The organism is Alteribacillus iranensis, from assembly GCF_900113025.1.
GTDB lineage: Bacteria > Bacillota > Bacilli > Bacillales > Marinococcaceae > Alteribacillus_A > Alteribacillus_A iranensis.
In genome coordinates this window covers 104,520-219,862 of record NZ_FONT01000004.1, presented here as the reverse complement: position 1 = coordinate 219,862, position 115,343 = coordinate 104,520, and the positions used below count along the sequence as shown (strand labels likewise).

The 115,343-nt window shown below is 40.8% G+C and carries 106 protein-coding genes, 1 tRNA gene and 2 pseudogenes (2 of these 109 cut by a window edge); 74 read left to right on the top strand and 35 right to left on the bottom strand.

What is annotated here, in order from left to right:
• The 3 genes in view from hpaE to hpaD are tightly spaced (at most 21 nt apart) and all read left to right on the top strand, a layout consistent with a single transcriptional unit that may run on beyond the window.
• Positions 1-710, top strand: the end of a protein-coding gene (hpaE, locus tag BM095_RS10855) for a 5-carboxymethyl-2-hydroxymuconate semialdehyde dehydrogenase (RefSeq protein WP_091661519.1). It extends 814 nt beyond the left edge of the window; 710 of the gene's 1,524 nt are visible here — the last part of the coding sequence; its start codon lies off the left edge, out of view; it ends in the stop codon at positions 708-710.
• Positions 711-731: 21 nt separating this feature from the next.
• Complete coding sequence (hpaB, locus tag BM095_RS10850; RefSeq protein WP_091661517.1) at positions 732-2,198, top strand: 4-hydroxyphenylacetate 3-monooxygenase, oxygenase component; 1,467 nt, start codon at positions 732-734, stop codon at positions 2,196-2,198.
• Positions 2,199-2,215: 17 nt separating this feature from the next.
• Complete coding sequence (hpaD, locus tag BM095_RS10845; protein ID WP_091661514.1) at positions 2,216-3,196, top strand: 3,4-dihydroxyphenylacetate 2,3-dioxygenase; 981 nt, start codon at positions 2,216-2,218, stop codon at positions 3,194-3,196.
• Between the two features lie 235 nt (positions 3,197-3,431).
• On the opposite strand, the gene BM095_RS10840 is transcribed toward hpaD, so the two are convergent.
• Positions 3,432-4,478, bottom strand: coding sequence for a TRAP transporter substrate-binding protein (locus BM095_RS10840; protein WP_091661512.1), 1,047 nt, complete (start codon positions 4,476-4,478; stop codon positions 3,432-3,434).
• A 355-nt stretch (positions 4,479-4,833) separates the two neighbouring features.
• On the opposite strand from BM095_RS10840, the gene hpaI reads away from it, so the two are divergent.
• Positions 4,834-5,757, top strand: a complete 924-nt coding sequence (gene hpaI, locus BM095_RS10835; RefSeq protein WP_091661510.1) for a 2,4-dihydroxyhept-2-ene-1,7-dioic acid aldolase — start codon at positions 4,834-4,836, stop codon at positions 5,755-5,757.
• A 132-nt stretch (positions 5,758-5,889) separates the two neighbouring features.
• Here hpaI and BM095_RS10830 read toward each other — a convergent pair whose 3' ends face one another.
• From BM095_RS10830 to trhO, 6 genes are all read right to left on the bottom strand, one after another.
• A complete protein-coding gene (locus tag BM095_RS10830; RefSeq protein WP_091661508.1) occupies positions 5,890-6,819 on the bottom strand; it encodes an alpha/beta hydrolase family esterase in 930 nt (309 codons plus the stop codon).
• Between the two features lie 51 nt (positions 6,820-6,870).
• Entirely contained in the window at positions 6,871-8,271 is a 1,401-nt protein-coding gene (locus BM095_RS10825; RefSeq protein ID WP_091661507.1) for a dihydrolipoyl dehydrogenase family protein, read from the bottom strand.
• Entirely contained in the window at positions 8,272-9,426 is a 1,155-nt protein-coding gene (locus BM095_RS10820; protein ID WP_091661505.1) for a dihydrolipoamide acetyltransferase family protein, read from the bottom strand. It abuts the gene before it with no gap.
• Positions 9,427-9,488: 62 nt separating this feature from the next.
• Positions 9,489-10,490: an alpha-ketoacid dehydrogenase subunit beta gene (locus BM095_RS10815; protein WP_091661502.1), complete on the bottom strand. Its 1,002-nt coding sequence runs from the start codon at positions 10,488-10,490 to the stop codon at positions 9,489-9,491.
• A complete protein-coding gene (gene pdhA / locus BM095_RS10810; RefSeq protein WP_091661500.1) occupies positions 10,487-11,557 on the bottom strand; it encodes a pyruvate dehydrogenase (acetyl-transferring) E1 component subunit alpha in 1,071 nt (356 codons plus the stop codon). Before pdhA ends, BM095_RS10815 begins: the two co-directional genes overlap by 4 nt.
• 433 nt (positions 11,558-11,990) lie before the next feature.
• Positions 11,991-12,959 (bottom strand): oxygen-dependent tRNA uridine(34) hydroxylase TrhO, encoded by a 969-nt coding sequence (trhO, locus tag BM095_RS10805; protein WP_091661495.1) that lies wholly within the window; start codon positions 12,957-12,959, stop codon positions 11,991-11,993.
• A 185-nt stretch (positions 12,960-13,144) separates the two neighbouring features.
• Here trhO and BM095_RS10800 point away from each other — a divergent pair, with 185 nt between their 5' ends.
• The 6 genes from BM095_RS10800 (at position 13,145) to BM095_RS10775 (ending at position 18,674) form a co-directional block, all read left to right on the top strand.
• Positions 13,145-13,909 carry an IclR family transcriptional regulator gene (locus tag BM095_RS10800; protein ID WP_091661492.1) on the top strand — a complete coding sequence of 255 codons (765 nt, stop codon included), beginning with the start codon at positions 13,145-13,147 and terminating at the stop codon, positions 13,907-13,909.
• A gap of 163 nt (positions 13,910-14,072) precedes the next feature.
• Positions 14,073-15,047: an ABC transporter substrate-binding protein gene (locus tag BM095_RS10795; protein ID WP_091661797.1), complete on the top strand. Its 975-nt coding sequence runs from the start codon at positions 14,073-14,075 to the stop codon at positions 15,045-15,047.
• A gap of 66 nt (positions 15,048-15,113) precedes the next feature.
• Complete coding sequence (locus BM095_RS10790) at positions 15,114-16,127, top strand: FecCD family ABC transporter permease (protein ID WP_091661490.1); 1,014 nt, start codon at positions 15,114-15,116, stop codon at positions 16,125-16,127.
• Positions 16,124-17,161 carry a FecCD family ABC transporter permease gene (locus BM095_RS10785; RefSeq protein WP_091661488.1) on the top strand — a complete coding sequence of 346 codons (1,038 nt, stop codon included), beginning with the start codon at positions 16,124-16,126 and terminating at the stop codon, positions 17,159-17,161. The genes BM095_RS10790 and BM095_RS10785 overlap by 4 nt, the downstream gene beginning before the upstream one ends.
• A gap of 15 nt (positions 17,162-17,176) precedes the next feature.
• The gene (locus BM095_RS10780; RefSeq protein ID WP_091661485.1) at positions 17,177-17,995 is read left to right on the top strand and encodes an ABC transporter ATP-binding protein; all 819 of its coding nucleotides are present in this window, start codon (positions 17,177-17,179) and stop codon (positions 17,993-17,995) included.
• A complete protein-coding gene (locus tag BM095_RS10775) occupies positions 17,964-18,674 on the top strand; it encodes an IucA/IucC family C-terminal-domain containing protein (RefSeq protein ID WP_177194787.1) in 711 nt (236 codons plus the stop codon). The genes BM095_RS10780 and BM095_RS10775 overlap by 32 nt, the downstream gene beginning before the upstream one ends.
• A gap of 163 nt (positions 18,675-18,837) precedes the next feature.
• Here the strand turns inward: BM095_RS10775 and BM095_RS10770 are convergent, their stop codons facing one another.
• Together BM095_RS10770 and BM095_RS10765 are read right to left on the bottom strand one after the other, a co-directional pair.
• Positions 18,838-20,262 carry an amidase gene (locus BM095_RS10770; protein WP_091661480.1) on the bottom strand — a complete coding sequence of 475 codons (1,425 nt, stop codon included), beginning with the start codon at positions 20,260-20,262 and terminating at the stop codon, positions 18,838-18,840.
• Positions 20,255-20,437, bottom strand: a complete 183-nt coding sequence (locus tag BM095_RS10765; protein WP_091661477.1) for a hypothetical protein — start codon at positions 20,435-20,437, stop codon at positions 20,255-20,257. The genes BM095_RS10770 and BM095_RS10765 overlap by 8 nt, the downstream gene beginning before the upstream one ends.
• A 262-nt stretch (positions 20,438-20,699) precedes the next feature.
• Here BM095_RS10765 and BM095_RS10760 point away from each other — a divergent pair, with 262 nt between their 5' ends.
• The 7 genes from BM095_RS10760 (at position 20,700) to BM095_RS10730 (ending at position 30,162) form a co-directional block, all read left to right on the top strand.
• On the top strand, positions 20,700-22,976 hold the full coding sequence (locus tag BM095_RS10760) for a transporter substrate-binding protein (RefSeq protein WP_091661475.1): 2,277 nt from the start codon (positions 20,700-20,702) through the stop codon (positions 22,974-22,976).
• An 82-nt stretch (positions 22,977-23,058) separates the two neighbouring features.
• Complete coding sequence (locus BM095_RS10755; protein ID WP_091661472.1) at positions 23,059-23,946, top strand: ComEC/Rec2 family competence protein; 888 nt, start codon at positions 23,059-23,061, stop codon at positions 23,944-23,946.
• A 220-nt stretch (positions 23,947-24,166) separates the two neighbouring features.
• Positions 24,167-26,347: a malate synthase G gene (locus tag BM095_RS10750; protein WP_091661469.1), complete on the top strand. Its 2,181-nt coding sequence runs from the start codon at positions 24,167-24,169 to the stop codon at positions 26,345-26,347.
• A 225-nt stretch (positions 26,348-26,572) separates the two neighbouring features.
• Positions 26,573-27,310, top strand: coding sequence for a (Fe-S)-binding protein (locus BM095_RS10745; RefSeq protein WP_091661467.1), 738 nt, complete (start codon positions 26,573-26,575; stop codon positions 27,308-27,310).
• Positions 27,310-28,734 carry a LutB/LldF family L-lactate oxidation iron-sulfur protein gene (locus BM095_RS10740; RefSeq protein WP_091661464.1) on the top strand — a complete coding sequence of 475 codons (1,425 nt, stop codon included), beginning with the start codon at positions 27,310-27,312 and terminating at the stop codon, positions 28,732-28,734. Before BM095_RS10745 ends, BM095_RS10740 begins: the two co-directional genes overlap by 1 nt.
• A complete protein-coding gene (locus tag BM095_RS10735; RefSeq protein ID WP_091661461.1) occupies positions 28,731-29,468 on the top strand; it encodes a LutC/YkgG family protein in 738 nt (245 codons plus the stop codon). The genes BM095_RS10740 and BM095_RS10735 overlap by 4 nt, the downstream gene beginning before the upstream one ends.
• The gene (locus BM095_RS10730) at positions 29,449-30,162 is read left to right on the top strand and encodes a FadR/GntR family transcriptional regulator (RefSeq protein ID WP_091661458.1); all 714 of its coding nucleotides are present in this window, start codon (positions 29,449-29,451) and stop codon (positions 30,160-30,162) included. The genes BM095_RS10735 and BM095_RS10730 overlap by 20 nt, the downstream gene beginning before the upstream one ends.
• A gap of 27 nt (positions 30,163-30,189) precedes the next feature.
• Here BM095_RS10730 and BM095_RS10725 read toward each other — a convergent pair whose 3' ends face one another.
• Complete coding sequence (locus BM095_RS10725) at positions 30,190-30,450, bottom strand: DUF6154 family protein (RefSeq protein WP_091661456.1); 261 nt, start codon at positions 30,448-30,450, stop codon at positions 30,190-30,192.
• Positions 30,451-30,558: 108 nt separating this feature from the next.
• On the opposite strand from BM095_RS10725, the gene BM095_RS10720 reads away from it, so the two are divergent.
• Positions 30,559-30,768, top strand: a complete 210-nt coding sequence (locus BM095_RS10720; RefSeq protein ID WP_091661453.1) for a hypothetical protein — start codon at positions 30,559-30,561, stop codon at positions 30,766-30,768.
• A 45-nt stretch (positions 30,769-30,813) separates the two neighbouring features.
• Here the strand turns inward: BM095_RS10720 and BM095_RS10715 are convergent, their stop codons facing one another.
• Together BM095_RS10715 and BM095_RS10710 are read right to left on the bottom strand one after the other, a co-directional pair.
• Complete coding sequence (locus tag BM095_RS10715) at positions 30,814-32,166, bottom strand: short-chain fatty acid transporter (protein WP_091661451.1); 1,353 nt, start codon at positions 32,164-32,166, stop codon at positions 30,814-30,816.
• 29 nt (positions 32,167-32,195) lie between these two features.
• Complete coding sequence (locus BM095_RS10710) at positions 32,196-33,620, bottom strand: amidase (RefSeq protein WP_245757879.1); 1,425 nt, start codon at positions 33,618-33,620, stop codon at positions 32,196-32,198.
• 815 nt (positions 33,621-34,435) lie between these two features.
• On the opposite strand from BM095_RS10710, the gene BM095_RS10705 reads away from it, so the two are divergent.
• The 11 genes from BM095_RS10705 (at position 34,436) to BM095_RS10655 (ending at position 45,638) form a co-directional block, all read left to right on the top strand.
• Positions 34,436-34,984 carry a TetR/AcrR family transcriptional regulator gene (locus BM095_RS10705; protein WP_091661448.1) on the top strand — a complete coding sequence of 183 codons (549 nt, stop codon included), beginning with the start codon at positions 34,436-34,438 and terminating at the stop codon, positions 34,982-34,984.
• Between the two features lie 187 nt (positions 34,985-35,171).
• Entirely contained in the window at positions 35,172-36,068 is an 897-nt protein-coding gene (locus BM095_RS10700; protein ID WP_091661446.1) for a BKACE family enzyme, read from the top strand.
• Positions 36,065-37,021: an L-carnitine dehydrogenase gene (locus tag BM095_RS10695; protein WP_091661443.1), complete on the top strand. Its 957-nt coding sequence runs from the start codon at positions 36,065-36,067 to the stop codon at positions 37,019-37,021. Before BM095_RS10700 ends, BM095_RS10695 begins: the two co-directional genes overlap by 4 nt.
• A 16-nt stretch (positions 37,022-37,037) precedes the next feature.
• A complete protein-coding gene (locus BM095_RS10690; RefSeq protein WP_245757878.1) occupies positions 37,038-37,508 on the top strand; it encodes a thioesterase family protein in 471 nt (156 codons plus the stop codon).
• Positions 37,509-37,709: 201 nt separating this feature from the next.
• The gene (locus tag BM095_RS10685) at positions 37,710-38,909 is read left to right on the top strand and encodes a quaternary amine ABC transporter ATP-binding protein (protein ID WP_091661440.1); all 1,200 of its coding nucleotides are present in this window, start codon (positions 37,710-37,712) and stop codon (positions 38,907-38,909) included.
• Positions 38,906-39,736 carry an ABC transporter permease gene (locus BM095_RS10680; RefSeq protein WP_091661438.1) on the top strand — a complete coding sequence of 277 codons (831 nt, stop codon included), beginning with the start codon at positions 38,906-38,908 and terminating at the stop codon, positions 39,734-39,736. The genes BM095_RS10685 and BM095_RS10680 overlap by 4 nt, the downstream gene beginning before the upstream one ends.
• Before the next feature lie 24 nt (positions 39,737-39,760).
• Positions 39,761-40,654: a glycine betaine ABC transporter substrate-binding protein gene (locus BM095_RS10675; protein WP_091661435.1), complete on the top strand. Its 894-nt coding sequence runs from the start codon at positions 39,761-39,763 to the stop codon at positions 40,652-40,654.
• Between the two features lie 75 nt (positions 40,655-40,729).
• On the top strand, positions 40,730-42,478 hold the full coding sequence (locus BM095_RS10670; protein WP_091661432.1) for a CocE/NonD family hydrolase: 1,749 nt from the start codon (positions 40,730-40,732) through the stop codon (positions 42,476-42,478).
• A gap of 460 nt (positions 42,479-42,938) precedes the next feature.
• Positions 42,939-43,607, top strand: coding sequence for a GntR family transcriptional regulator (locus tag BM095_RS10665; protein WP_245757877.1), 669 nt, complete (start codon positions 42,939-42,941; stop codon positions 43,605-43,607).
• A gap of 15 nt (positions 43,608-43,622) precedes the next feature.
• Positions 43,623-44,417, top strand: coding sequence for an enoyl-CoA hydratase/isomerase family protein (locus BM095_RS10660; protein WP_091661430.1), 795 nt, complete (start codon positions 43,623-43,625; stop codon positions 44,415-44,417).
• Between the two features lie 36 nt (positions 44,418-44,453).
• Positions 44,454-45,638 carry a CaiB/BaiF CoA transferase family protein gene (locus tag BM095_RS10655; RefSeq protein WP_091661427.1) on the top strand — a complete coding sequence of 395 codons (1,185 nt, stop codon included), beginning with the start codon at positions 44,454-44,456 and terminating at the stop codon, positions 45,636-45,638.
• A 239-nt stretch (positions 45,639-45,877) separates the two neighbouring features.
• Here the strand turns inward: BM095_RS10655 and BM095_RS10650 are convergent, their stop codons facing one another.
• Together BM095_RS10650 and BM095_RS10645 are read right to left on the bottom strand one after the other, a co-directional pair.
• Positions 45,878-46,273 carry a hypothetical protein gene (locus BM095_RS10650; protein ID WP_091661424.1) on the bottom strand — a complete coding sequence of 132 codons (396 nt, stop codon included), beginning with the start codon at positions 46,271-46,273 and terminating at the stop codon, positions 45,878-45,880.
• Positions 46,274-46,286: 13 nt separating this feature from the next.
• The gene (locus BM095_RS10645) at positions 46,287-46,811 is read right to left on the bottom strand and encodes a hypothetical protein (protein ID WP_091661422.1); all 525 of its coding nucleotides are present in this window, start codon (positions 46,809-46,811) and stop codon (positions 46,287-46,289) included.
• 364 nt (positions 46,812-47,175) lie between these two features.
• On the opposite strand from BM095_RS10645, the gene BM095_RS10640 reads away from it, so the two are divergent.
• From BM095_RS10640 to BM095_RS10595, 10 genes are all read left to right on the top strand, one after another.
• Positions 47,176-48,657: an aldehyde dehydrogenase family protein gene (locus BM095_RS10640; protein ID WP_245757876.1), complete on the top strand. Its 1,482-nt coding sequence runs from the start codon at positions 47,176-47,178 to the stop codon at positions 48,655-48,657.
• A 13-nt stretch (positions 48,658-48,670) separates the two neighbouring features.
• Positions 48,671-50,053, top strand: a complete 1,383-nt coding sequence (locus tag BM095_RS10635; protein WP_091661417.1) for an NAD(P)-dependent oxidoreductase — start codon at positions 48,671-48,673, stop codon at positions 50,051-50,053.
• Between the two features lie 30 nt (positions 50,054-50,083).
• Positions 50,084-51,367, top strand: a complete 1,284-nt coding sequence (gene preA / locus BM095_RS10630; protein WP_091661414.1) for an NAD-dependent dihydropyrimidine dehydrogenase subunit PreA — start codon at positions 50,084-50,086, stop codon at positions 51,365-51,367.
• A gap of 119 nt (positions 51,368-51,486) precedes the next feature.
• Positions 51,487-52,899, top strand: coding sequence for a dihydropyrimidinase (hydA, locus tag BM095_RS10625; protein ID WP_091661412.1), 1,413 nt, complete (start codon positions 51,487-51,489; stop codon positions 52,897-52,899).
• A gap of 107 nt (positions 52,900-53,006) precedes the next feature.
• Positions 53,007-54,485, top strand: a complete 1,479-nt coding sequence (locus BM095_RS10620; protein WP_091661409.1) for an NCS1 family transporter — start codon at positions 53,007-53,009, stop codon at positions 54,483-54,485.
• Between the two features lie 31 nt (positions 54,486-54,516).
• Entirely contained in the window at positions 54,517-54,741 is a 225-nt protein-coding gene (locus BM095_RS10615) for a hypothetical protein (RefSeq protein WP_091661406.1), read from the top strand.
• A 36-nt stretch (positions 54,742-54,777) separates the two neighbouring features.
• Positions 54,778-55,980, top strand: coding sequence for an NAD(P)-dependent malic enzyme (locus BM095_RS10610; protein ID WP_091661403.1), 1,203 nt, complete (start codon positions 54,778-54,780; stop codon positions 55,978-55,980).
• Positions 55,981-56,009: 29 nt separating this feature from the next.
• Positions 56,010-57,365, top strand: a complete 1,356-nt coding sequence (locus BM095_RS10605) for an aminotransferase (RefSeq protein WP_091661401.1) — start codon at positions 56,010-56,012, stop codon at positions 57,363-57,365.
• A 92-nt stretch (positions 57,366-57,457) separates the two neighbouring features.
• Complete coding sequence (locus tag BM095_RS10600) at positions 57,458-58,510, top strand: Mrp/NBP35 family ATP-binding protein (protein ID WP_091661398.1); 1,053 nt, start codon at positions 57,458-57,460, stop codon at positions 58,508-58,510.
• 194 nt (positions 58,511-58,704) lie between these two features.
• Positions 58,705-59,283 (top strand): hypothetical protein, encoded by a 579-nt coding sequence (locus BM095_RS10595; RefSeq protein ID WP_091661395.1) that lies wholly within the window; start codon positions 58,705-58,707, stop codon positions 59,281-59,283.
• 50 nt (positions 59,284-59,333) lie between these two features.
• On the opposite strand, the gene BM095_RS10590 is transcribed toward BM095_RS10595, so the two are convergent.
• From BM095_RS10590 to BM095_RS10580, 3 genes are all read right to left on the bottom strand, one after another.
• The gene (locus tag BM095_RS10590) at positions 59,334-60,140 is read right to left on the bottom strand and encodes an ABC transporter ATP-binding protein (RefSeq protein WP_245757875.1); all 807 of its coding nucleotides are present in this window, start codon (positions 60,138-60,140) and stop codon (positions 59,334-59,336) included.
• A gap of 123 nt (positions 60,141-60,263) precedes the next feature.
• The gene (gene ald, locus BM095_RS10585; protein WP_091661389.1) at positions 60,264-61,385 is read right to left on the bottom strand and encodes an alanine dehydrogenase; all 1,122 of its coding nucleotides are present in this window, start codon (positions 61,383-61,385) and stop codon (positions 60,264-60,266) included.
• A gap of 289 nt (positions 61,386-61,674) precedes the next feature.
• On the bottom strand, positions 61,675-62,484 hold the full coding sequence (locus BM095_RS10580; protein ID WP_091661387.1) for an Asp23/Gls24 family envelope stress response protein: 810 nt from the start codon (positions 62,482-62,484) through the stop codon (positions 61,675-61,677).
• Between the two features lie 301 nt (positions 62,485-62,785).
• Here BM095_RS10580 and BM095_RS10575 point away from each other — a divergent pair, with 301 nt between their 5' ends.
• Complete coding sequence (locus BM095_RS10575) at positions 62,786-62,950, top strand: FbpB family small basic protein (RefSeq protein WP_143083216.1); 165 nt, start codon at positions 62,786-62,788, stop codon at positions 62,948-62,950.
• 34 nt (positions 62,951-62,984) lie between these two features.
• Here the strand turns inward: BM095_RS10575 and BM095_RS10570 are convergent.
• From BM095_RS10570 to BM095_RS10560, 3 genes are all read right to left on the bottom strand, one after another.
• A tRNA-Arg gene (locus BM095_RS10570) sits at positions 62,985-63,059 on the bottom strand.
• Positions 63,060-63,269: 210 nt separating this feature from the next.
• Positions 63,270-64,094 carry an ABC transporter permease gene (locus tag BM095_RS10565; RefSeq protein WP_091661382.1) on the bottom strand — a complete coding sequence of 275 codons (825 nt, stop codon included), beginning with the start codon at positions 64,092-64,094 and terminating at the stop codon, positions 63,270-63,272.
• Between the two features lie 50 nt (positions 64,095-64,144).
• Positions 64,145-65,089 carry an ATP-binding cassette domain-containing protein gene (locus BM095_RS10560; protein ID WP_091661379.1) on the bottom strand — a complete coding sequence of 315 codons (945 nt, stop codon included), beginning with the start codon at positions 65,087-65,089 and terminating at the stop codon, positions 64,145-64,147.
• Between the two features lie 164 nt (positions 65,090-65,253).
• Here BM095_RS10560 and BM095_RS10555 point away from each other — a divergent pair, with 164 nt between their 5' ends.
• The 14 genes and pseudogenes from BM095_RS10555 (at position 65,254) to tlp (ending at position 75,089) form a co-directional block, all read left to right on the top strand.
• Positions 65,254-66,195 carry an AEC family transporter gene (locus BM095_RS10555; RefSeq protein WP_091661377.1) on the top strand — a complete coding sequence of 314 codons (942 nt, stop codon included), beginning with the start codon at positions 65,254-65,256 and terminating at the stop codon, positions 66,193-66,195.
• Between the two features lie 143 nt (positions 66,196-66,338).
• On the top strand, positions 66,339-66,551 hold the full coding sequence (locus BM095_RS10550) for a hypothetical protein (RefSeq protein WP_091661374.1): 213 nt from the start codon (positions 66,339-66,341) through the stop codon (positions 66,549-66,551).
• Between the two features lie 77 nt (positions 66,552-66,628).
• Positions 66,629-67,159, top strand: coding sequence for a spore coat protein (locus BM095_RS10545; RefSeq protein WP_245757874.1), 531 nt, complete (start codon positions 66,629-66,631; stop codon positions 67,157-67,159).
• 108 nt (positions 67,160-67,267) lie between these two features.
• Positions 67,268-68,005: a sulfite exporter TauE/SafE family protein gene (locus BM095_RS10540; protein WP_091661371.1), complete on the top strand. Its 738-nt coding sequence runs from the start codon at positions 67,268-67,270 to the stop codon at positions 68,003-68,005.
• Positions 68,006-68,127: 122 nt separating this feature from the next.
• Positions 68,128-68,262, top strand: a pseudogene (locus tag BM095_RS10535) (DUF2200 family protein); the annotation flags it as partial.
• A gap of 404 nt (positions 68,263-68,666) precedes the next feature.
• The gene (gene tnpB / locus BM095_RS10530; RefSeq protein WP_091661368.1) at positions 68,667-69,812 is read left to right on the top strand and encodes an IS200/IS605 family element RNA-guided endonuclease TnpB; all 1,146 of its coding nucleotides are present in this window, start codon (positions 68,667-68,669) and stop codon (positions 69,810-69,812) included.
• Positions 69,813-69,950: 138 nt separating this feature from the next.
• Positions 69,951-70,079 (top strand): annotated as a pseudogene (locus BM095_RS10525) (DUF2200 family protein); the annotation flags it as partial.
• A 144-nt stretch (positions 70,080-70,223) separates the two neighbouring features.
• The gene (locus BM095_RS10520; protein WP_091661364.1) at positions 70,224-70,670 is read left to right on the top strand and encodes a MarR family winged helix-turn-helix transcriptional regulator; all 447 of its coding nucleotides are present in this window, start codon (positions 70,224-70,226) and stop codon (positions 70,668-70,670) included.
• A 64-nt stretch (positions 70,671-70,734) separates the two neighbouring features.
• Complete coding sequence (locus BM095_RS10515) at positions 70,735-71,694, top strand: ring-cleaving dioxygenase (protein WP_091661362.1); 960 nt, start codon at positions 70,735-70,737, stop codon at positions 71,692-71,694.
• 38 nt (positions 71,695-71,732) lie between these two features.
• Positions 71,733-72,710 (top strand): ring-cleaving dioxygenase, encoded by a 978-nt coding sequence (locus tag BM095_RS10510; protein WP_091661359.1) that lies wholly within the window; start codon positions 71,733-71,735, stop codon positions 72,708-72,710.
• Between the two features lie 223 nt (positions 72,711-72,933).
• A complete protein-coding gene (locus BM095_RS10505; protein WP_091661356.1) occupies positions 72,934-73,716 on the top strand; it encodes a hypothetical protein in 783 nt (260 codons plus the stop codon).
• Between the two features lie 3 nt (positions 73,717-73,719).
• On the top strand, positions 73,720-74,100 hold the full coding sequence (locus BM095_RS10500) for a GntR family transcriptional regulator (protein WP_091661354.1): 381 nt from the start codon (positions 73,720-73,722) through the stop codon (positions 74,098-74,100).
• The gene (locus BM095_RS10495; protein WP_091661351.1) at positions 74,087-74,776 is read left to right on the top strand and encodes an ABC transporter ATP-binding protein; all 690 of its coding nucleotides are present in this window, start codon (positions 74,087-74,089) and stop codon (positions 74,774-74,776) included. Before BM095_RS10500 ends, BM095_RS10495 begins: the two co-directional genes overlap by 14 nt.
• Before the next feature lie 76 nt (positions 74,777-74,852).
• On the top strand, positions 74,853-75,089 hold the full coding sequence (tlp, locus tag BM095_RS10490) for a small acid-soluble spore protein Tlp (protein WP_091661348.1): 237 nt from the start codon (positions 74,853-74,855) through the stop codon (positions 75,087-75,089).
• Positions 75,090-75,328: 239 nt separating this feature from the next.
• On the opposite strand, the gene BM095_RS10485 is transcribed toward tlp, so the two are convergent.
• Both BM095_RS10485 and ligD read right to left on the bottom strand, forming a co-directional pair.
• The gene (locus tag BM095_RS10485) at positions 75,329-75,946 is read right to left on the bottom strand and encodes a uracil-DNA glycosylase (protein WP_091661345.1); all 618 of its coding nucleotides are present in this window, start codon (positions 75,944-75,946) and stop codon (positions 75,329-75,331) included.
• A 21-nt stretch (positions 75,947-75,967) separates the two neighbouring features.
• Positions 75,968-77,788 (bottom strand): DNA ligase D, encoded by a 1,821-nt coding sequence (gene ligD, locus BM095_RS10480; protein ID WP_091661342.1) that lies wholly within the window; start codon positions 77,786-77,788, stop codon positions 75,968-75,970.
• Between the two features lie 495 nt (positions 77,789-78,283).
• On the opposite strand from ligD, the gene ku reads away from it, so the two are divergent.
• From ku to BM095_RS10465, 3 genes are all read left to right on the top strand, one after another.
• Entirely contained in the window at positions 78,284-79,138 is an 855-nt protein-coding gene (gene ku, locus BM095_RS10475; RefSeq protein WP_091661340.1) for a non-homologous end joining protein Ku, read from the top strand.
• A gap of 170 nt (positions 79,139-79,308) precedes the next feature.
• On the top strand, positions 79,309-79,725 hold the full coding sequence (locus tag BM095_RS10470; RefSeq protein ID WP_091661337.1) for a KGG domain-containing protein: 417 nt from the start codon (positions 79,309-79,311) through the stop codon (positions 79,723-79,725).
• A gap of 41 nt (positions 79,726-79,766) precedes the next feature.
• Positions 79,767-80,192 carry a CBS domain-containing protein gene (locus tag BM095_RS10465; protein ID WP_091661334.1) on the top strand — a complete coding sequence of 142 codons (426 nt, stop codon included), beginning with the start codon at positions 79,767-79,769 and terminating at the stop codon, positions 80,190-80,192.
• An 806-nt stretch (positions 80,193-80,998) separates the two neighbouring features.
• On the opposite strand, the gene BM095_RS10460 is transcribed toward BM095_RS10465, so the two are convergent.
• From BM095_RS10460 to BM095_RS10455, 3 genes are all read right to left on the bottom strand, one after another.
• Complete coding sequence (locus tag BM095_RS10460; protein WP_091661331.1) at positions 80,999-81,310, bottom strand: cupin domain-containing protein; 312 nt, start codon at positions 81,308-81,310, stop codon at positions 80,999-81,001.
• Between the two features lie 158 nt (positions 81,311-81,468).
• Positions 81,469-81,648 (bottom strand): hypothetical protein, encoded by a 180-nt coding sequence (locus tag BM095_RS16400; protein WP_143083214.1) that lies wholly within the window; start codon positions 81,646-81,648, stop codon positions 81,469-81,471.
• Between the two features lie 84 nt (positions 81,649-81,732).
• Entirely contained in the window at positions 81,733-83,676 is a 1,944-nt protein-coding gene (locus BM095_RS10455) for an aconitate hydratase (RefSeq protein ID WP_091661329.1), read from the bottom strand.
• A 179-nt stretch (positions 83,677-83,855) separates the two neighbouring features.
• Here BM095_RS10455 and htpX point away from each other — a divergent pair, with 179 nt between their 5' ends.
• The 3 genes from htpX to rarD all read left to right on the top strand — a co-directional run bounded on the left by htpX (position 83,856) and on the right by rarD (position 86,684).
• Positions 83,856-84,740, top strand: coding sequence for a protease HtpX (gene htpX, locus BM095_RS10450; protein WP_091661326.1), 885 nt, complete (start codon positions 83,856-83,858; stop codon positions 84,738-84,740).
• A gap of 67 nt (positions 84,741-84,807) precedes the next feature.
• Positions 84,808-85,617, top strand: coding sequence for a DUF2935 domain-containing protein (locus tag BM095_RS10445; RefSeq protein WP_091661323.1), 810 nt, complete (start codon positions 84,808-84,810; stop codon positions 85,615-85,617).
• A 140-nt stretch (positions 85,618-85,757) separates the two neighbouring features.
• Positions 85,758-86,684 carry an EamA family transporter RarD gene (rarD, locus tag BM095_RS10440; protein WP_091661783.1) on the top strand — a complete coding sequence of 309 codons (927 nt, stop codon included), beginning with the start codon at positions 85,758-85,760 and terminating at the stop codon, positions 86,682-86,684.
• Positions 86,685-86,705: 21 nt separating this feature from the next.
• On the opposite strand, the gene BM095_RS10435 is transcribed toward rarD, so the two are convergent.
• The 7 genes from BM095_RS10435 to BM095_RS10405 form a co-directional block, all read right to left on the bottom strand.
• Complete coding sequence (locus BM095_RS10435) at positions 86,706-87,488, bottom strand: ABC transporter permease (protein ID WP_091661320.1); 783 nt, start codon at positions 87,486-87,488, stop codon at positions 86,706-86,708.
• The gene (locus tag BM095_RS10430; RefSeq protein ID WP_245757873.1) at positions 87,478-88,122 is read right to left on the bottom strand and encodes an ABC transporter ATP-binding protein; all 645 of its coding nucleotides are present in this window, start codon (positions 88,120-88,122) and stop codon (positions 87,478-87,480) included. The genes BM095_RS10435 and BM095_RS10430 overlap by 11 nt, the downstream gene beginning before the upstream one ends.
• Positions 88,123-88,276: 154 nt before the next feature.
• On the bottom strand, positions 88,277-88,717 hold the full coding sequence (locus BM095_RS10425; RefSeq protein WP_091661781.1) for a carbonic anhydrase: 441 nt from the start codon (positions 88,715-88,717) through the stop codon (positions 88,277-88,279).
• A gap of 87 nt (positions 88,718-88,804) precedes the next feature.
• On the bottom strand, positions 88,805-91,423 hold the full coding sequence (locus BM095_RS10420) for a DUF2309 domain-containing protein (RefSeq protein ID WP_091661778.1): 2,619 nt from the start codon (positions 91,421-91,423) through the stop codon (positions 88,805-88,807).
• Positions 91,423-92,955: an NADH dehydrogenase subunit 5 gene (locus BM095_RS10415; protein ID WP_091661314.1), complete on the bottom strand. Its 1,533-nt coding sequence runs from the start codon at positions 92,953-92,955 to the stop codon at positions 91,423-91,425. Before BM095_RS10415 ends, BM095_RS10420 begins: the two co-directional genes overlap by 1 nt.
• A gap of 500 nt (positions 92,956-93,455) precedes the next feature.
• Positions 93,456-93,821: a DUF2294 domain-containing protein gene (locus BM095_RS10410; protein WP_091661311.1), complete on the bottom strand. Its 366-nt coding sequence runs from the start codon at positions 93,819-93,821 to the stop codon at positions 93,456-93,458.
• Between the two features lie 236 nt (positions 93,822-94,057).
• Positions 94,058-96,073 (bottom strand): methyl-accepting chemotaxis protein, encoded by a 2,016-nt coding sequence (locus tag BM095_RS10405; protein ID WP_091661308.1) that lies wholly within the window; start codon positions 96,071-96,073, stop codon positions 94,058-94,060.
• A 205-nt stretch (positions 96,074-96,278) separates the two neighbouring features.
• Between BM095_RS10405 and BM095_RS10400 the strand changes: the two genes are divergently transcribed.
• The 3 genes from BM095_RS10400 to BM095_RS10390 all read left to right on the top strand — a co-directional run bounded on the left by BM095_RS10400 (position 96,279) and on the right by BM095_RS10390 (position 98,095).
• Positions 96,279-96,560 carry a GNAT family N-acetyltransferase gene (locus tag BM095_RS10400; RefSeq protein ID WP_091661306.1) on the top strand — a complete coding sequence of 94 codons (282 nt, stop codon included), beginning with the start codon at positions 96,279-96,281 and terminating at the stop codon, positions 96,558-96,560.
• Between the two features lie 225 nt (positions 96,561-96,785).
• Positions 96,786-97,106, top strand: coding sequence for a DUF3870 domain-containing protein (locus tag BM095_RS10395; protein WP_091661303.1), 321 nt, complete (start codon positions 96,786-96,788; stop codon positions 97,104-97,106).
• A 74-nt stretch (positions 97,107-97,180) separates the two neighbouring features.
• Positions 97,181-98,095, top strand: coding sequence for a DMT family transporter (locus BM095_RS10390; RefSeq protein ID WP_091661300.1), 915 nt, complete (start codon positions 97,181-97,183; stop codon positions 98,093-98,095).
• Between the two features lie 245 nt (positions 98,096-98,340).
• On the opposite strand, the gene BM095_RS10385 is transcribed toward BM095_RS10390, so the two are convergent.
• Entirely contained in the window at positions 98,341-100,668 is a 2,328-nt protein-coding gene (locus tag BM095_RS10385; protein ID WP_218151627.1) for a molybdopterin-dependent oxidoreductase, read from the bottom strand.
• A gap of 272 nt (positions 100,669-100,940) precedes the next feature.
• Between BM095_RS10385 and BM095_RS10380 the strand changes: the two genes are divergently transcribed.
• From BM095_RS10380 to BM095_RS10335, 10 genes are all read left to right on the top strand, one after another.
• Entirely contained in the window at positions 100,941-101,816 is an 876-nt protein-coding gene (locus BM095_RS10380; protein ID WP_091661296.1) for a patatin-like phospholipase family protein, read from the top strand.
• A gap of 453 nt (positions 101,817-102,269) precedes the next feature.
• The gene (locus BM095_RS10375; protein WP_091661293.1) at positions 102,270-103,844 is read left to right on the top strand and encodes a spore germination protein; all 1,575 of its coding nucleotides are present in this window, start codon (positions 102,270-102,272) and stop codon (positions 103,842-103,844) included.
• 33 nt (positions 103,845-103,877) lie between these two features.
• Positions 103,878-104,993: a GerAB/ArcD/ProY family transporter gene (locus BM095_RS10370; RefSeq protein WP_091661291.1), complete on the top strand. Its 1,116-nt coding sequence runs from the start codon at positions 103,878-103,880 to the stop codon at positions 104,991-104,993.
• Positions 104,986-106,215 (top strand): Ger(x)C family spore germination protein, encoded by a 1,230-nt coding sequence (locus BM095_RS10365; protein WP_177194786.1) that lies wholly within the window; start codon positions 104,986-104,988, stop codon positions 106,213-106,215. Before BM095_RS10370 ends, BM095_RS10365 begins: the two co-directional genes overlap by 8 nt.
• Positions 106,216-106,233: 18 nt before the next feature.
• Complete coding sequence (locus BM095_RS10360) at positions 106,234-106,437, top strand: CLC_0170 family protein (protein WP_091661286.1); 204 nt, start codon at positions 106,234-106,236, stop codon at positions 106,435-106,437.
• A 132-nt stretch (positions 106,438-106,569) separates the two neighbouring features.
• Positions 106,570-107,382, top strand: coding sequence for a glycerophosphodiester phosphodiesterase family protein (locus BM095_RS10355; RefSeq protein WP_091661283.1), 813 nt, complete (start codon positions 106,570-106,572; stop codon positions 107,380-107,382).
• A 349-nt stretch (positions 107,383-107,731) separates the two neighbouring features.
• Complete coding sequence (locus BM095_RS10350; protein ID WP_091661280.1) at positions 107,732-108,190, top strand: hypothetical protein; 459 nt, start codon at positions 107,732-107,734, stop codon at positions 108,188-108,190.
• Between the two features lie 448 nt (positions 108,191-108,638).
• Entirely contained in the window at positions 108,639-110,354 is a 1,716-nt protein-coding gene (locus tag BM095_RS10345; protein ID WP_091661277.1) for an ATP-dependent nuclease, read from the top strand.
• Positions 110,347-111,840 (top strand): ATP-dependent helicase, encoded by a 1,494-nt coding sequence (locus tag BM095_RS10340; protein ID WP_091661275.1) that lies wholly within the window; start codon positions 110,347-110,349, stop codon positions 111,838-111,840. Before BM095_RS10345 ends, BM095_RS10340 begins: the two co-directional genes overlap by 8 nt.
• 35 nt (positions 111,841-111,875) lie before the next feature.
• Complete coding sequence (locus tag BM095_RS10335; protein WP_091661272.1) at positions 111,876-112,127, top strand: hypothetical protein; 252 nt, start codon at positions 111,876-111,878, stop codon at positions 112,125-112,127.
• A gap of 42 nt (positions 112,128-112,169) precedes the next feature.
• On the opposite strand, the gene BM095_RS10330 is transcribed toward BM095_RS10335, so the two are convergent.
• Positions 112,170-112,727 (bottom strand): recombinase family protein, encoded by a 558-nt coding sequence (locus tag BM095_RS10330; protein WP_091661269.1) that lies wholly within the window; start codon positions 112,725-112,727, stop codon positions 112,170-112,172.
• A 208-nt stretch (positions 112,728-112,935) separates the two neighbouring features.
• Entirely contained in the window at positions 112,936-114,444 is a 1,509-nt protein-coding gene (locus BM095_RS10325) for a PucR family transcriptional regulator (protein WP_091661266.1), read from the bottom strand.
• A 190-nt stretch (positions 114,445-114,634) separates the two neighbouring features.
• Between BM095_RS10325 and BM095_RS10320 the strand changes: the two genes are divergently transcribed.
• Positions 114,635-115,343: the beginning of a hydantoinase/oxoprolinase family protein gene (locus BM095_RS10320; RefSeq protein ID WP_091661263.1), read on the top strand. Its footprint extends 1,376 nt past the window's final position; the window shows 709 of its 2,085 coding nt (coding positions 1-709); the start codon lies at positions 114,635-114,637; its stop codon lies off the right edge, out of view.

Sequence of the window (115,343 nt, the reverse complement as noted above, 5' to 3'; positions counted from 1 at the left end):
AATCGCCAATCATCGTGTTTGACGACGCTGACCTGGACCGCGCGTTGGATGCGGCGACGTGGGGAATCTTCTCCTTCAACGGGGAACGTTGTACAGCGAACTCGCGCTTATATCTTCACGAAAGTATCGCAGACTCTTTCATTGAACAGCTGAAGGAGCGGGTGGACAACATTATCGTCGGGGATCCAATGAAAGAAGAAACCCAAGTGGGACCGCTTATCCACCGTAAGCACTATGAAAACGTAAAGAATTATCTCGAGATTGCGAAGGAAGAGGGCTGCGAAATCATCAGCGGTCATATTCCAGAAGGAACGAAAGGAAATTATATAGCACCGACGATCCTCTTGGATGCGGATAACAGCATGAGAGTCGTTCAGGAGGAAATCTTTGGCCCGGTGATCGCGGTCATGACCTTTACAGATGAAGACGAAGTTATCGAAAAAGCAAACGATGTCCGTTACGGTCTTGCAGGTTACGTGTGGACGAATGACATCAAGCGCGGCCATCGTGTCGCTCAAGCAATCGAGTCCGGCATGTTGTGGGTGAACTCTCAAAACGTACGCGACCTCCGTACGCCGTTCGGCGGATCAAAACACAGTGGTATCGGACGAGAAGGCGGCCATTATGCGTTTGAATTCTATACCGAGCAGAAGATTATTCATGTAGCCATTGGTGATCATCATATCCCGCAGTTTGGGAAGAAAAAATAATTTCTTAAGGAGGAGTTTTTGATGCCTGCAAAAACAGGAGCGGAATACAAAGAAAGAATTCGCAATGCGAAAAACAATGTGTATATTCATGGGGAGCGCGTCGAAGATCCGACGACGCATCCCGGTTTTAAAAATGTCATAAATTCGATGGCAAAGCTGTATGACCTGCAATACGAAGAGCCTGCAAAAATGCTTTATACTTCCCCGACATCGGGTGATAAAGTCGGTATGACATTTATGCGGCCTGAAACAATCGAAGATCTTGGGAAAAGAAGAGAAGCTATTCAAGCATGGGCACGAACTTCCGGAGGGATGATGGGGCGTTCTCCCGACTATTTGAATGCGGAAGTGATGGCGATGGGTGTTGCAAATGATCTTTTCGCAGAAGATGACCCTATGTTTGCTGAAAATGCGAAAAATTACTACGAATACGCTCGTGAAAACGATATTAGCTTAACGCACACGCTTATACACCCGCAAGTAAACCGTCAAAAAGCACAGTACGAACAGAAAGATGCGAATGTAGCACTCCACTTAGTTGAAAAGAAATCTGACGGGATTATTGTAGATGGCGCGCGTCTTCTGGCAACACAAGGCGGCATAACAGATGAAATCCTTGTATTCCCATCCACAGTGAAAAAAGCTGGAGAACAAGATGACCCATATTCCCTTGCATTTGTAGTACCAAACAATACACCAGGATTGAAATATATCAGCCGTGAATCCTTCGATTACGGTAAAAATGAATGGGATCATCCGATGAGCAGCCGCTTCGAAGAAGGCGATGCAGTTGTTTACTTTGATAATGTGTTCGTTCCTTGGGAGAAAGTGTTTGTTTGCGGGAACTCTTCCATCTGTAACCGTACGTTCCGTGATACAAACGCTGTTGTTCATATGTCTCACCAAGTTGTTTCTAAGAACATCGTAAAAACTGAATTTATGCTTGGCATCATTTTAAGCGTCATGGATGCGATTGGCATTGATCAATTCCAACACGTACAAGACAAAGGCACAGAAGTCATGCTTATCCTTGAAAATATGAAATCTCATCTATTCCGTGCCGAGCACAATGCAAAACTAGATAAGTGGGGTACCATGACTCCAGATTTCGATGCGCTCAATGCAGCGAGAAACTGGTATCCGCGTATTTACCCTAGAATCGTTGAGATCTTGAGAATCTTAGGAGCATCTGGTTTGATGGGTATTCCAACGGAAGCAGACTTCCATAACGATGAAATTGGCCAGCTTGTAAATAGAGCTCTTCAAGGTAAGAACCTCGAAGGTTATGAAAGAGTTAAACTCTTCCGTCTCGCTTGGGACGTTACATTGAGTGCTTTTGGAAGCCGCCAAACGCACTATGAGTATTACTTCTTTGGCGATCCAATAAAAATGGGAATGGCATATTTCGATCAATTTGAAAAAGAACCATATAAAAAGTACGTACAAGAATTCTTAAACCAAATCAAGACCTCAAAACCAGTGCTTTAGTATAGGAGGTATTTGTTATGAGTTTTGATATCATTCGTGCTGGACGCGCTATTTTACACGTAACGGATCTGAACAAGTCAAGAGAGTTTTATGATGCGCTTGGCTTCGTCGAGACCGACTCGGATGAAGAAAACATTTTCTACCGTGGCATTGAAGAGCGGAACCATCATTGCTTGTGGTTGAAGAAAAAGCCGGAAGCAGCCGTGGAGGCCATCAGTTACAAAATGGCTTCTGAGAAAGATCTCGATGCGTTACATGCACATTTCCAGCGTCAAGGTTTTCAGACGAAATGGATGGAAAAAGGAAGCCAAACAGCTATCGGACGTACGCTGCGTATCCGAGACGTTTCGGGGCTCCCGATTGAATTTTACGCGGAAATGGATCAAGTGAATCGCATGACACAGCAATTTCACTTGCATAAAGGGGCGAAAGTCCAGCGCATTGACCACTTTAATTGCGCCGTGCCAGATGTGGAAAAAGCATACGATTACTACGTGAAACAATTAGGATTTTCCTGCTCCGAGTACACAGCGACCGAAGAAGAACGTATTTGGGCAGCGTGGCTGCACCGAAAACCAAGTGTTCATGATGTAGCTTTTATGAATACACCGGGTCCTCGTCTTCATCATGTTGGTTTTTGGTTGAAAGACCCTCTTAGTTTAATTGATGCATGCGATGTGCTGGCGGCAATGGGGAGGGGGAAAGCCATCGAGCGTGGGCCGGGGCGACACGGACTATCCAATGCCTTTTTCCTTTATTTGAGAGATCCAGATGGGCACCGTATAGAGCTATACAACGGAGATTATTTTACAGGGGATACAGATTTTGAACCGATCCGATGGGCCCTTGATGATCCGATGCGTCAGACATTTTGGGGTCACGAAGCACCAGACAGCTGGTTTGAAGAGGCATCTGAAGTGCTTGATATTCATACAGCAAATAAAATCAGTATCAAAGAACCAACTTTGAAAAAGCGCAAGCCAAATTTTGTAATATGAAATCTTGCTCTAAACGGAGTGGGGAAACCGCGGATATGAGTCTAACGAGAAATAACGATGATAAATGGGAGGGGATATGTCCCTCTATTTTCTTTATCGGGCTAATAATTGGCACTCGAGGTATGCATTCAGGAAAGTAATATAATAGGGAAGGATTATATAAATCGTACGACGATGAAGAAAACATGAGACTGCTTTTAAGCAGCCCCATGTTAGTAGTCGTATAGATAAATATTTACATTTCCTTAATACGTTTTAAATAGTCACCGAACTGTTCTTCATATTGTTCATGGAGTGGCTGGATTTTCTCACGGAATGCTTCGATATCTACATCATCGGCTTCCGTAATTTCTACACCGTCTTCCTGAACTGCCTCTTTTGCCTGCTCTACTAAGTCTTGGTTAATATCACGCTGGATTTGTGCATATTCTTTACCCACGTCTACTATTATTTCTTGAATGTCTTCCGGCAAAGACTCGTAAAAGTCTAAATTCATTAGAAGCGTAGCCGAAGCATAGTAAAATCCTACTTCTGATAAGTAATCCTGTACTTCATATATATTTTTACCCCAGAATATTGGGTAAGGCTGGTCTGTTCCATCTATGACCCCTTGTTGCAGGGAGGAGTACACTTCAGGGAAGGCCATTGGCACAGGATCGGCCCCAAGCATACGATAGGCATCTAAAAACATGTCGTTCTCGACTGTACGGATCTTAAGCCCTTCCAGATCCTCTGGAGATGTGATCGGTCTTTCGTTATTAGCAAGGTGACGATTCCCGTTTTCCCAAAAAGAAATGCCTTTCAATCCCTCTTCTTCCATGCCATCAAGTATTTCTTGAGCAAGGTCACTGTCTAAGACTGCGTACGCATGTTCTAAATCTCTGAATAGGAATGGCATTTCAAAGACGGTTATATCTTCTACAAAGTTACCAACAACTCCCGTGGTTACAACGCTCATGTCAAGACTGCCTAATTGAATCTGTTCTGTAACGTCTCGTTCGCCACCAAGTTGGCCATTACCAAATATCTCAAATTCCACACGACCGTCTGTTGCTTCTTCAACAGCTTCAGCATACTGTTCCATCCCGATGGAATATGCTTCATCAGGTCCTGCTATGTGGCCGACTTTAATGGTGATTGGATCATCATTAGACTCACTTATGTTTTCTTTTTCATTGTCATTTTTCGCTTCTCCCGCACTGCTTTCTTCTTGTCCACCCCCACAGGCTGCCAGCAGTGTCAGTGTCAGCAGAAAAAACAATGAAACAAAAATTTGCTTCATTATTTTATACCCCCTTATATGTTCTGCCTTTATGTTCTCTGCAAGGTTATGTACTTGAATGGCTATGGAAAGACTGTAATGTTATCTCAAAGAAATAAAGTTTTAAATCATGAACATACCAATGAACTTCTTATAACGGTTTAGCCAAGACAAAGCACACCCTTTTAGTGTCTAAAAATTTACACTATTAAAAGATAAATGTCAATTTTCTGAATGGAATCTAAATAGTATAACTGTGTTTATAATTATCTGACAAATATATTGAAATAATATATGAAAATATATATAATTAAATTAGAGTAAAGGTATCCTGTCTCAATAAATATTAATCTTGCTAGTACAAGGAGGAGTATCGATGACTCAACGTTACGCGGAGATTAAAAAAAAGTTAAGAGGATCCATCTGTCCGGTTATTACGCCATTTAAAGCGAACTACGAGCTAGATTTAGAGAAACAATCTGAATTAATTGAATGGCAATTGGGAAATGGCACTCATGCTATATCAGTGACAGGGACATCTGGTGAACCAAGTTCTCTTACGACAGAAGAGCGCGTCCAAGTAATGGAAAATGCTATGAAAACGATTAATGGACGTGTTCCGTTTGCACCAGGTACAGGCTCTGTGAATCACGACGAGACAATGTATTTGACAAAAAAAGCACAGGAAATGGGAGCAGACGCTGCTATGGTTATTGTTCCTTACTACAACAAACCGAACCAGCATGCTCTTTATAAGCATTTCAAAACAGTTGCGGATTCAGTAGACATCCCAATTATTATCTATAATATACCTGGGCGGACAGCCCAAAACATGGAAGTTAAGACAATGTCCCGTCTCGTAGAAGATTGTCCTAATATTGTTGGTGCGAAGGAATCAAACAAGGATTTCGAGCATGTTAATAGAGTGATGCTTAACTGTGGAAGGGATTTCCTTCTTTATTCAGGAATTGAGCTTCTCTGCTATCCTATGCTTACTATCGGGGGAGCTGGTTCTATCAGCGCAACAGCGAATGTAGAACCGAAGAAAGTGGCGGAAATGCATGATGCGTGGGAAGAAGGAGATGTAAAGAAAGCTCAGGGTCTTCACTATGAACTTATGAACCTGAATGACGTTCTTTTCAAAGATACAAATCCAGCTCCTGTGAAAGCTGCTTTAGGAATGATGGGTAAAATCGAGCCGGTACTTCGTATGCCAATGGATCTTCCATCTGAGGCACTACAGGAGGAAATTCGGGAAACATTGAAGCAATACAATATTGAGGCCCCAGTTGCAAAATAATAATTCAGTTGAAAAAGAAGAAGGGGGGGGTCGTTACACAACTAGAATCCCTGCATAGAAGAAACAAAAGGTTATCGCTTCCATGCCTTGAGACTGTGGCAATAACCTTTTGTTTACACTAACTCCATGTTTTTAGTAAGTCTTCCGAGAAGTAACCGTCCTATGACTACCCTTTTCGTTCGTTTGTTCATTGAAATGATCCCAAATCACTCGAGTCGCGTCGATTTGCTGACTAACAGGACCGTTAAAAGCAGGAGGCTGTAATTTGGGTCCTCCAGGCCAAGTGTGTCCTCCCCCTTTTATAGAATAAAAGGTCACCGGAGAACGTCCAGCATGATCATTAAAACGGATGCAATCTACTCGGGTTGCATCTTCTAAAACTTTAGTAGGCAGCCGTTCTGTTACTACTTGTGTTACTTCGTATGACCCGTAAGCAAAAGCTTCAGCTGTTTTTTGTGCTCCTAGTAATTCATATATCGCATATTGATGCTCCCCGGCTGCGTGGGCAGCAGAATAGGGGATAATAGGGTCATCCGTACCCATCATAAAGACAAGGGGAGGCATATCTTCAACTTTGTCGCTGAAAGCTAATGGAAGTGGACCAGAGACAACTCCAATTCCTGCAAAAGTATTCGGAAGATCGATAGCTAATCTTAAACTAAAACCAGAACCATTGGAAAACCCGGTAGTGAATATTTTACCCTTATCTACATAATACAATTGTTTCCATTGTTCAATTAATTGTTTAATAAATTCTATATCGTTTACGTTTGCTTCCTTAGCAGGATTGCCTGATACTCCTTCATTCCATTGCTTGGATGAAGGGTTAGAAGGATCTAATTTGGTAGATTCAGGGTATAAGACAAAGAAATTCTCTTCTTCTGCCAGGTGATGAAATGTTGTTAAGCGGCTATGGTAGGATGCGTCGCTTGCAGCCCCATGAAAACTTAAGAGTAAGGGGATAGGTGCTGATCCCTTGTAGGAAGTTGGTATATAATATAAAAAAGATCTTTCTTGACCTTGGACAACAATGGTTTCTTTGGATACTTTTCCTTTTTTCATTGTATTGGTCTTCACCTCGCTCAAACACTGCTAATCTCTTTAAATAGAAGGCTATACTCGATGAACAGCCTTATTTTTTAATGATTCTGCTGCTTCAAGCCAAGCTTCGTTAAAGCTAGGGTGAGGGTAGAAAGGGTAAGTAATATCTTCATCCCGTGCCCCCATCTCAAGCGACTGTACAGCTTGGCTGATCATCTCAACAGATCCCTCTCCAATAGCTTGAAATCCTAGAATAACATCTGTTTTTTTCTCGCTAATGATCTTAATGACACCTTCTTTTTTATTTGTTAAAGCTGCATATCCGTTTGCGGATAAGGAGAAATTCCCAACTGCTACATCAAAACCTTCTTTTCTAGCAGATTCTGCGGTGAGTCCCACAGACGCAATGGGGCGAATAGCATGAGTCACTTGTGGAATAGCATAGGGGTCCCATTCACTTTTCTCTCCAGCCATTCGCTCCCCGGCAACTTTTCCTTGTTTTATAGACTCTACTGCTAATTCGCTATTCGGGGTGACATCACCTACCGCAAAAATGTGAGGTTGATTTGTTTCTGTTGTAGGGGTGATGGGTATAAAACCATATTCATCTGTATTCACTCCACATGCATCGAGACGCAGGGAGGGTGTATTTGGTTTTTGGGTGCAGGATATATATAAATGAGAAGCAGTCACTGTTTTCTCTTTACTGTCAGATAGGAAACTCACGGTGATGTCATTATCTCCTGGAGAACATTCTTCTAGGGAGGTTTCTTTTATTACCTTTATTTTATGTTTTTTCATAAGACGTAATAATTCTTTTGTCACAGCCGGGTCATAAGGTAATTCATCCTTGTACGCGAAAGTGACTTGAGAACCTAGAGCTGAAAACGTAGAAGCTGCTTCCACTGCTTGATAATCGGATCCATAAACGATAAGGTGTTCCGGTAATTCCTTTAATTTGTAGAGAGTGGAAGGATCTAAAATTCTTTTATGTTCCATAGAAACGGAGTCGGGGCGTGTATAGGTCGCCCCCGTTGCAATAACAGCTTGCTCAAATTGATATTTTTCAAATGACTCGCCACGCTCTACACCAATTTGATTATCGGCGAGGAATGTTGCCTCCCCTTTAATCATTTCAACATGATACTTGTTTAAAAGGGCTTTTACACCTTTTGTTAGGTTAGTAATAATGGTTTCTTTTCGTTCTTGTAGTGCACTCATATCAAATGATAGGGAAGAGGCAGTAACGCCAAATGAGCTTAAGTCAGCTGCATCTCGCATCCTTTTCGCAGCTTCCGCAAATAATTTAGAAGAAATGCAGCCATTATTTAAGCAGATTCCACCAATCGCGTTCTTTTCAATAATAGCTACTTCTTTACCGAGTTGGGCGGCCCGGATGGCAGCATGATAGCCTCCAGGACCACCGCCTACAATAATCACTTCTTTCTCGTGTGAAAAGTCTCCTACCACCACTTATATCAACTCCACTAGTAATAAATTAGGGTTTTCTAATAATTGCTTGAGTCTTGTAAGGAAGGTTGCCGCTTCAAATCCGTTCAACGCTCGCGTATCAAAGAAAAGAGTGGTGTCCATATACGGCTGAATTACAACTTCGCCGTCCAACACAGCAGGTCTCTCTTCTTCAGGAGATACAGCAAGAGTGGCAGCCTGACCTTTTGGCAGAGCTGTGGAGATTCGTGTGTAGTTATCTGTAATGAATATAGAGAATGTAGAGATATTGTTAGAAGAGCTTTCTTCCTCTAGCTTACGTTCTATTTCACGCAAGCCTAGTTTCTCAACGTTCTCGATCCGTTGCATTTTATTTTCTACGTGTACACCGATGTGATAATCTGTGAAAAACCTTACTTTTTGCTCTTTTTCATCAACGAATGCATTCACTTGAGGGTATTCTCGTGAAGCAACTTGAGCACTTTTTGCTAGAAACGCGAATGGAGAGATTCCAAGTTGATCACTTAGGTCTTTAATGGCACGCGTGTTAATAGAGACACTATGACCCGCAACGGGAGTGTGTAAAAATGATCTACTGTCATGAGAGTGTACTTCGGTGTGAAAAAAATGACTTTCTTCTGTTTCTCCACTTTCGTCTATGGATAGCTGGGCTTCCTCCAGCTCACTGGTCTCTATAGAGGATGGTTGTTGACGTATATAGGCATAAACATCTTCGTCCATAACCCGGCCGGCTGGTCCTGTCCCTTTCACTTTCTCAATATCAATATCATTATCACGGGCAATCTTCCTTGTATATGGCGCAGCTAGCACACGTCTTGCGGTAGAAACGGATTGTGGCTCTTCCATTGGGCCTCCAGCAGCCACTGGTTCGCGAACCTTCTCTGTCGTCTGTTTGCTTAGCTGGGAGTTTGTGTTGTTTTCATTTTCGTTCCCAATTTTTAAAATAATATCTCCGACTTCCACTATGTCACCTTCTTGAACTTCGATGGAAGTAACTGTTCCTGCTTTCGGGGCAGTAAGTTCAGCGGTCATTTTATCTGTTTGTATTTCAACGAGAGGTTCGTCATTTTTAACACCATCTCCCTCTTTTACGAGGAATTGAAGAATTTCAGCTTCATGCATTCCTTCGCCAATATCATGAAGTTTGACGTCAATCATACGACCGGCACTCCTTCCTTTTGCATATCCTAACGCCTGTGAGGGGCGCTCTAGCTCTATTATTAAAAATCCACTGCTCGCTCAATGGCGGCTTGAATTTTTGCGGCACTTGGCAAATATTCTTGCTCTAATGAATAAACAGGTACTGGTGTATCAAAGCCGGTGACACGCTGAATTGGCGCACGAAGGTAAAGGAAAGAAGTATCATTGATGAGAGAAATAACATCATTACTTACTCCACCTGTAGCGGGAGCCTCATGAACAATGGCTGCGCGGCCTGTTTTTTGGACCGAAGATGAAATGGTGTTTTTGTCCAGTGGATAAAGTGTACGTAAGTCGATGACCTCACATGAAATATTACGTGTCTTTTCAAGTTCTTTTACTGCTTTTAACGTGTCTTGAACCATCGCTCCCCAAGTAAAAACAGAGATGTCTTCCCCTGTTTTCAGTACGGATGACTTCCCGATGTCAATGTAATATTTTTCATCGGGCACTTCTGTACGGCTGGATCGGTAGCAACGCAAAGGTTCCAAAAATAATACTGGATCTGGGTCTTCTAAGCTTGAAATGAGCAGGCCTTTTGCATCGTAAGCGTTTGATGGAACAACGACTTTTATGCCGGGCATGTGAGTGAAAAGACCTTCCACGCTGTCTGAGTGAATTTCTGGAGCGCGTACTCCGACGCCATATGGAGCGCGAACGACTAATGGCACAGTATAGCGGCCCATAGAACGCTGTCGTAAGCGTGTTGCGTGAGTCATTAATTGGTTGAAAGCCGGATAAATAAAGCCGAGAAATTGAATTTCTACTATAGGGCGAAACCCATTCACGGCTAAACCAATGGAATTCCCAATAATACCAGATTCCGCCAGGGGGGTATCGATCACACGATCTTCACCAAATTCCTCGTACAATCCTTCTGTTGCACGGAATACCCCGCCATTTTTACCGACGTCTTCACCTAGAATTAAAATATCATCATTTTCCTTTAACATAAGACGCATCGCTTCTCGAACGCCCTCTATCATCGTTAATTTCTTCGTTTTAACATCAGTTGTACTCATTGTGTTTGCCTCCTTTTAATTGCGAGATGCTCATTCACTTGATCCTGAATTGTCCAAGTAGGTTGGTCGTAGACATGATCAAAGAGATGGGCAAACTCATGGTCTGGGTAAGATTCCATTTCCTCGAGGGCGGTTTCAATTTCGGACATAATGGAGCTTTCCAGTTCATTAATCCATGCTTCCTCCCAAGCAGACTGTGCTTTTAAGAAACGTTCGATACGTAGAAGAGGATCGGTTGTTTGTCTTCTTATCTCACTTTCTTTTTGATCACGATACATAGAGGCGTCGTCTGCGGTCGTATGAGCACCATAACGCCAGGTGACTGCTTCAATTAACGTCGGACCGTTACCGGCACGAGCGCGTTCTACCGCTTCCTGCGTAGCAAAATACACAGCGAAAACATCATTTCCGTCAATTCTTACAGAGGGAATATTGTAACCCAGTCCTTTCTGGGCAATCGTCTTCGACTTCATTTGCTTTTCCATAGGGACGCTGATCGCATAACCATTATTTTGGTTAAAAAAGATAGTCGGTGTATCAAAGACACTGCCGAAGTTAAGGGCTTCGTGAAAATCACCTTCCGAGGTCGCTCCATCTCCAAAATAAACGAGAGATACCCGATCGGTTCCGTGCTTTTTCTCTGCCCATGCTGCTCCCGTAGCATGGAGGAGCTGAGAAGCGATAGGAATGCCAGGAGGGAAGATATGAATCCCTTCAGGAGGGACGTTCCCTTCATATCGACCTCGCCAGTTTAAAAGTAAGTTCCGCATGGAGAAGCCAAAAGTAAGAGTGGCGGCATGATCACGATACGTCGGGAACATCCAGTCTCCTTCATCAAGGGCGCAAGCGCTTCCAATTTGGGCCGCTTCTTGTCCTTCGTACGGTACATAAGTGCCAATACGTCCTTGGCGTTGAAGATTGACACATTTCTTGTCAAGAAGGCGAGCACGCAGCATTTTATAATAAAGATCTTTTGTTTTATCGATTGAAATTTTTTCTTTGTATTTCTCGTCTGTAATATGGCCGTCTTGGTGAATGACTTGCTGGATGGGAAATTGATCAAGCATGAGGAGACATCTCCTTTCTGTTTTGAAGGAATTCATGCAACTCTTGCTTCATTTCTTTCGTTCCTTTTGGTGTATTTGTAATCTTCTGAAGTTAGCTTATATTCATCGGAAAATTCGTGCAAGAGCGTAAGTTAAAGCTTTTAAGCTTTTACGTGTTGAATAGTTAATAATTTTGTTTTTACGGACGAAATCGAGGAAAATCTAATCTTCCTTCGATGGGAGTGGTAAGGGAGGGGTAAGTATGTAAAAGTACAAATCTGCGAATTGCTGCTTTCAATAATAGGCTTGAATAACATGGAATAAATAGTTCATCGCTGTGACAGGAAGGAAGCTGGTGAATAACCATACACAACGGAGCTGATAAAAAGAGCAATATAAAAAAGGCTGAGAACGGAGAGGTCCCCGTCTCAGCCTTCCTTTATAAAACTTATTTTTACGCTTTTTGCATGTCTTCTTCTTCGATACGCTTCAAGCGTTCATCAATTTCTTCTTGTGATAGATTATGCTCGATCACATAACGGTTTCGAGGTGAAACTCGGCATTCATGCGTACATCCGCCGAGATATTTGTGTTCATTCTCTTCGGAGCATATAATTTGTTTGTTGCAATCTGGTTCTGCGCAATTGATATAACGCTCACAAGGTGTTCCATCAAAGTAGTCACGACCGACCACGTTATGCTCGATCTGGTTAATTGGAACACTGATTCTTTCGTCGAACACATAGCATTTTCCGTCCCAAAGGTCACCTTTTACTTCTTCATCTTTTCCATACGTAACGATACCACCGTGAAGTTGAGCGACATCTTCAAACCCTTCTTTTTTCAACCAGCCAGAGAATTTCTCACAACGAATACCACCAGTGCAATACGTGAGAATTTTCTTGCCCTCAAGTTTTTCTTTATTTTCCTCGACCCATTCAGGGAGCTCGCGGAATGCTTTAATATCCGGACGAATCGCCCCTCTGAAATGACCTAAATCGTATTCATAATCGTTACGGGCATCCAAAACAACAGTATCCTCCCGCAAAAGCGCGTCACGAAATTCTTTAGGGCTAAGATATTCACCCGTGATCTCGTTCGGGTCAATATCATCTTCGAGACGAAGTGTGACAAGCTCCGGGCGGTGACGGACATGCATTTTTTTAAAAGCATGTCCTTCCGCTTCATCTATTTTAAAAACGATGTCAGAAAAACGTGGATCGTTTTTCATGTCTTTCATATACTGTTCTGTCTGTTCCACTGTCCCAGAAACCGTGCCGTTAATTCCTTCGGTAGCCACAAGAATCCGGCCTTTCAAACCGAGGTCTTTACAATAGTCTAAATGATCGGCGGCAAATGTCTCTGGATCCTCAAGTGGTGTGTAATAGTAATAAAGTAATACGCGATAATTTTTTTCTCCCATTATTCATCACCTATCTGTTTTATATTTGCAAGATATAAACTCGTATAGGTGTATACGATATCTCTTACAATATTCTATTGTATATAGAACTATACATCGATTGCAACCTCTATTCACTATTCGGTTTAAAGACAGAATAATGTTATAATAAATGGAAAAGAGAGCAGCAGAAACGGAGGAACAACATGGTAAAATCGGTCGACCGGGCGCTTCGAATTATTAAAATAGTCAGCATGAGAAAAGATGGTTTTGGTGTGACGGAGCTGGCTGAAAAACTTGAATTGAACAAAAGTTCCGTGTTCCGACTGGTAGCCACATTAATAGAGCATGGATTTATCGAGCAAGACAGTGTGACAAAAAAATATCGGCTCGGTTATCAGTATTTGGAACTTAGCTCGAAATTGCTTGATTCTATCGATATTAGAAAAGAAGCGGCTCCTTACCTGAAGGAATTAGAAACGCTCACAAATGAAGTGATTCACTTAGTCATCTATTCACAAAAGGAAGCGGTGTATATTGAAAAACTAGAAGGACATGAAACATTGCGCATGCATTCTCAAGTTGGAAAGAGAGCGCCTATGCATTGTACGAGTGCCGGTAAAACGATACTTGCCTATCTTCCAGAAAGGGAAGCAAAAGACATTCTAGCTCAAAAAGGTCTCCCTCCCCATACAGAAAATACGATTACAGATCCCGAAGAGTTACTAGAAAAACTCAAGGAGATAAGAGAGCGTGGGTACGGACAAGAAGTGGAGGAAAATGAAGTCGGTATTACGTGTATCGCTGCACCTATTTTTAATTTTAAAGGAGAAATTGCCGGATCGATCAGCATTTCAGGACCGACAATCCGGATGAGTGAAGAACGGATCAAACAATTAAAAGAACCTTTGATGGAAGCAGGGAAGAAAGTATCTAGAAGGCTGGGGTACAGTTACAATATTCATAGTTGAAGTGGGGAAACACCAGTGTGAAGGAGACACTGGTGTTTTTTATGTTAGGGAACATCAAAGAAAAATTCGGTATTTAACAAAAGACATTGACGATAATGATTCTCAATTATATACTGTCCGTAGTGAGAATGATAATGGATATCATTTATATAAGGAGGAGACCATGATACATAGGAAAAGTATTTTAACTATATTTTTACTACTTTTACTTTTCGCAGTACTTACTGCTTGTGGTACAGATGAGCAAAGCGCTGCCGAAGGGAACAACTCGAACGATGAAGGAGTGGAGGCTGGAAACGTAAGGACAGTCGAGCATGCGATGGGTGAGACAGACATTCAAGGCACTCCTGAGAAAGTGGTTACCTTGTACCAAGGTGCCAATGATATTGCGGTTGCTTTGGAGACTAAGCCAGTTGGGATAGTCGAATCATGGACAGAGAAGCCGATTTATGAGTACTTACGTGATGACCTTGAAGGTGCGGAAGTGGTAGGGGAAGAAACGCAGCCTAATTTGGAAGCTATTGCCGAACTGGAACCTGACGTTATCATAGCTTCTAAGACGAGACATGAAGAAATTTACGAGGATCTTTCAAGCATTGCTCCTACTGTCGTAGGCGAAGCTGTCTATGATTGGAAAAATACATTAGAAATCACTGGTAAAGCTCTCAATAAAGAGGAAAAAGCGGAAGAATTACTAGCGGAATATAATGATCGCATTGCTGATTTTAAGGAAAAAATGGGAGACCGTCTTCCAATAGAAGCAGCGATCACTAACTTCCGAGCTGATCACGCCCGTATTTTCTATATGGGATATGCGGGGCAAATACTTGAAGATGCAGGATTTTCCCGCCCTGAAGGACACGATAATCCCGATGAATGGGGGATTAAATTATCATCTAAAGAAAGTATTCCTGAGGCAGATGCAGAGATCATTTTTAATTTTAATTCCGGGACAGAGACTGAGCAAATACAGGCTACTTATGAAGAATGGACTAGTCATCCTCTTTGGGAGGAATTAGAAGCTGTTCAAAACGACAATGTGTACATGGTTGAGGAAGTTGCCTGGAATGCTGCCGGAGGTTATATCTCTGCACATCATATGCTCGATGATCTATATGAAATCTTTGAACTGGAATAAGAAACGGGAGCGAGGAAGAGTGGCTAGCCTTCCTCTTTCTCAGTTTGTGAATACGGAAGTGGCAGAATGACTCAACTTTCATCGATAAAAAACAGACAGTTTCTGATGTTAATTGTATTCATTGTTTTATTCAGTGTGGCGTTTCTTGCAAGCATCGTATTTGGGCAGACACCCATTACTTTTCAAGAAGCTCTTTCCTCTTTTGTAAACTATGATGAATCTTCAACGGAACATATTATTATTCAGGCTGATCGTCTTCCAAGAGCTATTATCGGCAGTATCATCGGTGCTAGTTTAGCTGTAGCAGGAACACTTATGCAGGCATTAACGAAAAATCCGTTAGCCTCACCAAGCGTATTTGGAATAAACCACGGAGCCATCTTTTTCGTTGTTATTGGAGTGTTATTTTTTTCCGTTACTTCTCTTATTCAATTAACAGCTCTTGCCTTCGTTGGAGCAGCGATTGCTGCCCTCATCGTGTATGTTCTAGGAGCGATCGGAAGAAATGGCTTAACCCCTGTAAAGATCGTATTAGCTGGTGCAGCAATCAGCGCCCTCTTTCAATCATATACGCAGGCTCTGCTCGTTTTAAATGAAACAGGTCTTCAAGATGTGTTGTTTTGGTTGGCTGGCTCGATCAGCGGTCGAACTCTTGACATGCTGATACCTGTGCTGCCATTTATAGGGACAGCCATAGTGAGTGCAATGCTTATGGGAAAGTCCATTAATCTGCTGGCTACTGGTGACGATATAGCAAAAGGTATGGGACAAAATGTAGCAATCGTGAAAGGGCTAATGGGTGTAATAGTAGTGATTCTCGCTGGTAGTTCAGTAGCAGTCGTAGGAGCAGTGGGTTTTATTGGGTTAGTGATCCCCCACGTGGCACGTTTTTTTGCCGGGAACGATTATAGATGGATTATTCCTTTCTCCGGATTACTAGGTGCTGTTCTACTATTAATTTCTGACGTATTAGCAAGATTTCTGATCATGCCCCAAGAAGTGCCTATAGGGGTTATGACAGCCCTGGTCGGTGGTCCTTTCTTTGTTTACATTGCACGGAAGGGAGTGTCGAAGCTATGAAGCGGCATCTAGGATTTCGTAACAGAAGCTTCTCTTTTCAAGTGAAATCAAAAACCGTGCTAATGATAGGACTGCTGGCATTGCTTGTGGTATTGGCATGTATCGCAGGGCCAAGTCTTGGAAATAAATTGCTCAGTCCATGGGAAGTCGTGAAGACAATCATCGGACATAGCACAGGTGGAAATGAATTTATCATCATGACATCTCGCTTGCCGCGGACGCTTGCATCTCTTCTTGTCGGTGCAGCTTTAGGGGTGGCAGGACTGATCTTGCAGGGTATTGTACGCAATCCATTAGCGGCGCCAGATGTTATCGGCGTAACGGGAGGAGCCTCTGTAGCTGCAGTAGCATTCCTCACTTTTTTGGCGGGCAGTGTCAGTATGGAATGGATGCCGGTTGCCGCAATTGCTGGAGCGCTTATTATATCGGTGTTTATTTATATGCTGTCTTGGAGTAACGGGATAACGCCGATGAGGTTAATACTTATCGGAATTGGGATGGCAGCAGTGATGAGTGCATTAACAACATTTATGATTGTACTGAGCTCCTCTGTTACAGCGAGCCAAGCATACTTATGGCTGACGGGAAGCGTATATGGAGCTTCTTGGGAAGATGTAATGATGATGGCGCTGCTAGTATTTCTCTTGATACCGCTTGCTTTCATTTTCTCTAGAAGCTTAAACGCTCAGCAGCTGGGAGATGAAGTGGCCGTGGGGATGGGCGTTCAAGTGCAACGAGATCGCTTTATTCTACTTGCGATCTGTGTCATTTTAACAGGTTCCGCAGTCGCCGCAGTAGGAGCGATTGGATTTGTTGGTCTCATTGCTCCACATATTGCGCGTACATTGGTGAGTCAGACGTACGGAAGCTTAGTGATTGCGTCTTCCCTAACAGGAGCATTGTTGTTATTTACGGCTGACCTGACAGCAAGAACTATTTTTTATCCTGTTGACATACCGGCGGGTGTGTTCACAGCTGGTGTAGGCGCTCCGTTTTTTCTCTATTTGTTGTTAAAAAATCGGAATCAATTTTAAGGGGGCAGTTTGATCATGAATCTTGAAGCGAAGGATTTGACTATTTCCTATGGGCAAGATCCAATTATTGATAATTTATCTATCCATATTCCGAAAGGTGAGATTACGGTTTTTATTGGAGGGAATGGGTGTGGGAAATCGACTCTCTTACGAACGTTAGCCCGCTTGTTAACTCCTGAAAAAGGAACGATTTTGTTGGATGGAGAAGAAATGGCCCGAATGAAAACGAAGAATATTTCTAAAAAGTTATCCATCCTTCCACAAGGCCCGACCGCCCCAGAAGGATTAACTGTGAAACAATTGGTCACCCAAGGAAGATACCCCCATCAAAGCTGGTTAAAACAATGGTCAAGTGAAGATGAAAAAATGGTGAATGCGGCCCTTAGAGAGACAAATATGTCCGAATACGCTGATTTTCCTGTGGACGCGTTATCAGGTGGTCAAAGGCAGAGAGCGTGGATCGCTATGACACTTGCACAAGGAACAGATACGCTTTTGCTCGACGAACCAACCACTTACTTAGATATGTCTCATCAAATTGAAATACTAGATTTGCTTTATGATTTAAACGATAACGAAGGACGGACGATAGTGATGGTGCTCCATGATATGAATTTAGCCTGCAGGTATGCTCATCACTTAGTGGCTATTCAAAATAAAAATATTGTCGCGCAGGGGAGACCGGAAGATATCATGAGTGCTGATCTCGTCCGCCGTGTATTTCATATGAACTGTGATGTGATGAGTGATCCTTTGTTTGGTACCCCTATGGTGATCCCTCATGGAAAGGGGAGGAAGCGTAATGAAAAACTCATTAATGCTAAAGCACAGTAGCACTATCTCATCGATAGACTGGACGGATGCCTCTCTTTGCGAGGAATATCTTTATTATATGAAGCGCCTTATTCAGGCACCTTCGCTTGATGTCACTGCATCTCAATTTGCGAAGAGTTACGCCAAAGTAGTCGTGTTGCCTGCCCTTTCTAAAATGACACTAGAAGACAAAGCATATGATATGTCCATCCATAACTGTCAGCTCACGTTAGGGAAGAATGAAGCAAAATGGAATCCTTCCTTACAACTAGTGAATGCTCAGGAGGATTTCCATAAAAAAGGTCCTCGGGAAATATGGAGAGAACAAGCGATAGCGACACTCTTTAGAGAGCATGTAAACAGGATATGGTATACCCTCTTTGATGTTACTGCTGTCTCAAGAGCATTGTTGTGGGAAAATACTGCTGTTCGTATTTTCTCCTTATATGAGAAGAAACTGATGAAACATGCAACTCCAGAAGTTAAAGCAAGGATTGAAGAAGACTTCCAATACCTTATTCATGATGCAAAAAGTGAGGTCTTTGGCACAAAAACAAACCCGTTACAATTATTTTACTCGACAAAACAAAGCGAGGATTCTGTCCGCGTTCGGCAAACATGCTGTTATTATTATCAAACCGGTACAAGTAAAGGGAAGTTTTGCGGAGCTTGCCCAAAAAAGGAATGTAATAGTAAGTGAACCAAGCTCGTTCAATTTTCGTTTAGTCACCATATTTTCGGTTCTTGTTAGGGATGCAAAGGCAATAATTATGAAATTTCAAATTAACTTGTATGTTATCAGCTAAAAATAGAGAGCCAGGCTGATCCATGTTTATGCCAGCCGGGCTCTTGCTATATATGAATTACTGTACTGATTTAGCGAAAGATGGCTTTTGTCCTTGAAGTGGATTTGTCTTTTCAAAAGCGTAACCGACATTGAGGATAAGGTCTTCCCGTAATGGTGGGCCTATGATCTGCATTCCTATTGGCATATTTTCTTTCCCCACCCCACATGGGACAGATAAAGAAGGAAGACCGGTTAAGTTACTAGGACCCATAAACCGAATGGTATGATTAATAAGGTCTACTTGCTTACCATTCAAATCAACTGTATCTTGACCTATTTCAGGCTGAATAATTGGAAGTGTTGGTGTTACTAATACATCCACTTTTTCAAAGGCTTTTTGATAATCTAATTTCAGTTGTCGACGCAACTGTTGTGCTTGTAAGTACTCAACTGCTGATGGCAGCTCGCCTAATTCGAATAAGAGACGAATGTCATCACCATAGTCATCAGGTCGATTGACTAAGTTACGGTGATGGATTGCTGAAGCCTCTGATAGGCTTGTAACAAGCTCTGCGTATTCTGCATGCTTAAGGCCTGGAATGCTAATGGTTTCTACTTTTGCACCAAGCTCCTCCAACTTCTTAATCCCTTTACGCACGTTCTCCTCTACTTCTCTATCTACATCTTTAAAGTAATAGTCCTCATTCACGCCTATAACAAGGTCTTTGATATCCCCGTTTAATTTATCTACATATTTATTTTCTGGGACGTTTATGGAAGTAGGATCATTTTTATCAAATCCTTGAATGATTTCAAGAAGTCCGGCAGCGTCTTTTACGGTTTTGGTCATCGGCCCGATATGGTCAAGGGACCACGCAAGCGGAAAGCAGCCGTATTTGCTGACTCTTCCAAATGTAGGCTTTAAACCAACAATACCGCAAGTCGATGATGGAATACGGATGGACCCCGCTGTGTCCGTTCCTAAAGATGCAACACTCATATCTGATGCAACAGCAGCGCCGGATCCGCCACTTGATCCGCCTGGATATCTTTTTGTATTCCAAGGGTTTCGGCAAGCACCCCAGTGTGGATTATTAGTTGTTATTCCCCAAGCATATTCATGCATATTTAATTTTCCAGTGAAAACAATACCGGCATCTTTCATTTTATCGATGATGGTTGCTGTGTAGTCAGGTATATACTTACCATGTATTTTGGACGCCATCGTTGTCAGTTCATCTTTGATATATAAATTGTCTTTAACAGCCATAGGAATGCCGTGATACATTCCTTTATAGTTACCTGATGCTATTTCTTGATCTGCTTGTCTAGCTGCATTTTCAGCTTGCTCTCTTGTCATAGATATAAAAGCATTTATCGTTTCATCAACCGTTTCAGCGTGATTCATCACAGCTTTTGTTACTTCTAAAGAGGATACTTCTCTGTTTTTAATGAGGGGAGCCAACTCTTCTACAGGCTTCGACACTAGATCCTTACTCAATATGATCACCTCCAGGAATATTCCTTAACGCAATATCATAATCATCTAAGTTGGCATCTTCTGCTTCTTTTCTTAACAACTCCATGCCTTCCCAACGCTCTTCAAGTACCGGTAAGTGGTTATTTTTTACAATAATTCCTTTATCCTTCAGCACGTCTCGGATGGATAACTTCATTCCTCATCTCTCCCCTCGTTATTTTATAGGGTGTCTGCACGTTCCGCACTTCTCCTTCAGTAGACACTCACCTAGTTAATTTGCAAAATGCATGCCAATGAGAAAGTCAGGGATAGAAGGCACATTGGAAAAGCATTCGTTTGAAAAAGAGAAAGATTAATTCCAAATGTTCTGATATTTATTGTAAAATAGATGATGTAGAAAGGTTTTCTAATTTTGAGACAGCGTATCTCAAAATAAAACACTCATGGAGGGAATGTGTGTGGAAATCAAGGTAGGATTATTGTTTTCTTTGACAGGGACGACCTCTATTACCGAAATAGGACAATGGAAGGCAACAAAATATGCCATTAGCAAATATGAAACACAGGTTCATTCTATTACCACATTCACTCGTGATATCCGTTCTGATCCTGCACAAGCCGCAAAAGAAGCAGAGGATTTGGCAAAAGCGGGCATAAAGATTTTTGTTGGATGCTATACTTCCGCTTGTCGAAAGGCTGTTCTTCCGGTGTTAGAGAAATATGACTGTCTCCTTGTATATCCAGCTTTGTATGAAGGCCAGGAATGTCACCCAAACGTTTTCTACACAGGCGAAGTACCTAATCAACAAGTACATACCCTCTTAGAATACGGTGCTCAACATTACGGAAAACGAGTTTATGCGATCGGCACAGATTACGTTTATCCCCGTGAAACAAATCAGCAAGTTAAATTATTCTTAAAAGGAAAAGAACATTCTTTAGTGGGGGAGCGGTATGTTCCGTTTGGTTTTACGTCATTTTATGAAATTTTTCAAGAAATCGTTGAAAAAAAACCAGATATTATCTTTTCAACCCTTGTGGGAAAAAGTGTCATCCCTTTCTATCAAATGTACAAACAAGTCGGGCTGGACTTTAATGAGATGCCCATTTTTAGTCCGATCACTAAGGAAACAGAAGTTGACGTTATGGGAGCTGAGTTTGGGGAGGGACATTACAGTTCGGCAAGCTATTTCCAATCCATTCCTTCTATAGAAAACCGACAATTCGTGGAAAATTTTCAACAGTTTGCTGGAAGAAAGCAGCCTGTGTCTTCTGTAATGTTTAATACTTATTTAGGAACTCAGCTGGTATTAGACAGCATTGTGAGGATCGAGACAGAGGAATTCCGGGAGATTATCTATCATTTAAGTGGACGTAAATATAACACCTTATGCGGAACGATTGTTACTGATCCGAATCATCGCCATTTATCTCGCCCTGTGAAAATAGGAAGAGTTACACACGAAGGGCAGTTTGAAACTGTATGGGATTCTGAAAAAGAAATATCACCGCAACCTTTTAAGTTGAATACTATTTCTGAACGGTCATACCATAAGATGGTTCTTAGAAATTGGGGGAAGGTAAGTGAAGAAGCTGTACTAGCGGTCTCTAGCGAAGGAGAAATCGTCTATCAAAGTCATCAAGCAGCTAAAATGACCAACTGGATGGAAGGTTCCTTTGTCACTAAGGAAATGCTGGAGAAGATGAAGAGATCGTTTTATATCCACCAATACCCAGGAAAAGAACAAAACCTTTTTGTTTTAAAACCAAAATTGCCGTCCATTTCTTCAAAATCGCCTTATGTGTTTGGACATGTAAAGACAGTGAATGAAGAATATCAATCAGAGTTGGAAGTAGGAAAAATCGCTGCAGAGTCATCTGCTAATGTTCTTATACTTGGTGAAACAGGAACTGGTAAAGAAATGGTGGCACAAGCGATTCATAATATGAGCGAAAGAAAAAACGGCCCCTTTATATCTGTAAATACAGGCCTACTTCCTAAAGATTTAATTACTAGTGAATTATTTGGTTATGTAGATGGGGCTTTTACAGGTGCACGGAAAGGCGGATCAACTGGGAAGTTTGAAGCAGCTCAGAATGGAACAATATTTTTGGATGAAATAGGTGATATGCCATTTGAACTTCAAGTGACTTTGTTGCGAGCAATAGAAGATAAAAAAATTGTCCGCGTCGGAGATACAGTGGAACGGCCTATCAATACACGTATTATTGCTGCGACTAACAGAGATTTGGAAGAGGAAATTGCCTATGAGAACTCTTTTCGCTCTGATCTGTATTATCGGTTAAACGTTCTATCCATCACCATCCCTCCTCTAAGAGAACGTTCGGAAGATATCGAGCATTTATGTTTCGAATTTCTGAAAGATTTCCAGAAAGCTTACAATTATGGGCCTGGTTTCATAAAAGATGAAGCTCTGCAGCTTATTTTGTCTTACCCATGGCCCGGGAACATTCGCGAATTAAGAAATGCATTGGAGAGAGCATTTTTAATTGCGCGAAACGAAGGAGCTTCTATCGATATGAAACATTTGCCGAAAAAGGTTAGAAGCTTCTCGGAAAGTAAAGTAAACAAGCTGTCATTAAAAGAAGTAGAAAAAAGAACAATCGAAAAAGCAGTCAATCAAACATGTTCCGCAGCAGAAGCAGCATCCATACTTGGAATTGCTCGAAGTACTTTGTATAGAAAGATGAAAGAATACTCCATCTCTATGTAAATGATATTCGGTAGAGACACGAATGAAATAGATGAATAATCAACGTCCCCCGCGTTACATAATAACGTAAGGGGGATTTACATTGCAGCACTGCAGATATATCCTATTACTTACATTTTTATTTCTCCATCTCTTTTCCCACGTATCTGCTGCGCCAGATGACAGCTTAGTCGTTCATTTTATTGATGTGGGCCAGGGTGACAGCACATTAATTGAATATAGAGGGCAGACGATGTTGATTGATGGAGGCAGAAGGGATGCAGGTGAAAAGGTTGTTACCTATTTAAAAAAATCTGGCATCGAGCACTTAGATTATGTTGTCGCTTCACATCCAGATGCAGATCACGTTGGCGGGTTAATCGAAGTGTTGCGTGAGGTAGAAGTAGAGCACGTGTTAGATAGTGGAAAGGAACATACGACGGATACGTATATCGAATATTTAAAACTCGTAGAAGAGAGGGAGATTCCTTTTGATATTGTAAACCACGGGGAGACGATCGATTTTGCCCCGCCTGTTGAGATGCAAGCGCTGAATGCCTTAAGTGAAAGTGAGGAGCGCAATGAATCCTCGATTGTTTTTAAAATAACGCACGGAGAAATAGACTTTTTGCTTGCTAGTGATGCTACAAAGGACAATGAAATGAGAATGGTAAATGAATTTGACGTAGAAGCAGAAATTTTAAAAGTAGGGCATCATGGATCGAAAACATCCACAAGTATGGACTTTTTAAGAAAGGTACAACCGGAGACCGCGATACTTACTTACGGGGAAAATGAATTTGGCCACCCGACAAGAAGGGTTGTAAGCAGACTAAACCGTATAGGTGCAACGATATACAGCACGTATGAGCATGGAGATATAGTAGTGACAGCTGACACAAACTCCTACAACATAGAAACAGAGAAATGGTATGCTATCTATGATAGGTGCAGAGAAGCAAGCGAATTAATTCCATCATGTGGGATGTAAGAGTTTAATAAGGGCTGTATCAAAAGGTAAAAAATGACTTTTTGATACAGCTTTTTTTATGTAAGTGTCCATTGATCTGCAGGAGAGCTGCATCTAATCATGAACAGAAAGGTGATTTTAAAAAAAGTAATCTGAACAATTGAAATAGATAAAATGACATGTTATTCTATAAATAAGAAACGTTGTTTCGTAATAAGCAACATTAGGAGGAGAAAAGAAAATGGGGAAATATGTTACAGTTGGTGGTTTGCAAGTAGCAGAAGAACTTTATGCATTTATAAATGAAGAGGCCATTCCAGAGACTGGAGTGAGCCCATCAAAATTTTGGCAGGGACTTGATACACTCATTCATGAATTAACTGCAGAAAACAAAGCTCTTCTTGAAGAGAGAGAAATGCTTCAATCAAAGTTGGATAAGTGGCATAAAGATCATCGAGAATCATTCGACCCATATGAGTATAAAAAGTTTCTAAAAAACATTCGTTACTTAGAGTCGGAGACAGAGGATGTGGAAGTGACAACGAGCAATGTGGATGATGAAATTGCAAAACAAGCGGGTCCGCAACTTGTTGTACCTTTAACGAATGCGCGTTATGCGTTAAACGCTGCAAATGCAAGGTGGGGGAGTTTGTACGATGCTCTCTACGGCACAGATGCTATCAGGGAAGAAAGCGGAGCGGAACGAACGAGCGAATATAACCCAGTTCGAGGCAAAAAAGTCATAGAATACGCAAAGCAATTTCTCGACGAAATTATTCCTCTCACAGAAGGGTCTCATCAACAAGCCACTCAATACGTGGTACGCGATGGGGAGCTTGGTGTCATACTTGAGAACGGGACGGAGTCATTATTAAAAGAAAAAACTAAATACAAAGGGTACCAAGGACAAGAAGAATCACCCGAGGCCATCCTCATTGAAAACAATGGTATTCATTTTGAGATTCAAATAGATCGGGACCATCCTATAGGGAAAACGGACGCTGCAGGAATAAAGGATATCTTAATGGAAGCAGCTCTTTCTACTTTGATGGACTGTGAAGACTCCATTGCGGCTGTAGATGCAGAGGATAAGGTAGAGGTATATCGGAATTGGCTAGGTCTCATGAAAGGAACATTACAAGCTACCTTCCAAAAAGGATTAAAGGAAGTGACCAGAGAATTACACCCGGATCGTGTCTATCGGAGTTCCACTGGTGAACAATTAACATTACCGGGACGCTCGAAGATGTTCGTGAGAAATGTTGGTCATTTAATGACAAACCCTGCTATTCTGGATAAAAACGGAGAAGAAGTACCAGAAGGAATACTAGATGGAGTATTTACAAGTCTTATTGCGATGCATGATGTTCTTGGAAATAGCAAATATCGAAACTCTGAAAAGGGCTCCATATATATTGTTAAGCCAAAAATGCACGGCTCAAAAGAGGTAGCTTTTGCGAATAAACTATTCGACAAAACAGAAGAATTGCTCGGATTAGAACGCCATACTCTTAAGATGGGTGTCATGGATGAAGAAAGACGCACCTCTCTTAACTTAAAAGCTTGTATCCGGGAAGCGAAGGACCGTATTGTGTTTATTAATACCGGATTTCTCGATCGTACTGGAGATGAAATTCACACATCCATGGAAGCAGGACCAATGATTAGAAAGGGTGATATGAAGAAGTCAGTGTGGCTAGATGCTTATGAACGGTCGAATGTATTTCGTGGATTAGAAACGGGGCTTGTAGGTCGTGCGCAAATAGGAAAAGGAATGTGGGCTATGCCGGATATGATGGCGGCGATGCTCGAACAAAAAATTGGCCAAGTGAAAGCAGGAGCCAATACCGCTTGGGTGCCATCTCCAACTGCTGCAACACTTCATGCTCTTCATTATCATCATATAGACGTTCAAGAAGTCCAATCACAGCTTAAAGATAAAGTGGAAGATTTGCATGATGAGATACTACAAATTCCTGTTGAAGAGAATCCGACCTGGTCAGAGGAAGAAATTCAGGAAGAATTAGATAATAATGCACAAGGAATTTTAGGGTATGTGGTTCGTTGGGTTGACCTTGGAGTAGGCTGTTCGAAAGTTCCTGATATTAACAATATTGGTCTCATGGAAGACCGGGCGACCTTACGTATCTCCAGCCAGCACATGGCGAATTGGCTTTACCATGGAATATGCACGGAACAACAAGTCATGGATACAATGAAACGAATGGCAAAGGTAGTCGATGAACAAAATGCCGGTGATCCAAACTACCGTCCAATGGCCGATGATTTCAATAAATCAATTGCTTTCCAAGCTGCATGTGATTTGGTATTTAAAGGAAGAGAGCAGCCAAGTGGGTATACTGAGCCAATCTTGCATAAACGTCGTCTCGAAGTGAAAAATAAAGAATTAGCCAAGAAATAACATTTTCACTGGATCATCTTAAATAAAGATATTTTCGAAGGGCTGTCCCAAAAAAGTAGTTAATAACAACTTTTTGGGCGGCCCTTGTTAACTTCATGGATTAATAACTTAATTTTCGAAAAGTATTGTAAAATCATAAGACGGCTTGGTATGATGAAAGCACTTACAATCGTAGACATCTGATGACCTTGTCATCACTTTTTAGAAGAAGAGAGGAGTACTTCTATGAAAGTTTCCTTGTTTATCACTTGCTTAACAGATATTTTTTATCCGGATGTTGGGAAAAATGTTGTAGAGCTTTTAGAGCGCCATGGATGTGAGGTTGATTTTCCTGAGAAGCAAACGTGTTGTGGTCAGCCCGCATTTAACAGTGGGTATCATAAGGATGCGAAAAAAGCGGCAAAGCATATGATTGAGACGTTTGAGCATGCCGAAAAAGTTGTTACGCCGTCTGGGTCTTGTGCCGCTATGTTTAAAGAATACCCATCACTATTGAAAGACGAAATACGGTGGCGTGAGCGGGCAGAACAATTAGCAGGAAAAACATACGAACTCACCCAGTTTTTATATCGTGTGTTACACGTTACTAATACGGGAGCTACTTTACAAGGAGTTGCTACCTATCACACTTCCTGTCATATGGTCCGTCTATTAGGTGAAACAGAGGCACCTTATGTACTTCTTTCTAATGTTCAAGGACTTGAGTTAAAAGAGCTTCCTAATAAACAGAACTGCTGTGGGTTTGGTGGGACCTTTGCTGTGAAAATGAGCACCATTTCCGAACAAATGGTAGATGAAAAAGTAGAGCATATAGAAGAAACAGAAGCTGATGTTCTAATTGGAGCAGACAATGGCTGCCTCATGAACATTGGCGGTCGGATTCAAAAAGAGAAAAAACCTATCAAGGTAATGCATATTGCAGAGGTATTAAATCACAGAGAAATGGGAGGAGGCGACGTATAATGGCGATGAAAATAGGAGGGCGATCGTTTGACAAACGTGCGGAACAAGGGGTACGCGACTCCTATATGAGAGAGACGGTCCGCACAGCTCAGGAACGACTTTATACGAATAAATCCCAAGCGGAAGAAGAGCTGGGGGACTGGGAAGAGTGGCGTTCCCTCTCGGAAAAGATTCGATCTCATACGGTTGACAATCTAGATTACTATTTAGAAAGGCTTAGCGAAAATGTGTCGAAAAATGGGGGGCACGTGTATTTTGCCCAAACTGCTGCTGAAGCGAATCGATATATTCAATCCATTGCCGAAAGAAAAGAAGCAAAGAAAGTGATGAAAGCGAAGTCCATGGTAACTGAAGAAATAAGCATGAATGAGGCATTAGAAGCCACTGGAGTAGAAGTGATTGAATCGGACCTGGGAGAATACATACTACAAATAGATGATCATGATCCTCCCTCTCATATCGTTGCGCCAGCTCTCCATAAAAATAAAGAGCAAATTAAAGACACGTTTTCACGACGGAAAGGGTATCAAAAGACATCTAAGCCGGAAGAGCTGACACAATTCGTCCGAAAAAAGCTTCGTCGAGAATTTCTAGAGGCGGACATCGGTATCACTGGATGTAATTTTGCGGTCGCAGAATCAGGGAGTGTAGCACTTGTTACGAACGAGGGAAATGCAAGGCTTGTCACTACGATTCCTAAAACACATATCGCAGTGATGGGGATGGAGAGAGTGGTGCCTACCTGGGAAGAGCTCGATATTCTCGTTAGTATGCTGTGTCGAAGTGCAGTTGGACAAAAATTAACGAGTTATGTTACCGGGCTGACCGGTCCGAAAGCTCAGGAGGATGTGGACGGCCCCGAAGAATTTCACCTAGTTATCGTCGATAATGGCCGCTCAAATATTCTCGGCACACCTTTTCAATCAGCCCTTCATTGCATTCGCTGTGCGGCTTGTATTAATGTTTGCCCGGTCTATCGGCATATTGGCGGTCATGCCTACGGATCCATTTACCCGGGGCCAATTGGTGCGGTCTTGTCCCCTCTTCTTGAGGGATACGAAGATCACCAAGACTTACCATATGCCTCAAGCCTCTGTGCTGCTTGTACAGATGCCTGTCCGGTAAAAATCCCTCTACACGAACTGCTTGTGGAACACCGGAAAGTGATCGCGCAAGAAAAGAAAACAACATTAGGGGAAACATTTGCTATGAAAGGATTTGGACTAGTGGCGAGCTCTCCCCGTTTATTTGAAATGGCAGCAAAAACAGCTCCCGCTCTGCTCGCTCCGTTTACAAATAAGGAAACGATAGAGAAAGGCCCCGGCCCTTTGAAGGAATGGACGGCAATTAGAGACTTCCCCGGTCCAAAGAAAGAGCGCTTCAGGGATTGGGTAAAAGAAAGAAATAAGGGGGGAGCAGAATGAGTAGCGGAAATGTTCAAAATCAAACAACTTTTCTCAATCACGTGGCAGATAGATTAGGAAGAGAACGACGCACCACGGTGAATCCTCCTAGTTATTTCTCATTCCCTCATCAGAAAATGGGGAAAGAGGCAGACATTAGTGAATTAGCAAAAGTGCTAAAAAAGCAGTGTCTAGCTATTCACACAGATGTGAGAGAGGCAACCATCAACAATTTGAGAGAAGTTATTGATCAGGTATTCGTGGAATACGAAGCGATCACAGCAGCTGTATGGGATGATCCTCGTTTTCATCAATTTGGTTTAGATTCTATAGTAGAACGGCCCCAAGTCTCCGTGTGGGGAGAGGAACCGGGAAGAGAGGCAAATATCCAGGCTGCTGAACAAGCGGATGTCGGTATTACATTTTCGGATTATACGTTAGCTGAGTCTGGTACAGTGGTCATAATGAACGGGGCAGGAAAAGGACTGTCTGTCAGCTTATTGCCAACTAATTATATTGCGATTATACCTCTAAGCACGTTAGTACCACGAATGACACAAGCAACAGCGGCTATTCATGAACAAGCAGAAAAGGGCAGGCGTCTGCCGGCTTGTATTAACTTCATTTCCGGACCAAGTAACAGTGCTGATATTGAATTGGATCTAGTAGTCGGCGTCCATGGGCCGGTACGAGCCTGCTATATTTTAGTCGATGACTTGAAAAAGGAGAAGAAAAATGAGCACGAAACAAATTAAATCAAAAAAAATTTCTGAATTGGTTCGAGAAGAAATTGAACATATGATTAAAAGTGGGGAAGTACAGCCAGGAGACAAATTAGCATCTGTCATCCAGTTAGCCGATGAATTCCAAGTTAGTCGTTCAGCAGTTCGAGAGGCACTGAGCGCATTAAGAGCAGTCGGAGCGGTCACCATAAAACAGGGGGAAGGTACATTTGTCAATCCTTATGATTTCTCCGCAGTTTTTGACCCGTCAGAGCGTATCATTTCGAAGAAAGAGATATTAGAATTGTTGGAAGTACGAAAAATAATGGAAGTAGGTGCAGCAGAGTTGGCTGCGGAAAAGCGAACCGAGTCTCAACTCGAAGCGATGCAAGAAGCACTTCAACATATGAAAGCGGCATCCACTCGTGCAGATATAGGAGAGACGGCAGACATGGCTTTTCACTTAGCTGTGGTAAAAGGGGCACATAACCATATCATCACCGATATGATGACCAAGCTATCGGATACATTGAAAAGAACGATATTTGAAAGCAGGAAGGTCTGGTTATTTTCTGAAAGTCAGACGTTGGAACAGTTATATGACGAGCACGAAGCAATTTACCAGGCGATCAAAAATAAAAACAGGACCGAAGCCAGACAAACCATGCTTCGTCACTTATCAAGCGTAGAGGCTATTATAAGAAGAGAGGAGAACCGGGAAGGATGATCTTTTCTGGTTCTCCTAAAAAAACAATTAATGGTAATATTTAAGTTTTTCATCATTTCTAGTCCGTGTTTGTCCGACTCCTTCCTGAGCTAATTTCAATCGGAATTGCTCATATAAAAAAAGAGCCATCATTTCATAGCGTTCCTTCTCTGAGAGCTCAGAAAATAGTTTCTCAATATCCTTATTACTAAAGCTCTCTAAAATCCCTTCGATGACCACTAGCGCGTCTTCCTCATCACCGGTTAACTTATTCTTATACAACTCATATAGGTTATCAATGAATTCCATGAAATATTCCTCCTACTATATCCTCAATATACCATACCCCATCCGCCAAAGAAAAATTCCCAGGATGAAATGAAAAAATACACAAATTCTATAACAAGGGGTGAAAAAATGGCAGAAGTCAAAAAAGGAAAAAAAGAAGCTTTTTCTAAAAGGAAAACAAATATTGAGGAAGCCGTTGCCCATGGCTTGCAGGCAGACCACCCGTTTCACACGGGCGCTCGGTACTCGGGGAGTGCAGAAGAGGAACCAAGGTTGGTTGAAGAAGACAATGCAGACCTGGCAGATAAAGAAATTTCACAAGTATATCATAACTCTTAAAAAACAGGGCCGCCCCAACAACGTAGAGGCGGCCTGTCCATTCAGCTAAAAAAACAACAGTCCAATAGAGATTGGAATCACACTGTATAGTAGCGTGATCACACAGAAGCCAATTATATCTCTAACTTGTAAACCAGCAATTGCAAGAAGCGGCAATGTCCAAAATGGTTGAATCATGTTGGTCCAAGAGTCACCCCAAGCTACTGCCACAGCCGTCTTAGCCGTATCAACACCGAGCTCAAGAGAAGCTGGTATCATAATCGGGCCTTGAACAGCCCACTGGCCTCCGCCTGATGGTACGAAAAAATTAACCACGCCTGCGCTTAGAAAAGCAAACAGCGGGAAGGTAAATTCATTTGAAATGCTGACAAACCAAAGGGACATTTGTTCGGACAATCCAGAAGCAACCATCATCCCCATAATGCCAGCGTAAAATGGAAATTGAATGATAATTCCTCCTGCATTTTTAACTGCTTCTGCCACACTATTAAGAAAACGACGAGGAGTTTGGTGGAACAAAATGCCGAGAAAGAGAAAGATAAAGTTTACAATGTTAATGTTTAAGTCGAAACCATTTTCTGTAAAATGGTAAATCATAAATACTAAACCTAAAATACCAATTAGGTAGGAGACAATCCGGCTATTTTCTAATCGTTCAGCTGGTGTTTTTTCTTTAGTTTCGTTCTCATCAGGTTCATTGTTGTTATCTTGAGTTGGTTCAGCTGCCGCTGCTGCCATTTGTTCCTTGGATAGTTGTGAACTTGGATCATTAGCAGCGCTCAATAATAATCGATTTAAAAGTGGCAATGTGGCTAAGAGAACGAGAACAATGAAAATATTTGCCGAAGAAAACAATGTCTCGGTTATCGGTATGATTCCTATTAGATCTTCTGCAAAATGTTCGGGAGTGGCGATAGTTAATGGAATGGAGCCGGAAAAACCTCCATGCCATAACAAATAACCACTGTATGCACTGGCCACAAGTAATCGGTAATCTACTGTCGGGACCTTTTGTATCACGTGGCGTGCAAACAAAGCACCAATAACTAATCCAAAACCGTAATTAATTAAGCAGGCAATGCCGGCAACGAAAGTGACGAGTATAATTGCTTGACCGGGAGTATGGGCAAGCTGGGCTAGTTTGGATAATAATGATTTGATAAGGGGTGTATTAGCAAGTATATAGCCTGTAACAACGATTAAGGACATTTGCATGGCAAATGCTAATAGGTCCCAAAAACCATTTCCCCAATACTGCACCATGTCCATCGGTGAACTATCTGTCATACCAATACCTAAGACATATACGATCAATGTCAATATGACTGCGAATAAAAAAGCATCTGGTAAATAGCGGCGGACGAAACGGTCCACTACCATAGTAAATGACTTAAGCATCTATCCTTTCACCTCTCTTTTTGATTATTTTATTGTTGATGTACTTTTGTAAAAGTAGGTCGTTTCTCCCCGTATTGGGTAGCTTGTTCAAATGCATGTCCTACTTGGAGTACTTCAAAGTCTGCTTGATGAGGGCCGATAATTTGGATACCGAGAGGAAGTCCATTTTTCGTGAACCCGCCAGGAACAGACAATGCAGGATTCCCCACGGTGGAAATATAATAGCAAGACCGCATCCAGTCTAAATATGTTTCCATTGGAGTTCCATTTATGTTTGGCGGATACTCTAATTCCGCTTCAAATGGAGGAACCTGGCTGACAGGGAGCAGCAATATGTCATATTTCTCAAAGAAAGTTCTCATGCGATGATAGAGAAGGTTGCGTAATTGTTCAGCTTTACCGATATCAGGGCCGCTGAGTTCTTGTCCTTTTTTAAAGTTCCAGACAAAACTAGGCTTTAAAAGATTCTGAAATGTATTGAAAATTTCTCTATAGGACATCTCAAATTCCCATGCTCGTAATACTTGAAACACTTCTTCTGCTTCTGTAAGGTCAGGGAAATCCATTTCTACTTTGCAGCCTAAATCTTCAAATACTTTGATTTGTTGTTCAAATATCGTTTTTACCTCCGGATCGACAGGAAATAACCCGCCTAGGTCTGTGGAATAAGCTACCCGCTTACCAGATATGCTGTGTTCAAAAGACTCTAAAAAACGTGAACCGGGTTCTTCTATCGATAATGGAGAGCGGTTATCTGGTCCAGACAACACAGACATCATAAAGAAAGCATCTGTCGTGTTCCGGGTAATGGGTCCTTGGACGCCTAACGTAGAGTATAGGGCTGGTTTTGGATAGGTAGGGACTCTTCCTGGAGAAGGTCTCAAGCCAACGACATTGTTAAATGCAGCAGGAAAGCGAAGGGAACCTCCCATATCACTCCCATCAGCAAACGGAATCATACCTGATGTCACTGCAGCTGCAGCTCCACCGCTGCTTCCGCCAGCTGTATAGTTAAGGTTGTATGGGTTGCGGGTGGTGCCGAATACTTCATTAAAAGTATGGGCTCCCGCAGCAAACTCAGGGACATTCGTTTTGCCTAAGACAATAGCACCGGCGTTTTTAATTCTCTCCACCACAAGATCATCCTGTTCGGCAATGTTATCTTGTAATGCAAGGGACCCACTCGTTGTCGGAAAACCTTTTGCGTTATGCGTATCCTTTATAGCAATGGGGAGCCCGTGAAATGGACCAACCGCTTCACCTCTTGCTATTTTTTGATCTGCTTCTTTTGCTTGGGCTAAGGCTGCTTCTTCTTGCATAGAAACAATGGCATTAACCTCGGGGTTGGTTTTATTAATTTGAGTGAGAAATGCTTCCATTACTTCGACAGATGAGATTTTTCGCTGTTTAATCGCTAAAGCTAGTTGTTGAGCTGTCATGTAACAAATATCCAATAGCTAACCCTCCTAATGTATTAGTTTTAAAATTGTCTCTTATTTTTAAATATTAAATAATAAATGAATATAATGCAATTATTATTTTCTTAATATAGAGTTTGATAAGTTAATACTTTTTTGTGACAGCAAAGGTTCAACACGATAACTTAACTATAAATTATTAAAACCGAACATTATGCAAAGCCGGTATTTCAAAAAATTCTCACTAGCACCTGCAGATTTCAATTCATATATTAACGTTTATCCCCTCCACGTTGTCTTCCAACTAAAAATTGTTCCCTTTTCATTTGTGAACGATTAAATATAATTTAAAATTATTGTTCGTTATATAACAATGAAAATGAGTGTAGAGAAGAAAGAATGTAGTTTTTTTATATAGGTTTGAAGGGGGACTGACACAATACGGGTATATTTTCCAATATGTGTGAGAGGTTTGTGAGTGCGCCGCATAATATTTCTGCTTAAAATTAGATCAAGTAAAGTACTTTAGAAAAAATAGACGATAACTGGGTCACTGGGTACTTTTTAATGGTAATAAAAGTAATAAATTTGGTATTAATGTTTTACTAAAATGTCTGTTTCCAAGTTGGTAATATACAAAGATTAACGCCAAAAATTTCCTAAAAGAAGGCTGCATTTCTAAAGTTTTTGGACAGGTTAATGACAAATAAATTGAGCGAGAAAGTGTTAGTCTAATAACAATGTTGGCCAATACTAGAGACACGCCCTGTTTGACAAGTTATTTACCAATCAGAAAAAATAAGGTAGTGTGTTGCTTGTAGTGTTAATAATAATAACAGAGGGAGATGGAAATGAGTAAAGACTCTCGAAAAGTAGTGATTCTTCATGCTGCGGCAAGAATTGTAAAAGAAAGAGGGATTTTCAATTTAACGTTGGAAGCGGCAGCAAGAGAAGCCGGTATGAGTAAGGGTGGGTTATTGTATCACTTTCCATCGAAGGAAGCACTTGTTCAAGGAATGGTCGAACACCTCGCAAACAATTATATGACGAAGATAGAGGAAAACGCCGAGAACGACCCTGTAGATGAGGGGAAATGGACAAGGGCATTTTTAAACGTCACCTTTAATCAAACATATCAAAATAAGGATATGAATGCGGGTCTGCTTGCTGCGAAAGCGGTAAAACCTGAGCTGCTGCAGCCAATTAATAAGGCCTATGCTAAATGGCAGGAGCATATTGAAAATGATGGCTTAGACCCTGTTACTGCCACTATCATTCGATTAGCTACTGATGGAATATGGTTATCTGAGTTATTTGAAATACATCACCTGGATGACGAGATTCGAAACCAAGTTTTACAAACATTAGAAGAATGGGCAAATAATAAGAAATGCATATAAAAAAGCACTTGTCGTAATTTTACGGCCGGTGCTTTTTTGCTGTGCAGAGGCTTTATAACAAGAATTAGCTCATAATAATAAAAACTAACGTTGAAAAAAGACCGTCCGGATGGTATAGTAATTTTTGTTGTGTTATTCAAGCTAAGAAAGCAAAAGATAGAGAGAATATCCAGAAGGGGGCATTCCATTGTCTAACAAAGTAGTGATCACGGCTGCCGTAACAGGGGCAGGAGATACAATAAAGAAAAATCCTCATGTTCCAGTCACGCCAAAAGAAATAGCAGACTCAGCAATAGAATCTGCAAAAGCAGGTGCTGCTATTGCTCACATTCACGCTAGAAATCCCGATACAGGCGGGATTAGTCACAATGTTGACCATTATCGGGAGATCGTAGAACGGATTCGTGAATCGGAAACTGATGTAATTATCAATATTACATCCGGTGGGGGAGGGGATTTTATCCCAGATGAAGCCGACCCTGAACGTGGCGGGGAAGGCACAGACATTCAAACCCCAGCAGAAAGGCATAATCCTGTAAAAGAACTGCTGCCGGAAATGTGTACACTAGATTGCGGCAGCTTAAATTTTGGCAATATGATTTACATGAGTCCGGCAGACTGGCTCCGTAAACAGGCGAAACTTGTCCAAGAGAGCGGTGTGAAACCTGAATTAGAGTGTTTTGATACAGGTCATTTGCGTTTTGCCCAACAACTCATTGACGAGGGTCTTATAGACGGGGATCCAATTTTTCAATTTTGCTTAGGCATTCCATGGGGAGCTGAGGCTGATGTGGAAACAATTTTGTACATGAAAAGTAGAATTCCAGATAATGCTCATTGGTCTGCATTTGGAATAGGCCGTATGCAGTTGCCAATTGCATCTCAATCTGCTCTTTTAGGCGGGAATGTACGAGTGGGATTAGAGGATAATATATATTTAACGAAAGGTGTTCCGGCTCGCAATGAACAGCTTGTAGAAAAAGCAGTGTCTATTTTACAAGGAAATGGACAAGAACCAATGAGTCCAAAAGAAGCACGGAAACATTTAGGCTTACGAGACCCTCATAAGGAGAGTAGCATATGAAAGATGTTCAAATAAATAAAATAGCAGTCGTGGGTACCGGTGTTATAGGTAATGGTTGGATTGCCCGCGCATTAGCTCAAGGTTTTGATGTTATTGCAACAGACCCTGCTGAAGGGGCAGAAGACAGAATGCGAGAGGCAGTAGATCGGGCGTGGCCTTCTTTAACAAAAAGCGGGCTTGCACCTACCGCTTCTCGTGAAAGGTTGACATTCACTTCTGATATAGAAACAGCTGTAGAAGATGCGGATCTTATACAAGAAAATGTGCCAGAAAGAGAAGAGTTAAAAAGAAAGGTCCTTCAAACAATTGATACATTCGCAAAAAAAGATGCAATCATTGCGTCAAGCACTTCTGGAATAAAACCTACCGTTTTGCAACAAGACTGCATGTACCCAGAAAGGGTCATTGTTGCCCATCCGTTTAATCCTGTCTACATCCTTCCGCTAGTCGAAATTGTTGGTGGGGAAAAGACAAATTCTAGTGTATTGGAACGTGCTGTTGCCATCTATGAAAAATTAAATATGAAACCATTAGTTATACGCCATGAGATTGAAGGACATGTGGCTGACCGTTTAATGGAAGCACTTTGGAGAGAAGCCCTGCATCTTGTAAATGACGGTATTGCAACGACGGAGGAAGTGGATGCTGCGATTATTTATGGTGCTGGACTGCGTTGGGCTCAGATGGGACCATTTTTGACTTTCCATTTAGCGGGCGGAGACCAAGGGATGCGTCATATGCTTGGACAATTCGGTCCGGCACTGAAGCTCCCATGGACGAAGCTTGAAGCCCCTGAATTGACAGAAGAACTAAAAGAAAAAGTCATACAAGGTTGTGAACAGCAGGCTGGGAATACATCCATAGCCGAATTAGAGGAAAAGCGGAATGAATTTTTAGTCCGTCTCTTGGATTTAGTAGAAGAATATCGAACTGAATCTGAATCGATTTCTTAAAGAAAGGAGCAATATCTTGATAGAGACCTCGACTTTATTGAAATCTCAAGTGGATAGCAACTGGGTGGACTATAACGGCCATATGAACGATGCTGCATATGCCCTTGTATTCAGCAAAGCCGTCGATCAATTAATGATAGACATTGGATTAGACGAAGCGGCACGGGAAAAACTATCTTACACGATTTATACCCTGGAAACCCATTTGTGTTATTTAAAGGAAGCACACGAAGGGGAAATGCTAAATATTTCACTGCAACTTTTAGATCGTGACCCCAAACGATTGCATGTCTTTTTTGTTATGAAAAATGCCGCTGGGGAAAAAATCGCGACAAGTGAACAAATGTTGATGGGAATGAATAGTGAGGAAAATCGTCCTGTGCCGTTTCCAGAACCGATAGAAGAAAAAATTAAAGAATTGCCGCAAGGATTATCAGAATGGCCAAAGGAAGCGGGACGGAAAATAGGTATAAGAAAAAAACAGTAAACGTCGGAGGAATGAAGACTATCTTGGCGTAATGTGTATTATTTTAAGCCTTAAAAGAGATTTATGCGGAAGACTCCCTCCTTTTTCAATGTTGCCGTTCCTCAACCTGAATGTTAAGGTAATAATTGTGTAAAAAACCGTCCGGATGGTCTACTTTATCTAGGGAAAGTAGAAACAAGCTAAAAAATAGGAGAGGATGCTATGAATAAGATTGAAGTGAATAATCTTACGAAGATCTTTGGTTCCCATCCTCAGCAAGGTCTTAAGAGGTTGAGCAATGGTGAAAGTAAAGACGATATTCTTGAAGAAACTGGAATGACGGTTGGTGTAAACCAAGCTTCTTTTACAATACAGCCAGGCGAAATGTTTGTGATTATGGGATTATCTGGAAGTGGGAAATCTACATTAATTAGATTAATTAATCGTTTGATTGAACCTACCGACGGAGAAGTTCTCATCGATGGACACGATATTACAAAAATGGATAAATCAGAACTTATTGAAACGAGACGTAAAAAATTAGGGATGGTTTTCCAGCATTTTGGCTTATTCAGTCATCGTACCATTTTATCGAACATTGCTTACGGTATGGAGATCCAAGGGATGGCTAAAGACGAACGGGAAGAAATAGCAATGAAAACATTAGAAGACGTAGGACTCAAAGGGTATGAACATAGTTATCCCAATCAATTAAGCGGCGGAATGCAGCAGCGTGTTGGATTGGGAAGAGCTCTTGCGAATGATACCGATATTTTATTAATGGATGAAGCGTTTAGTGCACTCGATCCATTGATACGTAAGGAAATGCAGGACGAATTGATACGGATACAAAGCAGGCTTGGTAAAACTGTTTTATTTATTACCCATGACCTGGATGAAGCGCTAAAGCTTGGAGATCGTATTGCTATTATGAAAGATGGTCAAATTGTTCAAATTGGAACGCCGGAAGAAATTTTAGAAAAACCGGCAGATGACTATGTATCAAATTTTGTAAGAGATGTGGACCGATCGAAAGTACTGGAAGCATCTCACGTAATGAAAACACCTGAAGTACTGCTCTCTTATAAAGATGGACCGCGTGTAGCGATCCGCAAAATGGAAGAAGCCGGTGCCTCAAGTATTTTTGTTGTCGATCAGGAGAAACAATTCAAGGGATTGTTAACAATAGACGATGCGGTAAAAGCTCATAATGAAGATATTCCGATTCAGGACTTACTAATTAAAGATGTGGATAAGACGTCCCCGCATACTTTCTTAAATGATTTGATCGGAACAGCCGTCCAAGCAAAATATCCTATTGCAGTAATTGAAGATGGAAAGCTGTTAGGTATTGTTTCCCGAGTATCTATTCTTTCAGGACTTGTTCTTGGAAAAGAGAAAGGAGACGAACAGACCTCATGAACTATTTTGACTTCCCACTAGAAGAGTGGACAAATACATTTGTTGACGATTGGCTGTTACCAGTTTGGGGAGATTTTTTTGATGTTATAAGCAATGTCCTCACCGTAATTATTGATGGAGTAACTAATGGACTTCTGTTTATCCCGCCCGAAGTACTAACCATCCTGTTAATCATAGTTGCTTGGAAGTACGCGGGTAAGGGGGTCGCTCTCTTTTCCCTCATTGGATGTGTCTTCCTAGGATCTGTCGAATTATGGCCAGAGGCAATGCAAACACTTGCTATTGTACTTGTAGCAACATTTATTTCCGTTGTTATTGGAATACCAGTCGGTATTTTAAGCGCAACGAATGCCGCCGTTGATAAAGTTGTTCGTCCTATTCTGGACTTCATGCAGACACTACCAAGCTTTGTTTATTTAATCCCGGCTATTTTGTTGTTTGGTCTAGGTGGTGTACCAGCAGTTATTGCGACTTTTGTGTTCGCGGCTCCCCCAGCTGTTCGTATGACAGCTTTAGGGATAAGACAAGTGCCGAATGATGTTATTGAGGCATCAAAAGCTTTTGGATCTACTTCCAAGCAATTATTATTTAAAGTACAGCTCCCATTGGCGATGCCAACTATTATGGCAGGTATCAACCAAACGATGATGCTAGCGTTATCTATGGCAGTTGTAGCTTCGATGATTGGTGCACCGGGCCTTGGCACCACAGTATTAACTGGAATTTCCCGAGTAAACGTTGGATTAGGTTTAGTAGGGGGATTAGGCATTGTTGTTCTAGCTATTGTGTTGGATCGTATTACTCAAAGTTTTGGAAAAAAAGCTTAACGAAAAAGGAGAAGGGTCATTATTATGAAAAAAGTGCTATTTAGTTTAATGACAGTATTACTAATACTTATGATTGCTGGCTGCGGCGCTGGCGATACAGAAGAAGAAAATAATGAAGAAGCAGCAGAAGAAAATACAAAAGATCAGACAATTACATTTGGTGTTACGCCATGGACAAGTACTGTTCCACCGACAAAAATTGCTCGCTTGATTGTAGAAGACATGGGATATGAGGTAGAAGAAATAAGCGCAGATGTCAGCAGTATTTATGTTGGTCTCTCACGTGGAGATATCAGTGCCTACATGGACTCCTGGATGCCAGTGCATGAAACTTATCTTAATAAATATGAAGAGAATGTGGAAAAAACAGCGAAAAGTTACGGCCCAACTGAATCGGGTGTGGTCGTCCCAGAATATATGGAAGACGTAGAAAAAGTTTCAGATTTAAAAGGAAAAGAAGAGATGCTTGATCATACGTTTTACGGATTGGAAAAAGGCGGAAGTAACGCTGAGGTAATTGATGACTTTATTGAGGAGTATGATTTAGATCTTGAACAACTTAACTCTTCAGAGGGCGGCATGCTTGCGGAAGCGAGACGACACATGACAGATGAAGAACCTGTTGTTTTTTATGGATGGCGTCCTCATACGATGTTCAATAAAATGGATATCAAAGTATTAGAAGACGAAAAGAAAGTGAAAGAAGATTCTTCTGTTTATGTGATGACGAATAAAGAGTTGAAAGAAAGCGCACCGGATGTATATGAATTTTTAAGTAATTGGAGTATCGAAATCGACGACTTGGAAGAAATGATGATGAAAATTGAAGATGAAGGTCAAGATCCGGAAGAGGTTGCGCGCGAATGGGTAGATAATAACCAAGACAAAGTAAACGAAATGATCAATGGTGAAGAATAAAGAAAGAATACGTCTGTGCCGGAAGAGAGTTTTTCCGGTAGAGGCGTATTTGTTTAAACAGGAGATGGAGTAAATATGACGAAAGCAAACCAAATTATCGTAGAAAGAGATGTTCCATGTAAAGTTAGGGATGGCGTTACGCTATATGCCAATATCTATCGTCCCCAGGAAGAGGGGAAATACCCGGTATTATTATCGCGGTTACCCTATAATAAAAACCTTCCAAGATATTCACACTATTACATTGATCCGTTCCGCATGGCGCTCGCGGGGTACGTCGTAATTATTCAAGATGTTCGTGGCCGTTTTGCTTCCGAAGGAGAATTTAACCCATTAATACAAGAAATTGAAGATGGATATGATGTAGTGGAATGGGCAGCTCATTTACCATTTACAAATGGTAAAGTGGGAATGTTCGGGCTTTCTTATTATGGTGTGACTCAGTTATATGCGGCACTGGCTCATCCCCCTTCACTTAAGGCAATCTTTCCCGCTATGACAGCTGGACAATTGCGACATGGGCTATCGAGCAGATTGGGGGTTCCTGAGCTTGTGTTTTTAGAGACTTGGTTTTTGGAATCTATAGCACCTGATTATTTAAAACGAAAATTAGGATCTGAATATGAGAATGTAAAAAAAGAAATTGTGAAAGACTTAAACAACATTGACGAATGGCATAAACACCTTCCTATAAAAGAATGGCCTCCTATTAAAAAGCACCCGGAATTAGAAAAGCTCTTTCATAAATATATTGACCAAGATGTAAAAAGTGAACTTGTTACTAAGACACCCCATAGGTCACAAGGGTTATGGGATATTGATGTTCCTGCGTACCATCTAGCAGGGTGGTACGATAGTCATCTAGGTACGACATTAATGAATTATAAAGAAATGAAGGAATCTCAGAACAATCAACCTCAAAAGCTCATTGTAGGTCCATGGGCCCACGGGAATTTTGACTCTATTATTGGAGAGAGATTTTTCGGTATCCACAGCGAGGGAAGCTTCATTGATGAAAAAGATGACATCACTTCTCTTCATATAAAATGGTATGACCAATGGTTAAAAGAAGAGGAGCCATCTGATGTTGACCAGGATGATCCGGTGAAGATTTTCGTTATGGGTGTAAATAAATGGCGCTCGGAAAAAGAATGGCCTTTAAAACGCACCTCTTATACTTCTTTCTACCTTCATAGTAATGGAAACGCTGGAAAGGATATGGAATCAGGGACGTTAAACACAACGCCACCTGAGAATGAACCAGCTGATACATTTATTTATGATCCCGATAATCCGGTTCCAACAAAGGGTGGAGGGACATTGTTTTTCAAAGGGAAAAATGCAGGACCAATGGATCAACAGGAAATTGAGAAAAGAGAAGATGTCCTCGTTTACACTACCCCCCCTCTTGAAAAGTCTGTAGAAGTAACAGGACCTATAAAAATGTATTTGTGGGTGAGCACTGATGCACCTGATACCGATTTTACAGCGAAATTAGTAGATGTATTTCCAGATGGAAGATCATTTAATTTGACGGATGGAATTGTACGTATGAAAACCCAAAATACAAGAGGATCAGAAAATGACCAGAAAGATAAAGTGAGGCAAGTTGAAATCGATTTATGGGCAACGAGTAATGTATTCCTGCCAGGGCATTCCATTCGAGTAGAAGTGTCTTCCAGTAACTTTCCTCGCTTTGCTGTAAATCCGAATACTGGAGAAACGACCATGGAAACTAGTGAAGTAGTGAAGGCTGTTCAAACAGTGTATCATGATCAGGATTATCCTTCTTTTATTCTTCTTCCGATTATACCTGTTGAATAGAGACATATGGAGTTTCTGTTTGTATAGATTTTATTTCATCGGCGGGAAGCAGAAGAGATAGAATCACGTATTATTGCGACTAAAGAAGGGTCATGCGTACTACATGTACAGGGGCCAGCCAGTACTTTCGATGAGTTCAAGAACGTAAGAAGAAACTGAACGGGCATGACATGCATGAACTTCTCTAGTCGCCACACTTTTTCAGTTATTTATCCCATCCATCATTGGTCCTGTAACTTACGAGACGCTATAGTTAATATGAAAAATCTTCCCCTCCTCTCTATTAAGTGGGCTCACAATATCAGATGCAATAGTGGCGTCATTGCAGAATTGTAATGAAGAATTTAAAGTTTTTTAAATTATTGTTGATTTAATAAAGATTCACGTGTATATTTTTAATTATAATAAATTGTCGACAGTCCACAAAAATCAATTTCAGGAAGCAAAAGGGGGGGATCAATTGAGCGGACAGAGAGCGATTAATAATAATTCGTTATCTCACCTCATTGCTGAAAAAATTGCCGAACAAATCATGTCGGGAGAACTAGCCCCAGGAGAGAAAATTATAGAAACAACTTACGCAGAAGAGTATGGGACTAGCCGTGCGCCAGTTCGAGAAGCATTATATCTTTTAACTATCGAAGGATTAATTGAAAGAATACCACGTAAGGGAGCAGCGGTGAAAGGATATACGGAAGCCGAAGTTTACGACTTGTTAGAGATTCGTATGAGGCTTGAAGAGCTGGCCATGGAACGGATTGCCGCCATGGGAGTCGATACGTCCTTGTTAAATAAGATGGATGATTTAGTAACCCAAATGGAACAAGCGGAACAGGATGACAAGACGTATGCAGAATTAAATCGTGAATATCATTTTTGTATTATAGAGATGACGCAAAGTGAGATTATAAAAAATATGTATGGCCGCCTTGGGTTACCTTTATTATCTTTACAGCGGATGTCATTTGCAGAAGAGAAAAACATTGTAAAGTCGGTCCGAGAACATTTGAAAATCAACACATTATTAAGGGATAACAAAGTGAACGAAGCTAAAGATATATTAAAAGATCACAATCAAAGTGTTATTGAACGTGTTCGGGCGAGATTGTTTCATATGGAAAAACAATAATAAGGGGGCAATCGTATGCGTGTGTCCATCAGCAGAGTTGAACAAAATGGGAAAATTACTCTACAGGAAAGCGGTGGGATAGCCATCGTAACCATCCACCGACCGGAATACAAAAATGCGATGACAGCTAACATGTGGAAAGAATTAGCCCAAATCGGAAAAAGAATTCCGAAAAACCAAAAAACAAGAGTTGTTATTTTACGGGGCGCGGAAGGGTTATTTACAGCGGGATCTGACATCAAAGAATTCAATAGAATTACAATTGATGAAGCCAATGAAGCATTTGGATATATGGAAGAGGCTATTTCTGCTTTTGAACAAATAGAATTGCCAACCATCGGAGTTATAAGTGGGCCAGCAATGGGAGCAGGGTTTGAATTAGCACTTGCCTGTGATTTGCGGGTTGGAACACCTCATACCAAGATGGGAATGCCAATTGGCCGTTTAGGAATCACCCTCAGTAAGCCGTTTGTCAAACGTATTGTGGATTTGATTGGCCCAAGCAAAATGAAAGACCTTGTATATACAGGACGGATTCTCACCCCAGAAGAATGCGAAGATTGGGGATTGGTTAACTATTTGCTCACAGAGGAAGACAATCCAGACAGCTTTGCCGTTTCTTTAGCAAATAAGATCAAAGAGCAATCACCTGCTTCTTTATTTGCGGTCAAAGAGAGTGCGGCTTTTGCGAATCCTCGCTTTGACATTCCTTTAAAAAGTAAGTTTGAAAAAAGTGCCCATCCCATCGATTTCCCGGAAGGGGTCCGCGCTTTTGTGGAAAAAAGAAAGCCAAACTTTAAGTCTAGATAATGATAACACTAATTAATTATATAGGAGGAAAACATTATGACTACACCACTTCAAGGTATTAAAGTGCTTGACTTGACCCGTATACTTAGTGGACCTTTTTGTACGATGACACTCGCTGACCTTGGCGCAGAAGTAACCAAAATAGAGAGTCCTAAAGGGGACGATACGAGACAATGGGGGCCGCCATTTATAGAAGATGAAAGTGCATACTTTTTAAGTGTAAACCGCAATAAAAAAAGCGTAGTATTGAATTTAAAAGAGGAAAAAGGAAAAGAAATATTCTATAAACTAGTTGAAGACTCTGACATTGTTGTAGAAAACTTTCGACCAGGAACGTTAGACAGATTGGGAATTGGCTATGAATCGTTGAAAAAAGCAAATCCCGGTATTATTCTTGCGTCTATTTCTGGATTTGGACAGACAGGACCATACGCGAAAAAGCCTGGATATGATGTGTTAGCGCAAGGTATGGGTGGATTGATGTCTGTTACAGGTGAACCAGGTGGAACTCCAGTGAAAGGGGGGTATTCCCTCGCTGATATTGGTTCAGGGATGTGGGCGATTATCGGTATTTTAGCTGCATTACGAGAGCGTGAGATTTCTGGAGAAGGCCAATGGGTAGACTCTTCGTTGTTAGATACAATGGTTTCTTGGCAAACTTACCTAGCGGGAAATTACTTTGCTACAAAAGAGGATCCTAAGCCTCTTGGCGGTGCTCATCCGAATATCGTTCCATATGAAGTGTTCGAAGCGTCTGATGGCTATTTCATCCTAGCAGTGGGCAACGACAGTTTGTGGGAGCGTTTTGTAGAGGTAATGGATGATGATGTGTTACGGGAAGAACGCTTTTCCACAAATCCGAAACGCGTCGAGAACAGAGATGTGCTTGTTACATTGCTGAATGACCGGTTTAAAGAAAAAACGAAAAATGAATGGGTAGAAATCATCGAGTCAGCAGGAATTCCGTGTGGCCCAGTCAATAAATTCTCTGATATTCTAAATGATCCTCATATTAAAGCGAGGGAAATGGTAGTAGAAGCAGAGCATCCGAAACTGGGTGATTTCCAGATGTTAGGTATTCCTGTGAAATTGTCACGGACGCCAGGAGAAATTGGAAGTGCTCCTCCAGCTTTAGGGGAGCATACAGAAGAAGTATTACGCGAATTAGGGTATAGCGATGAAGAGATAGATTCATTTAGCAACAAATCTATCACGAAGTAAAATAAGAAGTTTTTACAGCTAGAAAAATTAATCATATAAATAACTAGGGCTGTACCAAAAGGTCATAAAAAATGACCTTTTGACAGCTCTATTTTCCATACTTTATTGTTAAATTTAATTTTTGATTTTCGTATACAGGGCTCTTCAGCTTCGCTTGCCCTAAAGTCATAAGGGCGGCCTCAGTTCAAACGACGGTGCGCACAAAGTTAGTGAAGACAGCTTTCTTCGATAACGATAAATCAGTTATCATTGTGCTCTTTGTTATACTGGTCTATCCCTTTTTTGAATAGTTCTAAGACGATGTCATGCTGCGATTTGCTCATGACGTGGTTTTTAATGTCGTTCAGTTCGGCAACAAGGTCAGCATCCAGATGGATATTCACCGTTTTTCCTTTGTCCACCGGTTGAATCTCAATGCCTTCTTCTCTTTCTTTCGCTTGACCTTCTACAAGCATTTCCTCCGTAAACCATTGTTTCTCAGGAATCCAAATTTCATCCCCTTCAAAATAAATCTCGGAAAGGTCTTTGCTAAAAGATATTTCAGCGGTATTGGAACGCTCGCGGTTAGCGTCGCGAATATTTCTTGCGATTGATTGATTTTCTATGGAATTTTTCATTTTTATTTTTGCTTTCATAGCAGATCCCTTCCTACTCTAATTTCGTTAAATACTCTTCTTTAATATTCGGAATGGCTTCAAATGTCTCCTCCGTTTGAATAGTGTATTGAAACTGATCTTTCTCTAAAATAGAGTCTACAACAATACCTGTAAATTTTTCTTGTCCAGGTTGTTTCACAACGACACGATCTAACACTTCATATTCTGGGTGTAAATATCCTTTTTCATATAAAAAACTATGAGTATTAATTTTCGGATACAAAAAACGTTTTTTTCCTTGTTTTGACCTTAACGCCCAAAACTTATCCTTCTCGTCGATTACTTCCCCTAAGTAACCTTCGTCCGCCCACCTTTTAACAGTAGACATGTTAATTTTCTTTCCGGTATTTTTATAAATTAAATCAATTATTTCTTTAGATGAGATATAATGCTTGCGTTCTTTTTCTTGTTCAATGACAATCTTTAAATGTTCACGAAGTTCTTTTAATTTCTCCTGTTCTTCTAAAATTTTATTTTCAGTGAGTTTTATTTGCTCTTCTAATTCCGCACGTTTCACTTTGTTTCACTTCTTCCCCTATAAAATTATCTGGATTGATCAATTTTCTCATTCACTGATTCTTTTAAAATCAGGAATAACGTATGTATGTAATGATTGGCAGGAATAATTGCAAAGGCAAACTTCCATCGTAGGTATCATGGAACGAGTACTTCTATTATATCAATAAAAAGCTCGTTATCCTAATATCCAATTGCAAATAATATAAATAATGCAATTAAAGTTATTGACATTTTAATATTGATATTATAGTATTTCATTAAGAACATTGAGAAAATTTAGAAGGGAGGTGAAGAGAGAGGACGGGATATAGAGAAGACTGATCGACATATCGTGATTCCGATGAATGAAGGAGGACGAAATCTTGGCAGTACAAGAAAAAACAAGGATATACCAGAACATAATTGGAGAAGATTCTGTCCCGGCGACTACTGGAAAGACATTTACTGTTACTAATCCGGCCGATACCCGTATGGAGCTTGGAATTTGCCAGCAATCAGGAGAAGAAGATGTAAATGCAGCAGTAGAGGCTGCGAAGAAAGCATTACCCTCGTGGAGAGAAACAGCGGCTCCAGAACGAGGAGTGTACATCCTGCGTGCTGCAGCTTACATTGAGGAACGGTCTGAAGAATATATTGAACAACTGATCAAAGAAGTCGGGAAGTCTTATGCGGATGCAAAGGCAGAAGTTGTTCGAACCATTCGCTGTATGCGTTACTTGGCAGGGGAAGCAGAAAGGTTAACTGGCGAAACCATACCTTCTTGGGACAAAGATATCATCGGATATACAAAACGTGAGCCGATTGGTGTAGTTGGTGTGATTACTCCTTGGAATGTGCCTCTTGCGATCGCTGCTTGGAAAATTGCTACTGCGCTCACTTGTGGATGTACTGTAGTATTTAAACCTTCCAGTCAAACACCGGTTGTCAGCTATTGGCTGGTAGAAGCTTATCAAGCTGTAGGTCTTCCAGGCGGTGCTGTCAATTACGTAACTGGTCCGGGATCCAAAGTAGGAAACGCTATTGCCAATCATGCAGACATTAAGGCTGTTAGCTTTACAGGTTCCAATGGAGTGGGACTAGCAATCAATCAATTAATTGCTAAACGCGGTGCGAGATTTCAGGCAGAAATGGGAGGGAAAAACCCATTTGTTGTTCTCGAAGACGCCGATTTGGAACTAGCAGCTAATCATGTTATTGCAGGAGGATTTGGCGAAAGTGGCCAGCGTTGTACTGCGACCAGCCGTGTCATTGTGGTTAAATCTGTAGCGGAAGAATTTATAGAGATTCTCACAGAAAAAGTAAAAAATCTGAATATCGGGAATCCGCTTCATTCTGAAACAGACATGGGGCCGGTTATTGATAAAGGGTCGATGGAAGATATTTTGGAATATATTGAGATTGGTAAAAAGGAAAACGGTGTGTTAATCACGGGAGGCGAACAAATAACTGAAGGAGAGAACGCGCATGGTTATTTTGTAGCTCCGACCCTCTTCCGGAATATTACTCCAGATATGACGATTGCACAGGAAGAAATATTTGGACCAGTCATCAGCATTATGGAAGCAGAAGACTTTGACCAAGCATTAGAATGGTCAAACAGAGTGGAATATGGGTTATCATCAACCATTTATACAAATGACTTGGAGCTGGCTACAAAGTTCATCAACAACATTGAAGCAGGATTTACCCACGTGAATATGCCTTCAACTTACAGTGAACCGCAATTTCCATTTGGAGGAATTAAAGACACTGGAGTTGGTGGCTTCCGAGAAGTGGGAAGCACAGCTATAGACTTTTACACTGAATATAAAACTGTGTACATGAAACCGCATAGTAAAAAGTGAGGAGGGTGTCCTTATGAATTTTAGTCGTTTTGAAAATAAGTCGATTTCCCTAGAAGACTTGGAAAGTAACTTTCAAGAAGTAGAACCGGATCTCACCCAGAAAGAAGCAATAGACGAATCTAACCGCTGTCTGTATTGTTATGACGCACCCTGTATTCAAGCTTGTCCTACAGGGATTGACATTCCATCTTTCATTAAGAAGATTGCTTCAGGTAACCTAAAAGGTTCTGCGCGAGTTATCATGGAATCCAATCCAGTAGGGGCAAGTTGTTCGAGGGTATGCCCGGTAGAAGAGCTATGTGAAGGTGCTTGTGTTCTTAATGATGCTTCCATGCCAATCATGATTGGTAACTTGCAGCGCCATGCGACCAATTGGGCTATGAAAAATAATGCTGAATTGTTCAAGCAAGGTAAAGACAATGGAAAGTCTGTAGCTATTGTCGGAAGCGGACCTGCCGGACTTGCTTCGGCTCGAGAATTGGCTCGTCTCGGCTTTAAAGTAACTATTTTTGAAGCGAAAGAAAAAGCAGGTGGTCTGGACACATTTGGTATCGTTTCTTTCCGACTTCCACAAGAAGTTTCGCTTTGGGAAGTGGAGCAGGTGGAGAAGTTAGGAGTAGAAATTCGTACGAACACTACGGTTGGAAAAGACATATCTGTAGATGAGCTTGTAAGCGGTTACGATGCTATTGTTTTGGCAGTAGGTATGTCAACCGTTCCAATGCTTGGTATTGAAGGTGAAGATGCAGAAGGAGTCTTTGATGCTATTGATTTTGTGGAAACGACAAAAACTCCTCCTATGAGCAGGGACTTTGTTGGTAGAAAAGTTGCAGTAGTAGGTGCGGGTAACACAGCGATTGACGCCGCAACTTGCTCCATTCGCCTTGGTGCAGAGGACGTTAAAATGATATATCGCCGTACAGAAAAAGAAATGACAGCATACGAATTTGAATATGAGTTTGCGAAACAAGACGGTATTGAGTTTGAGTGGCTCACACAGCCGACTCGTATCGTGACGGACGAAAAAGGTAAAGTGACAGGGCTTGAGTGTGTGAAGATGGAGCTTGGTGAACCTGGTGAAGACGGTCGCCGTCGTCCAACACCTGTAGAAGGATCAGAGTTTGTAATGGAAGTAGATGCAGTGATCAAGGCAATTGGCCAAACTCGTTTCGTAAACTTGATAGAAGAATTTGGCTTGAATCATAAGTGGGGAGTAGTAGAAGTGAATTTGGATACTTTCCAAACGTCAAATCCTAAAGTGTTTGCTGCTGGTGACGTTATTTTTGGCGATGGCCAAGGTGAAGCAATGGTTGTTACCGCTGCCGAGCAAGGAAAGCAGGCGGCATACGCTATTCACAAACAGTTAATTGGTGAAACGGAAAGCGCGGCTGTTTAAAAATAATTAAAGGCAGGAGGTACTTTTATAATGGCAGACTTACGTACAAATTTTGCTGGAATTAAGGCACCTAACCCATTTTGGCTGGCTTCAGCACCGCCAACGAATACAGGTTACCAGGTGCAAAGGGCATTTGAAGCAGGCTGGGGAGGTGCTGTTTGGAAGACGTTGGGTGATCCCATCTTAAACGTATCCTCACGTTTTGCCGGAACTAGCTACAATGGTAAGCAAGTTATGGGCTTTAATAACATCGAGCTCATAAGTGACAGACCGCTCGAAGTGAATTTGCAAGAAATTTATGAAACAAAGAAAAAGTATCCAGATCACGCGGTGATTGCCTCCTTAATGGTTGAGCCGCAGCAGGAAAAATGGCATGAGATTGTAAAGAAAGTACAGGATGTTGGTGTAGACGGGTTTGAATTAAACTTTGGCTGTCCACACGGTATGGCTGAACGTGGTATGGGTGCTGCGTCTGGTCAGGTGCCTGAATTAGTTGAAAAACAAACAATGTGGGCAAAAGAAGCAGCAGAAGTTCCGGTCATTGTAAAGTTAACTCCGAACATTACGGATATTACCGCGACAGCCTTGGCTGCTGTTCAGGGTGGAGCAGATGCAATCAGCATGATTAATACAATCAACAGTTTAGCTGGTGTTGATCTCGACTCGTGGAATACTATCCCTCATGTAGCAGGAAAAGGGGCTCACGGTGGTTATTGCGGGCCGGCAGTTAAACCTATTGCACTCAATATGGTTGCTGAGTGTGCGCGTGACCCTGAGCTGAATAACATTCCGATTTCAGGAATGGGAGGTATCTCAACTTGGAGTGACGCAGCAGAGTATATGTTAATGGGCGCTGGAAGTGTTCAAGTATGTACCGCAGCGATGCACCACGGATTTAGCATAGTAGAAGACATGATTGACGGTCTTCAAAACTATATGGATGAGAAAAAATTAGAAACATTAGATGACATCGTTGGAAAGTCTGTACCTAAGTACTCCGACTGGGGCGATCTTGATCTTAATTATAAAGTGGTCGCTCGTATTAATAACGATGTATGTATTAACTGTAATAAATGTCACATTGCATGCGAAGATACTTCTCACCAATGTATCGACATGCTGACGGCGGAAGACGGAACAGATTATTTAGAAGTGCGCGAAGAAGACTGCGTAGGCTGTAACTTATGTTCCATTGTATGTCCAGTGGATGGAGCCATCGATATGGTGGAGATTCCAAATGGTGAACCAATGACTTGGAACGATCGCCAGGCAGCCATCAAACAGACTTCTACAAGTGCAACAGAATTAGCTTAAACAAATGAGGAAGAACGGGGGATTCGCTTTTTTCCCCCGCTCTATTCTAAACACACAAGCCCTTTACCCAAAAGACGTCGCTAGCCAAACATTTTATATAAAAGATAGGAGCTGGTCGTATGAAAAAAATCATTAAAAACGGAACGGTCGTAACTGCAACGGATCAATATGAAGCAGATATATTAATTGAAAATGGAAAGGTATCAGCAATTGCTGCAAGCTTAAATGAAGATGCTGATGAAGTAATCGATGCGAAAGGCGCTTTCCTCTTCCCAGGGGGGATTGATCCTCACACTCACTTAGACATGCCATTTGGTGGAACGATGACCGCAGATGATTACGAAACAGGAACCATTGCAGCTGCTTATGGTGGTACGACTTCTATTATTGATTTCTGCTTAACTAATAAAGGAGAGCCACTCCAAAATGCGATTAATGTGTGGCATGAAAAATCCAGAGATAAAGCAGTTATAGACTACGGCTTTCACCTCCAGCTTACTGAAGTAACGGATGATGTTTTAAATGAGCTTCCAGGCATTGTGGAAAACGGAATCACTTCCTTTAAAGTGTTCATGGCTTATAAAAACGTATTCCAAGCAGATGACGAGACGCTTTTCAAGGCTCTTGTCACAGCACGTGAACAAGGCGCTCTCGTCATGGTCCACGCCGAGAACGGGGACGTTATTGATTTTCTCGTGAAAGATGCATTGCAAAAAGGGAACACAGATCCTATTTATCACGCTTTAACGAGACCGCCTGAAGCAGAAGGGGAAGCAACCGGACGAGCTGCTGAATTGACAGGTCTAGCTGACTCCCAATTGTATGTTGTTCATGTAACTTGTCAGGAAGCTGTGGAAAAGATTGCAGCGGCAAGAGAAAAAGGATATCGCGTATGGGGAGAAACTTGTCCGCAATACTTAACACTTGATCAATCTTATCTTGCTAAGCCGGATTTTGAAGGAGCAAAATATGTATGGTCTCCACCGCTTCGTGAAAAGCACAATCAAGACCTGCTTTGGAAGGCTCTAAAAAATGGCCAGCTTCAAACAATCGGTTCTGACCAGTGTTCTTTCAACTTTAACGGACAAAAAGATTTGGGCAAAGATGATTTTACTAAGATTCCAAACGGTGGGCCAATCATTGAAGACCGCTTTAGCGTGATGTTCTCCGAGGGCGTGAAAAAAGGCCGTATTTCCATCAATGAATTCGTTGATATGGTGTCCACTCGTACTGCTAAATTATTTGGTTTATTCCCAGAAAAAGGAACGATTGCAGTAGGAAGTGACGCGGATATTGTTATCTTTGATCCAAATGCAGAAAGAACGATCTCCGCGTCTACTCATCATATGAATGTGGACTACAGTGCTTTTGAAGGTATGAAAGTAACTGGAGAGCCGATTTCCGTCTTATCCCGCGGCGAGTTCGTAATCCGTGACAAGCAATTTGTTGGGAAGCCAGGAAGCGGTCAGTTCTTAAAGAGAAAACGATTCAATTCTAATCTACAGTTGTCCGAAGAAAAAGCAACGCAATAATAAGTAAAAGTTGTGATTATCTTCCAAGTTGAATAGAAAGAAAAGGGGAAATGAACCTTTTCTTTCTATTTACCACTATAAAGGACCACTAGGAAAAGGAGTCGTATATGAAATCAAATAACAATTACCTTAGGTCCCCTGATTTGCTTCCTATTCCTCATAATAAAAGGGAAATCAATACATTTGGTTTCTTCATCATGTGGATCGGAATGGCGGTCGTATTAGCTGCCTTTGCTGTTGGAGGAGCAGGCGTTCAGGAAATGCCGCTTGTATGGGTTCTAGTAGCCTCCTTTGTAGGCTGTGTTATTATCGGAGGTTTCATCAGCCTGATAGCAGACATTGGGGTGGAACATGGTTTGTCATTTCCCGTATATCTAAGGGCTCCATTTGGTACGGTAGGTACACATTTCCCAGCGGGTCTTAGGGGGCTTGCAGCATCGATATGGTTTGGTATTAACACTTACTTCGGCGCAGCAGCTATGAACGGAATATTAAATGTTCTGTTTGGCTTTGATAATTGGTTCATTTGTTTTGTAGCTTTTGTGGCAGTTCAAGTTGTCAATACAGCAATTGGTATAAAGTCTATCGAACGTTTCGCAAACTTAGCAGCACCAACCATTATCTTAATCTCTATTTGGATGTATTCAAGTCTAAGCAGTCAGGCTGCGGCAATCGACCGTAATGTCTGGACGTGGGTGGAGAACCCTGTGTCAGGTGGATTGCTTTTTACAGCAATTATGATGGTTATCATCGGTAACATGGGTTATTGGTCAACTTTGTCTGCAGATATATCATCGCTTTCTCGTTTCATCAAAGCTCCGCAACATGAAAGAAATTGGTTTAAGCGTAATAAAAGTGTGTGGGTTGGAACATTAGTTGCTTTACCTCTTACCCAGACATTCGTTGTTGCTATCGGAGGAGTAGCATATATAGCCGTAGGTAATTATGATCCTGTTGTTGCCTTACAGGAATCTGCCACGGGTATTGTACTAGCCATTTTGTTATTAATGATCGTATTAGCTCAATGGTCAACAAACACAGCTTGTAACTTAGTACCAGCAGCAACCATCTTCTCTAATATTGGCGGACCAAAGACACCATTTTACGCGGGAGTCATTGTTGCCGGGATTATTGGAATGGTTACACAGCCGTGGAACTTATTTGATGTTCTCATGCCATTTCTTTCTATTATTGGAGGTTTAATGGCTGGTATTGTTGGTGTACTATTCGCGGATTATTATCTTATTCGAAAACGAAGAGTCAATGTCCCAGATCTTTATGAACAAGAAGGACAGTACCGTTATGCAAACGGAATCAATTGGGCCGGGATCATCGCTTGGGCGGTAAGCGGTGGAGCTGCAGTTATTTTTTCAACGTATTCCTTTTTCATAGGATTTGTTGTAGGAGCGATTGCTTATTATGTCCTCGCAAAATTCTGGTGGTTCCAAAAGTACCCGCAGGCTGAATTAGAAGAACCGGATGACGAGAAATATTTAGGAATTACTGTTGGCAGAGACTGGGTAATTGAAGATGAATGGGAAGAGGAAGAAGAAGCTATCGGTTACGTTGCAGCCGGAAAAGACTGAATTATGGAAAATATAAAAAGGAGTGACAAGCATGGCATCATATGAGGAGTTTTTAGAAGAAAAAAGCAAAATTGATGAATTGGTGGAAAAAGGGTACCGGATTGGAAAGGTAGAAGAAAATTTAAGTGGAGCTTTTGTTGACTTCGAACGTCCGAATGAAAAGAAGCAAAGTGAAAAGAAACAGCTTCATATTTTAAATCCTGATACTAGAAAATATTTTTCAAATCTGTTAATCGCTCAACAGAAAAACAAGTAAGAGACAGAATGAATGTAAACAAGGGAGGAACGCTTCTTGAATCTAAAAGAAAAAGCCTTAGCCGTACATCAAAAATATAAAGGTAAACTCTCAGTTGAAGTAAAAACTCCGGTAGAAGGGGAAGAAGACCTTAGCTTAATCTATTCCCCTGGAGTCGCCGAACCATGTAAAGCCATTGCTGAAAATGAAGATAATATGTATAACTACACGATTAAAGGAAATAGCGTGGCCGTTGTGACAAATGGATCTGCTGTGTTAGGGCTGGGGAACATCGGGGCTGGAGCAGCAATGCCTGTAATGGAAGGAAAAGGAGCGCTCTTCAAATTATTTGGAGGGATTGATGCGGTTCCTCTCTGTTTAAACACAGATGACACACAAGAAATCGTTAACACAGTGAAATTATTAGAGCCTACATTCGGCGGTATAAACTTAGAAGATATTGCGGCTCCTCATTGCTTCGTAATAGAAGAACAATTAAAAAAAGAACTGAATATTCCTGTGTTTCATGACGACCAACATGGCACAGCTATTGTGACAGCAGCTGGACTAATTAATGCCTTGAAACTGGCAGAAAAGAAGCTCGCAGACATTAAAGTTGTCATCAACGGGGCTGGAGCTGCAGGGGTAGCAGTTGTCAATCTGTTACTATCCATGGGTGTAGAAGATATCATCCTTTGTGACTCGAAAGGGCCTATTTATGAAGGCAGGCCAAATGGGATGAATAACATCAAAGAGGATCTCGCGGCACAAACGAACAGAAAGAAAGAAGATGGATCGTTGGAGGACGCTGTAAAGGGGGCGGACGTGTTTATTGGTGTTTCCGTTGCAGGAGCACTTACCTCACAAATGGTCCAAAGCATGAACGATAAAGCGATTATATTTGCAATGGCTAATCCCGACCCTGAAATAACTCCGGAGGCAGCAAAGGAAGCAGGAGCATTAGTGATCGGTACTGGACGCTCAGACTTTGCTAATCAAATTAACAACGTCTTAGCATTCCCAGGGATTTTTAGAGGAGCATTAGATGTGAAGGCACGTGCGATAAATGAGGAAATGAAAATTGCTGCCGTATATGCTATTGCGAATCTAATTAGTGAAGAGGAGCTCCATTCTGATTATGTCATTCCATCCCCATTTAATGAAGAAGTCGTGTCCCGCGTAGCTGAGGAAGTGGCTAGAGCAGCTATAGAAAGTGGTGTTGCTAAAGCGGTAGGTCAAGAAGAAGTTGTCAAAGTATAAGCGTTGAAAAAGCCGTCAGGAGGGGTAGTATGCAACAAGCGGAAGCAAGCAAGAATAATTTATTTCAAAAAGACAAAGATCATCTCTGGCATGCCATGTCCAAATATAATGAAAAAGCACAACCTGTCGTGGTAAAGCAGGGAGAAGGCGCATGGTTCACGGATATGGATGGCAATGAGCTCTTAGATGGTGTATCTGGCCTTTGGTGTCTGAATCTAGGCCATGGGCGTGAAGAAATTGCGCAGGCCGCCTACGAACAAATGGTAAATGTGGCTTACTTTCCACTCACGTTAAGTCACGTACCAGCTATTGAACTTTCCGCGAAATTAAGTGAAGTGTTGAAAGGATCCTATACTACATTTTTCTCTAACAGTGGATCGGAAGCAAACGAAGTAGCCTTTAAAATTGCTAGACAATATCACGCCCAAAATGGAAACCCGGAGAAATATAAGATCATTTCCAGGTACCGGGCCTATCACGGCTCGACGCTGGGAGCACTAAGTGCGACTGCTCAGGCTAACCGAAAATCAAAATACGGTCCAAGTGCACCGGGATTCTTACAAGTACCACCTCCATACAGTTACCGAAGCGCGTTTGGGGATGGGGAAAAAAGTGACTTAGCCGCTGCTGACTATATCGAAGAAGTGATTAAATGGGAAGGTGCAGACTCTGTAGCGGCAGTTGTGTTAGAACCGTTTATCTCAGGCGGCGGTGTCCTCATTCCAGAGCCGGAATACTTAACAAGAGTGTCAGAAATATGTAAAAAATACGATGTCCTCCTCATTACAGACGAAGTCGTGTCAGGATTCGGACGTACAGGTGAAATGTTCGGGTTTATGCATTCAGCAGGAGTGCAGCCGGACATAGTAACGATGGCAAAAGGAATTACAGCTGGATATTTTCCTCTTGGAGCTACTGCAGTATCTTCTCATATCTATGAGAGATTTAAAGAAAAAGGAGAGAAGGAACATTTCCGGCATGTTTCTACATTTGGTGGTCACCCGGCTGCTTGTGCAGTAGCCTTGAAAACCATTGAAATATTAGAAAATGAAGATGTCGTTAATCGAGTATCCAAACAAAGTGATTCATTGCTTAATGAATTAAGAGAATTGGAACTTCATGAGCAAGTAGGGGAAGTAAGAGGAGTAGGCTTTTTATTCGGTATCGAACTGGTCCAAGACAAGGATTCTAAAGAGCCTAATGAAGAATTAGCAGCGAAAGTGATAGCGGGATGTAAAGAAAAAGGGCTAGTTATTGGACGTAATGGTGACACGGTGCCGGGATATCAAAATGTCTTGATCATTGCACCTCCGCTTACTTCTACAGAAAAGGATCTGCGCTTCTTAATTGATACGTTAAAAGCTGTCCTTCAAGATTTGCATTAATAGAAAACTTCGAATGTTACAGGGAGCAAAGCCGACGATGCGGCTTGTTCCCTATCATCTTATGGCCAGCAAACAAGAAGGAGGAAATAAAGATGAGCTTGTCCGAGCAAAAAATTCGTGAATTACTGCTCCAAGTGGAGGATCCTAATTTACATAGAAATATTACAATCAGAAACATAAAAGTGAAAGGTGACTATATTAGTCTCAAAGTTGCGCTAGCTAAAACAGCTTCCTCTGAACAAATGGAAGTTCAACAGAAAATAGTGAACGTGTTAAAAGAAGCGGGAGCAGATTCTATCGGTCTCCGATTTGAGGAATTAAAGGAAGAGGAGCTATCAATAGAAGATAAACAAAAATTACAACCGGAAACTCCTTCTCTTTTATCAGAACATAGCCAGACAAAGGTAATAAGTATTGCTAGCGGAAAAGGAGGAGTCGGCAAATCTACTGTTTCAGCTAATCTGGCAGTCTCTCTATCTCGCCTTGGATACAAAGTTGGTCTAATAGATGCCGATATTTATGGATTTAGTATACCCGCAATTATGGAACTGGAAAAAAGGCCGGAAATAAAAAATGACAAAATTATTCCCCCGGAAAAATATGGAGTTAAGATCATGTCAATGGCATTTTTCTCTGAAGATAACTCTCCCGTACTATGGAGAGGACCCATGCTCGGAAAAATGCTAAACAACTTCTTTTCTGAAGTAGAATGGGGAGAACTTGATTATCTATTGATGGATTTACCACCTGGAACTGGGGACGTTGCCTTGGATGTTCACCGCCTCTTGCCTTCATCTAAGGAAATTCTAGTAACAACACCGCACCCTAATGCTGCTTATGTTGCGGAAAGAGCAGGAAAGATGGCCAGAAAAGCAGAACATGAGATTTTAGGTGTTATTGAGAATATGGCCTATTATCAAAGCATAGAAACAGGGAAGCGAGAATACGTGTTTGGGCGGGGTGGAGGCCAAGCTATTGCTGACAAATTCTCTGTACCTTTGCTCGGAAGCATTCCACTGGCTCAGCCTGGAGAACATGGAGAAAGTGGCTCCACTTCCATTTTTGGAAAAGAGGAATCCATCGGAAAAATGTATGATTCCATTGCAGGACACGCAGTAAAAAGTTTAGAGATGGTAAAAGCGTAACCAAAAATAATATTCACTGCCTAACCTGTTAAGGCTTAGGCAGTTTTGGTGTGCTCTCGTCATTAGAAAACAGAAAATAGTAGTAATTGTAGAAAAAGTCTTTGGTTCTGTGATAAAATAAGTATTACTATCTAATCATTATAATAGTTGTGTCAATTGCCGCTTGTATGAAACAGAATTAAGGGGGAATACCCATGAAAAGGCTTGCGTATCGTGGAATTAGCTTCAATGAAGGCCAGTCGGTGATTGCTGATCAGAGGTACAAGAGGGATGAACCAAGGGATTTTCAAAATGGAATTAAGGCTCGTTCCGTTTTCGGGTCAGGCATTTACTTAATCAATGACATAGAATTGGTATCGTATTATGCTTTTTGCCACGCTGAACTGGAGAATGATCCACTAGCTATGGTACTGAGACAAGAGTTACAATTTAAAAATCCATTCATTTTAAATTATAACTTTACGGAAGAGCGTTTGCGAAGAAAGGCGTTAAACTGGAAATACGGAAAAGAAGCAAGACGTTTTATCGGTTTAGACGATGACCAGAACTCTATCGAAAAGATAAAGAAAATGGGAGATGTGATTAAAGAATATTTGATCCAGGCTCACTATGATGGCATCATCTATCATATTAATGATGAAATTATTTATTATGTCTCTTATTTTCAAGACGAACAGATTCAAAACATCGAATGCGATTTTTTCTTCAAGTTAGAAGACTTAACGAAACATAAGGCAGTATCTCTCCGCGAAGATTATAAAAAAGCGAAATAAACGTAACCCATTCCTTCAACGCAATTATCGGCTGACCGGGAAAATCCATGTTAAAATATATTGGATTTTACCCGGATCCAAGGCCGTTCCTCATCCCACTTTATAGAGACAGGTAGATGAAATGTATTCTCTATCTTTTCTTCTGTAAGTATATCCTTTTTTTCCCCGCTAGCTATGACAGAACCTGAATCTAATAACATAGCATGAGTAATAGAAGGAAGGACTTCTTCTATGTGGTGAGTCACGTATAACAACGTTGGACCAGATGGTTTTTGATTCATTTTCTCAATGGAAGCTAACAGTTGCTCTTTGGAATATAGATCGAGACCATTACAAGGCTCGTCTAAAATCAGCAATTTTGGAAAAGGCATGAGAGCACGGGAAATCATAACTTTTCTTTTTTCTCCTTGGGATAATGTAAAGAAAGGCTGGTCATAAAGGTGATCGATTCCAAATTCTGATAGAAGGCTTTTCGCTCTTTCGACATCTTCCTTCGAAAATTCAGTGTAGGTCCCTATAGAAGCATGTTTCCCGCTTAATACAACATGTAGGGCACTGTCATCCGAACGGTTTTTAAAACGTTCATCCAGTGACGTACTCACCCAGCCAATCGATTTGCGAAGTTCTTGAATATTTGCTTTTCCGAATAGGTTGCCAAGAACGGAAACGGTTCCTTCTGTCGGCCATTGGTACCCTGTAATCATTTTGAGAATCGACGTTTTCCCAGAACCGTTTAAGCCAAGTAGTACCCAATGTTCCCCTTTTTTTACTTTCCACGTCACATCTTTTAAAATAGGTTTCCCCTTCTGTTTCCAATGAATATCTTCTAACGATAGTATGAACTCTGATGGATCCATTTTCATCCTCCTATGTATTATTCCTCTACGTCTATTATGGCATGGATGGTATCTTTATCCAGTGAAAAAGCAGGCAGCGTAAAAAGAAATCCCTCAAGAGACTGTCCTGAGGGATAATATGAGTTACAATGATTTGATTGCTTCTTCCACAGAAGTATACGTATAACCTAAGTCTTCCGCTACTTTCTGGTGGGTGACCTTGCCGCCCGCAGTATTTAAACCAGGTGCTAGAGACTTATTATCTTCGATAGCCTTCTTCACACCTTTGTTAGCAAGTTGAAGAGCATACGGTACTGTCACATTCGTGAGACCTTGTGTGGAAGTACGTGGAACAGCTCCAGGCATGTTAGCTACCGCATAGTGAACGACCCCATGCTTTGTGTATGTTGGGTCATCATGAGTAGATACATGATCAGCTGTTTCGAAAATACCGCCCTGGTCAATAGCGACGTCAACCACAACAGATCCTTCTTTCATCGTTTTCACCATGTCCTCGGTAACAAGTTTAGGAGCACGGGATCCTGGGATGAGTACTGCACCGATGACTAGGTCAGACTCAGCAACAGACTCTGCGATATTAACCGGTGAAGACATTAACGTTTGAGCACTCTTTCCAAAAATATCTTCTAGTTCACGAAGGCGTTCTGGGTTCAAGTCAATAATAGTGACATCCGCGCCTAAGCCAACTGCAATTTTCGCAGCATTTGCTCCTACGACACCGCCGCCAATAACTGTAACTTTGCCGCGTTGTACGCCTGGAATACCAGAAAGAAGAATTCCTTTACCGCCTTTAGGCTTTTCTAGGAATTGCGCACCAATTTGAGCTGCCATGCGGCCGGCTACTTCACTCATAGGAGTAAGGAGTGGAAGCGTACCGTTCACTGTGACTGTTTCATAAGCAAGTGCAGTACATCCACTCTCAACAAGCGCTTTCGTAAGAGCTGGCTCTGCAGCAAGGTGTAGGTAAGTAAACACAATGAGGTCGGAGCGCAAGTAGCCGTATTCTGATTCCAGAGGCTCCTTTACTTTCATGATCATATTAGCTTTTGACCAAACGTCAGCAGCATTGTCAATGATAGTTGCACCATTTGCACGGTAATCTTCATCTGTATAACCACTGCCGGTACCAGCGTTTGTCTCTACTATTACCTCATGTCCGGCTTGCGTAAATGCCACTACCCCTGCAGGCGTGAGAGACACACGGTTTTCGTTGTTTTTAATTTCTTTTGGGATACCAATAATCATAAAAAAACCTCCTTCTCTATATAAAAACGTATGTATGGTTCTTAATATACGTCTCTGTTACAAGCCCCCGATGATATCCTCGATGTATTTTGAATGACAGGCTGTCCGCCCCCAGCAGCTTGCCAATTTGCGCGTCTTTAGATATCTAATAGAACAGAGCACAGTTATATAAGAAACATCTAAGTCAATAGTATTATAAAGAGAATAAAAAAACAACGCTATTTGCTATTTTCATTAAAAAAGATATTATAAAATGCAATCAAAATAATTAACTTACATAAATGATATTTTAATACGAAGGGCTGTATTGAGTGAGTCGTAGATGAACGGAGTATAACTCAATACTTAAATAGTTAAGAAAATCTCGATGGACAGATTCTTGAATTCTTTTAGAAACAGCAATTAAATCGACACCTATATCTGCTTTTAAATGGATGTCAGCTGTAACCGTTGGTAAATCTCCCATTGAAATTTTTACACTAGTACTGTCACTTACTTCGACTACGGAACGGCACGCCATAATGACGATCTTTTTTAACACGTCAGGCGAAATAGTAATAGATCCCATTTGAAAATTAGGTTCTACTACAGTTGTTTCCCCGATAACTTCTTTTTGTCGGTTTAGTACTCGATGTCCTTTCGCTATTAACTTTTTAAAGAAATTTTGTTCAACTTGCGCATAGGGAATCGGAATGATGTGCTTCCCTTGGGTACGGCGTATGAATAGAGCCAATTTAATTTCAGCAGAACTACGAATATCATTAATATCGATATAATGGTCAATTTTGCCAATCTGTAATTTATTTGCAATCAAATCAACCATTCTTTTTGATGTGCCAATGAGTAAAATTCGTGTTATCGGTAAGCTTCCTAGTATTTGTCTTACTTCCTCAGCGTGATCTTCAAAAAAGAATGTTGCACGTTTAACGGCAGTTATGTAATTCTTTTCATATTTTGCTGATCTCCCTGCTAATTTCTTTCCTTGGTATATCAATAACCCATCATCAATAATGGCGGGAATATGATGGTTATGGGCATATAGTAGAGCGCTAGAGCTTTTTCCGGTTCCACTGGGACCGTGAAGAGCATAAACTTCCATCCGACACACCTCCTTATCTTAAACGTTTCCTCAATAGACTTATTGCGTTCGAAGATATTGTTGTCTGTCTAACATTATAGCTTTCCAAGTAGGAGATTTACACATATATTTATTTAGCGTCCGCGTCAAACTTCTCGATGGAACGAAGAGTTTCAGCGACCCTACCATGTGGGCTTCCTACTACGATAATTTTACACAATTGTTCAACAATTAGTAACAGACGGTATGCCAATTTAGTCAGATAATTCGTTATAATATAGGTGTAAGGAAAATGTTGAAATAAGAAAAGGAGAGTATGGAGATGAGAAAAACAACAAGAGGTTCGCTTGAAGATCTCATTAAAAGAAACAAACAAGAAATAATGAGCAATCAAGAAATGATTAATGAAATAGAGAAGAGGTTAGAGAATAAATACTCTAGAAAAGTCTATACACAAAAAGAAGCTCAAGTAAAAAATATAATATAAATTTTTACGCCCGAATGGGGCGTTTTTGTTTTTCTGGCGCCCTAGACAGGGCTCGAACCTGTGACCTACAGCTTAGGAGGCTGTTGCTCTTCCTCTGAGCTACTAGGGCGTAACGGAAACAAGACCTATTATATCAATGGTTTCTTTAATTGTAAATTCATATGGAAGTGTTTGGACTGTGGGTTATCTACTCCAATCTTGTTAGCGCTAAGCCGATCCATCTCCCTTTCTGGGTTTTTGTTTCATGTTTACCGAAAAATGTTACGACTAAGAGTGATACAAACATAAAGTGAGGAGATGGACGTGCTATAAAATGTTTTTAGGCGTTGGCTCTTCGAAAACTTAGCGTAGCCAATAATACCAATATTACCGTAAAAACGATCATAAAGAGTACTTCTTCTAAAACAGTAACGGGTCGGTTAAAAATGGTTAAGTTAAGACCCATCACTTCGCGTACGAGTGGAGAAAGGCTGTCCACATCAATCATCACTTTTTTCATCACATCTACTCCATATGTAATCGGATTGATTTTCACAATAATATCCATCCAACCGGGCATGTTACTTACAGGAAATAAAGCTCCGGATAAAAAGACCATGGGCATGACGATGACTTGGACGATAAGCTGAAAACCTTGGGTGGATTTCAACAAGCTGGCGATTAAGAGTCCCACAGAAGCAAGAGAGCATGCCAATAGAAACATAAAGGGCAGCACTTGAAGCAGATTTCCAATGTCGTAGTGTATACCTAGGAAAGGAATAAGTGCAAACATCATCAAACCTTGTAAAAAAGCGACCGTGGAAGCTCCAAGCATTTTGCCGATTGCAATATTTACCCTTGATATAGGAGAGACCATAATTTCTTTCATATAACCGAATTCTTTATCCTGGATAATGGAAAGGGAAGAAAAAACGGCTGTCATCAGTAAAGTCATGGCCACAATACCAGGAAATACAAATTGGACATAGTTAAAATTCTCATCTACTTGGAGTCCCGACGTGACTAGTTCTTCCATTGTGCCACTCATTCCCCCACCGAAGATAAGGAGAAATAAGATAGGCATCACAAACGAACCGAAGAGTCTGGCTCGATCTCTGAAAAACTTTATGACGTCACGCTGCCATATAGCCAAGATCCCTTCCATATACGAATCAACCTTCTTTCTTAAGTGTTTACCTTGTCATCAGACACTATTTACTTACTTTGAGTTTCTGGCGATTGCTGGATGTTTTCACCGGTAAATGCGAGGAAGACATCATTCAATGTAGGCTTTCGAATATTTAAAGTTTCTATGGGGACGGATAGTTTTTTGATAAACTGGGAAATAAACGCATCACTGCTATGGACTTTAATATATAGGATGTTATCTTGAACGGTAACATCGATAATGTTTTTATCCTTTTCTATGTCTCTCATGACTTGTGAGTTGTTTTTCGTAGATAACTCGATAATATCTCCGCCCAATTCTTTCTTTAACTCAGCCGGTGTATTAATAGTAATGATTTTTCCTTTATCCATAATGGCAATTCGATCACTGATCTCTGCTTCGTCTAAGTAGTGTGTAGTAAGAAACATCGTAATGCCCTCTTTTTCTTTTAACCGCAAAATATATTCCCAAATATGGGCTCGTGTTTGCGGGTCTAACCCAACTGTAGGTTCATCTAAAAAAAGGACTTTAGGATAGTGTAGAAGGCCGCGGGCAATTTCAAGCCTTCTCTTCATGCCCCCAGAAAACGTTTCCACTCTGTTGTCTCTATTTTCTACGAGGTCTACAATTTCTAACACCTCTTGAATGCGAGCTCCTCTTTTCCTTTTTGGAACTTTATAAAACTTGCAGTGCAACATTAAATTTTCATGAGCTGTTAGCTTTTCGTCTAGCGTATTTTCTTGAAAAATAATACCAATACTTTCTCTTACTTTGCTCTTTTGCTTGACCGCATCAAACCCATTTATGGTAATAGAACCGCTTGTCGGGACTAACATGGTACAAATCATATTAATGGTTGTACTTTTACCTGCCCCGTTAGGTCCGAGAAACCCAAAAATTTCCCCTTCTTTCACTTGAAAGTTAATATCTTTCACAGCATGGTGGTCTTTGTATTTCTTATTCAACGAGCGGACATCAATGATATTTTGCATATGTCTTGGCCACTCTCCTTGTTATGTCGCACTGTATTGTTAGAAAGTATAACATCTTTCACTTAATAGATGCATGAAAGTGCTCATTGCTTGCACAAGGTGTTACAATAATAGAGGAGTTAATGGACTTTTTCATAAAATATAGAGGATAGTGGGGCGTATGTATGGACATTGCGACAGTTGCCTTGGCTATTTTAATGATGGCTGTCATTATAGCTATCGGGTCAGCCGTGGCACTTCAAATCACTATTACGGAAGAAATTAAGCGAATATTCATTATTCTTATTATTTACGTAGTTGTCCCGGCTATGATCCTTAATGGCATCGTTAACACAGAAATGACAGACCAAGTTATTCGCCAAGTTTTTACTATATTTGGGATGTCTGTTGTGTTTAACGGGGCTGCGGTGGTGTTTTCTCTCTTTTTGGGTAAAGGGCTTGGTATTGAGTGGGCTTTAGCTAAAAAGTTATCTTTATTATCAGCCTTGGGGAATACCGGGTTCATAGGAATCCCGTTATGTCTGGCTATCTTTGGTCCAATGGGTGGAGTGCTGGCTGCAGTATTTGATGCTGGTCTCGATGTAATTGTATTTTCACTAGGGATCTATCTATTGCAGTCAGACAATGGCTTTGATTATAGACAGTTAAAATCGTTAATGAATCCTCCGCTTGGGGCGATTGTGATAGGAATGTTGGTTGCGATAAACAGTATAGAATCACCTCTGTTTATACAGGATTTAATTGCCATGTTAGCGGGGCTTGCTGCACCCCTGGCTATGTTTTACATAGGTTTTCTTCTGCCTTCTTTTTTAAAAGAAAAGAGTGTTTTCTATTTTCCTCAGTTGTGGTTCCCAGTATCCATGAAATTATTAATTATTCCTGTACTCACTATGCCACTCGTGATGATGTTACCGATCGAAAATTTCCTCAAGAACGTTTTTATTATTTTAACGGCAATGCCCAATTTTATGTTAGCTACCCCCTTATTTGCCATGTATACGGAGGAGGAAGATAAAGCAGTCATGTCAACAGTTTATTCCACCCTTTTCTCGTTATTGACCATCCCATTGATAGCTTTCCTTACCAACATCTTCACTAAATTATGAAGCAGGAGGATGTACCGATTGTCCGCATGGGCGATCGGTTTTTACGTCACGTTTCAAATTTTGTCCATTTTGGATAGATTCCTCCCCACACTGTCTCCGTTTCTATTCATACATTTATAGAAACGGGAGAAAGGAGGATGAATATGGAACAAAATCCTAAGTTAGCAGAACTGTTGGTTAAAAGACTATTAAAGAAGCATGGGATAGAGAAGTCGAACGTTAAACTTTCCGATGAGGAGAAAAGTGAACTGAAAGAAGTGATTGATAGTATAAAGGGCCAGGTGGAAGAATTTCTTGATAACATGAATGAATCCGGAGATGAGACAGAAGAAAATAGCAGTTCGGATGAAAAATAAACGATAACACTAGGTAGTTTGTCCAAACTAGAATCTCTTCCCGTCATAGACTAAAAGCAGAAAGGAGGTAATAAAAAATGGATAAAATGAGAGATAGAGATAGAAGAGAGAGAAGAGATAGGAGAGACAGAAGAGATAGAGATGATAGGCGAAGAGACAGAAGAGACCGCAGAGATAGAGACCGTAAGTTTCATGCGTTGGACCCACACTCGATGCCTTGTGGGGGCAGAAATGACGACACTCAACATGCGGAACAATCGAATAAAACAGTACAGCTTTCTGATGAATTAATAGAGGTTGTAGATTCTTGTGATGTCAGAATCATTACTACCGACACGAAAGGTGCTCTCAATCTCCAGGCAGGACTTCAAGCAGCTCTTCTAATCGTAGTAACAATCAGCATATTTGGTGGCGATGTCGATAAAGCGGAGAAGTTTACGCAAGATTTAGTCCAAACAGCAAAAGTGAAGCAGCTTAATTACCAGGAGACGTACGTGGAGAACAGCCGAGATGTAACTATTGAAACGAGCGACAGACACATTGCAATTAACATCCAGCTCTTGCTTCAGTTGCTACTTGCAGTGGCTGTTATCGTAGACATCTTTTAAATGTCTCAAGAGTACGAAGCTCAGCTTTGCAAAGCTGGGCTTCGTTTAACCTTTTCTCATTACGTGTATAATGAGGGATATAAAGGCAGAACAGGAAGGTTATGTTACATGGTATTAGACATTGTGTTTGTATTTGTTATTTTGTTTATAGGAAGTTTCTTGCAAGGGGCCAGCGGTTTCGGATTCGGCCTATTTTCTATGAGCTTTCTTCCGTTTATGTTCACTTTAAAAGAAAGCACATTACTGGCAGTGGCATTAGCAGTCGTTACCTCATTGACGATACTAGCCAAAGTATACAAACATTTGGACTATAAAGCACTTCTGCTGTTGTTAAGTTCGGCCATTGCAGGCCGAGTAGGTGCTTTTTTTATCCTCCATAATTTCGGGGAAATGGACATCATGAAGAAAATTTTGGGCTTTGTCTTGATCGCGATGGTCATATACATACTAAGCTCACGTAATAAAAAAAAGGTACCTTATCGAAAAGTGATGGTTGCTCTTCCTATTGTTATGGGGTTCTTAGGAGGATTGATTGGCGGAATATTTATGACGGGAGGTCCCTTTTTCGTGTTTTATTTAATGATAGCCAGCCGTGATAAGTATTCCTATACTGCTAATTTACAAGCAACGTTTTTAATTACAGGTCTTGTTACGGTGACACTCCATGGATTGGGAGGAGATCTTAACAGCCAATTCTTATTTTATTTCTTAGTTGGAATTCTTGGTGTTATTACAGGTTCCAGGTTAGGAATGAAATGGTTTGAACGATTATCCCAAGATCAAATCAAAAAAATTGCCAGCGCTGCAGTGGCGGTTGCGGGGATTAATTTAATATTGTTTTCTTAATGTAAGCAGGGAGTAATACTTCCAGCGAGCCACTTCCTGCTTTTGGGAGTGAATGAAGTAATCGGGAAAAAGTGTAGAGAGCTCAAGAAAATAACAGTCTAAACAGAAAGAAAGGATAAATTATGACCAAACATAAGATCTATAAAATGAGTTTTGCAAGTGTCTATCCCCACTATGTTACGAAGGCGGAGAAAAAAGGACGTACGAAATCAGAAGTTGATGAACAGCTTGCGCAAACTCGTGACTTCAGTCGTGAGTAAGCAAACTTCGGTTGAGGCATAGCTTTCGCTGTGTCAATCAACCGACATATATTAAATGCATAAATAGCATTAACACCTATTACAATGGGATTTAACTAATACATCTGTTAAAATAATGTAAAGGTTTTTTTATGGCTGAAATACATTACGGACGTGGCTACGTTTATTCCATGCAGTACCATTGGGCAGATCGATCATGACGTCAAAGGATTGTGAAAGCAAATTGCTTCAGATAATGATGTGAAAAATGTGAAAATTTCGGAAACATAATCCGATAAAGATCAACTCCATTTTACTGGCCGAATCCAAACTAGGTACTACATCCCAAACCGTTTGCGAAAATACAGAAGAACACATTCGCGAGTATATTCAACATCAGACAAAGAAGTGAGGGGAGCGCCATGCTACGACACAAAGCCTATAGATTTCGGATATATCCAAATAAAAAACAGGAAATGTTAATCGTGAAAACGATTGGTTGCTCCAGGTTTGTCTATAATTATTTTTTGGACATGTGGAATAAGACATACTCCGAAACGGGCAAAGGACTCACTTATGCAAGCTGCTCAAAAAAATTAACAGAGTTAAAGAAACAATCCGAAACGGAATGGCTGCGTGAAGTAGATAAGTTTTCTCTCCAAAATTCTTTACGGCACTTGTCAGATTCTTTCTCTCGTTTTTTCAAAAGACAAAATAATAAACCAACATTCAAAAGGAAAAACCACCCCATTCAAAGCTATAAAACCCAATTTACAAATAATAATATTGCGATAGTGGGTCGTCACATCAAGTTACCTAAATTAGGCTTCGTAAAGTTTGCCAAAAGCAGGGAGCCCCAAGGACGAATCATCCAGGCTACCATACGAAGAAATCCCAGTGGGAAATTTTTCGTCTCCCTTCTTTGTGAAGAAAACATAAAACCCTTCAAAAAAACAAACACCGCCGTTGGAATTGACTTAGGTATTCACGATTTTGCCGTATTTTCGGATGGCCGTAAAAAGGACAACCACCGGTTCACTGCCAAAATGGAGAAAAAACTAAAACGTGAACAACGAAAGCTGTCGAGGCGTGCGCACCTTGCGAAGAAGAACGGGATCCACCTCTCTGAAGCAAAAAACTATCAAAAACAAAAGAAAAAAGTGGCTCGCCTACACGAAAAAGTGTTCCATCAACGTACCGATTTTCTAAATAAGTTAACTACAGACATCATCAAGAACCACGATGTTATCTGTATAGAAGACTTACACACAAAAGGTATGTTGCGCAATCGGAAACTAGCAAAAAGCATATCTGATGTATCATGGTCGAGCTTTGTAGCGAAATTAAAATATAAGGCAGAATGGTACGGACGAGAAGTCATCGACATAGATAGATGGTTCCCATCAAGTAAGAAATGTTCCACAAACGATTGCGACTATATCGCACCGTCCATGCCACTGAATACGCGAGAATGGACTTGCCCTCGCTGTCATACAACTCACGACCGTGACATCAATGCGAGTAAAAACATTTTAGCCGAAGGTTTAAGACTACATTCTCTCACGTAATGAAAAGAAACAAGAACCGTTGGTACACCGGGGATCGCTTGGTCAATAAGAGTAACCGCTGATGATGGTATATACGGCCGTCCATCAAGTATGCTCTCTTCCCAAGAATCTAGTGACTTTAGTCATGAGAGGTTCAATAAAGGAGTCATCTGCGGTGTCCGTGTGGAAGACATCGAAGAACCAACAATGCAGAACATTCGCTATTTGGATAAGCTGATTGATGAATTAGCAAAGGGAAAAGCGATGGAAAAAATTTTACGGCAATAAAGGGGAAGAATATTTACGCAGATCTGTCTCGTTTTTCACCTTAATGAGACAGATGTTGCATAAAAATATCTTTCATTCAAGATATTTTATTGCTTTTATTTCAATTGATATGTAAAGTGAAAATCACGAAAGGAAATGAAGCCATTGAGAAAAAATACACTTAGTTCATTAATATGGTTGCGCATGGCTCGTTTTACACATCAAAGTAATTTATTATCAAATGAATTCTTAAAACAGTTTGGTATCACAGCTGCACAGTTTGATGTTTTAAATCAGGTTTCAATTTATCAGCCGATCACGCAAAGTCAGCTAGCGGTGAAAGCAACGGTGTCCGAAGGTGGGATTTCACGTATGCTCACCCGGCTTGAACAAGAGGGATATATACAACGTAAGCAGGACTGGAAAACCAAATGGATTAGCCTTACTGCAAAAGGGGAGAATAAAATGGAGGAAGCATTTGAACACCAACTTGCCTTTCAAACATCCATTGTCAATGAGTGCTTGACAAAGGAAGAACAGAAAACATTATATACCCTCATGACTAAGTTACAAAAGAATACCGAATTAAAAATTAAGAGTTCTCGTACTTGATAACTGTCATGAATTTTTTTTGCGCTGTCACTTGACTAGTAAATTGATAAGGGAGGAATGAGTCATGCATAAAATTCCCGGCCATCATCACATTTCAATGATTACAAAAAATGCCAGTCAAAATAATTACTTTTACCAGCGAGTGCTTGGTTTACGTCGTGTGAAAGTAACGGTGAATCAGGATGATCCAACGATGTATCACTTGTTTTACGGAGATAAAACAGGCAGCCCAGGTACGGAACTATCCTTTTTCGAAATTCCACCAGCAGGAAAAACTTATCGCGGTACCAATGCCATTACAAAGATTGGCTTGCTTGTCCCATCAGAATCAAGTTTATTCTTTTGGAAAGCACGTTTTGAAGAACACGGTGTAAAGCATAGTGACATTACTACGTATGCCAATCATTCAGCACTACACTTTGAAGACTCTGAAGGCTTACGAATGGTGCTTGTTGTCTCAAATGGAAAGAAAGCTGTTCATTGGCAAACGTGGGAAAAGTCTGAGGTTCCTGAAGAACATCAAATTCAAGGAATAGGCCCTGTGGAGATAACGGTACGTAGACTTGATAAGCTAGCAAGCACACTTACAGATATGTTTGGTTATACAGAGATAAGCCGTACAGATGACGAAGCAATTTTTCAATCAATGAAAGGAGAGGTGTTTGGAGAAGTCGTCGTCAAATATTTAGACGGTCCCACTGAAAAACCAGGCCGTGGCAGTATTCATCATTTGGCCATTCGTGTAAAAAACGAAGAAGAGCTTATTTTTTGGGAAAAGAAAGTACGAGCGCGTGGTTTTCAATCATCAGGCATCGTGGATCGGTTCTATTTTAAGAGTTTATATTTCCGCGAATCAAACGGGATTCTATTTGAAATAGCTACCGATGGACCGGGTTTCACCATTGATGGGGATATCGAAACCCTGGGTGAGAAATTGGATTTACCACCATTCTTAGAGGAACGTAGAGTTACAATTGAAGAAAATCTAAAACCTATTGAGGAGTATTACCGAGCAAACGAATAGAAGTAGATCAAAATTAAATTTTCTAGGAGGAAAACAGAATGAACCAACTAAAAGGGATTCACCACGTAACAGCTATTACAAGTAGTGCAGAAAAGAATTATGAGTTTTTCACATACGTTTTAGGAATGCGTTTAGTTAAAAAAACAGTGAATCAAGACGACATTCAAACCTATCATTTATTCTTTGCTGATGATATAGGTAGTCCCGGAACAGACATGACTTTTTTTGATTTTCCAGGCGTTCCAAAAGGCGTTCATGGTACAAACGAAATTTCAAAGACCGCTTTTCGTGTGCCAAGTGATGCAGCATTAGAGTATTGGGAAAGTCGTTTTGGTCGTTTAGAAGTGAGGCACTCTGGAGTGAAAGAGCAATTTGGCAAGAAAGTTCTCTCTTTCGTTGACTTTGATGACCAACAATACCAATTAATTTCAGATGAACGGAATACAGGCGTGGATTCTGGCACACCTTGGCAAAAGGGTCCTATCCCACTGGAATATGCTATTACTGGCTTAGGTCCTGTTTTTGTACGTATTGCGAACTTTGAGTACTTCAAAGAATTGCTGGAAAAAGTGCTATTATTTAGGGAGACTGCGCAGGATGGATCATTTCATTTATTTGAAGTAGGGGAAGGTGGTAACGGTGCGTCTGTTATTGTGGAACAGAATACATTACTTCCTCAAGCCCAACAAGGTTACGGCACGGTACATCACGCGGCATTCCGAGTAGAGGAACGCTCTGTATTAGATGAGTGGAACGGGCGTATGAGTAGCTTCGGATTCCCTACATCCGGTTATGTGAATCGTCACTTTTTTGAATCCTTATATACAAGAGTGACACCGCATATATTGTTTGAATTTGCTACAGATGGTCCTGGTTTTATGGGAGATGAACCTTACGAAACCCTTGGGGAAAAATTATCTTTACCTCCATTCCTAGAGCCTAAACGCGAACAAATAGAAAAAGCAGTGCGTCCAATTGATACGGTGAGAAGCACAAGGATATTTAACAAAGAGTAGAAGAAAGAACGATAGTGAAAATTAAGGTATTTCACATGGTTGAAGAGATTATTGAAATGTTCTCATTGCGAGTACAGAAAAGGATTTGGAATCATTCTATTCCAAGTCCTTTTTTTTTTTTGAATAAATGCTCTGTATAGATCTAACGCAAATAATGTTGTTAATTATCATGAACTAGTGTACTATGTAATTAATACACTGGTACAAAAGAGGAGGATCTTATATGAACAGTTGGGTAGCACTTGTGAGAAAAGAGTTCTTACTCACACGGGGGATTTTTGTAGGCGGGCTTATTTTCATTTTTATCGTTTGGGGTTTTTCTTTCGTCCTAGATAGTTTTATATCGTCTGAACGTAACGCCCTAACCTTACAAGTGAATTCAATGACGTTTGCTGGTCCAGCTATGCTGACGTTAATGAGTGCGGGAATATTTATGCATTTCCTCTATTTATCCGTCTACATCATTATCAGCATGCAAAAAGAAATGGACACTCTTCATTGGTGGCTTCACTCTCCAAAGTCGATGCCAGCCCTATTGTTGGCAAAACTGACGAGTGGTGTAATAAGTATTATCTGTTCTCTCTTGGTGAACGGAAGTATTGTCTTATTCCTCATTATCTCAACGAATGTCATGGCCGAAATTAGTGTAGGGGATATCATTTTATTGGCGGTTCAAGGCGGGCTTCTTGTTGTTTTGACGTCTTTGTATTTGTCAATCTGTGTACTGTTTTTTATTGCTGTGTATTTAACATTACGGGGAAGAATTGGGAACTGGAGCTGGGTTGTTGTGATTTTACTGTTTATCGTGATAAGCAGTATGTCGGAAAAAATATCAGAAAGCAGTTTTTACAATGCTATCACTCATTGGGGTGAATTTGAGTTACGGGCAATAAGTACATTTCGTCTTGGCACTGCTCACATGGGTGAAATGTTATTCCATATCATTCTAGCCGTTGTCATTTTTGTTATCTCCGCATTGTTGATCGATAGGAAGGTAGAGGTGTAGGGCATGGCTGATACATTTGATACGTCTAAACCAATATACAAACAATTGATCGACCAATTCTATTGGAAAATAATCCGTGGAGAACTGAAAGCGGGGGAGAAGCTTCCATCTGTACGAGAAACAGCAGTTGAAGTAGGAGTGAACCCGAACACCGTGTCAAGAACGTACAATGAAATGGAGAGAGCAGAAGTGGTAGAAACAAAGCGAGGGCAAGGAACGTTTGTAACAGAAAACCAGCAAATTATTCATGAATTAAAAGAAGAGATGAAGCAAATACAGATTAAGCAATTTGTACGGGAAATGGAAGCGATGGGATATACCGCCAAAGAGATGATTGCGGATCTCACTAGGTATTTGGAGGAGGAATATCATGATAGAGGTTAAAAATGTAAAGAAACGTTACCTCACAAAAACAGCTATAGAGCACATAACCGTAAACATTCCAAAAGGTGGCATTACGGGATTAGTCGGAGAAAATGGAAGCGGTAAATCGACATTTTTAAAAATTTTAGCTGGGTTAGTACGTCCGACCAAAGGGACCGTTCTCGTGGATGGAAATGTCGTGAGTCGCAGACTGGCAGACCGCATTGCTTATTTGTCAGAACAAGATACATTTTATTCGTTCTACCGAGTGAAAGAATTAGTTGCATTTTATGAGACTCAATTTCGGGACTTTAATAAAGAACGAGCCGAAGAGTTAATCTCTTTTATGAAATTGGACCTTAACAGCAAGATCAAAACATTGTCCAAAGGAAATCGCGGCCGTTTAAAAATAGTACTTACACTAGCTCGTGATGCTCCTGTCCTGCTGCTCGATGAGCCTCTCTCCGGGCTGGATCCTATGGTACGTGATTCGATTGTAAAAAGCCTTATTTCATTTATAGATTTAGAGCGTCAAACTGTATTGATTACGACCCACGAAATTAATGAAATGGAACCACTCTTTGACCGGGTGATTGCCATTAAAAATGGACAAATCTTAGGCATGGCTGATAGTGAAGAAATTCGCGACCAGGAAGGCCTTACTATTGTTGACTGGATGAAGAAAAAATATGAGTAAAATAATTATGGTTCTTTCACATAGCTTCTCTCCCTTCGCGCATACTAAAGATGATTTCTAAAAGGAGGAATGCTATATGCATAAACCGAAACCTGATGATCGTTCCAATAATGCGGAGCGCATTGAAAACACAATTGGGCACACGCTTCAAAATATGGACGAGGCGAGAGATTTTTTAAAAGCCCATTCTGAAGAATTGAGTGAGGAAGAAAAGCGTAACATTGAAGAAAAAAATGCACGTCGTGCAGAAAGCATTGATGGAATGCGTGAAGAGATTAAAGATGAAGTGGCGCATCAGCAACGGTACGAATAATCAGGATACACTCCTTTCAGAAACGCAGCCAGGCGAATGAGCCTGGCTTTTTACGTTGGAAGTCACGAGATTCATTCGTAAGACAAAGTATCCTGTACAAGTGGGAGCTTTTCACTTTTCTTATTGTCCAGCTTCAGGCGCTATCGGCTCGAGGTCGCTTCAATCCGCACTGCGGCGGCATGGCCTCCTCGGCGGATTTCCAGCGCTTGTCGCCGATAGGCAGGCCCCTTGCGCATTTCTTAGTGAAGATAGGCTTTCAGACGGTCGAGGTGCTCGTAGATATCAGAACTTAAACTTCTTTTATATAGAATAGCAGCCGGATGGTATATTGGAAAAAGGGTATACGTATGTTTTGTAAAACGGTATGTATTTTTTCCCCAGTCATCCAAGACGCGGATCGGTGAATGGATAAAAGTCCCTGTCACTTCATCCATTTTTGGAAATTCACCTAAGAGACGCCAATAAGCGATTCGTCCCATCGGCACAATGAGTTCAGGGTCTGCTATTTGAATTTCTGCATCTAAAATAGGAGCATGAGCTGCGATTTCTTTTTGATTCGGAGTTCGATTGTATTTTCTTTTTTTACCGCGGCTTTCTCCCCAGCGGTAAGGTCGGCTGCGGACAGCACTTGTAATAAACACTTCTTCTCTCGTTAAACCTGCGTAGAGAAGAAATTTGTCAAATTCTTCGCCTGCTCGGCCGCTAAATGGGATACCATTGTGAATCTCCGTCTCCCCCGGCGCTTCCCCAACAAACATTACTCGTGGATGGGAAGGACCTTTCCCCAGGATGAATCCCTCACAGGCAAAGGGATTCATCCTTTCCTGGCACTGATCAATTAATGTTTGGGACAGCATGATATTCTTTCCCTCTTTCTTTCACACATTATTTAATACTTGTAAAAGCTCATCAATTGGCTGGTTATCCTTTACGTGAGTCATTTCAGAAAAGGGACAGCCTCTTACTAACAGTCGCTGTAATACATACTCTGTCGTAAACAATTCCCTGTCAAGGTGAGAATCAACCTCCTCCCACTCCAAAGGACAGGCAACAAGAGGAAGCTCTTTTCCTCGTAATGAATAGGGAGCAATGATTGTTTTGCCTTTTCGGTGCTGAGGAATGTCGATATATAACTTTTTGCCTCTGTTTTTTTTCAAGCGTTCCTGGGTAAACAAAGCAGGATGTTTTTCTGTCAAAAAAGCACCGAATGCTTCTGTGATTTTGTTTGTGTCGTCCCACGTATACGTCTCATCTGGTAAAGGAATATGGATTTGTAATCCTTTATTCCCGGAAAACTTAACAAATGAAACAATATGAAAGGAATCGCACAACTCCTTTACTAATAATGCACCTTTAATAGCTAGACTAAAATAACTGGTATCCGGTGGATCAAGGTCAAACACAATTTCATCGACAAAGGTAGAGTGGTAACGTTGGAAAGGAGTGTGCCATTCAATGGCTAATTGATTGGCGAGCCATAGAAGCGTTTTGCTCGTATTACATAAAATAAAATGATTATCATCATCGAAATACGTCTCTACGAAGTCCGGTGCATAATCAGGACAATCTTTTTGATAAAAACCTTCCTCAAATATGCCATGAGGGTAACGGATCACGGTTAAAAGCCGATCTTTTAAAAAGGGAAGGACGTAAGGAGCTACGTGGCGAACGTAGCGGAGAAAATCAATTTTTTGCAATTGATGGTTTGGCCATAATGGTTTGTCTGGATGAGTGATCTCCACTTCTTCAGGAAAACGCAAATCGGACAATAACAATGTTTCCTTTGTACATTGAACCGCTGGAACATCAAATAAAAAACGTGAAAAACGTGGTTCTCTCAGCTCTTTTTCTTTTCTTGTTGTATAGGTAACCTCCACTACGAGAGAAGGATCGATTGTATACACTTTTTCTTTGGCATCCCATGAGCCGTTTCTCTTGATCGTATGAATGAGGGCTTCGGACTCTTCCGGTGACAAACCATGGGCACATTTTCCAATAGGTAATGTGGTATTTCCGCTCATCACCCCCAGATGAAAGTAGTGATTAGATGGGTCATATTTTGTAATAAAGCTCGGTGTGTGAAAGGGTGTTTTCATTTTCAACCAAGAAGATGTTTTCCCTTTCTCATAATGAGAGTTTTTTTTCTTTGCGACAATCCCCTCCCCGCGGCACACTCTATTTTTTTCTGCGATGTCTTCCTGACTTGAATAAGAAGGAATGAATTGAACACGTTTTTTATGGTGGGGGTGAGGATGGAGGGGAAGTCCTATAGTTTCTAAAAGTTCACGTAATTCCTGTTTTCGTTTGATCCACGGATAGTGGGTCATGTTCTCTTCGTGCAAGGTAAAACAATCAAAAGCAAGAAAAGAGGCGGGACGCAAGTTTGCTTCTTTTAGAATCGTTCGTTCAGATCGCAAGCGATGACGGCGTTGAAGTTGATAAAAATCAGATCGCCCCTCATTCTCCAATATCGTTAGTTCTCCATCTAGTTGCACAGAGACATTATGTGGGAAACAGGACTCCATGGTCTGGGCGATTTCAGGAAACAGTTGTATCAAATTATGACCTCCTTTACTGTGGAGGCGGGCTTCTTTCCCATCCCAAGCAAGGCAGGCCCGGTAACCGTCATATTTTATCTCATACTCCCAATTATCATCTTCTGGCAGCTCATTAGTGCGCGAAGGTCTCATCCAATCCATCAACAGTGCTCTCCTTTTTCAGTCATGGCGTACGATGGTGTTATCTCATCGTGTAAAGCTGAGCTATGCGTATTTCAAAAAAACAGGAATTGCAGTATAGGACGCGGTTTTAGTCGCTATCGGCCCGAAGTCGCTTCAACCCGATCTGCGGCGCCTTCTGCTTTTCTTAATAGTATGTATGAGAAAAGTTTGGTCCATGCACACTAATGTAGAAAAGGACTTATCATTAGCTGTTAAGTGAAATAGAAAAAGGTACTAAAACAAATGTTTGGAAGAACAGGATTAGATTCTTCCATTTCTTAAAAAAAGTTGATGGCGAACAGGTGAGACGCCTGCGGGAAAAGCAACAGCTGAAAATCCCGCAGGCAGCGGTACGATGCCGAGGAAGTTGAAGCGTTGCCCGCGGCAAGCGAGCCTAGAGAGCCATCCATCCCGCAGAAAAATGACTAATAACCCCAACAAATTTTACAGAGCCTAGAAAAAGGAGAGATTTTCATGCACACCATGTGGAAGGGAAGCATTCAGTTTGGGCTAGTGAACATACCGATCAAGATGCACGCTGCGACGGAAGATAAAGACGTGTCTTTTCGTTCGCTCCATCATAAATGTCATACACCTATTAAATATGAAAAAATCTGTCCGGTATGTGAGGAAAAAGTGGAAAAAGAAGATATTGTGAAAGGATATGAAACGACAAATGGAAGTTTTGTCATTGTGACGGAAGAAGAGCTTGCTTCTTTAAAAAAAGCAGCGGAAGATAAAGCGGTGGAGATCCTTGACTTCATTAACATCGATGAAATCGATCCTATTTATTTCAACCGCAGCTATTATCTCGGCCCGAACGATGGTGGCACGCGAGCGTATGCACTACTCCGTCAGGCCTTAGCGGATTCGAGGAAAGTAGGAATTGCCAAAATTATGATCCGTTCCAAGGAACAGCTGGCAGTATTACGCGTGTACAACAAGACATTGCTTATGGAAACGCTCCACTATCCGGATGAAATACGAGATGCTGCAGATGTACCAAACGTACCCGGAGAAGAAAATGTAGCAGAAAAAGAATTAGACACAGCTAAAATGCTGATTGATCAGTTGACTGCTCCATTTGAGCCAGAGAAGTACGAAGATGATTACCGCAAACGTCTGCTAGAACTCATTTCTGCGAAAGAAAAAGGCGAAGAGACGGTGACAGCGAAGAAAGAACCGAAGAAAGATAATGTGACTGATTTAATGGAGGCCCTCCAAGCCTCAGTCGATAAAAATAAGAAGAAGACCGGCAAAAAGAAAACGACAAGCAATACGAGCAAAAAGCGAACAGCAGCAGCTACTCGAAAAAAAGCCACCTCTTAACCAGTCATGGAGAGCAGGAAATGACATTGCACGTCTTGTCTTTTCTAGTTAAAAGGTCCTAAATTTACAGGGAATAGGGAAATAGATGTTTCAACTTCTCCAAAATAGTCTATTTAGATTTATGTAACATCACAAAAAACATTTTAGACTACTGAAAGGAGATGTTTAACATGGCAAAAAGAGATAACAGAAGAGATAACAGAAAAATGAGCGTAGAAGAAGCAGGTCAAAAAGGTGGCGAAACCACAGCAAAAAATCATGACAAAGAATTCTATCAAGAGATTGGCCAAAAGGGCGGAGAAACAACAGCCGATACTCACGATAAAGATTTCTATCAAGACATCGGCCAAAAAGGCGGAGAAACAACGTCCCGTGAACACGATAAAGAATTCTATCAAGACATTGGTCAAAAAGGCGGAGAGACAACGTCCAATGAGCATGACAAAGAATTCTATCAAGACATCGGCCAAAAAGGTGGCGAAACAACGTCCGATGAGCATGATAAAGAATTTTATCAAGACATCGGTCAAAAAGGCGGAGAAGCTCGCAGCCGTCAGAGCAATAATCGCTCCCGCAGAAGAAAGTAAGAAGCTGATGTCTTAACAGCCAGGTGAAAGGAGTTGGTCTCATGGCAACACTTCAAGATGTTATGACACCAATGGTAGAGCACTGCTCCCCTTCAGACGACATGAATTCACTGGCGAAAACAATGTATGAAAATGATGTAGGCTTTCTTCCAATTATGGAAGACGACCAATTAGTAGGGTGCGTCACAGATCGAGATATCGTGATAAAAGGTCTGAGCAAAGAAAGACCAGCCCAAGACGTAAAAGCTGAAAGTATCATGCAAGAGAAAGTCATCACTGGTTATCCAGAAATGACAGTAGAAGAAGCTTCACGCTTAATGCAAGATCATCAGATCAAGCGGTTAGTTGTGATGGAGGCCCAAAAACCCAAAGGCATTGTTTCTCTTGGTGATATGGCTCTTTCAAAACACGCGGGTCAAGCTGCAGGCAATGCGTTAAGCGAAGTCTCCAAACAACACCCTCATTAAGTAGGAGCAGCTTCCGCTTCATATAAATCAAAAGCATCCATGAAGATGGCAATCCACCCTCAATGGAATCATGCCTTCATGGATGCTTTGATTTTTTTATACCAGAAAGTAAAAAGGATAGCAAGTAAAACCATTTGAAATTGAGGTTCTGTTAAATTTGCTGGGGTTATTAAACATTTTGCTCTACGGGTTGGATGACTCTTTAGGCTCGCTTGCACCACAGGCACAAGGGTGACATAAGTTCAAGCTACGCTGCGCTTGCTTTCACTGTGTCTTCTTAGCCGCGGGCAACACTTCAGCTAATCGGGGCAATTCGCCCCGATGGATCTTACTGCCACAGGATGTGGTGGCTTCTACGTTGGCTTCCGCAGGATGCGTTGACTTTTGCGTTGCAAACAGGACGTTCGCGCTTTTAGCAAAAGATCCATATTAGACGTTTGCGGTTTTAGTAGCTTAGCCGACGTCCCGCAGGCGTCTCACCTGTTCGCCATCAACCTTATTTAAGAAATGGTAGAATCTAATCCTATTCACCCCAACGTTTGTTTTAGAACCGAAAATGAAGGACACTCCGCTACGTACAGTGGGGTGTTTTTTTAGTAAATAAAAATCCAAGGAGAGAGCTGGTAAATAACAAGGGAGAGATCGCGTAGGTTTTCTATACGTCTGTTAAAAAAGTCATCTGTTGTGTTTATGACTATTTGAGAGGAAATGAAGATTTCGTGGGTTTTTTGGAATCGAAACATATACTCAAATACTAAAAGGAGAGATTATCCCCAAAAGAAGGAGACTTTTGGGGATAATCTCTCCTAGATAGAAGTCATAATTACATAAACACTTAGCCGTTCTTTTTTATTATTTTCAATACTAATGGTTTCATCTCCGCTGCATTGAATAATATCGTTCGCGGATATAGTGTAGTTTTCAAGTCCATGAAATAATCGACCGCTTCCTTCGATCACTGTGAGAAAAAGTTGAGTATTCGGGTGCTTGTGAGCAGGCAGAATTTGACCCGGGTTAAAGTTTAATACAAATCGTTTGGATGTCCCTTCTGTTTCTATGTCTTTTTTTGTAAAGGTGCTTTCATCAAACTCTTGATAATCTCTTATGTTTTTAATCAATTTTCTTCTCTCCTTTTTCCATCTATTTCTTTCTCCTTTCTTTTCCCTTGTGAAAATCTATATAACCACCTTTTTCTGTTAAAGAGGAGATGGAATGAAAAAGAAAGCCGAAAGAGGGTATCCCTTACTTTCGACCTTCTCGTGCGTTTGTTACGTTCCTATTCTAGCGTACGATTCATTTCGTCTACATCAAAGGAATGTTTCGGCTCAGGGGAGTCTCCTGCCTTAAATTCGCCATCGCCTCCACAAACGGTACATGAATATTGCCATTGTTCATCGTCCATTAACAACCCGGTGCCATCACATGCTTTGCACACGTTCTCACGCACATTCATCATTCACCACTCCTTCACCTAAAGCCAGAGCGCCTTCAACAGCTTACTCGTTGAAAACATGGTCTAGCTGTTAAGATATCTGACATGTTACTGTTTGTGTTTGACCCAGTTAATGAGTCCTCCCATTAACATGATGTCCACTTGGCGGTCGGATAATGCGTGTTTGACTTTTATTTCTTTATTTTTGCCTTTCACGGCAGCGGTCAGTTCGTAACCTTGTTGGATGCCTTCCCGTATATTATTCAGCTGTATCACATCACCAGGTTCCAATTGATGATAGTCCTCATCATTCGTAAAAGTGACTGGGAGGATACCGAAGTTGACTAGGTTCTGCCAGTGGATCCGGGCGAAGTCTTTCACAAATACAACCCGCAGGCCGAGATAGCGTGGAGCAAGAGCAGCGTGTTCCCGACTGGAACCTTGCCCATAGTTCGCTCCGCCTACAATCGCGTGGCCCGTCTGTTCCCTAACACTCATGGATCGGTTATAATAATCTTGGTCCAAAATTTCAAAAGCAAATTTACTAATTTCCGGTAAGTTACTACGGAACGGCAAAACGCGGGCGCCGCCTGCCAATATTTCATCAGTTGAGAAGTTGTCTCCTACTTTTAATAATACAGGCACTTCGATGCTGTCTGGTAAAGGTTCCATGTCTGGCAACGAAGCAATATTAGGACCTTTGTGAAGTTCTGTCACCTTCGCTTCATCATAAGGAAGCGGTTCTTCTAACAGCTTAAAGTCAACGGTTGGCTGGTCGGGATCTTTTACGTCTGGATATTCCATATCAAGCGTTCTTGGATCGGTGATTTTACCGGTTAATGCAGAGGCTGCAGCTACTTCAGGGCTGCATAAAAATACGCTGTCTTCCCGCGTGCCAGAACGACCCGGAAAGTTTCTTGGTGTTGTCCGTAAGCTGTTTCGACCGGAAGCCGGAGCTTGCCCCATTCCAATACAGCCATTACATCCTGCTTGATGCAGGCGTGCCCCTGCAGACAAGAGGCTGGCGATATGACCATCCGCTACAAGGTCTGAAAGCATTTGTCGGGAAGTGGGATTAATATCAAAAGATATCCCACTTGCGATTTGGCGTCCTTTTACAATTTCAGCAGCTACAGCAAAATCACGATAGCCTGGGTTTGCTGATGAGCCTACGTATGATTGATATATTTCCTCTCCTGCCACTTCATCAACTGGTACGACATTACCGGGACTTGATGGTTTGGCAATCAGTGGAACAAGCTCAGATAAGTTAATTTCTTCATGAATGTCATAAGTAGCATCCGGATCTGCTTTTAATTCACGCCACTCTTCTTTCCGGCCTTGACTTTTCATAAATCTCTTCACTTCTTCATCGGACGGAAATACACTAGCGGTTGCACCAAGTTCCGCACCCATATTAGCGATGACGTGGCGATCCATCGCGCTTAATTCATCTAAACCGGGCCCGTAATATTCAATAATTCGGCCGACTCCGCCTTTTACGTCGTGCCGGCGAAGCAATTCTAAAATAACGTCTTTAGCGCTTACCCAATCTGGAAGTTTACCTGTGAGTTTCACACCCCAGATTTCAGGCATTTTTACATAAAACGGTTCTCCGGCGATAGCCATAGCGACATCAATCCCGCCAGCTCCAATCGCAAGCATACCCATACAGCCATTAGCACAGGTATGACTATCGGACCCTAACAAGGTTCGTCCGGGCCTGCAAAGCCGCTGCATATGCACAGGGTGACTGACCCCGTTACCAGGACGGCTAAAATGGAGGCCGAAACGTTTGGCGGCACTTTCGAGAAATAAGTGATCATCTGGATTCTTGCTGTCTTCTTGGATAATGTTGTGGTCCACATATTGGGCGGATGCTTCTGTCTTTGCACGCTCTACTTTCATCGCTTCTAATTCGAGCATTACCATCGTGCCAGTGGCATCCTGTGTTAATGTTTGATCGATGGTTAATCCTATTTCTTTCCCCGGTGTCATTTCACCAGAAACTAAATGTTCCTTTATCAATTTTTGCGCAACGTTTAAAGGCATGCAGAAACCTCCTTATCATAATGAAATGCATATAACTTTTGCAATAATATTCCATCATAATGTTTATTCCTTTCCATGTAGGAGAATAAACAAGTAAAATAGAAAGCAGCAAGATACGTGTGATATGTTTCATTGCTCGAAGTTAGTGAATAAAAATTAAGGATAGGAGGAAGTACGTAGTGGGAAAAAGAATCTTATTGTTTATCTTAACCAATATCCTCGTAATTACTACGATTACGATCGTTCTCACTGTGTTAAACGTACTTGGTATTAACACAGCTTATTTAGGGGCAGGCGGCATTGATTATGTCGCATTGTTTATTTTAAGCGCGGTTATTGGCTTTAGCGGATCGATCATATCATTGGCGCTCTCAAGAGTGATGGCCAAAAAAATGATGGGTGTACAAGTGATTGATCCGGATCAAAGTACAGGTCGTGAAAGAGAATTGGTTGAAAAAGTTCACCGTTTGTCACGGAGTGCTGGCATGATTCACATGCCGGAAGTAGGTATTTATCAATCAGGTGAGGTAAATGCGTTTGCGACCGGTCCTACTAAAAAAAGATCGCTGGTAGCAGTATCTACGGGCCTGCTGCAGGGAATGGATGAGGACGCTGTAGAAGGCGTGTTAGCCCATGAAGTCGCTCACGTAGCTAATGGCGATATGGTAACAATGACATTGCTGCAAGGGGTAGTAAACACTTTTGTTGTTTTCTTTGCTCGTATCGCTGCCGCCGTCGTTTCTCGGTTTGTTCAAAATGATGGTTTGCGGATGGTAGTACATTTTGGTGCTATTATTGTATTCCAAATTTTATTTTCCATATTAGGAAGCATTGTAGTTATGGGTTATTCGCGATATAGAGAGTTCCATGCCGATCGCGGAGGTGCGGATTTGGCTGGCAAGGATAAAATGAGACATGCTTTACAATCACTACGTTCCTATGCAGATATGGTTGATACAAGACAGCAGTCAATGCAGACGTTAAAAATTAATAGCCGCGCTTCTCTAGCTACACTCTTTTCTTCTCATCCTCCATTGGACGAAAGAATTCGTCGCTTACAATAAAAAGTGATAGAGACAGGCTCTCCCATCATAATGTAGGAAGGAACTACAATGTGAGGGAGGGCCTGCTTTGTATACAAATTGGGTTGAGGCAGCACGAGAGGAGCACGTCTTCTGGCTGCAAATCTTAGGGGACCATTCACGTTTTTTATATGAAACGCTGGCACCTTCGGAAGTGGAATATATAGAAGCTGCTTCTGGATATATCGATTTCTTTGACCAATTATTAGAATGGGCAAGAAAGTATTCCGCCGTAGAAGACATGGAACGTATTACACAACAAGCTTTTGAAGGGGCAAGAGACATTCGTTTCTTTAAGCTTCAAATTATTCAGGAGCAGCTGACAGGAAAAATAAAAATTCAACTGACTCCATCATTTATTAATCACATGGTGAATGAAGTGGAAGAGTACTTGCGGTTGTTGGAGTGTCTTAAAAATAAAGAAGTCCCGCCTGTTTGTCACCCTCTTCATCACCATTTAATCTGGCTCCTGGATGCGGCGGGACACGCGCATGCGATTGCTGGAAACTTAGACAAGGTAGAAGCACGGCTAGCAAAGAAATCTAAGACATTCATGAAGGAATTTGACCAGTTTTACTTAAAAGCGGTGGAGATGGCTGGGTATTTACGAGCAAATGTGGAGAGTTTTCCAGCGCTGGAAAGAATGAATCGAGAAGTCAAATTAGAGTTTGAAATATTCAAGAGTTTCCTCCGGGAATTAGAAGAAATGGGGCTTACTAAAGAATTGCTGAGCTCTCTTACTCCGTTAATGGCTGATCATATGGCGAGGGAGGAATGCTATTATTTAATGAAGCTTGCCGAGTCTGCCGATTTAGAAAAACCTGCCTGCAATCCTAGTAAACCGAGGACAGAGAGTTAACTTGGATAGATGGAGAATATAGGATTAGGATTTAGGGCTGCTTTGGAGAGTGAGAAAGCAGCTCTTTTCTATGTTTTTTTGTGAGAACCACTATATAATATAGAAGGAATGAGAAATCTAGAAAGAATTGAGTGAAAGACATGCAGGATAAACAACAACTCTGGGGAACGGGAGCGGCTATTGCTGCATATCTCGTATGGGGATTCCTTCCTTTGTACTGGAAGATGGTCGATAACGTTCCCTCGGGAGAAGTGTTAGCTCATCGAATCATTTGGTCGCTTGGATTAATGGTCTTGTTTCTTTTCCTCATAGGGAAGTTGAAAGGAATCATTCAAGAAATCATAAAGGTGTTCTCTTCACGTACATCTATGTTAGCGATTACGGCAGCAGCCATTTTTATCAGCTGTAACTGGTTTCTTTTCATCTTTTCGGTGAATAGTGATCGAGTCAACGAGGTGAGCTTAGGCTATTACATAAACCCTCTCATTAATGTTTTATTAGCTACCCTTTTTTTGAAAGAAAAATTATCAGTGATGGAGAAAGCAGCGTTTATACTGGCAATTATCGGAGTAGTGGTCATGACATTAAGTTATGGATATCTGCCGTGGGCAGGCTTAGGACTTGCCCTTTCGTTTGGTATATACGGGTTGATTAAAAAAACGTTAGATGTTGGTGCCTGGGCGGGATTGACGATCGAAACGCTTCTTATGACTCCATTTGCTCTTCTATTTTTAGCTTTTTTCCGGGCCGATAATGAGGCTCTCTTTCATTACGGGACAGAAATAAATATCTTATTAATTGTGTCAGGAGCTGCAACAGCCGTACCCTTGTTATTATTCGCCGCTGGAGCGCGAAGAATCTCTCTTTCTTTATTAGGCTTTCTTCAATATTTAGCGCCAACCATTATGCTCGTGCTTGGTGTCTTTGTATTTAGAGAGCTGTTTAGTACTCAACAGCTTATTGCATTTGTTACTATTTGGATCGGTCTTCTTCTCTTTACGATTTCCCGTTCCAATGCAACATTTCGACAGAGGAAAGAGAAAATGAAAGCGGAGAAAGCAGTATAAAATGAGAAAAAGTCAGCGGGGTTACTCCTCCAGCTGACTTTTTTCATTAAAAAACACTTTATAGCCATTTTGGACGTAAATAATGACGGTAAGAGAAACAGCGCCTGCAATTCCAAGTAATACCGCTATTTGGTATTCAATGGCTGTAATGGGGTTCACACCGGCGAGTATTTGTCCTGTCATCATGCCTGGCAGGAAGACGATACCTGTTCCGACCATAGAGTTAATGGTAGGAAGAATCGCGGCATCAAACGATTGGTTGACCAATTTACGAGTAGCTTCTTTAGGAGTAGCGCCTAACATTAATGCAGCTTCCACTTTTGATCGTTGCTCTGTCAACCCTTCCACTAACGTTTGGACTCCTAATGTAATGCCCGTCATGGAATTTCCTATAATCATGCCTGCAATAGGAATAAAATATCTAGGGTCATACCAAGGGGAGAACTGGATAACGACAAAGTTAAAGTAAATTAAGCTCGATAAGGTGCCGGCTGCCATGGAAATGGCAATAATGCGTTTCATTCTACGATTTAAATCATGCTTGATTCGTTTAAAAATGTTCCAAACCGCAAACACCACCATTAAAATAACAACAGCGATAGTTAGCAGCGGATGGGGGTTTTCGAAGAGATACATGAGCACATAGCCAACCAGGAGTAGCTGAATCGTCATTCGAAGTGTAGATATTAAAATCTCTTTATCGCGCGGGATTTTACGAACCTTCACGATAACAAGTAAGACAATAATAAATATGTAAGCCGAAAGGAGCTGCCATAGTGTCAGATCGATCATGTTATCTTCCATTATGGCCACGTCCTTTCTTGGAGTACTTCGTAATATCAATAATTCTATCGGAGAAATGCTCTGCTATCGCTTTCGAGTGAGTGACATAAATGACTGTTTTTGAATGCGAGCGAGCATGTTGGATAAAACGTTCCATGACTTCATGCTCTAGCTCTTCGTCTAAAGCGGAAGTCGGCTCATCCAACAGAAACACTTCCGGATCCATTAAAATAACTCTGGCAAAAGCCAATCGCTGCTGTTCCCCGCCGGATAACTGACCTGCTTTCTCATCAAGTCTTTTTTGCAGTTGAAAATCTTGCAAGGACGTAGTCATTTCCGAATCGGAGGGGGTTGGTTTATTAGAAAACAGAAGGCCTGCTTCTAAGTTTTCCCGAATTGTTTCTCCAAATAATACTGGCTGCTGGGACAGCATCACAGCTTGTCGTCTCAATTCGATCGGATCCATTTCATGAATCGGTGTTCCTTTAAAAGTAATGGTACCTCTATCGGGGGAATATAGGCGGTTCATTAATTTGAGAAGGGTCGATTTTCCTGAACCGCTTTCTCCCATAAGACAAGTGATTTCTTTTTCTGCAATCGTTAGATCCTCGATTTCTAAAATGTCTTGGAATGTAACCTGGTGAAAAGTAAACAAGCGAGTCAACTTCCTCTCTATATCAAAATCCCTTTTTAGTATACCCATTGTGAGAGAGGAAGTGCAAAATGCTGATATAATTGAAGGGGCTTATGTGCATATTTTCTTCACGGTAATTCATAAAGATCCTTAAAAACTCTTCTTTGATTGGATTCTACACTTCCACCACTTTATGCTCTTCCCCTTTGTTGATCAATAAGCCGCGAACATTTACATAAGAGGGAACTAAAGGGTGGCGGCGAATCATATCAATACTACGTTCTACATTTTTACTGACTTTTTCTTTCCCTTTTAACCATTCCTCAAACGTACTATCTATTAGTTCAGGTTTGCAATGTTCGAAAAGATAATTCAGTGTTTGAATTTCCCCTTCTCTGAAAGTTATATCATCAGGGACATTATCCAACGTATGATTATCTTCTACACCTACTACACAAATGTCCTCGATGCTTTCTTGATAAATCGCAATAATCACGGATCTCATGATATCACCAAAAGGGTGGGAAATGATGGTGCCGTAACTCTGTATCGTATGCATGTAATGCGGTGGAATACCAGTTTTTTGATGTATGATCGATTCCATGTCATGCTCCATGTCTGTTATGATTAAAACTTTTTTATTCTCCTCTAAGGTCACGCCGCCCACTCCTTTATCTTAAACGTAAGTGAATATATGTCGAGTTCACCAATTTTTCCAATATCCTTCAGGATCAATACTAGAAAGTTTAATCCAGCCATTTTGTACTTTTTCTCGAAAAGATTCGTTGTTGCTTAATAGACGATTGATATATTCATTTGGGGCATGTATAACCACCAACAGACGAATAGGTGAGTGATAAGGTTCGGAGTCCGATCGCATCACAGATTGCCAAGGTAAACCGATTAATAGGTCACTCGCATTGCCTTGCATCACACCCATGCCTGCTGTTATGGTTTGAGTTGTTTTATTGCCGCTTCCATAATAGTGCGGAGCTACCGTGGATGCGTAATATTGAAGGTTAATCCATTGGGCTACCGTGCCCGGCCCGTTTATAATATTTGCGAGGATTTCACCGTTTTCGTCTTTTTCCCAATGATAATTATGAAGAAAAGCTCTTCCTTCTAAGTTACAGTTTTTGGTTAATTCACGTTCACCAATAATGAAAGAAGCATTACGCGCTAATCCCCATTCAGGTCGTATCTCACTCCAATCTTCCGCTAACCTTTGTGCTTCGTCTTGCGGATTTTTAACACGCATGGAGAGGTGAGGAAGTTCAGCCATTCGATCTGCATTCGCATTGTAGCTTACTTTCGGCATCGCCGACTCAATACGGTCAAATGCTTTTTTTGCTGCCTCTGAAAGCTCTGGAACATAAATCCACGTTAACGTATCCACAGTAGTATTATGCTCCGCTGCTGCAAACACAGTTTCTTCAGGGATGTGGATTCCTTTATGAGACAGTGCTTCTCTTACTTCAGTAAGGTTACATAAGGTAGCTAATACTCTTGCATTAAAACCACCTGAAGCCCCTCCACAGGCCCCGCAGTCTAAAGAAGAAGCATAAGGGTTATTGGTCGTTTGACTCCCATGACCGCAAATGACAACGAGTGGAGAGAAGTTCTCTGTGAGCCCCATCATTTTCAAAGATTGCAAGACGTAATCTACTTTTTCCTCTTCATTAAAACCGATCGGAATGTTTTCGTTTTTTTCATGATCCAGCGTGATTTCCGTTTCTGGCTTTCGTAACCAATCATTTCGAAGTTTTCGCAACGCACTTCCTGTTTTTCTTGGCAGAAAACTGCGAGCGAACATATGCAAACTTAGCCATGGACCGCTTACTTCAGGCAAAAGCAGGCTTGCAAGGATATTTTGTTTCATAATTTTAAAGGTGTAGCTTAAAGAGTTTTCCGCTTGGTTTCGTTTTTGAAAGGATTCATAATCCTCTTTCCCAGCTTTTTCTTTTAGCTGGTGCTGTGGTTCTAAAATAACTGGCAAAGAAGGGTGGCTATGACTGCTGCCAAGTTCGTTTTTCTTAATAGGTAAACCAAAAAAACCAGCAGTGCCAATCGTTTCAAACGGACCTTCTTTTTCAAGATGACGGCGGAAAGGCTCGGAACGCACGTCTATACAGAAAGCAAATTGGGCTAATGCCGTTGATGAATGAAGATCGGTATCATTCTTTGTCGTTATTTTTTTGTTTAACTGATCGGCATACGTTTGCTCCCAAGCCTCTAACCATATTTTCTTTCTAGTGTTTTCATCAAAGCGGTAGGCAAATGATAAATACTCATTTTGCTTGGCTGCCGACATTTGGGCCCATGTCTCAGGTGTGAGGTCCCCCCAGTAAAACCACGATGCAAGAAGTGGAGCCACGGGAATACGAGTTTCACGGTACGAATGCTTTACAGGCAGAAACGGTTTGAGGAGAGCCCATTCCATAGCAATTCTTACTGCTACATATTCCGTTAAGAGGTCCGTTTCTTGGTCAGATTGATTTGTACGCCACAGTATCGCTCCTGCCCAGCCAGGTAATGAAAGTAAATGAGTTTCAATATAACGCTGTACCTCTGGACCGGAAATACCTAAATCAGATAGAGTGACGATTAATGCCGAGTGGGCTTCGTTCGGTAATTGTTTCAATCGTTTTCGTTGTTCGGCAGTAAGAGCTGGGTCTTTCTGAACGAGGCGGTACCAAGCATAATAAAGACCTTTTTTCCGATAAGGCATGGTCCAGCCTGCTTGAAAATCATCAATATATAATTTGCACCACTTAATGATGTGACGGTTTAGGACATGGATTAACTTAGTTCCCTTTGTATCCTCTACCCAGGAGCTTAAGGGTTGCATGGAATGTTGCTTAATATTTTCAGTGTCCAAGCCACTAATTTCTTCAGCTAATTGTTTTACAGATTCAGATAACAACCAATCAGAAGGTAACGAATCAGATGTTACTGCGGAGAGACAGTACTTTTCAGCAGTTGCCCAAGGTATCGTAAAAGAGGAGGAGTTAAGCCAACGCCTTACTGCTAAACGCAAAGAAGAGTCATCGATTTCTCCTCGTTCTTTGGCTGAATGAATCATAGAGAAGCTTGGATATATATCTACATGTTGAGAACGTTTAAGCCAACCAGCTACCTCATCAAAAGATTGCTTTTCCATCTCTGCCCAAGGATGACGTGCCACGAAAGCGGAGATAGGATGAAGAGGGGCAATAACTCGGCTGGCAGATTTTATGACAGCAGGGAGGTCTCTCTCATCCAGTGAATCCCTTTTAGAATGCGTTTCGGTACTCTGTACTTTTTTTAAAGAAGCAATGCTCATCATTCGTTACCTCCTTTCAGTGTATATGGACTGAGATAATGGGGATGACTTTCTACCGAGTGTTCTTTCGCTTCTCCTAAATGAACCAGCCATAGATATAAAACAGCAAATGTCGGAGAAGAGTGATGCCGCGCGATCAACGCCCCAATGATACTGCCGGCAAGCAATAGGATTACTACGAAAATAACAGCTGGCATGGGAGGCTGCGTGCTGTGAAAATCAGTAGCATGAAGCCATTCATGGAAGAGCGTATGAACGCTCATATATATAGCCATAGCACTAAGTAATACTAGAGAACCAATTAGTTTTCCAATCTTTCCGTATCCGAAAACAATGAGTTGAGTCCACGCGAAGGATAAGGACCAACCTAAAATTAGTGCACTAACTAATTGGTATCCATCCCCTGGTGCCATCAGCCAATAAGAAAGACCTAACAACAACCCTAAACCACGACCGGCTAAGACCGATACATAGGATGCCCTTTTACTATAACGAGGTAGCAATTCAAACCGGCGTAAGACAGAGCCAGACTGTAAAAACAAAGAAGCTTTAAATAGACCATGTAAGACAAGGTGGATAAGAGCAGCTAGATAAGCACCCAGTGCACATTGAATTAACATAAATCCCATTTGGGCTATCGTAGATCCTACGAGCTGACGCTTGTAGTCCACTTGAACCAAACTAATCCCGGTACCAATAAACACAGAAATACTAGAAAGAACTAATAAAATAAATTGAGCGATGTCACCATGAAAAAGAGGGGAGAATCTAGTTAAAATAATACCTCCTGCATTGACTAAGCCCGCATGCATAATCGCTGATACAGGAGTTGGGGCGACAACAGATTCTATGAGCCAACGCTGAAACGGCCATTGGGCTGCCGGGATCATGACGGCTAAAATAATGAGTAAATTAATGCCGATTGTCTCCGATGGGCCAATGTGTGCTAACGTTTCTTCTGTAAAAATAGTGGACAAACGCCACTGACCTGTTAGGTGTGCTATCCACATAACAGCTAATAAAAGAGCAATCCAACTTACAAAAAATAAACGTCTGGTTACTTTCACTGCCTGACTAACCACATTCCAGCTATTATTAAGACAAAGAAGCAGAACTAGCCCAACAAGAGTGGCTCCCCAACATAAAAGCATCAATCGAAGATCATCACTCAACCAAGCGATCGAAGCCATCGATGTAGTGAAAGTAAAGAGCGTAAAATATTTTCGGTAGGAACGATCTCCTTTTAAGTAATTAACGGAAAAACGTTGAATGACCAAACCGATTAGTAATATAAAAAAAGCTAATAACCAAGCTAAGGAATCTGCGTACCAAATGCCCAGCACGTCACTTTGATGGAGAGGGAGCAGCGCCGTGAAACACACCAAGGGAGGAATAGAGAAAATAGCAAGGTGTACACGAATATAACGTAAGGGAATGCTGGGATGTAAAAAGAGCAAACCACTTATCCAAGAAGCAATAAGTGCTATGAAATATAAGGTTATGAATGTTGAGGAACTTAACGAAAACAACATATTTTGCTCTCTCCTGACTTAAATTCATGGAATTTGTGTGTTTTATCAAATATTTCATAGAAAGGTAGTTTGTCTGTAATGATAGATTGATAAATAGCTCTCCTTCGAGAAAGCGCGTATTCAAAGGCGGGGTACGATAAAAATAAAAAAACCGACAACTTTTAGATTCAATGAGTATGTCTCATTGAATGTAAAAATTGCCGGTTTCATTTCAACTCACTTCGATGGATGAAGTTTTTTGAAAAGCTACCAGAAATATTCAAATGCTGCATAACAAATAACAACCGTGAAAAATATTTATAAACATTTATGTAGAATGTATTCTTATATTCATACTTTTTCATTTCTTCAACATGGATAGATTAAAGAAATGCTAAAGTATATCCATAAGAGTAATCAAAATATTATTTACAGTTGTTTAATATATACAATGTTTTGGAATTTGTCAAATGTTTTGTTGAAATTGACTTTCTATCTTTCAATCATTCTTTGCATGAAACCTATTTTACCTCATTTTCCAGGTTCTCGTATAATTTAAAGATCATCACACGCTCTCCATTACGGGAACTAATATCGGTATGAAAGCTTTTAACCTCTTTATCAGTGATCGTTAGGATACAATCCTTTAATTCCTCTATACCAGACTCCACTAATTCTGCTCTTGTTTTTTTTATCGATAACATACCTTCTTTTGTTTTACAAACGGTGTATTCTGCTGGCGTCAATATACCTTGCAGATTGACAATCACCATATCACGCAGTATGTCAGTCTTCACAGAGATAGAGCCACGTCCTAGATAGTCTTTTTCCCACTGAGTAATAGCCTTGCTTATTTCTGATTCTATAAAACCTTTCGACTTATTCACGATAAGATATATTCCTCCTTCATACTTGGTTGGTCACTCCCTAAAAGTGACGCTACGTTATTTGATTATTAACAAATCTATACTAACGGTTCAACTTTATCGTTTCAAGAGCTAATCAGTTAATCATCACAACATGGAAATGTTATATCAAAGCAAAAAAAGACTGCTAACAATTCTTAGCAGTCTTTATACTAATATAGTTTCTATATCGTGATTTTTTCTAGCAGAGGATCTTTTTAAATTTTAAACTGTTTGGTTAACGCTTGTAATTCCTCAGCCATTGTGGAAAGGGAGGAAGTGGAAGCCGATACCTCTTCAAGGGCTGCAAGCTGTTCTTCTGTAGCTGCCGATACATTTTGTGATTCTACAGAGGCTCGGGACCCAATTTCATTAATAGCATCTATCGTACTTTGGACTACTTTTGTACTATCTGCAATTTGTTGGATGGCAGAAGCTACTTCTTCTGTCTGCTTTGTAACATCATTGGTTGCTGCTTTGATCTCTTGAAATGCTTCTCCTGTAGAATGAACTAATTTGATTCCATCCGTCACTTCGTGAGTGGCTGTTTCCATCGTTTGGACAGCTTTCTTCGTTTGATTGTTGTTTCGGGAAATCAGCTCAGTAATTTGGTCAGCCGATCGAGCAGATTTTTCTGCTAATTTTCTTACTTCCTCGGCAACCACTGCAAACCCTTTACCGGATTCACCGGCCCGGGCAGCTTCAATGGAAGCATTTAACGCTAGTAAATTTGTCTCTCCTGAAATATCCGTAATGGTCTGGGTGATCTCACTAATTTGATAGGACTGTTCTCCTAGATTTTTGATTTCTTTTGAAAGTACTTGCATGGCGGTCTGTATGGATGACATTTGTTCCATGGCACGGTCACTCGCTTCATTTCCGGTTTCCGATTTAGCCGCTGTGTTGTGAGCACTGGCCGATACCTGTTGAGCACTAGCACTGATTTGTTCTATGCTGGTAGCCATCTCGGCGATTGTATTCGTTGTTGATTCTGTGCTGCTGCTTTGTTTTTCCGTGCCGGCAGCAACCTCTTGAATAGTTTCAGATATATGTTCGGCAGCCCGGCTTGTCTCATCCGTGCTTGCTGATAGCTCTACTGCAGATGATGCGATATTTTCAGAAGAAGCAGAAATGTTACTGATTAATTGTCGGAGGCTAGAAGTAGATTTCTGAAGGTGCTGAAACATTTCACCGATTTCATCGTTTCTGTTTGAAGACAAATCAATGGTTAAATGACCGGAAGCTATGTCAGACAAAGCTTCTTTTAAACGTGCAATTGGCTGTGAAATACTTTGTCTTGTAAAATAAATAATAAAGAGGACAGATAACAAAATAACGATGAATGCCGTGAACAAAAACTGTAACAGAAGCGTATTCAACTGGGCGAAATAGTCATCCGTATTTACACTCGTCATAAATATGCTGCCATCTTCGGAAGAACGCGTAAAAGACAGGAATTTGGTTACACCGTCGTCTTTATATTGGAAATTCCCCGTTTGTTCGTTGGACATGCGGTCACCAAAAGGAAGATCTGTTAACTGGGAACCAATTAATTCTTTATCAGGGTGAGCGGTTATTACTCCTTCCTTGTCGGCAATAAACGCAAAGCCGGTCTCAGCAAATGATAAGGTTGCAACTTCTTCCTGCAGGCTAAAAGAATCCAACAGCTCCTGATATTCAGCTGGCTCCAATCCAATTTGAACAGCACCAGGTTCATCTCTTCTAGCAACTCCTGCATACATAGAAAGTTTACCGTCTTTTCCGCGGGTGACTGGCTCTTGAGCTAATTCAAAGTCCGGGTTGCCGATAGCTTCCATAAAAGGGGATGATTGTTCATCGGAATCAAACATATATCCAATGACATCTTCTTCATTGCTATACGTGAGCTTACCCGTTTCATCCGTAATGTGAATTTCAGAAACCCCTATTTTCTCCGCAAGAGAAGAAAGAGAATCCACCGTAAGAGAACCCGTTACGGACAATGTTTCTGCAGTGGAGTGAGCGAGTTTTATATAATTATTTTTTAAGCTCTGTTCCACAATGTTCAAGGTTTGATGAAAGCTGGCAGTGTTCTCCTCTAATTGGATCAAAACATGTTCAGCATCTGATTCCATTTGCTCAGAAAGTAATTGATGCTGTGATTGGTAAGTAAATAGAGTAAGAGCAAGTACAGTTGCAATAATAATAGATATAGTCATCCCAATAATTTTATGGCTGAATTTCAACTTTGCCATGCATACGCAACTCCCTTCTTAATTAGTACAAATGTCTTATATTTTTATATCGGTATGAATTGATAATTGTTTAACAATTGATATTATTTTTTAATATCTGATTCTATTTATTTAAGAAATGGACTTCTCAAACTAGTAAAATGATTAATAGAATAGAGAAGTGGGGAATAAGTGAACAGACGCAGCAAAAAGGAGAGGATTACGAATGACTGAAATAGTGAAAGGAAACGGTGAATTTTATATAGAAGAGAATGGGGAGAAAGCAGCGGAAATTACGTTTTCAACGGATCATAACAGCAATATCATTATTGAGCACACGAGGGTATCCGAACAATACGGTGGTCAAGGTCTTGGGAAAAAACTAGTGAAGGAAGTAGTGGATAAAGCCAGGGCAGAGAATAAAAAAATTATTCCACAATGTAGTTACGCCGAGAGACAACTAGAGAAGAATGAAGATTATCATGACGTGTTAAGAGTTGCTGATTAACGAGCCGACTTATCGGTCCGGTTAGATCGAACCATTCTCTCGTCTTTTCTCCTTTTCCGTTTTATTCCAATCAAGCCAGGCAAATGTTTGGGTGCTGGCGGTAGATCTTCTACAGCAGGGCTCGCTTATCCTGAACTTGTTCATCCTTGTTTTCTGTAAGAAATGACACTTGCTATGGTGTGATATAATAAGGCTTGTGGAGAAAACGGGAAGGAGTAATTTACTATGAATAATGTAATTTTTATTGCGGGACATGCCCGTCTCCCTGGAGGAATGGCTGCTCAGAGTATGTTTCAAACATTGACTGTCACCGCTGAATTAGACCGGCGTTACGGGGTGATTTTGGAATGCTCTTGCACGTTAGCGACCGAGCACGGCCGTGAATTTATTAACCAAACGTTACGAGGCTATAGTTTACGAGATGGAATAGAGGGACCAGTGAAAGCGATTGAAAATAATTATTCTGGAAAAGCAAAAAATGCGATTACGGCTGCTTTAAAAGATTTGTACAAACAGTTTGAAATGCTTCAAAAGGAGAATGATTAAATTAAAAACGCCCTCTGCTTAACCTTTATCACGAAAAGAGTTATACTGGGACTTGAGAAGGAGAGGGAACTACAATGAAAGCTTATGTTTTTTTACTCATCACTGCGGTTTTGTATGCAGGTAATATCATTGTCGGCAAAGCGGTAAATGATATTCCCCCGTATACGGTCGCTTTTTTTCGTGTTTTCATTGCGTTATTACTATTACTTCCTATCGGATGGAGACAGGCATGGCGTTATCGACATACGTTCCGGACGGAATGGAAGCCACTGGTAGCTCTCGCGCTTACGGGAGTTGCTTTTTTTAATACATTTATTTATGCATCTCTTCAATTTACAAGTCCTATTAATGTATCGATCATGGAATCCTCCATCCCTGTGGTTACTATATTATTCAGTATGCTTTTTTTAAATGAAAAATTAAGAGGTATCCAATGGCTCGGAGTTTTCTTGTCAGTCGGAGGAGCCATCTGGGTTATTACAGGTGGTTCTTGGCAGGTCATTCGAGATCTCGCATTTAATGTCGGGGACGTGATCATGATCGGCGCTGTTTTAACATGGGTGGCATATTCCATTCTCGTGAAGTACCATTTGGCAAAATTTCCAGCTTACGGTGGATTATTAGTTATGTTTGTGATTGCCAATATAGCACTTTTTCCAATCGCATCGATCGAATGGGCTGTCGGAGGATTTCCACCTATTTTTGAGTCCGATCATATGTTAGGTTTATTATTTTTAGGAATTTTCCCATCCGTTGTTGCTCTCGTTTTGTGGAATAAAGGAGTAGAAGCCGTAGGGCCGTCCCAGGCTTCTGTGTTTTTAAACTTCTTGCCGGTTTTTACTATTATTGGATCTTACCTTTTCCTTGGAGAGAAAATTACGCCTGTCCAAGTGATAGGTGCTTTCGTGGTCATTACAGGTGTTTTGCTCACGACGAGGAAAAAACGAAAAGCGGTTCCCATCTTGAAAGAAAAGGAACTGGCTCAATAGCTAGGTGACACAGGGGACTTTCTTACAGCGGGAAAGCAATGAGCCCTCATAAGAGAATATACGAAAACGCATGGGATTGGTACTGTCCCATGCGTTTTGTTTTTTTAGTGCTTGTGTATAACTTTTATGAAGGGTTAGCTACGTCTAGTGCCAGGTACCATCGCTCGAGGTCACTTCAACCCTACTCTTGGCGCTAAGCCTCCTCGGCGGGTTCCTTGCGCTTTTCTACTATGCTTGATGTCGGTTCATCGATCGGTGCCAGGGCTTATTACTGGTTTCAGCTGTGCTTTCACATCTGGGATTTCTCCTTCAAATGGTTCTATATCAACTAGACAGCTTTTTGCGATTGGTCCCTGTGCAAGCGATGAAGTACCTATATCTGGTGTTAAGACGTTAGGGTTACCATGATATTCCAAACTTTCTGGCCCTTCTTTGTCATCTGGACAGAACCATGCGCCTGTCGGTAAGCTGATCACGCGAGGCATAATATCGTCCGATAGGTGAGCTCCTGCAAGGCATGAGCCTCGGTCGTTAAAGATACGTGTGATCATACCGTCTTTAATACCACGTTCCCTGGCATCGGCTGGATGCAAAATGACAGTCTCGTGATCGTGCGTTTTGGTTTCACGACTAAAGCGACTAAAATCCAATTGACTGTGGAGCTTGTTACGTGGTTGATGCGAAACCATGTGTAGTGGAAAGTATTTAGCTCTTGATCCTCCAAGCCATTCACGCTTATCATACCAGCGAGGATGTCCCCGGCAATCATCATATCCGAAAGAATCGATCGTACTTGAAAAAATTTCAATTTTTCCAGATGGAGTTCGCAGTGGATGGTGATTCGGTTGGTTGCGGAACTGAGTAAAGATATTCTTCCATTCCTTCACTTGCGGTTCGATGTTAATCGGTTCTCCGGCCTCCCAAAACTCAGTGAAGGAAGGCAGGTCAATTCCTGCTTTTTTCGCGTTCGCGCGACTCTCTTGATAAATTGTTTCCAGCCACTCCATCTCATCGCGTCCTTCCGTGAAAGCGTCTCGTACCCCCATTCGTTCCGCTAATCCAGAGAAAATGTCGTAGTCGCTCCGGGAGTCAGCATAATGATCTAACGCTTTTTTGGAGGGAGTAATAAAGTAGTCTTTCCCGCAAACGATATCATTTCGCTCCATAAACGTATTAGCTGGAAATATGATATCGGCATGGCGAGCGGTAGCCGTCCAGACAGATTCATTGACAATGACGGTTTCTGGTTTGCGCCAAGCCCTCCGAAGCCTGTTTAAATCTTGATGATGATGAAACGGGTTTCCGCCAGCCCAGTAAATACAATGGATATCAGGATAGGTCCTTGTTTTACCGTTGTAAGTATACGTTTCGCCGGGGTGTAATAACATATCGGCAACACGAGCAACGGGAATAGGCTGTAATACAGAGTTTCGGCCTTGAGGAAGCTTTCCCCATTGAAAAGGGATTTGATTAAAAATATTAGTCCCATTACTCATCCACATAAAGCCGACCCCGCCGCCTGGTTTTCCGAAGGCGCCCAACATGGCAGAAAGAACGACAGCCATCCAATACGTTTGTTCCCCGTGTTCCGCCCGCTGTAACGACAGGCTGACGGTGATTGCCGGACAGTTTGCTGCCGCAAGTCTAGAAGCAAGGCTTTGGATATCGGTTGGATCAATACCAGCGAGAGATGCAGCCCAGGAGGCATCTTTTGGAATTCCATCCGTTTTTCCTAACAAATAAGATTGAAATTCATCGTAACCAACCGTATGACTGTTTATGAATTCAGTGTCTACCCTTCCATTTACTTCGAGTTCATAGGCAATCCCTAACATAATAGCTGTATCAGTACATGGACGCGGAGTTATCCATTCCGTTGCTAGAAAGGAAGGGGTGTCGGAAGCCCACGGGCTAATCGAAATGACTTCCGTTCCCCTTTCCACCAGTTTATCTACTAGATTTTTATCACGGTGATCGCCCACACCGCCTGGCATGTTTTGATTATTGTATCCGCTCATGCCTCCAAACGCAACTAGGTAATCACAGTCCGCTGCTACGTCATCAAGGTTTAATTGCTTTCCTGCCGTAAAGGCATCAATTCCAAGTACATGGGGAATGATGACTTCAGCGGCGGCGGCTGAATAGGAGTTAACGGATCCGGTATATCCTCCAATCATATTGAAAAATCGGTGAAGTTGACTTTGGGCATGATGAAAACGGCCAGCACTCCCCCACCCATAGGACCCAGCGTAGATCCCCGAATTTCCTGCTTTATCCTTTGTTTTTTTCAAAGCGGAAGCTGCCAGGTCAAGGGCCTCGTCCCAACTGACAGGAACGAATGATTCTTTTCCCCGGCGCATCCGATGGTTCGGATCCCCTCGCAAATAACTGGATCGTATCATCGGTTGGGCAATCCGGTAATCAGAATTCGATATATCGTACAAGACATTCCCGATAGGTGAAGGATTGGAATCTTGTTGGGAAGGTTGAACATTTTCTACGACTCCATCTTGGGTCGTAATTTCATAATTGCCCCAGTGAGTCCCCACAAGGGATTTTCTTGTAATAGGCATGATAGATCCACTCCTTGTAAAGATAAAAACGTTTCTACTCATTTTGAATATAGATAAGGCATTACCTATAATTTTAACATTTAGAAAAGTTAAAAAATTTATATTATATACCAATGTGCAAGTTTATCACCATCAAAGCGTGCTGGAATTAAGCAGAGAATAAGCTGCAACATGTTATCGGTGAGCGGAGTTCCTTACTCTCTTACGCCAAAGTAGTATAATGGTAATAAAAAGGAAAAACCTTGTAATTTCAAATGGGGGAAGTGTAAGAAATGGCAGAGAAGGTTAGCCTCATACTGGAAGGTGGAGGGATGAGAGGGGCATACACTGCAGGGGTGCTTGATTTTTTCCATGACGAAGGAGTTGAATTCCCTCTTGTGGTAACCGCATCATCAAGCTCTATTATTGGGAGTTCTTACGTGGCGAAACAACGCGGAAGAAATCAAGAGATACTGAAAACATTGGTGAATAGCACCAATAGTATTTCATATCTACGCATGCTTCGTCAGAGAGAATTATTTGGGATGGACTTTATCTTTCACACGATTCCTAATGAACTCCTTCCTTTTGATTTTGATACATTTTCTCAATCAAACACGACCTTTGTGGTGAGTACCACGGATATTCATACCGGGGAGGCCGTTTATTATGATACCTACCCCACGAAAAAAGATTTACTCACGGTCATGCGTGCCTCCAGTTCATTGCCGATGTTAGCTAGTAGTGTGAGATATCAAGAGAAGGAATTGATGGATGGCGGAATTGCGGATCCTATTCCTATCACACCTGCTACCATACAAGGCTATAAAAAGCACGTTATCATTTTAACGAGAAATGAAGGTTATGTTAAAAAAGCAACCAAGTTAAACTGGTTATTTAAACATGCTTTTAAAGACAAATATGACTTTCGCCAAGCATTAAAAAATCGACATAACAAGTACAATCAAACGATGGAACTGGTAAAAGAAATGGAGAAGCGGGGAGACGTATTGTTGATTCAACCAGAGGAACCTTTACAAGTTAGGAGAACGGAACGAAAAAAAGAGAAATTGTATCAACTGTACCAACAAGGTTACCAAGAAGCAGAAACGTACAGAGAACAACTGCATCTCTTTTTGGGGGGAGATGATCAAACCAAAGCCTTATAGCTTTTTTTATTGAATGAAGCGTCTTTTGAAGAGATAAGAAGAAAAATACATGGAGATATTTTAGCGGAGAGGTTGGAACAAAAGTATTTAAATGAAAGATAAATCCGAACAACTTATGTTGTCGCTTTGTCAAAATACTTCGCTTTCCGCGGGCACGGCTTCAGCTTCCTCGGAAAGCGAAAACGCCTTTCCTGCGGGATCTTCAGCTCGTGCTGTTCCCGCTGGAGTCTACGTATTTTGACTACGCTGATACACTGCGTTTATGAAACGGGTGACTCCTCCAACATGTGATCGTTCGTCTTTAGAGTTGACTATTCTAGTTTTGTCCCAGCCTCTTAGTATTTTAACAGTGATAGTGATGCCCTCGAACATTTTGAATGATCCCTAATGAAGAAGGCAGTTCACTAGGATTGCACATACTTACATTAGAATCCTATGTTGAGGAGATTATCAATGTTGTTCCGCAAAGCGAAAAAGAATAGAAAGCTGAATAGTAAACAAGGAGCGGACAAGGCGTCCAGCACGTCTGCCCCTCCGTTTGGTGAAAAAGAAGTTGTTGAGAATCTTGATGAAATGATAGAACTGATTTTCCAATTGTTAGGGGAAAATGCTGATTTCGTGACTAGAGAGCTAACTATTTTTGGAGAATATCGTGCTGCTGTGTTTTTTATGTCAAGTTTAGTAGATCAGGCTGAAATTCATCAGCAAATAATGAAACCACTCATGATCTTGCCCGATGATCTTTCTTTTGATGAAATCCTCCAAACAGATATCATTCCAATAATAGCGAATGAATCGCTTTACCATAGTGAAGTGTCACTTGAATCAAGTACTGCAGCCTTGGTTGATGCCATATTGATTGGTGAAACAGTAGTTGTAATTGAGGGAAAAAGACAAGCTTTTCGTATTGATACCCGCAACATTGCGAAAAGATCAGTAACCGCCCCGGAAACGGAACAAGTCATTATAGGACCTCGTGAAGGGTTTATTGAGCAGATAGAGACGAATATGGGTTTGCTTCGATACCGGCTTCCTAATCGTGCTTTTTGTATAAAAACAACGAAGCTTGGAAAGCTGACAAAAACAACGGTAGCTATATGTTATGTAAAAGGGGTTACGAATCAAAAAATTGTGCAAGAAGTGGAACAAAGGTTAAGCCAAATTGATATTGATGCAACCCTTGACGTTGGTACAATAGAACAGTTTATTGAAGATAATTCATTTTCCCCTTTCCCGCAAACGTATTTAGCTGAGCGGCCGGATAGTACAATTGGCAACCTAATGGAAGGAAGAGTAGCCATTTTGGTGGATGGATCGCCGTTTGCTTTATTAGTTCCTGTTGTCTTTAATCAGTTTTATCAAACCATGGAAGACTACACGAGCCGGTTTTTATTAGGAAGTTTTACACGGGTTATTCGTGTACTTGCTCTTGTGTTTTCTATTGTTGTTCCATCTTTGTACGTTTCGTTAATATCTTTTAATCCTGAACTATTTCCGACTCAATTTGCGGTTGCTGTGGCCGGGGGACGAGCAGGGGTCCCATTCCCAGCTGTTATCGAGGTCCTCCTTCTGGAAGGGGCCATGGAAGTATTGCGAGAAGCAACCATACGCTTACCAACACAAATTGGCAGTGCGTTATCCATTGTTGGAGTGTTAATTATAGGGCAGGCAGCCGTAGAAGCAGGTTTTTCAAGTCCGATCACTATTGTGGTAATTGCTTTAACGACAATTAGTTCTTTTGCCACTCCTGTTTACAGTGCTTCTTTTGCCTTTCGTATTTTACGTTTTCCATTAATTATATTAGCGGGAAGGTTTGGACTTTACGGGGTCGTCATAGGAATACTTTTCATATTTAATCACATGTTGTCTTTACGGTCTTTTGGTGTTCCATATATGAGCCCAGTGGCACCTGGGAACGCACAGGGAATGAAAGACGTGGTTATTCGAAGTCCTTTTCAATGGATGACAAAAAGGCCAGCTTTTCTTCACCCTCTAGATAGGGACCGTGTCGGCTCGAAGGATGAATAGTCACACCTAATTACCCATAGGAGGAAAAGAAACATGTCCAATTCTCGAGAAATAACGGCTGTGGAAGCTGCAGCCATTCTTATCAATTCTGTGCTCGGTATTGGCATTTTGAATATGCCTCGCTTTATGGTGGAAGCTGCTGGAACGGGAGCTCCTATTGTAACGATTATAGGGGTTCTTTTTGTTTTCATTAGTGTGTGGGGAATTACGAAACTAGGAATGAGCTTTCCTACACAATCAATTGTCCAATATAGCGAAAGAATTATTGGGAAATGGTTGGGGCGGGCATATATATTTATTGCGATTATCGTATTCATTTTTGCAGCCGGCCTGCTATTAAGAGAATTTAGCGAAGTATTAAACACAGCGGTTTTATTTGAAACTCCTATTGAAGTTTCAGCACTTGTTATTCTTTTCTTAGCTGCCTATTTCACTCGAGATAGCTTAAATACGTTTGCTTACATACACCTTTTCTATGCTCCCTTTATTTTTATTCCAGGTATAATTATTGCGGCCTTGTCCATTCCAAAATATAACTATCTTTACTTGCAACCGTTGTTTCGGGTAGAAGTAAACGAATGGTTCACGGGAATTACGTCGATGGCACCTATGTTTCAGGGAGTTTTTGTCCTGACTATCATTATTCCATTCATGAAACAACCCGGGCTTGTTATGAAAGCGTCCTTTTGGGGGACAGCTCTGGCTGGGGGAGTCTATGTCATCACTGTCATTAGCGCACTTGCCATTGCTGGACCAGAAGAACTGAAAACGATGATGTGGCCGGCTTTGGAACATGCAAGGTCAGTGGAGGTACCAGGCAATTTTTTGGAACGACTGGGTATCGTGTTTTTAATCACCTGGGTTATTGCTGTATTTACTACTATTTTTTCCTATTACATGATCATCGTGAATGTATTACGACAACTGTTCCGCACACAAGATCATCGTATGTTTTCATTTTTTCTTTTTCCCCTTATTTTTGGTGTCGCGATGATACCAGAAAATGTGGTGCAGCTATATAAAGGGGAGATGGCAAAAATCGTTAACTGGATGGGAGTAATGTTTTTAATGGGTTTTCCCCTTCTTTTAGTGATTGTAATGAAACTCCGTGGCCTGCCTCTGAAAGGAAGTGGGAAGAAAAGTGATTAATCCACGGATTTATTTCTTTTTTTCACTTTTTGTATTTGTACCTCTTCTTTCAGGTTGCTGGGACAGTCTAGATGTAGAAAAAAGAGCAAGTGTTTTAGGGATCGCTATTGATAAAGTAGACCCTGCAGAGGCTAAGAAAGAGGAAAATCAAATCTCGCATTTAAAGGAAGAGGGGGAGTCGTCGAATGAACAATATATTCGCTTAACTGCCCAGATTGCAGTACCAGGACGCGTTCCTCTTAATGCCCTTGCCGGGGGAGGAGAAGGAGGAGCCCAGGAATCAGTGTGGGTCCTTTCTGTGGTTGGACATTCACTAGATGACGCCATCTTAAATTTGCAGCAGGAGGTGGCTGATCCCCTTTTTTTCGGCCATTTACGAATCATTGTCTTTAGTGAAAAGGTTGCAAGCGAAGGGGTGCAGAAATTTAATGATTATTTGAGGCGACAACCACAAGTCAGAAGAACGGCTTGGATGGCTGTATCGAAAGAAAACGCAAAGAAATATATGGAGATAGCACCGGAACTGGAGCCGATACCAGCCTTATACCTCTCTAGTATGGTGGAAGATGCCGTGGGGGCTGGTAAATTACCCTATGATTCGATCGGTATTTTCTGGATAGCTCTTTCTAACCTAGGACAGGATGGTTTTCTTCCTTACTTAACGATAGGTGAAAAACACAATGTTCGTGTGGAAGGAGTTGGATATTTTACCGGCGATAAAATGAAGGGCACCATCGAACCAATTAAAATTGGACCTCTAATGACTATTTTAGGGGAAGAACAAGGTGGTTATGGGTTGATGACTAATATGCCTGGTACAGAAGACAAAGTATTAGTTCGAGCTACCAAAAGACGCTCAAACATAAAAACAGCAATAAAAAACGAAGAGAAACCAGAGATTCGGATAAAAATTCGGTATGATGTTCGAATAGAGGAAAACGAGAGTCCAACTTATTCATTAGACAGCCCAGAAATCATTCGAAAAATTGAAGACCGATATTCCGAAGAGGTCAAGGACGCCTATGAACAATTTATTCAAGACATGCAAAAAGAAGGATCCGACATTTTTGGGTTTGGAGAATATATACGTGCAAAGCAGCCAACATATTGGGAAAAGAAAGTGAAGACCCAAGAACAATGGCGTTCCATTTATACCTCGCAACTGGATGTGCAAGTGGAGGTTCAAACCCGTATTACTCAAATAGGTATGAAGGAACAATAATAGGGAGGGGGTTATGTTATGGTTGGGACGAGCTTTACCTATTTTGTGACCCTTTTACTTATTACTGGTGGGCTTGTTCTGTTTTTCGATAGAAGAACCTACAGAAAAAATAACATGAAAAAAGAAGTGGCATTTGCAAGAGTACTGGGATGGGGGAATATTCTTGTTGGTGTTGTTCTTTATGTTGGAAATTGGGTTTATCAAAATTATTTTTGGTGGTAAGCGGGCGTCTCCATGTTCAAGTCTAAGAACCTTATCAATTCAAAGTTTAGACAAGCTTTATACAGCATTCACTCTCAGTTTACACTTTCCTTTTATACTTGAGATGAGAATAAGAGGAAGGATGTGGCAATAATGAAGAATCGAAATTTCTTGTTTTTTATGCTGTTCGCTTTTGTCGCAATGAATCTCTTAGGACCTATTGCTACGGCTGCACCGCATGATAATTGGCTAAAGAGTAACAAAATGGAAATTAGTGCTCATCGTGGTGCTCAAGTAGCTGCTCCGGAAAACACATTGGAAGCCATCACCCAAGCTGGTAAACTAGGCTATGGTTTCGTGGAAATTGATGTAAGAAAGACGAAAGATGGTCACTATGTTCTCATGCATGATGAAACGATTGACCGGACCACTACCGGTTCGGGTTCAGTCCAAGACTTAACTTTAGAGGAAATTCAAAGGCCTTCCATTGTTGATAAAGAAGGAAACGTGACAGAACATAAAGTACCAACTTTGATGGAAGCGTTAGAGGAAGCACAGAAATACAAGCTCGGTGTTAATTTTGATGGATCAAAAGGGAACTGGGGAGACAAGGAATTTGTGGATGGAATAATGGAAGAAGCGGAGGAAGCGGGAGTATTAAATCATTCGTTCTTTGTCCTAAGTGACAGGGAAGTCCGAGATCAATTCCACTCCTGGTATCCAGAAGCAACGCTCACTTTTCTAGGAAATGCATTAGAAAATGTAGAGGAAGATATGAAAGAATTAAAGAAATATGAGAACGCTCTTTATACAACATCGATCCATAATATTGATAAAGAAACAGCAAAAAAGATAAAAAAAGCGAAGTTGAAATTGCACGTCTATCAAGTAAACTCCGCTGAGACATATGGGAAAGCAAAGAAAATACATCCACGATTGATGGAAACAGACGTTATTATTCCTTAATGATCCTAGTACAACATGGCCGTTTTTTTCATAAAGGAATGGCGACACGATATGAAACAGATTGTAGGTAAGGGTTCGGTATTTTACCAAACTCTTATCTTTTTATGTTCTATGATATTAGGGCTACTTGTTAATCTTTCTATAAAACAGGAAGCAAAAAAATTGCAAACATCCAATTATTTCAAGTCTCCGTCCGTTAATGGATAAAGCAAAAGGTGTATTTTTTCTTTCATAGTTATATTCGCTTAATAGGGAGCTCAGAATACGTATGATTTGTTCCTAGTGATGATGCAAAATGTGGAATAATATTACTCCACATAAGGGTATAGAAAATTAGGTGATTAATAAAATGAGTGAATACGTGCCTATCAAAGTTTCTGGAGAAGCAAAAATAAAGGGAACAAATGCCACCGTGTCTGATTATTGGCGCTGGGCCTATTCAGACTTGTTAAGTAACCGAAACAGAGGAATCCTTGCTGAATTTTTAGTTGGTAATGCTTTAGGATTAACGGATACACCTAGAATTGAATGGGATAAAGCGGACTTCGAATATCATGGTAAACGGATAGAAGTGAAATCAGGAGCTTATATCCAGGCATGGAAACAAAAGCAACTTTCCAAAATTATCTTCAACATTCCAAAAGCAAAGTCTTGGGATTATAAGACAGGTGAAATGAGCCAGGATTCTAAACGGAACTCGGATTGTTATGTATTTTGCGTATACCGGGACCAAGATAAAACGAATTATGATGTCTTGGATGTCTCTCGCTGGGAATTTTACGTAGTATCGACTGATTTTCTTTCTTAATCAACACTTTTTTGAACGTACATCCATTTCATTATCAACGATACAAAAATCATGCGAGGCAACGAATTATGAACATTTAAAAAGTAACATTGATAAAGTATTAAATGGTGGCACTAGTTAAAAATATGACGATTTTTTAAAGGAATCCTTCGACTAGAAGACTAGTTGAAGGTTTTTACGTCATTTGTTCGTTTGAAGTACACTCTAAGTGAACAAATGAAAATCCTATCATAACAATGGTTTCACGTGTTCAAACAGACTTGTTCATTAACATAAGAAAAATGACTTTTAGTTATCCTATTATATAAAGAAATTAGGACGTGTTTCTCCCAAATTAAATATAACAAGGAGTACAGTTTACTTACTAAAAGTAAATAAAAATCATAGATTATAATACTTATAATGGTATAATTATCCTATGATTAATTGCGATCGGGGGGGCAAATGTTTGAAGTTTGAAAAACTGCACATAAAAAATTTTAGAAATTTTAAGGATGTAACGGTCGATTTGAGCAATAAGAATGTGGTTTTTGGTATGAATGACGTAGGAAAAACAAATTTCTTATATGCAATAAGGTTTTTATTTGATAAACAAATGAGAAAGAATGGGTTTACGGATACAGATTTTTACCAAAACGATACAAGTAATCAGATTCAAATTACCGTTAAACTGGACTTATCTGATTATGAGGAAAGCACGGATACTAAGAAGCTGGTGGCTAAAGCGAAAGATGCAAGGACTTCCGAACAACTAAATAGTTTTTATATCAGAATTAATTCGGAATACCTTGAAAGTGAAGGTTACGGTGAACCCTTGCTTTATTGGGGGAGCGATTTAGATAATTTACAAGAGATACCTTCTCGAGGGATTTCTTTTACTTTGGATAGCCTGTTTAAAGTCGTTTATGTTACTCCTTTAATTGAGCTAAACTCAATATTTAATAAAAATAAAAAAGCTTTATTTGATGAATCAAGGGAAAATGATAGTGACAAACAGATTATGGATGATATTAAAGGCTTAACAACTGATTTGAACAATAAAATAGGTGCTATGTCTGTCATTCAAGGTTTTCAAACTGATATTACTGAAGAGTATAAAACGTTTAAAAACGAAAAGATAAATGTTGAAGTGAAATCAGAAATGGCAATCAGAGGTTTTTATTCAGATCTTATACCATATATCAAACGTGATGGTGATGAAAATTATTACCCAACATCGGGGGACGGTAGGAAAAAAATATTATCATACTCTATTCTGAACTATATTACTAAAAAAGAACATGAGGACAAAATAGTAATATATCTGATTGAGGAACCAGAAAACAGCTTACATAGATCGATGCAGATCGCTCTCTCAAAACAGTTGTTTAAAAAAGATAACTATAAATATTTTTTTATGTCTACACATTCTCCTGAATTGCTATATGAGATGGAAGACAATAGATTAATCAGGATACACTCAAAAGATAAAATAGTCTGTGATTCCTATCTTTATAACATAGAGGATCTATATAGGAATGTTAAAAGGAAACTAAATAAAGATATGGCTTCAGCAGTATTTTCAAATAAAGTTCTTTTAGTTGAAGGGCCCTCAGAAAGAGTTTTATTCGAAAAAATTTTGGATGAAATATATCCAGAGTATGAATTAGATGGCGGGTTCATACTTGAAGTAGGAGGTATATATTTTTCTAAATATGTCGAAACGTTAAGCGCTTTAGGGATTACTGTGTTAGTGAAAACTGACAATGATCTAAAAAAGAAAAAAGGATCTGAAAATGAATATGAGCTTTTAGGTATAAATAGGTGTCTAAAGCTGATGGGTGAAAAAGAATTAAATAATATCACTGTTGAAGTGTCTTCAGATATGTCAAAAAAGGAAAAAGAAAGAATACTAACTACCCGAAAAAAAGAGCTTTTTACTCAAAACCAAGAAATCGTTCAATCCCTTATAGATAATAAAATTTATCTTTCAGAAGTGGATCTGGAGAATGACTTAAGTATTATAATTGGAAGTGATTTTGATTATGATATTGTAAAGTATCTTCAGGAGAGTAAATTGTTTAATATGGCAGAGTTTATCAATAGTTTAGACGAGGAATTGTGTAGGTCAGTTTTTGACAGTGCAGAATTTCGATGTTTAAGGGATATGGTTTCCGATGAGTGATACATTAAATAGAAAAGCAATTTTAGAGGATGAAGAGAACATAGTGGTAAGTGCTGGTGCAGGGTCTGGTAAGACAACCATTTTGATTAATAAGTTAAATTTAGAAATCGAAGAAAATAAGACACATTATAAAGTTGCAGCAGTAACATTTACTAACAAGGCAGCAGAGGAGTTAAAAGACAAGTTAGGGAAGGCTGCTCAAGGTCATTTTTTTGGTACTAATGACAGTTTTGTAGAACAAGAAGTAATTAGGCCATTTATAAAAGATGCTTATGGTAATAAGTTTTCCGGTGATTTTGAAACAGAATACTACACTACTAAGTTCCGGTCTTTTCAAAAAGGCTTAAAAGAATTAAAGAACAAAAACATTTTAGGGACTTATTATGAAAAGAAGAGAAACTTCAAATTTGAGTTGGCAATAGACATATTGAACAACTCTGCTTCAGCCAAGCAGTATTTACAAGCAAAGTATTTTCGTATTTTTATTGATGAATACCAAGATAGTGACACAGACATGCATAGTTTTTTTATGTATCTCAAAGAACATTTACATATAAATATGTTCATCGTAGGGGACCCAAAGCAATCAATATATGAATGGCGCGGAGCCAATCCAGAAAACTTTAGAAATTTGTTAGTTTCTGGTCATGAGTTTAATACTTATGAATTAACCCAAAATTTCAGGTGTAGTATAAGTATACAAAACTATGCTAATTTATTCTTTACTCATACTTGTAAACAATTTCAAAGAAGAGAAGAAAAAGTAGTAGACGTTATCGGTTTGACTAACTCATATACTCTTGAGGATCTTTATGATAATAATTATCTTGATCCCAATAAAGAATTGACTATATTAAGACGGAAAAGAAATGATGCTGAAAATATTGCCATTAATATGAATAAGCACGGGCATAATTTTTCATATATTCCTAGAACACCTTTGGATAAGGCTACTAAAAATTCTAGAGTGCTAAAAGAGCTTGCCGCATACTCTAAAGATAAGAAACACTCTGTTTATCATGTAATAAATAATTTAGGTATTGATTTAAGTGCTAAAGAAATTAGAGAGATAGAAAGTGAAATAGATATATTGAAAAATGATCACGTTAACTATCGACAAATTACAGGGATGTTAGAAAAATTGTCTAGTTTACTTCAAATAAACATTTTAGAAGATGAATTAGATTCTTTTACTAAAGTTATTTATACAGACGAATACGACGTTGCCTTTAAAGGCGATAGTAGTATTAATAAAGCGATGACTTTACATTCTTCTAAAGGTTTGGAGTTCGACCAAGTATTGTTTTTCGCTTCAGATCTAAAAGTATTTAAAGGTGAAGATTTAAATGAACACTATGTCGCGACCACACGCGGAAAGGAAAAACTAATAATCGTTTTAGATGAAGAAAGTTATCTTAATTACTTACAAGAATTAATACAAGGGCTAGGCTTAGATTCTTTAGACGAGTTAATAAAAATTATCTAAATTGAAGTAGCTTAGTAAAGAATGAGGGGGATATAATGACAATCAAAAGGGATCCAAAAACAGAGGGATTTATTGATTCATTACCAAAATTACAGAGTAAAATCTATAGATATATGAGGGGGAAATATGATGAAATAACTGATTATGGGGACCATTACGATGTAGAAACACAAGATGATGAAGTGGCTAGATTAGCCAGTGAAAAATTCAATATTACAGAAGAGGAAGCTGGAGATTTATATGAGAAAACAGAAATTCAAATAAGTAAATTTCACTCCAGCAGGTAATAGTCTCAAAAAGTTTTAGCTATAACTTTTTGTTTACACATTTCAATGTCTTTTATTTACGTATCTATAAAATGTAGCTCTACTTACACCAGCAGCATCCAATATCTCCTGAATACTGTATTCTTTACTATCATACATCTTAAAGGCCAATTCCAGCTTGGATTGGTCTTTTCTTGGCCTTCCGCCTTTTCTTCCGCGGGCTCTTGCTGCATCCAGTCCAGACTTTGTGCGTTCCGAGATAATATCCCGTTCAAACTGAGCAAGCCCACTAAATATGGTGAATACAAGTTTTCCCATAGCCGTTGTGGTATCAATGTTTTCATTAATGGAAACGAAGTTAATGCCTTTCTCCTGGAAATCATTGATTAGATCTACTAAGTGTTTTGTGCTTCTCCCTATCCGATCGAGTTTGTAAACGACGACAGTATCTCCTTCACGGAGATACCTGAGCATTTCATTAAATGCCGGCCGATCTTTTTTGGTCCCCGTTATTTTTTCCGAGAAGATATTTTTCTCTTCAACCCCATATTTCTTTAGCGCATCAAACTGCATATGTAGATTTTGATCTTTGGTACTGACTCGAGCATAGCCAAATAACATTTTTGTAACTCCCTTTTGAAACTTGAGTTTTACCCAAAAACTGGGAATTTTTAAAAGTTTCATATGTTCATCTGCTTTGTCTCAAAAACGAACATTTTTGATTGTTGAGGTAGAATTACAATAACCCTGGGCCTAACGATTCACATAAAAAAGCTTTCTACTTGATGGGTTACACGGCAGATAACGTTATTTTTTTGAACCGATTCGGTTAGGATAAATCCTGTAGTAAATGTAAATGCAGGGCTGCTTGCAAAGCAAACCAAAGCTCAGAAACATCGGTAATATTATTTAAGTCCCGTCCCGTAATTTCTTCTATCCGCTTAATACGATAAACAAGGGTTTGTTTGTGTATATGCAATTCTTGGGCAGCGCTTTTCCACGAACGATTTTCACGTAAATAAATGTAGAGTGTTTTTATCATTTGGTTGTCGCAACCGGTATCGTATATTAATAATTCACCCAATATGTTGTCAACCAATTGCTGAGCTTCCACCCTATTTCGAGGTAAAAAAGGGGAAATGGGTAATTCTTCTCTATAGTAAACAATAGATTTGTTATGAGTCTCGGCTGAGCGTAACGCCCATAGGGATTCTTGATACGCGTCTGGTGAACGTGAAATTCGATCAAGTGTATCACTTACACCCATTCGGACATTACTTGGTAATTCATCCTGTAAACTGGTTAATGTTTTCTCTGTCATTGGGAGCAAGACAAGTAGAACATTCTCTCGATACGTTAATAAGTGCGGAATTCCCTGGGCATGCAAATGAACATGCAACCATGAATGTTCAAAAGGCTGTCCATCTGCTGAACACACAACCATACATAATGGCCCTTCCTTTAATCCATGTTCAGCTAATAGAATGGAAGCGGCCTCATCTGTTATTTGTCCTTCAATCATCCCGGCTAGTATCTCAGATCCTAAACGTCTTTGGCGTTCATGGATCGTCGTATTTTTCTCCACTACAAGACCTGCTACGGTTGCAACATGACGTAATACCAAATTGTTAGGAGAGTCCGTTAGACTTCGCGAAATGACAAGAAGTTGTGCCGGTCGATAAGAGGGAACAGACATCAGGACAGTGGCACGTCCATTCCACTTTAAACGTCTTATAGATATTGACTTATTGCTTGTAAGTATATCTTTAAGGTTATCGATTAAATCGTTGTTTAAATGATTAAATAGAGGTTTTTTGTTCACGGGATCAATGACATACATATCGCAGTTTATAATCTCTCCCAGCTTATCAACAATCTGATCTGGTGTTGTATTTTGAATGGATTCACGTACAATATCGTAAATTCTTAAAGCCTGTACGACCTGAGCATGATCCTGATTAGAATTTGCAATGGACACGGCTTTAGAAAAGGCAATCCAAGGTACATCATAATCGGTTAATAGAATAGGAAAACCTTTATGATTAGCGGCTAGTAGTAATCCATCAGATAATTCAGGAGCATGCAAATCTTTACCGATTGCTAATCCACTAGCGCCTGCTTTCCACAAAAGATGTAAATATGCCTCTTGATCTTTTTCATTATCGGTGAAGACCAAACCATTCGTCATAACTATTTCGCCGCCTGTTAACCATGGAGTAGGGTCTTTTAATTCACAAACGTGGGCCCACGTCACCTCATTTTCTAAACCGGTTGTTCCAGCGATAATCGTTGTTTTCAAATGTGGGTTGTTTATAAGCTCACGTACAGTAATTGTCATCCTCTCATCCTATCGTATGAATAATTTTATAAGGTTTGTATTTTTGAATAATTGTTTTTCTATAGACACACTTCTATAATTCAATTATACATTATTTTCAGAATTATTAGTATTGAAATAAAGTCTCCGTTAACTACAAATATCATTCTCGATCATTCATAGGGGACTTTAAAATTTAAGGAGGTATAAGATGTTGAGAGTTGGAATTGACGTTGGTGGAACATTTACTGATCTATATGCTTGGGATGAAGAGGCATCGGGATCTCGAAAAGTACGTATGTCCAAGGTATTGTCGACACCTAATGATCTAGTTTCTGGATTTATGAATGCACTTTCTGAAGCTGAAATACCTCCATCAGAAATAAGCACAATTATTCACGGCACCACTGTGGGAACCAATGCATTGATCGAGCGTAAATATCCAGAGCCGGCATTAATAGCTACTGAAGGTTTTAGAGACACGATTGAGATCGGTAGACAGAGTCGTTCCCATCTCTATGATCCATATGCAGTCAAGCCCTCGCCTCTTGTCAGTCGTGATAAACGGTTTACTGTGAGTGAGAAACTAGGCGCTGATGGAAAAACGGTAAAACCTTTAGATAGAGAGGGAGCAAAACAAGTTGCTGAACAAATTGCTCAACGTGGCATAAAAAATATTGCCATTACATTTATTAACTCCTATGTTGATGGGCGTCACGAGCAAGAGATGCGTGACATTATTTTGGAAGTGATCCCAGACGCAAAGATCGCCTTGTCTTCCGAAACTCGTCCTAAAATGCGTGAGCTAGGTCGATTTGTCACAACGACTATACGAGCTGCACTTTTTCCCGTCATCGGGGATTACATTACACGATTAGAAAAAGCACTTAAAGACTCGGGATGTACTGCACCACTCTTTA

Bases quoted from the DNA above. Each gene is read 5' to 3' on its own strand.
- hpaB (WP_091661517.1), top strand. From the start codon at position 732: ATGCCTGCAAAAACAGGAGCGGAATACAAAGAAAGAATTCGCAATGCG.
- hpaD (WP_091661514.1), top strand. From the start codon at position 2,216: ATGAGTTTTGATATCATTCGTGCTGGACGCGCTATTTTACACGTAACG.
- BM095_RS10840 (WP_091661512.1), bottom strand. From the start codon at position 4,478: ATGAAGCAAATTTTTGTTTCATTGTTTTTTCTGCTGACACTGACACTG.
- hpaI (WP_091661510.1), top strand. From the start codon at position 4,834: ATGACTCAACGTTACGCGGAGATTAAAAAAAAGTTAAGAGGATCCATC.
- BM095_RS10830 (WP_091661508.1), bottom strand. From the start codon at position 6,819: ATGAAAAAAGGAAAAGTATCCAAAGAAACCATTGTTGTCCAAGGTCAA.
- BM095_RS10820 (WP_091661505.1), bottom strand. From the start codon at position 9,426: ATGATTGACGTCAAACTTCATGATATTGGCGAAGGAATGCATGAAGCT.
- BM095_RS10815 (WP_091661502.1), bottom strand. From the start codon at position 10,490: ATGAGTACAACTGATGTTAAAACGAAGAAATTAACGATGATAGAGGGC.
- pdhA (WP_091661500.1), bottom strand. From the start codon at position 11,557: ATGCTTGATCAATTTCCCATCCAGCAAGTCATTCACCAAGACGGCCAT.
- trhO (WP_091661495.1), bottom strand. From the start codon at position 12,959: ATGGGAGAAAAAAATTATCGCGTATTACTTTATTACTATTACACACCA.
- BM095_RS10800 (WP_091661492.1), top strand. From the start codon at position 13,145: ATGGTAAAATCGGTCGACCGGGCGCTTCGAATTATTAAAATAGTCAGC.
- BM095_RS10795 (WP_091661797.1), top strand. From the start codon at position 14,073: ATGATACATAGGAAAAGTATTTTAACTATATTTTTACTACTTTTACTT.
- BM095_RS10790 (WP_091661490.1), top strand. From the start codon at position 15,114: ATGACTCAACTTTCATCGATAAAAAACAGACAGTTTCTGATGTTAATT.
- BM095_RS10785 (WP_091661488.1), top strand. From the start codon at position 16,124: ATGAAGCGGCATCTAGGATTTCGTAACAGAAGCTTCTCTTTTCAAGTG.
- BM095_RS10780 (WP_091661485.1), top strand. From the start codon at position 17,177: ATGAATCTTGAAGCGAAGGATTTGACTATTTCCTATGGGCAAGATCCA.
- BM095_RS10775 (WP_177194787.1), top strand. From the start codon at position 17,964: ATGAAAAACTCATTAATGCTAAAGCACAGTAGCACTATCTCATCGATA.
- BM095_RS10765 (WP_091661477.1), bottom strand. From the start codon at position 20,437: ATGAAGTTATCCATCCGAGACGTGCTGAAGGATAAAGGAATTATTGTA.
- BM095_RS10750 (WP_091661469.1), top strand. From the start codon at position 24,167: ATGGGGAAATATGTTACAGTTGGTGGTTTGCAAGTAGCAGAAGAACTT.
- BM095_RS10745 (WP_091661467.1), top strand. From the start codon at position 26,573: ATGAAAGTTTCCTTGTTTATCACTTGCTTAACAGATATTTTTTATCCG.
- BM095_RS10740 (WP_091661464.1), top strand. From the start codon at position 27,310: ATGGCGATGAAAATAGGAGGGCGATCGTTTGACAAACGTGCGGAACAA.
- BM095_RS10735 (WP_091661461.1), top strand. From the start codon at position 28,731: ATGAGTAGCGGAAATGTTCAAAATCAAACAACTTTTCTCAATCACGTG.
- BM095_RS10730 (WP_091661458.1), top strand. From the start codon at position 29,449: ATGAGCACGAAACAAATTAAATCAAAAAAAATTTCTGAATTGGTTCGA.
- BM095_RS10725 (WP_091661456.1), bottom strand. From the start codon at position 30,450: ATGGAATTCATTGATAACCTATATGAGTTGTATAAGAATAAGTTAACC.
- BM095_RS10720 (WP_091661453.1), top strand. From the start codon at position 30,559: ATGGCAGAAGTCAAAAAAGGAAAAAAAGAAGCTTTTTCTAAAAGGAAA.
- BM095_RS10715 (WP_091661451.1), bottom strand. From the start codon at position 32,166: ATGCTTAAGTCATTTACTATGGTAGTGGACCGTTTCGTCCGCCGCTAT.
- BM095_RS10705 (WP_091661448.1), top strand. From the start codon at position 34,436: ATGAGTAAAGACTCTCGAAAAGTAGTGATTCTTCATGCTGCGGCAAGA.
- BM095_RS10695 (WP_091661443.1), top strand. From the start codon at position 36,065: ATGAAAGATGTTCAAATAAATAAAATAGCAGTCGTGGGTACCGGTGTT.
- BM095_RS10685 (WP_091661440.1), top strand. From the start codon at position 37,710: ATGAATAAGATTGAAGTGAATAATCTTACGAAGATCTTTGGTTCCCAT.
- BM095_RS10680 (WP_091661438.1), top strand. From the start codon at position 38,906: ATGAACTATTTTGACTTCCCACTAGAAGAGTGGACAAATACATTTGTT.
- BM095_RS10675 (WP_091661435.1), top strand. From the start codon at position 39,761: ATGAAAAAAGTGCTATTTAGTTTAATGACAGTATTACTAATACTTATG.
- BM095_RS10670 (WP_091661432.1), top strand. From the start codon at position 40,730: ATGACGAAAGCAAACCAAATTATCGTAGAAAGAGATGTTCCATGTAAA.
- BM095_RS10660 (WP_091661430.1), top strand. From the start codon at position 43,623: ATGCGTGTGTCCATCAGCAGAGTTGAACAAAATGGGAAAATTACTCTA.
- BM095_RS10655 (WP_091661427.1), top strand. From the start codon at position 44,454: ATGACTACACCACTTCAAGGTATTAAAGTGCTTGACTTGACCCGTATA.
- BM095_RS10650 (WP_091661424.1), bottom strand. From the start codon at position 46,273: ATGAAAGCAAAAATAAAAATGAAAAATTCCATAGAAAATCAATCAATC.
- BM095_RS10635 (WP_091661417.1), top strand. From the start codon at position 48,671: ATGAATTTTAGTCGTTTTGAAAATAAGTCGATTTCCCTAGAAGACTTG.
- preA (WP_091661414.1), top strand. From the start codon at position 50,084: ATGGCAGACTTACGTACAAATTTTGCTGGAATTAAGGCACCTAACCCA.
- hydA (WP_091661412.1), top strand. From the start codon at position 51,487: ATGAAAAAAATCATTAAAAACGGAACGGTCGTAACTGCAACGGATCAA.
- BM095_RS10620 (WP_091661409.1), top strand. From the start codon at position 53,007: ATGAAATCAAATAACAATTACCTTAGGTCCCCTGATTTGCTTCCTATT.
- BM095_RS10615 (WP_091661406.1), top strand. From the start codon at position 54,517: ATGGCATCATATGAGGAGTTTTTAGAAGAAAAAAGCAAAATTGATGAA.
- BM095_RS10605 (WP_091661401.1), top strand. From the start codon at position 56,010: ATGCAACAAGCGGAAGCAAGCAAGAATAATTTATTTCAAAAAGACAAA.
- BM095_RS10600 (WP_091661398.1), top strand. From the start codon at position 57,458: ATGAGCTTGTCCGAGCAAAAAATTCGTGAATTACTGCTCCAAGTGGAG.
- BM095_RS10595 (WP_091661395.1), top strand. From the start codon at position 58,705: ATGAAAAGGCTTGCGTATCGTGGAATTAGCTTCAATGAAGGCCAGTCG.
- BM095_RS10590 (WP_245757875.1), bottom strand. From the start codon at position 60,140: ATGGATCCATCAGAGTTCATACTATCGTTAGAAGATATTCATTGGAAA.
- ald (WP_091661389.1), bottom strand. From the start codon at position 61,385: ATGATTATTGGTATCCCAAAAGAAATTAAAAACAACGAAAACCGTGTG.
- BM095_RS10580 (WP_091661387.1), bottom strand. From the start codon at position 62,484: ATGGAAGTTTATGCTCTTCACGGTCCCAGTGGAACCGGAAAAAGCTCT.
- BM095_RS10575 (WP_143083216.1), top strand. From the start codon at position 62,786: ATGAGAAAAACAACAAGAGGTTCGCTTGAAGATCTCATTAAAAGAAAC.
- BM095_RS10565 (WP_091661382.1), bottom strand. From the start codon at position 64,094: ATGGAAGGGATCTTGGCTATATGGCAGCGTGACGTCATAAAGTTTTTC.
- BM095_RS10560 (WP_091661379.1), bottom strand. From the start codon at position 65,089: ATGCAAAATATCATTGATGTCCGCTCGTTGAATAAGAAATACAAAGAC.
- BM095_RS10555 (WP_091661377.1), top strand. From the start codon at position 65,254: ATGGACATTGCGACAGTTGCCTTGGCTATTTTAATGATGGCTGTCATT.
- BM095_RS10550 (WP_091661374.1), top strand. From the start codon at position 66,339: ATGGAACAAAATCCTAAGTTAGCAGAACTGTTGGTTAAAAGACTATTA.
- BM095_RS10545 (WP_245757874.1), top strand. From the start codon at position 66,629: ATGGATAAAATGAGAGATAGAGATAGAAGAGAGAGAAGAGATAGGAGA.
- BM095_RS10540 (WP_091661371.1), top strand. From the start codon at position 67,268: ATGGTATTAGACATTGTGTTTGTATTTGTTATTTTGTTTATAGGAAGT.
- tnpB (WP_091661368.1), top strand. From the start codon at position 68,667: ATGCTACGACACAAAGCCTATAGATTTCGGATATATCCAAATAAAAAA.
- BM095_RS10515 (WP_091661362.1), top strand. From the start codon at position 70,735: ATGCATAAAATTCCCGGCCATCATCACATTTCAATGATTACAAAAAAT.
- BM095_RS10510 (WP_091661359.1), top strand. From the start codon at position 71,733: ATGAACCAACTAAAAGGGATTCACCACGTAACAGCTATTACAAGTAGT.
- BM095_RS10505 (WP_091661356.1), top strand. From the start codon at position 72,934: ATGAACAGTTGGGTAGCACTTGTGAGAAAAGAGTTCTTACTCACACGG.
- BM095_RS10500 (WP_091661354.1), top strand. From the start codon at position 73,720: ATGGCTGATACATTTGATACGTCTAAACCAATATACAAACAATTGATC.
- BM095_RS10495 (WP_091661351.1), top strand. From the start codon at position 74,087: ATGATAGAGGTTAAAAATGTAAAGAAACGTTACCTCACAAAAACAGCT.
- tlp (WP_091661348.1), top strand. From the start codon at position 74,853: ATGCATAAACCGAAACCTGATGATCGTTCCAATAATGCGGAGCGCATT.
- BM095_RS10485 (WP_091661345.1), bottom strand. From the start codon at position 75,946: ATGCTGTCCCAAACATTAATTGATCAGTGCCAGGAAAGGATGAATCCC.
- ligD (WP_091661342.1), bottom strand. From the start codon at position 77,788: ATGGATTGGATGAGACCTTCGCGCACTAATGAGCTGCCAGAAGATGAT.
- ku (WP_091661340.1), top strand. From the start codon at position 78,284: ATGCACACCATGTGGAAGGGAAGCATTCAGTTTGGGCTAGTGAACATA.
- BM095_RS10470 (WP_091661337.1), top strand. From the start codon at position 79,309: ATGGCAAAAAGAGATAACAGAAGAGATAACAGAAAAATGAGCGTAGAA.
- BM095_RS10465 (WP_091661334.1), top strand. From the start codon at position 79,767: ATGGCAACACTTCAAGATGTTATGACACCAATGGTAGAGCACTGCTCC.
- BM095_RS16400 (WP_143083214.1), bottom strand. From the start codon at position 81,648: ATGATGAATGTGCGTGAGAACGTGTGCAAAGCATGTGATGGCACCGGG.
- BM095_RS10455 (WP_091661329.1), bottom strand. From the start codon at position 83,676: ATGCCTTTAAACGTTGCGCAAAAATTGATAAAGGAACATTTAGTTTCT.
- rarD (WP_091661783.1), top strand. From the start codon at position 85,758: ATGCAGGATAAACAACAACTCTGGGGAACGGGAGCGGCTATTGCTGCA.
- BM095_RS10435 (WP_091661320.1), bottom strand. From the start codon at position 87,488: ATGGAAGATAACATGATCGATCTGACACTATGGCAGCTCCTTTCGGCT.
- BM095_RS10425 (WP_091661781.1), bottom strand. From the start codon at position 88,717: ATGGAGCATGACATGGAATCGATCATACATCAAAAAACTGGTATTCCA.
- BM095_RS10420 (WP_091661778.1), bottom strand. From the start codon at position 91,423: ATGAGCATTGCTTCTTTAAAAAAAGTACAGAGTACCGAAACGCATTCT.
- BM095_RS10415 (WP_091661314.1), bottom strand. From the start codon at position 92,955: ATGTTGTTTTCGTTAAGTTCCTCAACATTCATAACCTTATATTTCATA.
- BM095_RS10405 (WP_091661308.1), bottom strand. From the start codon at position 96,073: ATGGCAAAGTTGAAATTCAGCCATAAAATTATTGGGATGACTATATCT.
- BM095_RS10400 (WP_091661306.1), top strand. From the start codon at position 96,279: ATGACTGAAATAGTGAAAGGAAACGGTGAATTTTATATAGAAGAGAAT.
- BM095_RS10395 (WP_091661303.1), top strand. From the start codon at position 96,786: ATGAATAATGTAATTTTTATTGCGGGACATGCCCGTCTCCCTGGAGGA.
- BM095_RS10390 (WP_091661300.1), top strand. From the start codon at position 97,181: ATGAAAGCTTATGTTTTTTTACTCATCACTGCGGTTTTGTATGCAGGT.
- BM095_RS10385 (WP_218151627.1), bottom strand. From the start codon at position 100,668: ATGCCTATTACAAGAAAATCCCTTGTGGGGACTCACTGGGGCAATTAT.
- BM095_RS10380 (WP_091661296.1), top strand. From the start codon at position 100,941: ATGGCAGAGAAGGTTAGCCTCATACTGGAAGGTGGAGGGATGAGAGGG.
- BM095_RS10375 (WP_091661293.1), top strand. From the start codon at position 102,270: ATGTTGTTCCGCAAAGCGAAAAAGAATAGAAAGCTGAATAGTAAACAA.
- BM095_RS10370 (WP_091661291.1), top strand. From the start codon at position 103,878: ATGTCCAATTCTCGAGAAATAACGGCTGTGGAAGCTGCAGCCATTCTT.
- BM095_RS10360 (WP_091661286.1), top strand. From the start codon at position 106,234: ATGGTTGGGACGAGCTTTACCTATTTTGTGACCCTTTTACTTATTACT.
- BM095_RS10355 (WP_091661283.1), top strand. From the start codon at position 106,570: ATGAAGAATCGAAATTTCTTGTTTTTTATGCTGTTCGCTTTTGTCGCA.
- BM095_RS10350 (WP_091661280.1), top strand. From the start codon at position 107,732: ATGAGTGAATACGTGCCTATCAAAGTTTCTGGAGAAGCAAAAATAAAG.
- BM095_RS10340 (WP_091661275.1), top strand. From the start codon at position 110,347: ATGAGTGATACATTAAATAGAAAAGCAATTTTAGAGGATGAAGAGAAC.
- BM095_RS10335 (WP_091661272.1), top strand. From the start codon at position 111,876: ATGACAATCAAAAGGGATCCAAAAACAGAGGGATTTATTGATTCATTA.
- BM095_RS10330 (WP_091661269.1), bottom strand. From the start codon at position 112,727: ATGTTATTTGGCTATGCTCGAGTCAGTACCAAAGATCAAAATCTACAT.
- BM095_RS10325 (WP_091661266.1), bottom strand. From the start codon at position 114,444: ATGACAATTACTGTACGTGAGCTTATAAACAACCCACATTTGAAAACA.